Annotated in this window: 98 protein-coding genes (1 of these 98 cut by a window edge); 53 read left to right on the top strand and 45 right to left on the bottom strand. The window is 56.3% G+C overall.

Going from position 1 to position 115,343, the window contains the following annotated elements:
- The 3 genes from J1C54_RS01910 to J1C54_RS01900 form a co-directional block, all read right to left on the bottom strand.
- On the bottom strand, positions 1 to 227 hold the start of the coding sequence (locus J1C54_RS01910; RefSeq protein WP_229144139.1) for a CTP synthase. The gene continues 1,402 nt to the left of window position 1, outside the view; the window shows 227 of its 1,629 coding nt (coding positions 1-227); the start codon lies at positions 225 to 227; its stop codon lies off the left edge, out of view.
- Between the two features lie 110 nt (positions 228 to 337).
- Positions 338 to 1,642 carry a tRNA lysidine(34) synthetase TilS gene (tilS, locus tag J1C54_RS01905; RefSeq protein WP_229144138.1) on the bottom strand — a complete coding sequence of 435 codons (1,305 nt, stop codon included), beginning with the start codon at positions 1,640 to 1,642 and terminating at the stop codon, positions 338 to 340.
- Positions 1,643 to 1,686: 44 nt separating this feature from the next.
- Positions 1,687 to 2,658, bottom strand: coding sequence for an acetyl-CoA carboxylase carboxyltransferase subunit alpha (locus J1C54_RS01900; protein ID WP_229144137.1), 972 nt, complete (start codon positions 2,656 to 2,658; stop codon positions 1,687 to 1,689).
- 200 nt (positions 2,659 to 2,858) lie between these two features.
- On the opposite strand from J1C54_RS01900, the gene J1C54_RS01895 reads away from it, so the two are divergent.
- Genes J1C54_RS01895 through J1C54_RS01885 form a run of 3 tightly spaced genes read left to right on the top strand, consistent with a single transcriptional unit; the run spans position 2,859 to position 5,677 of the window.
- Complete coding sequence (locus J1C54_RS01895) at positions 2,859 to 3,230, top strand: GtrA family protein (RefSeq protein ID WP_229144136.1); 372 nt, start codon at positions 2,859 to 2,861, stop codon at positions 3,228 to 3,230.
- A complete protein-coding gene (locus J1C54_RS01890; RefSeq protein WP_229144135.1) occupies positions 3,223 to 4,230 on the top strand; it encodes a glycosyltransferase family 2 protein in 1,008 nt (335 codons plus the stop codon). Before J1C54_RS01895 ends, J1C54_RS01890 begins: the two co-directional genes overlap by 8 nt.
- Positions 4,214 to 5,677: a glycosyltransferase family 39 protein gene (locus J1C54_RS01885; RefSeq protein WP_229144134.1), complete on the top strand. Its 1,464-nt coding sequence runs from the start codon at positions 4,214 to 4,216 to the stop codon at positions 5,675 to 5,677. The genes J1C54_RS01890 and J1C54_RS01885 overlap by 17 nt, the downstream gene beginning before the upstream one ends.
- A 14-nt stretch (positions 5,678 to 5,691) precedes the next feature.
- On the opposite strand, the gene dnaE is transcribed toward J1C54_RS01885, so the two are convergent.
- The 14 genes from dnaE to pyrH form a co-directional block, all read right to left on the bottom strand.
- Complete coding sequence (gene dnaE, locus J1C54_RS01880; protein WP_229144133.1) at positions 5,692 to 9,198, bottom strand: DNA polymerase III subunit alpha; 3,507 nt, start codon at positions 9,196 to 9,198, stop codon at positions 5,692 to 5,694.
- Between the two features lie 33 nt (positions 9,199 to 9,231).
- Positions 9,232 to 9,870 (bottom strand): ribonuclease HII, encoded by a 639-nt coding sequence (rnhB, locus tag J1C54_RS01875; protein WP_229144132.1) that lies wholly within the window; start codon positions 9,868 to 9,870, stop codon positions 9,232 to 9,234.
- Positions 9,867 to 11,015, bottom strand: coding sequence for a lipid-A-disaccharide synthase (gene lpxB / locus J1C54_RS01870; RefSeq protein WP_229144131.1), 1,149 nt, complete (start codon positions 11,013 to 11,015; stop codon positions 9,867 to 9,869). Before lpxB ends, rnhB begins: the two co-directional genes overlap by 4 nt.
- A 2-nt stretch (positions 11,016 to 11,017) precedes the next feature.
- Positions 11,018 to 11,785 (bottom strand): acyl-ACP--UDP-N-acetylglucosamine O-acyltransferase, encoded by a 768-nt coding sequence (lpxA, locus tag J1C54_RS01865; protein WP_229144130.1) that lies wholly within the window; start codon positions 11,783 to 11,785, stop codon positions 11,018 to 11,020.
- A 92-nt stretch (positions 11,786 to 11,877) separates the two neighbouring features.
- Positions 11,878 to 12,312 carry a 3-hydroxyacyl-ACP dehydratase FabZ gene (gene fabZ / locus J1C54_RS01860; RefSeq protein ID WP_229144129.1) on the bottom strand — a complete coding sequence of 145 codons (435 nt, stop codon included), beginning with the start codon at positions 12,310 to 12,312 and terminating at the stop codon, positions 11,878 to 11,880.
- Between the two features lie 20 nt (positions 12,313 to 12,332).
- Complete coding sequence (gene lpxD / locus J1C54_RS01855) at positions 12,333 to 13,361, bottom strand: UDP-3-O-(3-hydroxymyristoyl)glucosamine N-acyltransferase (protein ID WP_229144128.1); 1,029 nt, start codon at positions 13,359 to 13,361, stop codon at positions 12,333 to 12,335.
- Between the two features lie 10 nt (positions 13,362 to 13,371).
- Complete coding sequence (locus J1C54_RS01850; protein ID WP_229144127.1) at positions 13,372 to 13,872, bottom strand: OmpH family outer membrane protein; 501 nt, start codon at positions 13,870 to 13,872, stop codon at positions 13,372 to 13,374.
- Between the two features lie 10 nt (positions 13,873 to 13,882).
- The gene (gene bamA / locus J1C54_RS01845; RefSeq protein ID WP_370635596.1) at positions 13,883 to 16,243 is read right to left on the bottom strand and encodes an outer membrane protein assembly factor BamA; all 2,361 of its coding nucleotides are present in this window, start codon (positions 16,241 to 16,243) and stop codon (positions 13,883 to 13,885) included.
- Positions 16,243 to 17,559 (bottom strand): RIP metalloprotease RseP, encoded by a 1,317-nt coding sequence (gene rseP / locus J1C54_RS01840; RefSeq protein ID WP_229144125.1) that lies wholly within the window; start codon positions 17,557 to 17,559, stop codon positions 16,243 to 16,245. Before rseP ends, bamA begins: the two co-directional genes overlap by 1 nt.
- Positions 17,559 to 18,740: a 1-deoxy-D-xylulose-5-phosphate reductoisomerase gene (ispC, locus tag J1C54_RS01835; protein WP_229144124.1), complete on the bottom strand. Its 1,182-nt coding sequence runs from the start codon at positions 18,738 to 18,740 to the stop codon at positions 17,559 to 17,561. Before ispC ends, rseP begins: the two co-directional genes overlap by 1 nt.
- Position 18,741: 1 nt before the next feature.
- On the bottom strand, positions 18,742 to 19,563 hold the full coding sequence (locus J1C54_RS01830; protein ID WP_229144123.1) for a phosphatidate cytidylyltransferase: 822 nt from the start codon (positions 19,561 to 19,563) through the stop codon (positions 18,742 to 18,744).
- Positions 19,563 to 20,264, bottom strand: coding sequence for a polyprenyl diphosphate synthase (gene uppS / locus J1C54_RS01825; protein ID WP_229144330.1), 702 nt, complete (start codon positions 20,262 to 20,264; stop codon positions 19,563 to 19,565). The genes J1C54_RS01830 and uppS overlap by 1 nt, the downstream gene beginning before the upstream one ends.
- 131 nt (positions 20,265 to 20,395) lie before the next feature.
- The gene (gene frr, locus J1C54_RS01820) at positions 20,396 to 20,953 is read right to left on the bottom strand and encodes a ribosome recycling factor (RefSeq protein ID WP_229144122.1); all 558 of its coding nucleotides are present in this window, start codon (positions 20,951 to 20,953) and stop codon (positions 20,396 to 20,398) included.
- A 52-nt stretch (positions 20,954 to 21,005) separates the two neighbouring features.
- Positions 21,006 to 21,740 (bottom strand): UMP kinase, encoded by a 735-nt coding sequence (gene pyrH / locus J1C54_RS01815; RefSeq protein WP_229144121.1) that lies wholly within the window; start codon positions 21,738 to 21,740, stop codon positions 21,006 to 21,008.
- A gap of 231 nt (positions 21,741 to 21,971) precedes the next feature.
- On the opposite strand from pyrH, the gene J1C54_RS01810 reads away from it, so the two are divergent.
- The gene (locus J1C54_RS01810) at positions 21,972 to 22,511 is read left to right on the top strand and encodes a DUF4334 domain-containing protein (protein WP_229144120.1); all 540 of its coding nucleotides are present in this window, start codon (positions 21,972 to 21,974) and stop codon (positions 22,509 to 22,511) included.
- Between the two features lie 7 nt (positions 22,512 to 22,518).
- On the opposite strand, the gene J1C54_RS01805 is transcribed toward J1C54_RS01810, so the two are convergent.
- The 3 genes from J1C54_RS01805 to rpsB all read right to left on the bottom strand — a co-directional run bounded on the left by J1C54_RS01805 (position 22,519) and on the right by rpsB (position 25,675).
- Positions 22,519 to 23,799, bottom strand: a complete 1,281-nt coding sequence (locus J1C54_RS01805) for an OmpP1/FadL family transporter (protein WP_229144119.1) — start codon at positions 23,797 to 23,799, stop codon at positions 22,519 to 22,521.
- A 176-nt stretch (positions 23,800 to 23,975) separates the two neighbouring features.
- Positions 23,976 to 24,857 carry a translation elongation factor Ts gene (tsf, locus tag J1C54_RS01800; protein ID WP_229144118.1) on the bottom strand — a complete coding sequence of 294 codons (882 nt, stop codon included), beginning with the start codon at positions 24,855 to 24,857 and terminating at the stop codon, positions 23,976 to 23,978.
- A gap of 71 nt (positions 24,858 to 24,928) precedes the next feature.
- Positions 24,929 to 25,675 (bottom strand): 30S ribosomal protein S2, encoded by a 747-nt coding sequence (gene rpsB, locus J1C54_RS01795; protein WP_229144117.1) that lies wholly within the window; start codon positions 25,673 to 25,675, stop codon positions 24,929 to 24,931.
- Positions 25,676 to 25,953: 278 nt separating this feature from the next.
- On the opposite strand from rpsB, the gene map reads away from it, so the two are divergent.
- The 12 genes from map to J1C54_RS01735 all read left to right on the top strand — a co-directional run bounded on the left by map (position 25,954) and on the right by J1C54_RS01735 (position 42,165).
- Entirely contained in the window at positions 25,954 to 26,730 is a 777-nt protein-coding gene (gene map, locus J1C54_RS01790; RefSeq protein ID WP_229144116.1) for a type I methionyl aminopeptidase, read from the top strand.
- A 15-nt stretch (positions 26,731 to 26,745) separates the two neighbouring features.
- Positions 26,746 to 29,421, top strand: a complete 2,676-nt coding sequence (locus J1C54_RS01785) for a [protein-PII] uridylyltransferase (protein WP_229144115.1) — start codon at positions 26,746 to 26,748, stop codon at positions 29,419 to 29,421.
- Complete coding sequence (gene dapC / locus J1C54_RS01780) at positions 29,418 to 30,596, top strand: succinyldiaminopimelate transaminase (RefSeq protein WP_229144114.1); 1,179 nt, start codon at positions 29,418 to 29,420, stop codon at positions 30,594 to 30,596. The genes J1C54_RS01785 and dapC overlap by 4 nt, the downstream gene beginning before the upstream one ends.
- Before the next feature lie 14 nt (positions 30,597 to 30,610).
- Positions 30,611 to 30,955, top strand: a complete 345-nt coding sequence (locus J1C54_RS01775) for an arsenate reductase (protein WP_229144113.1) — start codon at positions 30,611 to 30,613, stop codon at positions 30,953 to 30,955.
- Between the two features lie 23 nt (positions 30,956 to 30,978).
- Positions 30,979 to 32,013 (top strand): 2,3,4,5-tetrahydropyridine-2,6-dicarboxylate N-succinyltransferase, encoded by a 1,035-nt coding sequence (gene dapD / locus J1C54_RS01770; protein ID WP_229144112.1) that lies wholly within the window; start codon positions 30,979 to 30,981, stop codon positions 32,011 to 32,013.
- A gap of 68 nt (positions 32,014 to 32,081) precedes the next feature.
- Entirely contained in the window at positions 32,082 to 33,107 is a 1,026-nt protein-coding gene (locus J1C54_RS01765; RefSeq protein ID WP_229144111.1) for an efflux RND transporter periplasmic adaptor subunit, read from the top strand.
- Positions 33,104 to 36,313 carry an efflux RND transporter permease subunit gene (locus J1C54_RS01760; protein ID WP_229144110.1) on the top strand — a complete coding sequence of 1,070 codons (3,210 nt, stop codon included), beginning with the start codon at positions 33,104 to 33,106 and terminating at the stop codon, positions 36,311 to 36,313. Before J1C54_RS01765 ends, J1C54_RS01760 begins: the two co-directional genes overlap by 4 nt.
- A gap of 89 nt (positions 36,314 to 36,402) precedes the next feature.
- Positions 36,403 to 37,539 carry a succinyl-diaminopimelate desuccinylase gene (gene dapE, locus J1C54_RS01755; protein WP_229144109.1) on the top strand — a complete coding sequence of 379 codons (1,137 nt, stop codon included), beginning with the start codon at positions 36,403 to 36,405 and terminating at the stop codon, positions 37,537 to 37,539.
- A gap of 11 nt (positions 37,540 to 37,550) precedes the next feature.
- Complete coding sequence (locus J1C54_RS01750) at positions 37,551 to 39,044, top strand: thymidine phosphorylase family protein (RefSeq protein ID WP_229144108.1); 1,494 nt, start codon at positions 37,551 to 37,553, stop codon at positions 39,042 to 39,044.
- Between the two features lie 5 nt (positions 39,045 to 39,049).
- The gene (locus tag J1C54_RS01745; RefSeq protein ID WP_229144107.1) at positions 39,050 to 39,946 is read left to right on the top strand and encodes a ribose-phosphate diphosphokinase; all 897 of its coding nucleotides are present in this window, start codon (positions 39,050 to 39,052) and stop codon (positions 39,944 to 39,946) included.
- Between the two features lie 416 nt (positions 39,947 to 40,362).
- Entirely contained in the window at positions 40,363 to 41,946 is a 1,584-nt protein-coding gene (locus J1C54_RS01740; RefSeq protein WP_229144106.1) for an aldehyde dehydrogenase family protein, read from the top strand.
- 72 nt (positions 41,947 to 42,018) lie between these two features.
- Entirely contained in the window at positions 42,019 to 42,165 is a 147-nt protein-coding gene (locus J1C54_RS01735; protein WP_229144105.1) for a hypothetical protein, read from the top strand.
- A gap of 44 nt (positions 42,166 to 42,209) precedes the next feature.
- Here J1C54_RS01735 and J1C54_RS01730 read toward each other — a convergent pair whose 3' ends face one another.
- Genes J1C54_RS01730 through J1C54_RS01720 form a run of 3 tightly spaced genes read right to left on the bottom strand, consistent with a single transcriptional unit; the run spans position 42,210 to position 46,735 of the window.
- The gene (locus tag J1C54_RS01730; RefSeq protein ID WP_229144104.1) at positions 42,210 to 42,965 is read right to left on the bottom strand and encodes a hypothetical protein; all 756 of its coding nucleotides are present in this window, start codon (positions 42,963 to 42,965) and stop codon (positions 42,210 to 42,212) included.
- A gap of 54 nt (positions 42,966 to 43,019) precedes the next feature.
- Positions 43,020 to 43,766: a spermidine synthase gene (locus tag J1C54_RS01725; protein WP_229144103.1), complete on the bottom strand. Its 747-nt coding sequence runs from the start codon at positions 43,764 to 43,766 to the stop codon at positions 43,020 to 43,022.
- Complete coding sequence (locus J1C54_RS01720; protein ID WP_229144102.1) at positions 43,766 to 46,735, bottom strand: DUF748 domain-containing protein; 2,970 nt, start codon at positions 46,733 to 46,735, stop codon at positions 43,766 to 43,768. The genes J1C54_RS01725 and J1C54_RS01720 overlap by 1 nt, the downstream gene beginning before the upstream one ends.
- Before the next feature lie 150 nt (positions 46,736 to 46,885).
- Here J1C54_RS01720 and J1C54_RS01715 point away from each other — a divergent pair, with 150 nt between their 5' ends.
- Positions 46,886 to 47,470 (top strand): hypothetical protein, encoded by a 585-nt coding sequence (locus tag J1C54_RS01715; protein WP_229144101.1) that lies wholly within the window; start codon positions 46,886 to 46,888, stop codon positions 47,468 to 47,470.
- A gap of 4 nt (positions 47,471 to 47,474) precedes the next feature.
- Here the strand turns inward: J1C54_RS01715 and J1C54_RS01710 are convergent, their stop codons facing one another.
- A complete protein-coding gene (locus tag J1C54_RS01710; protein ID WP_229144100.1) occupies positions 47,475 to 48,284 on the bottom strand; it encodes an acyl-CoA thioesterase domain-containing protein in 810 nt (269 codons plus the stop codon).
- Positions 48,285 to 48,475: 191 nt separating this feature from the next.
- On the opposite strand from J1C54_RS01710, the gene J1C54_RS01705 reads away from it, so the two are divergent.
- Positions 48,476 to 48,919, top strand: coding sequence for a hotdog fold domain-containing protein (locus J1C54_RS01705; RefSeq protein ID WP_229144329.1), 444 nt, complete (start codon positions 48,476 to 48,478; stop codon positions 48,917 to 48,919).
- Positions 48,920 to 49,001: 82 nt separating this feature from the next.
- Here the strand turns inward: J1C54_RS01705 and J1C54_RS01700 are convergent, their stop codons facing one another.
- The gene (locus J1C54_RS01700) at positions 49,002 to 50,177 is read right to left on the bottom strand and encodes a pre-peptidase C-terminal domain-containing protein (protein WP_229144099.1); all 1,176 of its coding nucleotides are present in this window, start codon (positions 50,175 to 50,177) and stop codon (positions 49,002 to 49,004) included.
- A 160-nt stretch (positions 50,178 to 50,337) separates the two neighbouring features.
- Here J1C54_RS01700 and J1C54_RS01695 point away from each other — a divergent pair, with 160 nt between their 5' ends.
- The 5 genes from J1C54_RS01695 to J1C54_RS01675 all read left to right on the top strand — a co-directional run bounded on the left by J1C54_RS01695 (position 50,338) and on the right by J1C54_RS01675 (position 56,053).
- Positions 50,338 to 50,877: a YaeQ family protein gene (locus J1C54_RS01695; protein ID WP_229144098.1), complete on the top strand. Its 540-nt coding sequence runs from the start codon at positions 50,338 to 50,340 to the stop codon at positions 50,875 to 50,877.
- A 94-nt stretch (positions 50,878 to 50,971) separates the two neighbouring features.
- Positions 50,972 to 52,072: a DUF2817 domain-containing protein gene (locus J1C54_RS01690; protein WP_229144097.1), complete on the top strand. Its 1,101-nt coding sequence runs from the start codon at positions 50,972 to 50,974 to the stop codon at positions 52,070 to 52,072.
- Positions 52,069 to 53,172 carry a GNAT family N-acetyltransferase/peptidase C39 family protein gene (locus J1C54_RS01685; protein ID WP_229144096.1) on the top strand — a complete coding sequence of 368 codons (1,104 nt, stop codon included), beginning with the start codon at positions 52,069 to 52,071 and terminating at the stop codon, positions 53,170 to 53,172. The genes J1C54_RS01690 and J1C54_RS01685 overlap by 4 nt, the downstream gene beginning before the upstream one ends.
- A 20-nt stretch (positions 53,173 to 53,192) precedes the next feature.
- On the top strand, positions 53,193 to 55,346 hold the full coding sequence (locus J1C54_RS01680; RefSeq protein ID WP_229144095.1) for an adenosylcobalamin-dependent ribonucleoside-diphosphate reductase: 2,154 nt from the start codon (positions 53,193 to 53,195) through the stop codon (positions 55,344 to 55,346).
- A gap of 14 nt (positions 55,347 to 55,360) precedes the next feature.
- Complete coding sequence (locus J1C54_RS01675; RefSeq protein WP_229144094.1) at positions 55,361 to 56,053, top strand: NrdJb; 693 nt, start codon at positions 55,361 to 55,363, stop codon at positions 56,051 to 56,053.
- 28 nt (positions 56,054 to 56,081) lie between these two features.
- Here J1C54_RS01675 and J1C54_RS01670 read toward each other — a convergent pair whose 3' ends face one another.
- A complete protein-coding gene (locus J1C54_RS01670; protein WP_229144093.1) occupies positions 56,082 to 56,705 on the bottom strand; it encodes an alpha/beta fold hydrolase in 624 nt (207 codons plus the stop codon).
- Positions 56,705 to 57,745, bottom strand: coding sequence for a PA0069 family radical SAM protein (locus J1C54_RS01665; RefSeq protein WP_229144092.1), 1,041 nt, complete (start codon positions 57,743 to 57,745; stop codon positions 56,705 to 56,707). Before J1C54_RS01665 ends, J1C54_RS01670 begins: the two co-directional genes overlap by 1 nt.
- A 121-nt stretch (positions 57,746 to 57,866) precedes the next feature.
- Here J1C54_RS01665 and J1C54_RS01660 point away from each other — a divergent pair, with 121 nt between their 5' ends.
- Positions 57,867 to 58,526, top strand: coding sequence for a glutathione S-transferase family protein (locus J1C54_RS01660; protein ID WP_229144091.1), 660 nt, complete (start codon positions 57,867 to 57,869; stop codon positions 58,524 to 58,526).
- Positions 58,527 to 58,542: 16 nt separating this feature from the next.
- Here the strand turns inward: J1C54_RS01660 and J1C54_RS01655 are convergent, their stop codons facing one another.
- The gene (locus J1C54_RS01655) at positions 58,543 to 58,842 is read right to left on the bottom strand and encodes a DUF2288 family protein (protein ID WP_229144090.1); all 300 of its coding nucleotides are present in this window, start codon (positions 58,840 to 58,842) and stop codon (positions 58,543 to 58,545) included.
- Between the two features lie 65 nt (positions 58,843 to 58,907).
- Between J1C54_RS01655 and J1C54_RS01650 the strand changes: the two genes are divergently transcribed.
- Entirely contained in the window at positions 58,908 to 59,345 is a 438-nt protein-coding gene (locus tag J1C54_RS01650) for a nuclear transport factor 2 family protein (RefSeq protein WP_229144089.1), read from the top strand.
- Between the two features lie 181 nt (positions 59,346 to 59,526).
- A complete protein-coding gene (locus J1C54_RS01645) occupies positions 59,527 to 62,292 on the top strand; it encodes a hybrid sensor histidine kinase/response regulator (RefSeq protein WP_229144088.1) in 2,766 nt (921 codons plus the stop codon).
- On the opposite strand, the gene J1C54_RS01640 is transcribed toward J1C54_RS01645, so the two are convergent.
- Positions 62,234 to 64,405 carry an ATP-binding protein gene (locus J1C54_RS01640; protein WP_229144087.1) on the bottom strand — a complete coding sequence of 724 codons (2,172 nt, stop codon included), beginning with the start codon at positions 64,403 to 64,405 and terminating at the stop codon, positions 62,234 to 62,236. The genes J1C54_RS01645 and J1C54_RS01640 overlap by 59 nt on opposite strands.
- A 103-nt stretch (positions 64,406 to 64,508) precedes the next feature.
- Between J1C54_RS01640 and metG the strand changes: the two genes are divergently transcribed.
- From metG to J1C54_RS01590, 10 genes are all read left to right on the top strand, one after another.
- Positions 64,509 to 66,557, top strand: a complete 2,049-nt coding sequence (gene metG / locus J1C54_RS01635) for a methionine--tRNA ligase (protein WP_229144086.1) — start codon at positions 64,509 to 64,511, stop codon at positions 66,555 to 66,557.
- 36 nt (positions 66,558 to 66,593) lie between these two features.
- Positions 66,594 to 68,267: a dihydroxy-acid dehydratase gene (gene ilvD / locus J1C54_RS01630; protein WP_229144085.1), complete on the top strand. Its 1,674-nt coding sequence runs from the start codon at positions 66,594 to 66,596 to the stop codon at positions 68,265 to 68,267.
- 44 nt (positions 68,268 to 68,311) lie between these two features.
- On the top strand, positions 68,312 to 69,361 hold the full coding sequence (locus J1C54_RS01625; RefSeq protein ID WP_229144084.1) for a patatin-like phospholipase family protein: 1,050 nt from the start codon (positions 68,312 to 68,314) through the stop codon (positions 69,359 to 69,361).
- A 96-nt stretch (positions 69,362 to 69,457) separates the two neighbouring features.
- Positions 69,458 to 70,342: a 1-acyl-sn-glycerol-3-phosphate acyltransferase gene (locus J1C54_RS01620; RefSeq protein WP_229144083.1), complete on the top strand. Its 885-nt coding sequence runs from the start codon at positions 69,458 to 69,460 to the stop codon at positions 70,340 to 70,342.
- Positions 70,343 to 70,349: 7 nt separating this feature from the next.
- On the top strand, positions 70,350 to 71,066 hold the full coding sequence (locus J1C54_RS01615; protein ID WP_255612446.1) for a glutathione S-transferase: 717 nt from the start codon (positions 70,350 to 70,352) through the stop codon (positions 71,064 to 71,066).
- Positions 71,067 to 71,106: 40 nt separating this feature from the next.
- Positions 71,107 to 71,556, top strand: a complete 450-nt coding sequence (locus J1C54_RS01610; protein ID WP_229144081.1) for a thioesterase family protein — start codon at positions 71,107 to 71,109, stop codon at positions 71,554 to 71,556.
- A gap of 133 nt (positions 71,557 to 71,689) precedes the next feature.
- On the top strand, positions 71,690 to 72,919 hold the full coding sequence (locus tag J1C54_RS01605; RefSeq protein ID WP_229144080.1) for an efflux RND transporter periplasmic adaptor subunit: 1,230 nt from the start codon (positions 71,690 to 71,692) through the stop codon (positions 72,917 to 72,919).
- Positions 72,919 to 74,136, top strand: a complete 1,218-nt coding sequence (locus J1C54_RS01600; protein ID WP_229144079.1) for an ABC transporter permease — start codon at positions 72,919 to 72,921, stop codon at positions 74,134 to 74,136. Before J1C54_RS01605 ends, J1C54_RS01600 begins: the two co-directional genes overlap by 1 nt.
- The gene (locus J1C54_RS01595; protein ID WP_229144078.1) at positions 74,129 to 74,854 is read left to right on the top strand and encodes an ABC transporter ATP-binding protein; all 726 of its coding nucleotides are present in this window, start codon (positions 74,129 to 74,131) and stop codon (positions 74,852 to 74,854) included. The genes J1C54_RS01600 and J1C54_RS01595 overlap by 8 nt, the downstream gene beginning before the upstream one ends.
- A 3-nt stretch (positions 74,855 to 74,857) precedes the next feature.
- Positions 74,858 to 75,238 (top strand): TfoX/Sxy family protein, encoded by a 381-nt coding sequence (locus tag J1C54_RS01590; protein ID WP_229144077.1) that lies wholly within the window; start codon positions 74,858 to 74,860, stop codon positions 75,236 to 75,238.
- Here J1C54_RS01590 and J1C54_RS01585 read toward each other — a convergent pair.
- Positions 75,210 to 75,743 (bottom strand): TetR/AcrR family transcriptional regulator, encoded by a 534-nt coding sequence (locus tag J1C54_RS01585; RefSeq protein WP_229144076.1) that lies wholly within the window; start codon positions 75,741 to 75,743, stop codon positions 75,210 to 75,212. The two genes, J1C54_RS01590 and J1C54_RS01585, sit on opposite strands and share 29 nt — an antisense overlap.
- Positions 75,744 to 75,898: 155 nt before the next feature.
- On the opposite strand from J1C54_RS01585, the gene J1C54_RS01580 reads away from it, so the two are divergent.
- The 4 genes from J1C54_RS01580 (at position 75,899) to J1C54_RS01565 (ending at position 81,073) form a co-directional block, all read left to right on the top strand.
- Positions 75,899 to 76,471, top strand: a complete 573-nt coding sequence (locus J1C54_RS01580; protein WP_229144075.1) for a hypothetical protein — start codon at positions 75,899 to 75,901, stop codon at positions 76,469 to 76,471.
- A 7-nt stretch (positions 76,472 to 76,478) separates the two neighbouring features.
- Positions 76,479 to 77,273, top strand: a complete 795-nt coding sequence (locus tag J1C54_RS01575) for an SDR family oxidoreductase (RefSeq protein WP_229144074.1) — start codon at positions 76,479 to 76,481, stop codon at positions 77,271 to 77,273.
- Positions 77,274 to 77,363: 90 nt separating this feature from the next.
- Positions 77,364 to 79,505: a molybdopterin-dependent oxidoreductase gene (locus tag J1C54_RS01570; RefSeq protein ID WP_229144073.1), complete on the top strand. Its 2,142-nt coding sequence runs from the start codon at positions 77,364 to 77,366 to the stop codon at positions 79,503 to 79,505.
- A gap of 71 nt (positions 79,506 to 79,576) precedes the next feature.
- Positions 79,577 to 81,073: a DUF3336 domain-containing protein gene (locus J1C54_RS01565; RefSeq protein ID WP_229144072.1), complete on the top strand. Its 1,497-nt coding sequence runs from the start codon at positions 79,577 to 79,579 to the stop codon at positions 81,071 to 81,073.
- An 11-nt stretch (positions 81,074 to 81,084) separates the two neighbouring features.
- Here J1C54_RS01565 and J1C54_RS01560 read toward each other — a convergent pair whose 3' ends face one another.
- A complete protein-coding gene (locus tag J1C54_RS01560) occupies positions 81,085 to 82,140 on the bottom strand; it encodes a trans-acting enoyl reductase family protein (protein WP_229144071.1) in 1,056 nt (351 codons plus the stop codon).
- Positions 82,141 to 82,263: 123 nt separating this feature from the next.
- Between J1C54_RS01560 and selD the strand changes: the two genes are divergently transcribed.
- From selD to mscK, 3 genes are read left to right on the top strand one after another with little or no spacing between them, the layout of a single operon-like run.
- Positions 82,264 to 84,441, top strand: coding sequence for a selenide, water dikinase SelD (gene selD, locus J1C54_RS01555; protein ID WP_229144070.1), 2,178 nt, complete (start codon positions 82,264 to 82,266; stop codon positions 84,439 to 84,441).
- Positions 84,441 to 85,100 carry a tRNA/rRNA methyltransferase gene (locus tag J1C54_RS01550; RefSeq protein WP_229144069.1) on the top strand — a complete coding sequence of 220 codons (660 nt, stop codon included), beginning with the start codon at positions 84,441 to 84,443 and terminating at the stop codon, positions 85,098 to 85,100. The genes selD and J1C54_RS01550 overlap by 1 nt, the downstream gene beginning before the upstream one ends.
- Before the next feature lie 48 nt (positions 85,101 to 85,148).
- Positions 85,149 to 88,433 (top strand): mechanosensitive channel MscK, encoded by a 3,285-nt coding sequence (gene mscK / locus J1C54_RS01545; protein WP_229144068.1) that lies wholly within the window; start codon positions 85,149 to 85,151, stop codon positions 88,431 to 88,433.
- On the opposite strand, the gene J1C54_RS01540 is transcribed toward mscK, so the two are convergent.
- From J1C54_RS01540 to J1C54_RS01525, 4 genes are read right to left on the bottom strand one after another with little or no spacing between them, the layout of a single operon-like run.
- Positions 88,434 to 89,498: a sterol desaturase family protein gene (locus tag J1C54_RS01540; protein ID WP_229144067.1), complete on the bottom strand. Its 1,065-nt coding sequence runs from the start codon at positions 89,496 to 89,498 to the stop codon at positions 88,434 to 88,436. It lies immediately after the preceding gene.
- A gap of 35 nt (positions 89,499 to 89,533) precedes the next feature.
- Positions 89,534 to 90,343, bottom strand: a complete 810-nt coding sequence (locus J1C54_RS01535) for an START domain-containing protein (protein ID WP_229144066.1) — start codon at positions 90,341 to 90,343, stop codon at positions 89,534 to 89,536.
- Positions 90,344 to 90,369: 26 nt separating this feature from the next.
- Positions 90,370 to 93,366: an efflux RND transporter permease subunit gene (locus tag J1C54_RS01530; RefSeq protein ID WP_229144065.1), complete on the bottom strand. Its 2,997-nt coding sequence runs from the start codon at positions 93,364 to 93,366 to the stop codon at positions 90,370 to 90,372.
- Positions 93,363 to 94,406 carry an efflux RND transporter periplasmic adaptor subunit gene (locus J1C54_RS01525; RefSeq protein WP_229144064.1) on the bottom strand — a complete coding sequence of 348 codons (1,044 nt, stop codon included), beginning with the start codon at positions 94,404 to 94,406 and terminating at the stop codon, positions 93,363 to 93,365. Before J1C54_RS01525 ends, J1C54_RS01530 begins: the two co-directional genes overlap by 4 nt.
- A gap of 129 nt (positions 94,407 to 94,535) precedes the next feature.
- Here J1C54_RS01525 and J1C54_RS01520 point away from each other — a divergent pair, with 129 nt between their 5' ends.
- The 4 genes from J1C54_RS01520 to J1C54_RS01505 all read left to right on the top strand — a co-directional run bounded on the left by J1C54_RS01520 (position 94,536) and on the right by J1C54_RS01505 (position 98,479).
- A complete protein-coding gene (locus J1C54_RS01520; protein WP_229144063.1) occupies positions 94,536 to 95,177 on the top strand; it encodes a TetR/AcrR family transcriptional regulator in 642 nt (213 codons plus the stop codon).
- Positions 95,178 to 95,299: 122 nt separating this feature from the next.
- Positions 95,300 to 96,706, top strand: coding sequence for an aldehyde dehydrogenase (locus tag J1C54_RS01515; protein ID WP_229144062.1), 1,407 nt, complete (start codon positions 95,300 to 95,302; stop codon positions 96,704 to 96,706).
- Positions 96,707 to 96,794: 88 nt separating this feature from the next.
- Positions 96,795 to 97,721 carry an ABC transporter ATP-binding protein gene (locus J1C54_RS01510; protein ID WP_229144061.1) on the top strand — a complete coding sequence of 309 codons (927 nt, stop codon included), beginning with the start codon at positions 96,795 to 96,797 and terminating at the stop codon, positions 97,719 to 97,721.
- Entirely contained in the window at positions 97,718 to 98,479 is a 762-nt protein-coding gene (locus J1C54_RS01505; RefSeq protein WP_229144060.1) for an ABC transporter permease, read from the top strand. The genes J1C54_RS01510 and J1C54_RS01505 overlap by 4 nt, the downstream gene beginning before the upstream one ends.
- 7 nt (positions 98,480 to 98,486) lie before the next feature.
- On the opposite strand, the gene J1C54_RS01500 is transcribed toward J1C54_RS01505, so the two are convergent.
- The 4 genes from J1C54_RS01500 to J1C54_RS16685 all read right to left on the bottom strand — a co-directional run bounded on the left by J1C54_RS01500 (position 98,487) and on the right by J1C54_RS16685 (position 100,946).
- Entirely contained in the window at positions 98,487 to 99,146 is a 660-nt protein-coding gene (locus tag J1C54_RS01500) for a glycine zipper 2TM domain-containing protein (RefSeq protein ID WP_229144059.1), read from the bottom strand.
- A gap of 91 nt (positions 99,147 to 99,237) precedes the next feature.
- The gene (locus tag J1C54_RS01495; protein ID WP_229144058.1) at positions 99,238 to 99,912 is read right to left on the bottom strand and encodes a hypothetical protein; all 675 of its coding nucleotides are present in this window, start codon (positions 99,910 to 99,912) and stop codon (positions 99,238 to 99,240) included.
- A 6-nt stretch (positions 99,913 to 99,918) separates the two neighbouring features.
- On the bottom strand, positions 99,919 to 100,275 hold the full coding sequence (locus tag J1C54_RS01490) for a thioesterase family protein (RefSeq protein ID WP_229144328.1): 357 nt from the start codon (positions 100,273 to 100,275) through the stop codon (positions 99,919 to 99,921).
- Positions 100,185 to 100,946, bottom strand: a complete 762-nt coding sequence (locus J1C54_RS16685) for a 1-acyl-sn-glycerol-3-phosphate acyltransferase (protein WP_229144057.1) — start codon at positions 100,944 to 100,946, stop codon at positions 100,185 to 100,187. The genes J1C54_RS01490 and J1C54_RS16685 overlap by 91 nt, the downstream gene beginning before the upstream one ends.
- A 270-nt stretch (positions 100,947 to 101,216) precedes the next feature.
- On the opposite strand from J1C54_RS16685, the gene J1C54_RS01480 reads away from it, so the two are divergent.
- A complete protein-coding gene (locus tag J1C54_RS01480) occupies positions 101,217 to 103,136 on the top strand; it encodes a diguanylate cyclase (protein WP_229144056.1) in 1,920 nt (639 codons plus the stop codon).
- A gap of 18 nt (positions 103,137 to 103,154) precedes the next feature.
- Here the strand turns inward: J1C54_RS01480 and J1C54_RS01475 are convergent, their stop codons facing one another.
- The 4 genes from J1C54_RS01475 to J1C54_RS01460 all read right to left on the bottom strand — a co-directional run bounded on the left by J1C54_RS01475 (position 103,155) and on the right by J1C54_RS01460 (position 107,074).
- Positions 103,155 to 103,865 (bottom strand): phosphoadenylyl-sulfate reductase, encoded by a 711-nt coding sequence (locus J1C54_RS01475; protein ID WP_229144055.1) that lies wholly within the window; start codon positions 103,863 to 103,865, stop codon positions 103,155 to 103,157.
- 110 nt (positions 103,866 to 103,975) lie between these two features.
- Complete coding sequence (locus J1C54_RS01470) at positions 103,976 to 104,332, bottom strand: PilZ domain-containing protein (RefSeq protein ID WP_229144054.1); 357 nt, start codon at positions 104,330 to 104,332, stop codon at positions 103,976 to 103,978.
- Positions 104,325 to 106,109, bottom strand: a complete 1,785-nt coding sequence (locus J1C54_RS01465) for a DUF1631 family protein (RefSeq protein WP_229144053.1) — start codon at positions 106,107 to 106,109, stop codon at positions 104,325 to 104,327. The genes J1C54_RS01470 and J1C54_RS01465 overlap by 8 nt, the downstream gene beginning before the upstream one ends.
- A 191-nt stretch (positions 106,110 to 106,300) precedes the next feature.
- On the bottom strand, positions 106,301 to 107,074 hold the full coding sequence (locus tag J1C54_RS01460; RefSeq protein ID WP_229144052.1) for a ferredoxin--NADP reductase: 774 nt from the start codon (positions 107,072 to 107,074) through the stop codon (positions 106,301 to 106,303).
- Between the two features lie 116 nt (positions 107,075 to 107,190).
- On the opposite strand from J1C54_RS01460, the gene J1C54_RS01455 reads away from it, so the two are divergent.
- Positions 107,191 to 108,105 (top strand): LysR family transcriptional regulator, encoded by a 915-nt coding sequence (locus tag J1C54_RS01455; RefSeq protein WP_229144051.1) that lies wholly within the window; start codon positions 107,191 to 107,193, stop codon positions 108,103 to 108,105.
- Here J1C54_RS01455 and J1C54_RS01450 read toward each other — a convergent pair.
- Positions 108,047 to 108,772, bottom strand: a complete 726-nt coding sequence (locus J1C54_RS01450; protein ID WP_229144050.1) for a nitroreductase — start codon at positions 108,770 to 108,772, stop codon at positions 108,047 to 108,049. The two genes, J1C54_RS01455 and J1C54_RS01450, sit on opposite strands and share 59 nt — an antisense overlap.
- A gap of 215 nt (positions 108,773 to 108,987) precedes the next feature.
- Here J1C54_RS01450 and J1C54_RS01445 point away from each other — a divergent pair, with 215 nt between their 5' ends.
- From J1C54_RS01445 to J1C54_RS01430, 4 genes are all read left to right on the top strand, one after another.
- On the top strand, positions 108,988 to 110,322 hold the full coding sequence (locus tag J1C54_RS01445) for a sphingomyelin phosphodiesterase (protein ID WP_229144049.1): 1,335 nt from the start codon (positions 108,988 to 108,990) through the stop codon (positions 110,320 to 110,322).
- Positions 110,322 to 111,311 (top strand): lipase chaperone, encoded by a 990-nt coding sequence (locus tag J1C54_RS01440; RefSeq protein WP_229144048.1) that lies wholly within the window; start codon positions 110,322 to 110,324, stop codon positions 111,309 to 111,311. Before J1C54_RS01445 ends, J1C54_RS01440 begins: the two co-directional genes overlap by 1 nt.
- Positions 111,312 to 111,461: 150 nt before the next feature.
- The gene (locus tag J1C54_RS01435) at positions 111,462 to 112,328 is read left to right on the top strand and encodes a fatty acid desaturase (protein ID WP_229144047.1); all 867 of its coding nucleotides are present in this window, start codon (positions 111,462 to 111,464) and stop codon (positions 112,326 to 112,328) included.
- An 87-nt stretch (positions 112,329 to 112,415) separates the two neighbouring features.
- Positions 112,416 to 113,426 (top strand): hypothetical protein, encoded by a 1,011-nt coding sequence (locus J1C54_RS01430; RefSeq protein WP_229144046.1) that lies wholly within the window; start codon positions 112,416 to 112,418, stop codon positions 113,424 to 113,426.
- 70 nt (positions 113,427 to 113,496) lie between these two features.
- On the opposite strand, the gene J1C54_RS01425 is transcribed toward J1C54_RS01430, so the two are convergent.
- Positions 113,497 to 115,233, bottom strand: a complete 1,737-nt coding sequence (locus tag J1C54_RS01425; protein WP_229144045.1) for a DEAD/DEAH box helicase — start codon at positions 115,231 to 115,233, stop codon at positions 113,497 to 113,499.
- Between the last annotated feature and the right edge of the window lie 110 nt (positions 115,234 to 115,343).

The raw sequence follows: 115,343 nt of genomic DNA, 5'->3' as shown, positions 1-115,343 counted from the left end.
TCGTAATGACCCAGATCCAGATCGGTCTCGGCGCCGTCTTCGGTGACAAACACTTCGCCGTGTTGATAGGGACTCATGGTGCCAGGATCGACGTTGATATACGGATCCATCTTGATCAGCGTCACCTTGAGACCACGGGCCTCGAGCAAGGACGCGAGAGATGCGGAAGTAATACCCTTACCAAGGGATGAAACAACCCCGCCTGTGACAAAAATGAATCGTGTCATGCACACACCGGATGATAGAAATGGACTGCGAACCCCTGAAAAATCAAGGAAAAATCAGAAGGTTGCGCGACAACAGGACGGGAGGAAATGCTAACAGAAGCGCCCCGCTGTCACAATGCGGAATCCTCGATGAGCAGCCGAAAAGCTGTTTCCCCCGGGGACGGAGACCACCCGTCTGCCACCCCTATGGAGGCCACAGCAACCAGCTCATCACCGACAAAAAACAGGGGCAGGCGTTGCCGACGCCAGGGAGGAACCCCCGCAGAGCGCCATAATTCAGACACTTGCCGATGATGGCCGCGCAACAGGATACGCTCACCGCCACTGGCGGCACGCACCATCAGGCTCTGCCCGGCATCCCGTATCTCCAAACCCTCGCCATCTGTAACCCGGATATCTACCGGGCCAAGCCGCAGTAGCGGCTGACTCGCCGGCTGCCAAAGGGCACTGTCAGTCAAGGGTGCACGTTGACCCGGCGCCAGCAGCCAAAGCCGCTGTCGGTAGCGCACCAACTCACCATCATGCCAGACAACTTCAGGCTGACGGTCATCTGCGGCCATCACCATGTCGGAGTCGATACGGGCGATGTTGTCCGCCGAGGGGGGGCGCATGCCACGCTGGCGTAACCAGCCATACAGCAAGTTGCGCCTCCTCGCCGGGGACAGCTGACTCCACAAGGGCAATGACAGGCTATCCCGGTCACCATCACAAGCCACCAAATCTGCCGCCGCCAGCTCATCCAGCAACTGCGCCTGCTCAGCCAGCACCGACGCGGACATTGCAATATGGCGGACGCCATCCGGCCACCGCTGTGCCATTGCCGGCAACACCCGGTGACGAACAAAATTGCGGTCAAAATGGAGCTCATCGTTAGCCGGATCGTCGATCCAGCTGAGCTGCCACTGCTGCGCCACTGTTTCCAGCTGGCCCCGCGACCAGTCCAGCAAGGGGCGCAGGATATCCCGGCCCTGCCATGACTGCCTGGCGGCCATGGCCGCCAGACCACGCATGCCGGAGCTGCGCATCAGGCGCAGTAGCAGCGTTTCCGCCTGATCGTCACGATGATGAGCGAGTAGCAGCACATCGCCGTCCGCCAGGTAGGATAGCAGGGCCGCCCGCCGTGCCGTGCGAGCACGGGCCTCAAGATTACCCCCGGCAGCCAGCGCTACCCGCTGGGCAGCAAAAGCCACAGCACAGCGCTCGGCTTGCTGCTGGCAATGTTGCAGCCACTGGTCTGCGTCAGGGTGGATACCATGGTGGATATGAACGGCTAGCAGGCGCTCGCCAAGTCCGGCGCGGCACAGAGCCTGCAGCAACACCGATGAATCAAGGCCGCCGCTGAAACCCAATACCAGACGCCCTTGCACACTGGCCAGTTGATCAGCAAGAAAGACCGGAAGATCGTCAGCCTGCATGAATCTGCCCTGCCCTGATAACACGCCCAGTGCAAGGAGCCCGGTTATTCGGCGCCAGGCTTGCCTGCCACATTGCTGTAACCAGCCAGACGCTTGTAGCGCCGGGATACCAGCTCATCCGGCGCCAGACTACCAAGCTTATCAAGCTGGACCAGTAAACTCTGCCGCACCCGCTCAGCCATCTGGTCATAATCACGATGGGCACCACCAAGCGGTTCCGGTAACACCTCATCAACAATGCCCAGTTCGTGCAGACGACCGGCCGTCAGGCCCATGGCCTCCGCCGCGTCCGGCGCCTTATCCGCGCTGCGCCACAGGATAGAGGCACAGCCCTCCGGAGAAATAACTGAATAGGTGGAGTACTGCAGCATCTGCAGGTGGTCACACACGCCAATGGCCAGCGCACCACCAGAGCCGCCCTCACCCACCACCGTGGCAATAATCGGCACCCGCAGTCTCGACATAACCATCAGGTTACGGGCAATGGCCTCGCTCTGGCCTCGCTCTTCCGCATCGATACCGGGGAAGGCTCCGGGAGTATCAATAAATGTCACTATCGGCAGCCGGAAACGTTCTGCCATTTCCATCAAACGCAAAGCCTTGCGATACCCCTCAGGGCGAGGCATGCCAAAGTTACGTCGCACCTTCTCTTTTACTGACCGCCCCTTCTGATGGCCAATTACCATCACCGGACGCCCCTCGATTCGCGCAATGCCGGCAACAATGGCCGCGTCGTCGGCAAAAGTGCGATCACCGTGCAACTCATCAAAATCAGTAAACACCCGGCGCAGATAGTCCAGGGTATAAGGGCGATGCGGATGACGAGCCAGCTGGGAAATCTGCCAGGAAGTCAGATTTTTGAAAATGGACTCGGTCAGACCAATGCTTTTGTCCTGCAGACGGCGAATCTCTTCCGAGATATTGACCTCGCTGCCATTACCGACCAGCCGCAGCTCCTCGATCTTCGCCTCCAGCTCTGCGATAGGTTGCTCAAATTCGAGGAAATTCGGGTTCATTTGTCTGCCAGTTCCACTCGATAGCCTGAAAGTGGCCCAAGTGTAGCGGGGCCACGGCGGATCGTCACCCTTAGCACCCTGCTACAGCACCGGAATTGCATTGCAAACTGTAACCCCCGCCCATCTGCCGGGGTTAAGGCTTAGTTAAGACAGCAGGCGCAGGCTAGGCCAACTATCCACTCGGGGTTGCCACGCCAGCTATGTACACAGCCGCACTACGCTACTCACTTGTCGGCATCATGGCCACGTCTGTCCACTATGGCGTCCTCATCCTGCTGGTTGAGCAGATGCAGCAAACCGCCACCGTGGCCACTTGGTGGGGAAGCCTTGTTGGCGCCCTTGTTGCTTACACTGGCAACCGTATCTACACCTTTTCCAGCAAGGCATCCGCCTTGGTTACTCTGCCGCGTTTTCTGGCCGTCGCCGGCGTCGGAATGGCGATCAATACCTCTACCGTCTGGTGGCTAACGGAAACCGTCCAGATCTACTACTTGATCGCCCAGCTAATCGCCACCCTGACCGCCCTCGCATTAACCTTCGTCCTGAACCACTGGTGGACCTTCCATGAATAAAATGAATCTCTCCCTGGAAAAGCCCGCACTCTCCATTGTGGTACCCGTATTCAATGAGCAGGAAGTGCTGGCAATTTTTCACCAGCGCCTGACAGAATCTTTGGGATCGTTAAGAGATGACACTGAAATCATTTACATCAACGATGGCAGCCGTGATGCGAGCGCTAGAATTATCGAGGGCCTGCGTAACACCGACCCCAGAGTCGGCCATATAAGCCTTAGCCGTAACTTTGGCAAAGAAGCGGCCATGTCGGCAGGACTGGAAGCATCATGCGGGCAAGCCGTAATTATCATTGATGCTGACCTGCAGGACCCGCCTGAGCTTATTCCTTCCATGCTGAGCGCCTTCGAGCAGGGCGCAGACATTGTCAATATGCGGCGCCGCCATCGTCATGGCGAAACCTGGCTAAAAAAGAAAACAGCTGCCCACTTTTATCAGGTCATGGAGAAAATCGGTGAAGTTCCCATTCAACGTGACGTAGGTGACTTTCGCCTTCTAAGCAGGCGCGTAGTAGATGCGCTTAATGCCATGCCAGAGCGCAACCGTTTTATGAAGGGTCTTTTCTCATGGGTTGGCTACCATAATATCATCATCGAATATGACCGCGATCCGCGGGCGGCGGGAAGCAGCAAGTTTCATTATTGGAAGCTATGGAATTTTGCCATTGAAGGCATTACCTCGTTTTCCGTTATGCCGATAAAGCTGGCCTCCTATGCTGGCTTCGCCAGCGCGTTACTAGCTGTGCTACTAGGACTCTTCTTCCTGATAAAAACACTGTTCTTTGGCGACCCTGTTGATGGTTTCCCGACACTTATTCTCACCATTCTATTTATGGGTGGGCTACAGCTCATGGCCATCGGCATCATGGGCGAATACGTCGGCAGATTGTTTATCGAGAGCAAGCAGCGCCCTCTTTACCTTCTTGACTACTATCACCCTGCGCAAACTACCAGAGCCGTCAAAGCCGACCTCCGAGTGAATCATGCCGCAAGCAGATAAACACACAGGACAACTACAGGCCATTTGGGTTGCCATTGTCTTTCTGGCTCTTATCAGGCTTGTTTCAATTGGTCTTTACCCGTTGATGGAAACCACTGAAGCGCGCTATGGCGAAATGGGCAGGCTGATGCTGACCAGTGGCGACTGGATAACTCCATGGATTGACTACGGTGAACCCTTCTGGGGCAAGCCGCCGGCATCAGTGTGGGCCACCAGCACTGGCCTATCGTTGTTCGGCATCAACGAGTTTGGCGCCCGGTTTCCCCACTGGCTATTCGGCATTATTACTGCCGCTGGAACCTGGCACCTTGCTCGCCGACGCAGCGTGGAAGTGGCCACCATGGCCACCGCAATCCTGGGCTCATCCATGCTATTTCTGATTGCCAGCGGCGCGGTAATGACGGACATGCTGATGACCGTCGGCATAACCATGACCATGGCTGGATTCTGGCTGGCCATGGAACAATCCGGCCCTCGCCTTGGCGGATCATTCATGCTGTTTGTCGGGCTTGCTGTCGGCCTATTGGCCAAAGGCCCCGTTGCGGTGGTTCTGTGTGGGCTACCCCTGGGGCTTTGGACGCTTTGGAACGGCAAGCTGGTGCTTGTCTGGCAACGAATCCCATGGATACGCGGACTGCTTTTCACGCTACTGCTAAGCGTTCCCTGGTACTGGTTGGCGGAACAGCGCACGCCGGGTTTCCTTGAATACTTTCTGGTCGGCGAACACTGGAAGCGCTTTACCGTAAGCGGCTGGAGCGGTGACCTTTATGGCAAAGCCCATGACTTTCCACGGGGCAGTATCTGGCTGTTTGCTCTGGCAGCGTTCCTGCCATGGACATTCCTGATTCCCGCTGCCGTTTATCGCGGGCGCAACAAAAGCAAGCAGCAAATAAAATCTGATGACGCTCAAAATGCTCGTCTATGGAAGCGCTTTCTGCTCCTGTGGGCGCTTTCACCCATGCTGTTTTTTACCATGTCAGGCAATGTGCTGATCACCTATGTGCTGCCTGCAGCACCAGCCATTGCCCTTTTGGCCAGCGAGATGATGTCGCGAAGACTGCCTCACACACAATCTCTGAAAACTGTTCTTAGCGGAGTTATTTTTTCAAGCTTTGTGATGCTGTCTTCCCTGATCTATGTGGTGGTCAATGCTGACCAATTAAACTCGACGAAGATGCTGATAAGTTATTACAAATCCCAAGGAGACGTTTCCATACCTCTTTACTTCTATGGTGACCGTCGACAGTACTCCGCTAACTTTTATCTTCAACGCCCTGTGACTTACCTGCTAAACGAGGAAGAAATAGATCAGGTGGCAGCACAGAGGCCGATACAACTGGCAATTCAGCGCAGGCAATATAACCGGCTATCTGAAGAACGTCAGGCCAGCCTGAAAGTGCGAGCAGCAACTGGAGATTGGCTGTTATCCGGGGTCATTCCCAAGTAATGCCTGGCGGCAGGTCAGTATTGCAGGGTGACCGCGTGGCTGCCAAAGCGACCGCGCAGGTCGTCTAGCAAGGCTTCTTCGGGCGCCACATGCCAGTCGTCGCCTAGCAACATCTGGCCACTGCCCAAGGGATGGGCCAACTGCAGCATGATCGGGCAATTGCCGCCACGATAAGGGGTTAGTAGTTGGCGCAGCTGCTCAGGCAACCCGTCAGCCACTGGCACCTGCACCAGCAGACGACGAGCGAACTGCTCTCGAGCACGACGAATATCCATGATTTCATCCGCGGATACGGAGATCACCATCTCGCCATCCCCTTGGGGCCGACGCCGCACAGCTCCACGAATAATGAGAACCACGTCTTGCTGCAGCAGGTCACCATACTGGCGATAGGCTTCACCAAAGACAGAAACCTCAATGCGCCCGGTTTTATCATCCAGAGTAATGAACGCGAGTCGCTCACCACTTTGCTTGCTCTTGGTCTGGCGTAGCTGCACCACCTGACCTGCAATTAAGGCCAGCTCACCCTTGCCAGTGGGCTGCAAGGCGTTAATGCGACTGCTAACCATATGACGCAGCTCTGCTTCATACTGATCAATAGGATGGCCAGTCAGGAACAGCCCCAGAGTGTCCTTTTCCCCTTGCAGGCGCACATCATCACGCCACGGTCTGGTGGTCTGCCATGCCACTTCTGTCACCGACTGGGCTTCGATCCCACCACCGAACAAATCACCCATGCCGGCCTCTGCGTTACGTGCATCCTGCTCCGCCGCCTGAATCGCATCGCTGAGAGTAGCCATCAAAGTAGAGCGATCCTGAACATCCCGCTCGGGCGCCAACTGATCCAACGCCCCAGCGCGAATCAATGCCTCCAGAGAACGTCGATTAACCTTGCGCAAATCGATGCGCCGACAGAAATCGAATAAATTAGCAAACGGACCATCATCATCACGAGCACTGACAATGGCGTCGATCGGGGCTTCGCCCAATCCCTTAATGGCTCCCAGTCCATAAACAATATGGCCTTCCGGATTGGCGGTAAAACGAAAACCACAACTGTTTACATCCGGCGGCAGCACCTTGAGACCCATATGACGACACTCATCAATAAAGGTCACCACCTTGTCGGTGTTGTGCATATCCGCAGAAATCACCGCCGCCATAAACTCCGCAGGATAATGGGCTTTCAACCAAGCAGTCTGATAAGCCACCAGCGCATAGGCTGCAGAGTGGGACTTGTTGAAACCATAACCGGCAAACTTTTCCACCAGATCAAAAATCTTGATGGCCAGCCCCGCGTCGACGCCTTTCTCTTTGGCGCCTCCTTCAAAGACCGCGCGCTGTTTCTCCATCTCCTCAGGCTTTTTCTTACCCATAGCGCGGCGCAGCAAATCAGCACCGCCCAAGGTATACCCGGCCAGCTCCTGGGCAATCTGCATCACCTGTTCCTGATACAAAATAACCCCATAAGTGGGCTCAAGAATGGGTTTCAGCCATTCATGCTGATACTGCGGATCCGGATAGGCCAGCGGCTCACGACCATGCTTGCGGTTGATAAAGTTATCCACCATGCCCGACTCCAATGGACCCGGGCGATATAACGCTACCAACGCAATAATATCTTCAAATACGTCAGGCTTGAGTTTGCGAATCAGCCCCTTCATACCCTCTGATTCAAGCTGGAAGACCGCGGTGGTCTCGCCCTGCTTAAGCAGATCAAAACTCTTCTTGTCAGTCAGCGGAATAGTGGTGATATCGATTGGCTCATTGCCCGCGGGAACAATACGGGCATTAATTGCCTTTACAGCCCAATCGATAATGGTCAGGGTCTTCAGACCAAGAAAGTCAAACTTCACCAGCCCGGCAGCTTCCACATCATCCTTGTCATATTGGGTAACAAGGCTCTCGCCTAACTCATCACAATGCAACGGAGCAAAATCCGTCAACTTACCCGGTGCGATAACCACGCCGCCGGCATGCTTGCCCACATTTCGGGTGAGGCCCTCCAGCTTAAGCGCCATTTCCCAGATTTCGCGGACAGAGTCGCCATCGTTACCCGAGCTGGCCAGCAGGTCACGTAGCGGTTCCTCTTCTTCCAGCGCCTTTTCCAATGTCATGCCGGGCGTGCCGGGAATCATCTTCGACAAACGATCAGCCAGACCGTAGGGCTTGCCTTGCACGCGCGCCACATCGCGCACCACCGCCTTGGCGGCCATTGAGCCGAAGGTGATAATCTGCCCCACCGCTTCCCGGCCATACTTGTCCGCCACGTACTGAATTACGCGGTCACGCTTGTCCATACAGAAGTCGACGTCAAAGTCAGGCATGGACACCCGGTCCGGGTTAAGAAAGCGCTCGAACAGCAGGTCATATTCGATCGGATCAAGATCGGTAATTTCCAACGCATAGGCCACCAACGAACCCGCCCCCGAGCCCCGCCCTGGTCCAACGGGTACATCATTGGCTTTGGCCCAACGTATAAAGTCGGAAACAATCAGAAAGTAGCCAGGAAAGCCCATCTGATTGATAACATTCAGTTCAAACTGCAATCGCTCATCATACTCGGGGCGACGCCGGGCAATTTCCGCAGGATCATGAAAAAGCTGCTGCAGCCGCGCATTCAGGCCGGTACGAGATTCCTGCTCGATAAACTGCTCAATAGTCTGCCCCTGAGGAATGGGAAACTCAGGCAGAAAATTTTTCCCAAGGGTGATATTCAGGGTACAGCGGCGAGCAATCTCCACACTGTTGGCCAGCGCCTCTGGGAGATCACTGAACAACTCCTGCATTTCCTCAGAGGTTTTCAGATACTGCTGATCACTGTAGCGACGCGGGCGGCGAGGATCATCAATAGCCGCCCCATCATGGATGCATACTCTGGCCTCATGGGCATCGAAATCATCCTGATGGAGGAAGCGCACATCGTTAGTGGCCACCAATGGAAGACTTAATCGACTAGCCAGAGCCACGCTGGCGTGCAAACAGTTTTCGTCGCCAGGCCTTGAGGTGCGCTGCACCTCAAGATAAAAACTTTCTGGAAACCACTGACTGAGCTCAGTCGCCAGCTGCTCAGCCTGCTCGATTTTTTCAGCCAACAATAGCTGGCCAAGCTCACCATGGCGCGCCGCAGACAGCACAATCAGCCCGTCATTAAGCTCCGCCAGCCATTCTCGTTTTATCAACGCCTTGCCACGTTGCTGGTTGTGCTGCCAGGCCCGGGAAATAAGCAGCACCAGATTCTGGTAGCCCTGTTCATTACGGACCAGCACACAGACTGGCGCGGGGTCGGCAATAAAACGACTCTCCAGCCACAAATCCGCGCCAACGATGGGCTTGATTCCAGCCCCCTCTGCCGCCCTGTAGAACTTGATCAGGCCGAACAGGTTGGAGTCGTCGGTAACCGCCACCGCTGGCATACCCAGCTCCGCACACCGCTTCGCCAAGCCCTTGACCCGCACCACGCCGTCCACCAGCGAGTAGTCCGTGTGCAAACGCAGATGTACGAAAGCGGGTTGGCTCATGCAGGCTCCAGTGAATCAAAAATCAGTCAATGCTCAGACGAGCCCCAAACAGCGGGCCACAGGAGCATAGGAGCGGCGGTGTTCCGGCAACGGTCCCAGCCGCTGTAAAGCCGCCATATGCTCGGCAGTAGGATACCCTTTATGGCGATCAAACCCGTAATCCGGGTGACGCTGGTGCAGTAGCCGCATTTCTTCGTCGCGGGCCACTTTGGCAATAATAGAAGCGGCGCTAATAGCCGGAATGCGACGGTCACCTTTGACCACCGCCTGGGCCGGGCAACCGAAGTCTGGGACCTTGTTACCATCCACCAACACGGCCTGAGCCTCAATGGCCAGCCCTGCCACCGCCCTGCGCATTGCCAGCATGGTGGCATGAAAAATATTTAATTGGTCGATTTCCTCTGCTTCCGCCCGGCCCAGGCTCCACGCCAGAGCATTTTCACGAATCAAAGGGGCCAGCAATTGACGGCGTTTTTCCGATAGGACTTTACTGTCTGCCAAACCGGCAATCGGTTTGCTCGGGTCAAGAATTACCGCAGCGGTTACCACCGCGCCGACCAACGGGCCTCGACCCACCTCATCCACACCGGCGATCAGCAGGCCTGGCCGCCAGACAAATGCGCTGGGCAGAAAAGGCTCCGTCAGCGGGTATTCGGAAAATGGATGGCTCACTCCTGCTCCATCAGAGCAGAGACAGCGGCGGCGGCCCGCTCACTGGCATTACGGCTGAGCTGCTGATGAATCTGATCAAAGCGCTCCACCAGCTCTGCAGCACGCTGTGGGGCATCGAGCCATAGCTCCAGCTCAGCAATCAGGTTATCCGCTGTCATATTGCCTTGAATAACCTCCGGCACCACCGTTTGACCGGCGAGCAGGTTGGGCAGGCCAACAATATCGGTAACCGCCAGGGAGCGGGCTATCCAGTAGGTAATCCAGCCTACCCGGTAAGCAATCACCATGGGCCGTTTTACCAGCAAAGCTTCCAGTGTGGCGGTACCGGATGCCAGTAGCACCAGATCCGAGGCGGCCATAGCCTCACGGCTATGGCCATCGATGACGGTAAGGTAGGGACGTGACTGCCCGGCCAGTGTGGCGTCGATCTGCTGACGACGGGCGGGATTCGCGGCCGGGACGACAAAGTGCAGCTCCGGCCGACGGGCAGCAAGCTCATCAATCACCTTGAGGAAGGTGGGCCAGAGAGCTTTGACTTCACCGCCGCGGCTGCCGGGCAGTACGCTAATAATAGTGCGCTGCATCGGTAAGTTCAGTTGCGCTCGAAGTGCCGGTGCATCCATACGCATGGGAATCTTGTCGGCCAGAGGATGCCCAACAAACTCCACCGGCACGTCGTGATCGCGATAAAACTGCGCCTCGAACGGCAGCAGTGCCAACATCAGATCAACGCTGGCACGAATACCTTTAACTCGACCCTTGCGCCATGCCCACACGGATGGGCTGACATAGTGGGTGGTACGAATGCCTGCCTGGCGTAATCGCCTTTCGATGCCTAAATTAAAATCCGGCGCATCGATACCGATACACACATCCGGCTTTTGCTGCAGCAGAAAGTCCACCAGCTGGCGACGCAGACGAAAAAGCTCCGGCAGACGTCCCAGCACCTCGGTGATCCCCATCACCGAAAGACGCTCCATGGGGAAAAAACTTTCCAGCCCCTGCTCTGCCATCAGGCTACCGCCGACACCGATAAAGCGAACACCCGGATAACGCTGTCGTAAAGCTGCCATCAGGCCTGCACCAAGAATATCACCGGACTGTTCGCCGGCAACCAGAGCAACAAGCGGCGAAGTGCTGGCCATAATCAGCGGGTGATGCCGCGCTCCGAGGCGCGCAGAGAGTCAATAAATAACTGCAGTTCAGCCGCCGCGGGCATGGCCTCAAGCTCAGCCATGGCTTGCTCAAGGGTCATTCCCTGACGGTAAACTATTTTATAAGCCTGACGCAGGCCGCTAATAGTCTCGGCACTCCAGCCGCGCCGCTTCATGCCCTCAAAGTTCATGCTGCGCGCCGACGCCGGATTGCCCCCAACCATAACGTAGGCCGGAATATCCTTGACGATCAGGCTGCAACCCGCAGACATGGCATAGGAGCCGATTTTGCAAAACTGATGCACACCGGTCATGCCGCCGAGAATGACCCCATCGCCAATATGTACATGGCCGGCAATCCCTGTGGTATTAGCAAAAATATTGTCGTTACCGATCATGCAATCGTGGGCCACATGCACCCCGACCATCAACAAATTACGGTCGCCAATACGGGTCAGACTGTTGTCCTGAATAGTGCCACGGTGGATGGTAACGTGCTCACGAATAACGTTGTCGTCGCCGATCTCAAGCCGGGTCGGCTCGTCACGATATTTCTTGTCCTGACATTCGGCGCCAACAGAAGCAAACTGGAAAATTCGGTTATTGCGGCCGATACGAGTCGGACCTTGAACAACCACATGGGGACCGATCACAGTGCCAGCGCCGACTTCCACACCAGGACCAATAATGGACCAGGGGCCAACCTGCACGTCCTCAGCCAGCGATGCGGCGGGATCAATAATTGCTGTCGGATGAATCATCGTCCGGTTCCGAAAAGTTGTAAGACAGACACCTCACGGTGTCGTAAAGCCCTGAGTATAGCCCGAAACAGTGAAGCCGATGAGCTACCGAGTCACAGCCGCAGTTCAGCAACCATAAACTCAGCTGAGGCCACCAGCTGGCCGTCAACGCGGGCCTCGCCGGAAAACTTGAGAATATTGCGCTTCACCGCGATATAGCTGGCCTTCAAGTGCAGCTGATCGCCAGGCACTACCTGACGCTTGAAGCGCGCCTTATCGACCCCACAGAGAACATACATATAACCATCGTCCGGGCGTCGGTCTTCGGTGACGAAACCAAGCACACCGGCCGCCTGAGCCAGTGCTTCAATAATCAGCACACCCGGCATAATGGGCTGCTGCGGGAAATGGCCGTTAAAAAAGGGTTCGTTCACAGAGACATTCTTAAGCGCCTCAATAGACACACCCGGCTCGATCTCCACAACCCGATCCACCAGCAAAAACGGGTACCGATGGGGCAAATATTCTCTGATCTGATTGATATCCATGAAATTCTCTACAGGGCAGGTCACTCTGCCGGGTTACTGTCGTCCAGACGTCGCTCTAGTGCGGTTAATCGCTTGGCCATTTTATCAAGATGACGGAAGCGTACTGCATTGCGCCGCCAGGTTGCATGATCGGTTTCCGGCACCCCGGAGGCATAAACGCCCGCCTGACGCAGCGAACCACTGACCATGGTTTTTCCCAGCACCTGAACCTGATCTGCGATTTCCAGATGGCCGGCAACACCCACCTGCCCACCAAACGCACAGAACCTGCCAATACTGGTGCTACCCGCCACACCAACCTGAGCCGCAATAGCAGTGCCATCGCCCACCGTGACATTGTGGGCAATATGCACCTGATTATCGATAATCACATGATCACCAATGACCGTGTCTTCAATTGCTCCACGGTCGATGGTTGTACCGGAGCCGATTTCACAATCTGCGCCAATACGCACCGTGCCGATCTGACATATCTTGGTCCAGCCTTTACCGTTGAAAGCAAAGCCGAACCCGTCACAGCCGATCACTGTGCCGGCGTGGATAGTAGTCCGTGGACCAATATCAACACCATGGTAGATTGTAACATTTGGCCAAAGGCGAACCCCGTCGGCGAGCCGTGCACCAGCACCAATCACGCTACCGGCCATAACCACTACCCCCGCCCCCAGCTCCGCACCTGCCTCCACCACCACATTAGCCCCTACTGAGGCGGACTCATCAATGCGGGCGGAGGGATCAATCACCGCCGTCGGGTGCACGCCGGCGGGCGCCGACGGTGCAATATCGAATTGCTGACTAAGCACCGCAAAAGCGAGATGCGGGTCCTTAACAACCAGGGTCGGCACCGGACAGGAATCACTATCTGTTTCGCGACATATCACTGCCGCCGCGCGGGTTTCTTTCAGTAAAGAACGATACTTCGAGTTGGTAAGAAAGCTGATCTGCCCTTCTGTGGCTCCAGCAAGGGTGCCGAGGCCCGATATCACCACAGAAGGCTCGCCGTTCAAGCCGGCATCCAGCAATCTGGCAATTTCCCCCAACGTCATCATCAGTCGAGCCTTACTTCATAAGATTGATTTGCTTGGTCACGTCAGCCGTGATGTCCACAGTGGCCGATGAGAACAGTACCGCCTGCTTCACTAGAACCAGATCGTAGCCCTTCTCTTTCGCCAGATCGGTCACTGCTTTTTCCAGCTTGGGAGACATGGCGGCCTGAAGTTCTTCCTGGCTCTGCTGAAGACGCTGTTGCAAAACCTGCTGCAGCGAGCGGAACTCAATCATCTTGGCATCTCGGTCGTCAGTCAGCGACTGGCTCTGGTCACGACTCATGGCGACGCCTTCTTTTTGCAGACGCTCTTCAATTTTCATGATGTCGTCGCGCAGTTTGCGCAACTTGTTTTCCTGACCCTGCATATCGCTCTGAAACTTTTCCACACGGGCCTTCACCTCTGAGGTCTCGCCCAGTGCGCGCTCTGGATCGACAACCACAATCTTCGGCTCCGCCAGCGCAAGAGCAGGCAACAGTAACAGTGCAGCAAAAATCGTCTTCGTTGTTTTCATTTTTAGTCTCCTAGAAAGCCTGGCCAAGGGAGAACTGGAACACTTCCGTATCGTCTCCCGGTTTCTTGCCAATTGGCTTGGCAAAACTGAATCCCAGCGGACCGATTGCGGTCAACCAGGACAATCCGACACCAACCGACGTGCGCAGTTCATCTACGGCGAAATCAAGCCCTAGCGAACCATCAATATCCGTCTGCCAGACGTTACCCGCGTCAGCAAACAGGAAAGTTCTCAGACTGCGACTATCCGGAGCGAAGGGTGGCGGAAAAAGCAGCTCAATACTAGCTTCAGTAAGGAAATTACCGCCGATCGGGTCTGGATCGGGGTCGAAAATATTGTTCTGAACCGACAAGAACGTCGGCGAACGGGGGCCCAGAGAGCGAGCCCGGAAGCCGCGCACCGAACCAATACCACCAGAGAAGTAGTTCTCATAAAATGGCAATAGCAGATCACTGCCGTAACCATCACCAAAGGCAACATCGCCTCGAGTGCGCAGGGTCAAGTTACGACTCACCGGGAAGTAACGCTGCCCGGTCCAGGATAGCTTGTAAAAGCCATAATCACTGCCTGGCGCAGCCACTTCCAAAGCAACATTCTGTGACCAGCCACGGTCCGGGAACACACCTCGGTTCAGGGTGCTCACCTGCCAGCTACCATTCAGCTTTAGCGACTGGAAATCACTACGGCCTTCGCGATTCAGGAATTCCTGAATTGTATAAGCCACAAAAGTGCCAGTAACGATATCAAGCTGGTCCACACCGAAACCGAAGTTCAAGCGGGCATACTCCGATATGGGGTAGCCATAGTTAACAGACGCGCCGACTCGGTTGGCGCTATAACTGGTAATTGTGGTCTTACTGAAGTCCGTTGCGGTGTAATACAAACTGAACCCGCGGCTAACACCATCCAGCGTGTAATAAGGATTGAGGTAGGAGAAGTTATAACTGTCCGTTACCTCACTGCGACTAATAGCGAAAGACACCCGATTACCGGTGCCCATATAGTTATTCTGGCTGACATTGGCACCGAAAATGAAACCGCTGGAGTCAGAATAGCCCACGTTAGCGCCAATTGAGCCAGATGGCTGCTCTTCGACTTTATAGGTCACATCAACCAGATCTTCCGCACCCGGAACGCGGGGTGTTTCCGCTTCAACCACACTGAAAAAGCCAAGACGCTGCAAACGGTCGCGCGACAAGTTGATCAGGGCGCTGTTTGCCGGGGCGCGTTCAAACTGCCGCAACTCCCGACGCAGTACGCTATCCACTGTTTTGCTATTGCCGGCGAAGTTAATGCGCCGCACATACACCTTGCGGCCAGGATTCACGAAAAAGGTCACATCAACGGTGTCATCTTCTTCGTTGGTTTCGGTGAAGCCATCGACCTCAGCAAAGGTGTAGCCTTCGTTACCTAAACGACGGGTCAGCAGATCACTGGTATAGGTCAGTAGCTGCTGCGAGAACACCTGCCCTTCACGAACCACCAGCAGCGGTTTCAGTTGCTCCTCGTCCACCACCAGATCGCCGGCGAGTTTGACGTTTTTTACCTTGTAGCGCTTACCCTCTGTGATATTCAGGGCAACATAAACTTCTCGCCAATCCGGGGTAACAGCGACCTGAGTCGATTCGATGGAAACATCAACGTAGCCCCGATCCAGATAAAACGAACGCAACCGTTCAATATCACCGCCAAGTCTCTCGCGGGAGTACTTATCATCGCCCTTGAAGAACGAAGTCAGATGTGAGGATCTCAGCTGAAAATCCTTAAGCAGCTCCTCATCAGTAAAGGCCTGATTACCGACTACATTGATGTCGCGAATACGGGCTGGCTTGCCCTCGTAGATTTTTATATTCAGCGCAATCCGATTGCGCGGCAGCGGCACCGTTTCCGATTCGATGGTCGCCCCGTAGCGCCCCTGGGCCACATACTGGCGCTCCAGTTCGCCAGTAATTCCATCCAGAGTCGAACGGCGAAACACTTCCCCTACAGTCAAGCCCGCATTCTTCAGGCCTTTCATCAACTCTTCGGTATCAATCGACTTGTTGCCGGTAATATCAATTTTTGCAATGGATGGACGCTCCTGAACGATAACGACCAGAACATCACCCTCGCGACCAAGCTGGACGTCCTCGAAATCGCCACTGCCATAAAGACTGCGCGCGGCATCTGCAAGCCGGCCACCGTCAGCAAGATCGCCTTTCTGAATGGCAAGGTGGCGAAAAACTCTCTCCACCGGCAGTCGCTGCAAGCCCTCCACACGGATATCGGACACGCGGAATGCCGCCTCAGCGGCTGACACAGCCACACTAGAGATCAGGCAACATAGACCCAGCAAAGCAACAGCAAGACGCAAAAAAAATCCCCCGACCATTAATTCAGGAACCTGGAAATATCATTTACTACGGCGAACACCATTAGCCCCATCACCAGCACCAGGCCAACATTCTGCGCCGCCATCAGAAAGCGTTCCGGCAGCGGCCTGCGAACCACCATCTCGGTGACGCCAAATACGATCCACCCACCATCCAGCATGGGCACGGGCAGCAGATTGATAACGCCGAGGCTGACGCTAAAAAACGCCAGAAACAGCATAAACGTAACCAACCCAACCGCCGCCGTATCTCCCGCCGCCTGAGCAATGGTCAGTGGTCCACCAAGGGTCTTCACGGACAACTGGCCATTGAACAGCTTGGCAATGGAGCCAAGGATCATGGTGGTCTGTTGCCAAACCCGCAGCCCTGCCTCTGGCAAAGCCGACAGCGGACCATAATGAATCTGACGCAGGCCGGCAATGCCGATTCCAGCACGGCCAAAAGTCTCCCCGGACTCTGTCACCGCTTCCGGAACCAGAGTTAAGGACATCGGGCTACCATCGCGAACCAGGTCGAGGCGCAAAGGCTGCTCGGGGCTGGCTCGAATCAGGCTAACCCACTGCTGCCAGTCGTCTACCGGCTCACCATCCACCGCCAGCACCCGGTCACCACTTCGCAGTCCGGCTCGATCCGCGGCACCGCCACTGACCACGGTGCCGGCAACTGCCTGCGGCACCTGTGCCGTAATACCCAACACCTGCAGTGGGTTTTCTTCCGGCTGGCCAGCCCAATCGTGTAACGGCAACCAGACGTTGCGCAGGTCGCCGCGCTGATCACGCACCGTCACGGCGATATCGCGGGATTCGCCGGCAAAACGAATCAAGCCGTTGATCACCGCCTGCCAGCTGGACGTATCCTGCCCTTCAATGGCAACCAGCTCGTCACCGCTTTTCAACCCTGCCTGTGCTACCGCAGTGGCCGGAGAGATATCGCCAAGTACTGGAATACGGCTGGTCTCACCATTAAGCAACACCAGCCAATAAAGAAAGAACGCCAGCACCAGATTAGCCAGCGGGCCGGCAGCATAGGTAATCACACGTTGCCAGGCAGGCTTGCCAGAAAACTCCAGTTCTTTATCTGCCTCTTCAATTTCACAGTCACGGCGGTCCAGCGGTTTAACGTAACCACCCAGTGGAATCGCCGAAACAACAAAGTCTGTGCCGGCACGATTGCGCCAGCCAAACAACCTCGGGCCAAAGCCAATGGAGAAAGTCAGCACTCGGACGTTGAATAGCCGCATGGCCAGATAGTGACCAAACTCATGGATGGCGACGATCACCACAATGGTGACGATAAAAGCGAGCACGGTCTGCATCAGTGATTTACCCCGCCATGCTGACGGATCCATGCGCGGGCATGGTCACGGCTGCGCTGATCCACGGCAAAAATCTCCTCCAACCCGCTGCAGCTGACGGCGGACAAATGCTGCAGGGCGTCCTCGACGCAAACCGGAATAGCCATAAATGGTAACTGTTGATCAATGAATGCCTGCACTGCGACTTCGTTAGCGGCGTTTAGCACCGCACTAGCCGCACCGCCAGCTCGCAACGCCTCGCGAGCCAAACGAAGGCAGGGAAAGCGCTGCAGATCCGGCGCCGCAAAGGTGAGCTGCGACAGGCTCAGAAAATCCAACCGGGGAGCACCAGACGCGACCCGCTGGGGCCAAGCCAGGCCACAGGCAATCGGAGTACGCATATCCGGCGTCCCCATCTGGGCCAGCACCGAACCGTCATCGTATTCGACCATCGAATGCACCACGCTCTGCGGATGAACCACCACGTCGATAAGTGACTCATCCATGGCAAACAACCAACTTGCCTCGATTAGCTCCAGCCCCTTGTTCATCAAGGTGGCGGAGTCAACCGAGATCTTCGGGCCCATGTCCCAGTTCGGATGATTCAGCGCCTCAGCCACGGTCACCGTGGCCAGCTGCTCCTCACTGTGATTGCGGAACGGCCCGCCGGAGGCCGTCAACAACAGACGACGAACACCGCGCAGAGAGCGCCCCGCCTCAGGCAGACACTGAAAGATCGCATTATGTTCCGAATCGAGCGGAATCAACTCGGCACCATGCTGGCGCACCGCATCCATAAACAGTTGCCCGGTCACCACCAGAGCTTCCTTATTAGCCAGCAAAACGCGCTTGCCGGCGCGCACAGCGGCGAGCGTCGGACGCACGCCAGCTGCGCCAACGATGGCAGCCACCACTACATCGGTGTCCGCAGATTCAGCAATTTCTTCCAGGGCACGGTCGCCTTCCAGCACCTCCGTATCACAGCCCGCAGCATGCAGGTGGCTGCGCAGGTTGGCCGCCGCCGCCGCCTCACGCATTACCGCATATCGGGGACGGTGACGCAGGCACAGCTCTGCCAGCGACTGCCAGCGGGTAAACGCTGCCAGCGCAAACACCTGATATTGATCCGGGTGCCGATCCAGTACATCCAGAGTTTGCACGCCGATACTACCGGTAGCGCCAAGTACGGTGACTCGCTGCATCTCAGAGACCACCGGGCAAGCCGGTATGACTAAGGGCCATCAGCGCCACCGGCACTGCTGCGGTAACACTATCAATACGGTCAAGCATGCCACCATGTCCTGGCAGCATGGTGCCACTGTCCTTCACCCCAGCCTCGCGCTTGACCATGCTCTCGAAAAGATCACCCAACGCCGAGGCCAGCACGGTCAGCAAGGCCACCAGCATCAGCAGAGTGCGGTCGCCCCGCACAGGCGCCTGCCAGGCCACCAGTGCCACCACGGCAAGAGCCAGCGCAATACCACCAAGCAGTCCTTCAATGGTCTTGCCCGGGCTCACTCGGGCTGCCAGCTTGTGCTTTCCAAAAGCCCGCCCCGCAAAATAGGCGCCAGTATCCGCAGCCCAGACCCACAGTAGAATGAACAACAACGCCCAGGCACCATCCAGGCCAAGCGCGCCTTGCGACTGCACCTGTACCAGCGCAGCCCAGGAAGGCACCAACAAAACAAAACCGAGTAGCATCAATTGCCAGGGCCGACGCCAGAAACGGGCACTACCTGGATAGCCCAACACCAGCGCCAAGGCCCCTACCCAGAGCAGCGGCACCCAGGTCAGCAACCAAACCGGGCGGAACCACTCCGCTGCCGCCATTAGTGCTGCCAGCACCAACAGCCACAACACCCGAAGCGGCATAGAGGGGCGACCGGCCATGGCCGACCACTCCCAACCAGCGGCAAGGAAAAAAGCCCCAGCTGCCAGTGCAAACGCCTGTCGCTCAAGCAAAAACAAAGCGCCCAGTACAATCGGCAATAGCACTAGCGCGGTAATTATGCGCAACTTAAGCATCAGGCCTCTCCTTTCAGGCTGGCCACTTCCTCACCGGAACGACCAAAGCGACGCTGGCGACCCGCGTAGTCCGCCAGTGCCTGATCCAACATCGCCCCATTAAAATCCGGCCACAACACCGGGGTGAACCAGAGCTCGCTGTAAGCCGCTTGCCACAACAAAAAATTACTCAGCCGCTGCTCGCCGCCAGTGCGGATCAGCAGATCCGGCAAGGGCAGATCTGCCAGACAAACACCAGACGCCAATCGTTCCGGGGTGATCTGATCGGCTTGCAGGCGGCCAGCAGCAGCCTCGGCCACTAACTTCTTTGCCGCTTCGGTAATATCCCACTGGCCACCGTAGTTCACCGCCACCACGACAGTCATGCCTTGATTGCCGGCGGTCAGGATCTCGGCATCTGCCATGCCCTTCTGCAGATCCGCACTAAAGGCGCTCCGCTCACCGATAAATCTCAGCCGCACCTGGTTGTCATGCAGCTCAGCAACACGACCCGCCAGTGCCTTGAGAAACAGGTTCATCAAATGACTAACTTCTTCCTCAGGCCGGCGCCAGTTCTCTGAACTGAAGGCGTACAAGGTAACCACCTGAATACCCCGCTCGGCAGCGGCGCGGATAACAGATTGCACTGCGTGCTCGCCGGCCCTATGGCCTTCCGCGCCGGGCAGCCCGCGGGCACGGGCCCAACGGTTGTTACCATCCATGATGATCGCGATGTGTCGCGGCAGCTCGCCAACGTGCGAATCAATGTCCGGTGCAGCTGATTGCAAGAGTACGCCCCAAAACAGGAACGGACCGCGCTGCGGTCCGTCGGCTGATATTGCTGCGACGGTCCTCAGACCGTCATCAGCTCCTCTTCCTTTTCTTTGAGCAACTTGTCGACTTCGCCGACAAAACGGTCGGTGAGCTGCTGAATCTGCTCCTCACCGCGACGCTCGTCGTCCTCGGACACTTCCTTTTCTTTCAGCAAGTCTTTGATATGAGTGTTGGCATCACGGCGGATATTCCGGATGGCAACCCGGGCATTTTCCGCCTCACTGCGCACCACCTTAACCAGATTTTTTCGAGTCTCTTCTGTTAGCGCCGGCAAAATAAGGCGAATCACGGTGCCTGCAGTAGAAGGATTGAGGCCAAGGTCCGACGCCATAATGGCCTTCTCAATGGCCGGAATCAGGCTCTTGTCGAAGGCAGTAATAACCAGCGTACGCCCCTCTTCCACGGACACGTTGGCAGCCTGACGCAGCGGTGTATCGGCACCGTAGTATGACACCGACAAACCATCCAACAGGCTCGGACTGGCACGGCCGGTGCGCACTTTATTAAAGGCGGTATCCAGAGATTCCAGACTCTTTTTCATCCGCACTTCTGCATCTTTCTTGATGTCATCGATCATTGATCGTTCCTCGCGCTCACTATCATTGTTGCAGTCGCCACCACAATCGCCATCAGGCGGATTCCACCAGAGTGCCCTCACTACCACCCAGCATCAGGTTCAGCAGTGCACCCTTCTTGTTCATGTTAAAAACCCGCAGCGGCATGTTGTGATCACGCACCAGGCAAATAGCAGTAAGATCCATCACGCCCAACTTGCGGGCCAGAACCTCGTCGTAACTGAGGCGATCATACTTAATCGCTTTTGGATTCTTTTCCGGGTCCGAGTCGAATACTCCGTCCACCTTGGTGGCCTTCAGCACCACATCGGCATTGATCTCGATACCACGCAGGCAAGCCGCTGAATCAGTGGTGAAAAACGGATTGCCTGTGCCGGCACAAAACACCACTACCTCACCGTTCTTCAGGTAGCGAATGGCATTGCGGTGATCGTAATGCTCGACCACGCCACTCATCGGAATGGCCGACATCAGGCGGGTACGTATATTAGAGCGCTCCAGCGCATCGCGCAGTGCCAGACCATTCATCACTGTAGCCAGCATGCCCATATGATCACCAGCCACCCGATCCAGACCGGACGCCTGCAGTGCAGCACCGCGGAACAGATTACCTCCGCCGATCACCAGACCAACCTGCACTCCGATACCGACCAGCTGACCAATTTCTATGGCCATGGCGTCCAGCACCTTGGGGTCGATGCCGAATCCTTCTTCACCGGCCAGCGCCTCACCACTCAGTTTCAGCAGAATCCGGTTGTAACGGGGGGAACGGTCGCTGGTTCCGGCCATGATTCGGTCTCCGAAGGCTGAGGGTGCAATTGGGTGCGGATTCTAACAGGATGTGTGGCGACTGTGCCGCTCGGACTACAAAAAAGTGACGCTTGACCCGCAATCGCCATGCCCACCGGCCTTTGGCCGGCCAAGGACTGACCAAACCGCTCCCCGACCCGTCATTTAATCGCGTCGGCGCAGCCCCTAGTATCTGTGCCCCAACCATTTTAGCCCCGGAGCCCAGACCCCATGACGGCTTTTGCAAAGACACTGAATCAAGGCCCGCTGAACTGCACACAGGCACTGGCCCTTTACGACAGCCTCGACACCATCGATACCGACTTTATGCTTGGCCAATGGCGAGGCGCCGGGTTTGCCACCGGCCACCCTCTGGATGGAGTGCTGGAGGCCTGTCACTGGTACGGCAAGAGCTTCACCGATGCCAACAATGTGGATCCGCTGATGTTTCGAGGCGTGGGCGGCAAGCTCTACCGGCTTAACCCGTCGTTGATGCCTATGGGCCTGCTGGATCGCCTGCCAACGCCCACCAGCGCCACACTGGGCAATGCCTTTCGCCTGATCATGCCGTTACTGCAGACGCGCCGCTCGCGAGCGCGCCTGCGCATGATCGAGTATCGCGGCAAGACCACCGCAGCAATGCTCTACGACGACCTGCCAATCAACGACGTGTTCCGCAAGCTCGATGACAACAGCGTGCTCGGCATCATGGACCTGAAAGGCATGGCACAGCCATTCTTCTTCCAGCTGATGCGCGAGCAGCCGCGCTGAGTGAAGGTTACAGCGCCAGATTCCAGGACAGACCGAAAATATCTTCCTGCAAATAGACATCCGCCTCCCCACCACCAAAACCCGGTGGTAACCCCGGCGGAATCGAGCCCGCTCCCCGCACCCACTCACCAAAGGCGTGGGTGTAGGCGAAGGTCAAGGCATTGCTGGCATTGAGCTGCCAGGTAGCCCCCAGCGAGGCATGCTGCTGGACCACGCCGGGAGCGAGAATATTGAAGAAGGTCTGCTTTTGCGGAATGGGCTGCTCAGTGTGACTAAAGCCGGCCCGCAGAGTCAGTGACTCGCTGGCCTGATAAACCGCGGCCAACTTGATGACATCAATATCGCGCCAACCGAAACCCGGACCATCCTTACTACCGAGCGGAATGCCATCGGCAAAGAGCAGAAATGCGCTATTACCCGCAGCGGGTGTGTCGCTGTACAAAATTCTCTGCCAGTCCATTGCCAGGGTCAGCGCATCAGTGGCTTCGAAAGCAGCCCCCAAGACGTAGTTTTCGGCAATATCGAACTCACCGCCATTGGGAAACAGGCCACTATAATCATCAAATTCAGACATGCGCGTCTTCGACTGCCAACTCAGGCCCACATCGACACGCTCGCTGATACTACCCTGCCAGCCAACCCGTACGCCCCAGCCGGTAGAATCGTCACGGCCGTTATTTGTCACATTGGCGGGGTCCACTGATACCCCCGGCGCGGCAAACGGGCCCAACCCCTTGGCACTAAAACGCTGATAGGCGAGATTCACTGCGATGCCAAAGGAAGAGTTCGGCGTCAGCCGCCAGGCCGCGGCCGGGGAAATGAACAGCTGCTCCATATTTACGCCGGCAGAACCCGTGGCACCAAAGCGGGCGAAGGGATTGTCCGCATAATCAGTGTTGATACCGCCGTTGCCATAAACCGCCAGACCGACCGCCATATCATCAGACAACTGACGGCTATAACCGAACTCAGGAATATAGAAAACCTGTGAATCATTGCCTGAGAAAGACTCATCCGCTCCAAACAGGTTACCGGTGATTTTGGCGTTGCGACGCGGCAGGAAAACGTCCACGCCGAGATCCAATCGATCACCGACAAACAAAAGGCCCGCCGGATTGGTAGCCGTAACCAGAGCATCCTGAGGCAATGCTGCGGCAACACCAGCCGCGCCCTTGGACTGGTTACCATAGCCGTGGGAGAAATAACCATTCGTGGCGGATGCATTGGCGGCCACCACAGAGGCCGCCAACACGGCGGCAATACGGATAACAGAATCAGAACGCAGCATACTCACTCCCGGGTGACTTGCGTAACTGGAAAGGCAGGTTGTGGCGAGCAGTGTAGACATGGGGCGAGCGTTCTAAAAATATCGAATATTTATATCATTATGCTATTAGTCATTCAGAGCCCCAAAAAAAAGCCCCGTCGATGACGGGGCTTTTCAGCTGAACTGTAAAGAGGGGTTCAGCCCTTGTTGACCTGCGCCATTACTTCGGCAGCAAAGTCAGTCTCTTCTTTCTCAATGCCTTCGCCAACAACCAGGCGAATGAAGCCAGTCACTTCTGCGCCAGCATCTTTCACCAGCTTACCAACGGAGGTATCCGGGTTCTTCACAAACGGCTGATCCAGCAGGCTCACTTCTTTCAGGAATTTGCTGATTCGACCGCCCAGCATTTTCTCAACGATTTCTTCGGGCTTACCAGCCATGTCCGGCTGGGCACGGATGATTTCCTTCTCTTTATCGAGAACATCAGCAGGCACTTGATCACCGCTAACTACCATGGGGTTAGAAGCAGCAACATGCATGGCCACATCTTTTCCAAGGGTGTCATCACCGCCTTTCAGGGCAACCAAAACACCGATCTTGCCACCGTGCACATAAGCGCCGATAGCGCCTTCGGCAGTCAGCAGCTCAGCGCGACGAACCTGAATGTTCTCACCGATTTTCTGTACCAGCGCCTGACGAGTTACTTCCACAGTCGGGCCTTCAGCAGTCGGTAGCTCAGCGATTTTGGCAGCGTCAGTTTCACCGGCAGCCAGCACCGCGTTAGCAACTTTGCTAACGAAACCAAGGAAGTTTTCGTCACGGGCAACGAAATCGGTTTCCGAGTTGATCTCGACCATAATGGCAGTTTTGCCATCAGCGCTAACCGCCACACCTACCGCGCCTTCAGCAGCAGTACGACCGGCTTTCTTGGCAGCTTTGGCCTGACCGGATTTGCGCAGATCATCAATCGCTTTTTCAATATCAGCACCGGCTTCAACGAGTGCATTCTTGCACTCCATCATGCCAAGACCAGTACGTTCACGGAGTTCTTTTACCATTGCAGCGGTTACGGCAGCCATGATTGTCCTCGCTGGAGAATTAGGGGTATTAAAACAGGAGCGGGGCCTATGGCCCCGCCCCATGGCGGAGCTTACTCGGCTGACTCGTCAGCAACTTCAACGAATCCGTCCTTCTCAGCCGGCGCATTGGTGGCTGCATACTCACGACCTTCGAGGATCGCGTCAGCCACTGCAGTAACGTACAACTCGATCGCACGAATAGCGTCGTCGTTACCCGGGATCACATAATCAACACCGTCCGGGTTGGAGTTGGAGTCAACAACCGCGATAACCGGAATGCCAAGCTTGCGAGCTTCCTGAATGGCGATGTCTTCATGATCAACGTCAATCACGAACAACGCATCTGGCAGGCCGCCCATATCCTTGATACCACCGATGGAGCGCTCTAGCTTCTCCATCTCACGGGCACGCATCAGCGCCTCTTTTTTGGTCAGTTTTTCAAAGGTACCGTCCTGGGACTGAGCTTCCAGATCACGGTAACGCTTGATCGACTGGCGAATAGTCTTCCAGTTGGTCAGCATGCCACCAAGCCAGCGATGATCAACGTAGGGCATGCCACAGCGGGTCGCTTGCTCTTTAACGGTCTTCTGGGCAGCACGCTTGGTACCAACAAACAGCACCTTGTTATTGCTGGCCGCCAGCTTGTTCACGAACTGCAGGGCGTCGTTGAACAGCGGCAGGGTTTTTTCCAGATTGATGATGTGAATCTTGTTACGGGCGCCAAAGATGAACGGCTTCATTTTCGGGTTCCAGAAACGGGTCTGGTGACCGAAATGCACACCGGCCTTCAGCATGTCACGCATGTTAACACTGGCCATTGAAGTATCTCCTTCGGGTTGGGCCTCCATATTCCCTCAGCCTCCAACCCGTGAGGGCACCCAGGAGGTCTGTGTCGGAATATGTGTGGATTTCCCTTGTCTGCTCCGTAGCAGGTACACTACGCAGCCTGTCCGGTCAGCAGCAAGGCGCGCGCTTTATACCATAACGACCCCGTAGCAACAATCGGGAAATCTGTCGCAATGGCCCGCCCAAGCCCCGCCCTGCCCTCCTCGACTGCCGGTAACCTGATGATTTTGCTGGAGCCTTGCCCCGTCCCATGACTGTCACCCTGAAAACCCCGGAACAGATTGCCCAAATGCGTGTGGCTGGCCGGCTGGCCGGCGAGGTGCTGGATATGATTGGCCCCCACGTCGTCCCAGGTGTCAGCACCGAAGAGCTGGACCGCATTTGCCACGACTATATCGTCAACGAGCAGAGGGCCATTCCAGCGCCACTGGGCTATAAAGGCTTCCCCAAGTCGATTTGCACCTCGGTCAACCATGTGGTCTGCCATGGCATCCCCAGCGAGAAGAAAATTCTCAAAAAGGGCGATATCGTCAATATCGACGTGACTGTGATCAAGGATGGCTGGCACGGCGACACCTCAAAGATGTTTATTGTCGGTGAAGCCAGCCCCCTGGCCCGGCGCCTGATAGACGTCACCCGCCAGTGCATGGTGCAGGCAATCCGCATGGTTAAGCCGGGCGTTCGTCTGGGCGATCTCGGCCATGCCATTCAGCAACTTGCGGAGGCCGAGCGATTTTCGGTGGTGCGTGAGTATTGCGGCCATGGCATCGGGGAGGTATTCCATGAAGAGCCGCAGGTGCTGCACTATGGCAAGCCCGGCACTGGCCTGGAATTGAGGGCTGGCATGGTGTTTACCATCGAGCCAATGATCAATGCCGGCAAAGCCGCCACCAAACTGCTGCCAGATGGCTGGACAGCAGTGACCAAGGACCACAAGCTTTCTGCCCAGTGGGAACACACCATCGTCGTAACCGAGACCGGCTTTGAGGTGTTAACCCTGCGCAAGGAAGAAACTGATCTGTCCTGACCTGAGGGCACCGCCGTGACACTCGCTCCACTGCACACTGAAGACCAGTTAGCTGAACTGCTGCGCGCCACCAGTCACCCGGGCAAAGCTGCCCGGGAAACCCTGTTAAACGGACAGCAGCGCCTTGACGACGCCTTTGCCGACACACCAATTCGCGAGCTGGTAGCAGCTCGAGCGGCGCTGGTGGATGGTGTATTGACTGCCGCCTGGCGGTTCTTCTCCCTTGACGGTGACCGCAACAGCGCACTGGTGGCGGTTGGAGGCTATGGTCGCGGCGAACTGCATCCCCACTCCGATGTTGACCTGATGATCCTGTCGGCAGCCAAACCCTGCAGTGAAACCTGTGACAACCTGGAAAAATTTATCGCCTTTCTCTGGGATATCGGTCTGGAGATCGGGCACAGCGTGCGCACCTTGGACGAGTGCGTGGCACTGGCTCGCGATGACATCACCATCGCCACGAACATCATGGAAGCCAGAACCCTGTTTGGTGATGACAGTCTGCGGGCCACCCTTGCCGAGCGGACTGGGCCACAGCAGATGTGGCCCTCGGACCAGTTCTTCGAGGCCAAACGTCAGGAGCAGGAAGCACGCCACGCCAAGTTTAACCACACCGAATACAGCCTTGAGCCGGATCTGAAAAATGCTCCCGGAGGCCTACGCGATCTGCAAACTATTGCCTGGGTAGCCAAGCGCCACTTCGGCGCCGAAAGCCTGGATGACCTGGTTGAAGTTGGTTTTCTGACTATCGAAGAACATTCAATCCTGAACAAATGTCAGGACTACTTATGGCGGCTGCGCTGGCTGTTACATCAAATTAACGGCCGTAACGAAAACCGCCTGCTGTTTGACTATCAACGTCAGGTTGCAGGCAGGCTGGGCCATAAAGATAACACCGCCAATCTGGCTGTTGAGCAATCCATGAAAAACTATTATCGAGTAGCGTTAGCCATCTCGGTAATGAACGAATTGCTACTGCAATTATTCGATGAAGTGATTCTGCGGGTCGGCAAAAGCGACCCGATACAACAGTTGAACCGCCGCTTTCAAGTTCGTAACGGCTATCTTGAAGTCACCGACGAGAATATCTTCCAGCGTTATCCATCGGCGCTGATTGAGGCTTTTGTTCTGCTTGGCCAGAACCCGGAAATCAAGGGCGTCAGTGCTCCCACAGCTCGACTGATGATTCAGAATCGCAAGCTGATTGATGACACCTTCCGTCAAGACTCTCGCAACACCAGCCTGTTTATGGAGCTATTGCGCTCCCCACATGCGCTGTTTACGCAGTTAAGGCGCATGAAACGCTACGGCATACTAGGGCAGTACCTGCCGGAGTTCGGTCGCATCATCGGCATGATGCAATACGACCTTTTCCATATTTATACCGTCGATTTCCACACACTGACGGTGATCAAACATATGCGCCGCATGCGTTATGACAGCGCGCGCGAACAGCTGCCACTGGCTCACGAAGTATTCTATCGATTACCCAAACCGGAGCTGCTATACATCGCCGGTCTGTATCACGATATTGCCAAGGGTCGTGGCGGGGATCACTCCACATTGGGAGCTGATGACGCAATAGCTTTTTGCCAACGCCATGGTCTGACCAACTGGGATGCCAAGCTGGTCGCCTGGATGGTACAGAACCATCTGCTAATGTCAGTCACCGCTCAGCGCAAGGATATTTCTGACCCGGATGTGGTTCACGAATTTGCCGGCAAGGTTGGTGACCTGGTGCATCTGGATTATCTGTATACCCTGACCGTCGCCGACATCAATGCCACCAACCCTAACCTTTGGAACTCCTGGCGCGCCTCACTACTACGCCAGCTTTACCGGGAAACCCGCCGCACCCTGCGCCGTGGCCTCAACAATCCGGTGGACAAGCAGGACTGGATTGATGAAACCCGTGACACTGCGCTGAAGTTGCTTGAGCAAAGACAGATTGATCGCAGCGCCATAGAGCAGTTGTGGTCTGGCATCGGCGATGAGTACTTCCTGCGGGAGAACGCTGCCGATATCGCGTGGCATACTGAGGCCATACTTAACCGGCCCGACCCAAAGGCACCTCTGGTACTGACCCGCGAATCCAGTGGCGTTCAGTTCGAAGGCGGTACCCAGCTATTTATCTACACTCCGGACACGGAGAACCTGTTCGCCACGACGGTAAGCGCCATTGATCAGCTTGGCTTGACCATTGTTGACGCTCGCATTATCACCTCGGCGGACGGCTTTACTCTGGATACCTACGTAGTGCTCGATGAGCAAGGAACGCCCATTGGTGATGACTGGCCTCGCCTTGAGGCGATTCGCACAAACCTGACTGAGGCGCTGAGCGATCCCGCCTGCTTCCCGGATATACTCCAACGGCGCATGCCTCGCCGCCATCGTCACTTTAACGTGCCGACTCAGGTGGTAATCAGCAACGACATCATCAATGATCGCACCACGGTGGATATTCAGACGCTGGATCGCCCCGGTCTGCTGGCGCGCATCGGACGTATTTTTGCGGAATTCAATCTGCTGGTGCAGAACGCTCGAATCGCCACCCTTGGTGAGCGTGCCGAAGACGTATTCTTTGTCACCGGCCGCGATGGTCTGCCGGTTTCTGATCCGGAGCTTTGCCAGCGCCTGCAGAAGTACATCAAAGAAGAACTTGACGACCTTAAGGAAACTGGCGCCGCATGAACCCGGACTTGAATCTGCTGCATCCCTATCCTTTCGAAAAGCTGGCCAAGCTGTTCAGTGGCCATGTGCCAGCAGACAAGCCGCATATTGCCTTGTCGATCGGCGAGCCACAGCATCCGGCGCCCACTTTTGTTCAGCAAATCATTAGCAACAATACGGATCTGCTGGCCAAGTACCCTTCCACCGCCGGCATTGCCGAGCTGCGCCAATCAATTGCCGGCTGGCTGCAACGTCGCTATGCCGTGCAGATTGATTGCGATAGTCAGGTGTTGCCCGTCAACGGCACCCGTGAAGCCCTGTTCGCTTTCGCCCAGACAGTGCTGGATCGTAGCAAGCAGCCACTGGTAGTAATGCCTAATCCGTTTTATCAGATCTATGAAGGGGCTGCCCTGCTCGCTGGAGGCGAACCGGTTTACCTTCCCTGCACTGAGCACAGTGACCTGCAGCCGGACTTTAGCGCCGTGCCTGAGTCTGTCTGGCAGCGATGTCAGCTTTTATATGTCTGTTCGCCAGGCAACCCCACCGGTGCAGTAATGTCGACGGAGCAAATGCGTCAGCTGATTGATCTGGCTGATCGCCATGACTTTGTCATTGCCTCGGACGAATGCTATGCGGACATCTACAGCGACACGCCACCACCGGGACTACTGCAGGCTTGCGCGGCCATAGGCCGGCATGACTTCCGCCGTTGCGTAGTATTTCATTCACTATCGAAGCGCTCCAACCTGCCGGGCATGCGCTCAGGTTTTGTTGCCGGTGATGCGCAGGTACTGGGGCAGTTTTTGCGCTATCGCACCTACCATGGCTGCGCCATGCCCATGCATCACCAGATTGCCAGCATTGCGGCCTGGGACGATGACCGCCATGCGGCGGACAACCGCGTGCTATATCAACAAAAGTTCGATGCTGTCCTGGAAATTCTTGGCGGCGTACTGGACGTCTCCATGCCGGATGCCGGCTTTTACCTATGGCCAAAAACTGGCATCAGCGATGAAACCTTCGCCCTTGAATTAAAGCGCCAGCAGAACGTCACGGTGCTTCCCGGCCGTTACCTGTCCAGGGAAATTGACGGGCTAAACCCCGGTGCAGGCCGAGTACGCATGGCCCTGGTGGCCAGTTTGGAAGAGTGTATCGAAGGGGCAGAACGGATCCGCGAATTTGTCGGAACCCTGTAAATACAGGAAATGCTATGACCATTACCATCTATGGCATCAAAGCCTGCGACACCATGAAAAAGTCCTTTGTCTGGCTCGACCAGCATAAGGTTGAATGGCAGTTCCACGATTACAAAAAAGCCGGCACCAACAAAAAAGATCTGCAGCGCTGGATCAAGGCATTCGGTTGGGAAACCGTGATCAACCGCCGCGGCACCAGCTGGAGAAAATTGCCAGAGGACACCCGCGCCAGCATGGATGCCTCTGGCGCCATCAGCGCCGCTTTGCAGAACCCGTCACTGATCAAGCGACCAATCATTGAAGGCAATGGTATCCTTGAGATCGGCTTTGACCCGGCCCACTGGGCAGAACTGTTCTAGAATCACGCAATCAGGAGCAACACATGAGCAAGTATTTCGCCCTCGCCATCGGCTGCGGCACCCAGAATCGTGACGACCAATGGCTTGAGGTGTTTTACCCCAACCCGGTGCTCAATCCAGATGACGCGCTGATCGAGAGCATTGCCGACGAGGTCGACTATCAAGGCGGCAATCTGGCGGTGGAACTGAACCATCGACAGATAGGCAAGATTGCCCGCGACTGGCGTGAAGCCGGATTCGAGCATGAGGCGTCCTACGCCATCGCCATGCAGGAATCGAAACGCCCGGTGGCCCTGGTGATTCTGCAAACTGATGACTCACCGAAAACCACTCAGGAAGCCTACCTCAAGCTGCACCTGCTATCCCATCGCATGGTAAAGCCCCACGGCCTTAACCTGACCGGCATCTTTGGTCTACTTCCCAACGTGGCCTGGACCAATGAAGGCGCCGTGGATCTGGAGGAGCTGCCAGAGCGGCAGCTGATGGCGCGCCTTGATGGTCAGGTATTAAGCGTCTACTCCGTAGATAAATTCCCCAGAATGACCGATTACGTGGTGCCTGCCGGAGTACGGATTGCAGATACGGCGCGGGTAAGGCTGGGTGCTTATATCGGCGAGGGCACCACCATCATGCACGAGGGCTTTTGTAACTTTAATGCAGGCACCGAAGGCCCGGGCATGATCGAAGGACGAATCTCCGCCGGCGTATTCGTAGGCAAGGGTTCAGACATCGGCGGCGGCGCCTCCACCATGGGCACCCTGTCCGGCGGTGGCAATATCGTTATTTCCCTCGGCGAAGGCTGCCTGCTCGGCGCCAACTCTGGCACTGGCATTCCGCTGGGCGATCGCTGCACCATTGAATCTGGTCTTTACATCACTGCCGGCACCAAGGTTGAAGTTCTCGACGATCAGGGCAACAGCGTGCAAGCGGTCAAGGCCCGTGATCTGGCTGGCAAGAATGACCTGCTATTCCGGCGCAACTCGCAGTCCGGCCGGGTTGAATGCCTGACCAATAAAAGCGCTGTGCAACTCAACGAAGAACTACACAAGCATAATTGACTTCTGTCATGGCGATTCCTGTCAGAGTGACCTAGCATCGGCTCAGGCACTCTTTCAGGGATCGGATCATGACAATAACACCCCGCGCACTTGCCCCCTTCGCCCTGCTTGTCGCATTCCTTTCTGCACCGCTACTGGCACTTGAAGCTGTGACCCTGGAAAGTCGCAACGCTGCTGATGTGATAGTCGTCGACGGCACCATTGAGGCGATCAACAAGGCCACCCTGACAGCCCAGACTCAGGGTCGCGTTACCGCGATTCACTTTGATGTTGATGACTATGTGGAACAGGGTCAGCTGATTCTTGAGCTGGAGAATGGTGAACAAAAATCCCAGGTCAGCCGTGCCTCAGGGGCTCTGGAGGAAGCACGCGCGGCGGAGCAGGAGGCGTCAAGAAATTTCTCCCGTGTCGAGGAGCTGGTGCAAAGCGGCACTCTATCCCGTGCGGATTTCGACCGCTCCAAGGCAGCCCTGGATGCCACACGGGCCCGCATCAAGCAGGCGGAGGCAGGTCTTGACCAAGCTCGCCAGCAGCTTTCCTACACTCAAGTGGTGGCTCCCTACCCCGGCATTCTGACCGACCGTTTTGTTGAAACGGGTGAGCTGGCCACCCCGGGCAAACCACTGGTTGCCGGCCTTTCACTGGATCGCATCAGGGTTACCGCCACAGTACCTCAGCGTTATGTGGATGCGGTGCGTCGCCAGCAGTCACTGACCGTGTTACTGGATGATGGCAGCCGTCTCAGTAGCGACAAAGTCACCGTGTTTCCCTATGCAGAAAGTGGCAGTCACAGCTTCCGCATCCGCGCCGAACTGGACTCCACCGCCAGCGGCATTTATCCAGGCATGTTTGCCCGCGTTGAAGTGGTCACCGGCAGCCGGGAAATTATTGTTGTTCCACAAAGTGCGTTGCTCCGCAATCAGGAGCTGGTGGCGGTGTATGTGCTCGATGAGCAGGATCGTCCGCGCCTGATACAAGTGCGCACCGGTCGACAACTGGAAGACGGGGTTGAGATTCTGTCCGGCCTTCGTCCCGGCACGCGCATCGCCATGAACGTGGCGGAGGTGTTGCGCCAGGGAGCGGCACAACAATGAGCGACACAAGGATGGGTATCTCCGGGCGAGTCGCAGCAATATTCCAGTCGTCTGAGCTAACACCTTTGTTAGCGCTGGCTGGGCTGCTACTGGGCCTGTTTGCGGTGATCATTACACCGAAAGAAGAAGAACCTCAGATCGACGTAACCTTTGCCAACGTGTTCATTCCGTTTCCCGGCGCCAGTGTCGCAGAAGTGGAAAGTCTGGTGGCAACACCGGCTGAGCAAGTAATGAGCGAGCTGGCCGGGGTCGAGCATGTGTATTCAATGTCGCGGCCGGGCATGGCCGTTCTGACAGTTCAGTTCGAAGTAGGCGTGCCGCGCCGCGATGCCATCGTCGATCTTTATAATCAGGTGTTTTCCAATCTCGACTGGCTGCCAGCCAATCTCGGCGCCCTGCAACCGCTGGTTCGCCCCATGGGCATTGATGATGTGCCCATTGTCAGCGTAACGCTGTGGCCGATGGATGCCACTGCCAGCAGCTACGATCTGGTCAAGGTGGCTCACACTCTTGAAGTAGAACTCAAACGTGTCCCCGGCACCCGCGACATTTACACACTGGGCAAAGTCGATGACGTGGTGCTGGTGCGCCTTGACCCGGCGCGCCTGAATGCCTACGGCATCAACTATCCGGCCCTGCAACAAAGCATCCGCTCCGCTAATCTGGCCATGCCTTCGGCCAATATCGTGCGCGACAATCAGGTTATTGAAGTTCAGCCCGGCGGTTTCTTCAGCAGCGCTGAAGATATCTCCTCGCTGGTGGTTGGCGTTAACGCCGGCAATCCGGTTTATCTTGCCGATGTGGCAGACATTCAGCGTGGCGCAGACCTGCCCACGCAAGCAGCAAGAATGGGCTTTGGCCCGGCTCATGCGCTGGCGGGGGCGCCAGCACGTAGCGCGGTAACACTGGCCATTGCCAAGCAGCCCGGTGAAAACGCCGTGGATATTGCCACCCGGGTGCAGCAGCGTGTGAGCGACCTTGAAAACACCGTGATCCCGGCAAACATCAAGGCCAGTATTACCAGAGACTACGGCCAGACTGCGGCAGCCAAGGCCAGCAAGCTGATCCAGAAGCTTATGTTCGCCACCTTTGCGGTAATTATATTGGTGCTGGTCGCACTGGGTTGGCGCGAAGCCTTGATCGTCGGCGCAGCCATTATTGTGACTCTGGCGCTAACTCTGTTTGCATCCTGGGCATGGGGCTTCACCCTGAACCGGGTTTCCCTGTTTGCGCTGATTTTCTCCATCGGCATTTTGGTAGATGACGCTATCGTGGTGGTGGAAAACATTCACCGCCATCGTGCTCTCGGCGGTGGCTCGCTACGCGAGATCATTCCCAAGGCAGTGGACGAAGTCGGCGGCCCGACCATTTTGGCCACCTTCACGGTTATCGCCGCACTGATGCCAATGGCCTTTGTCAGTGGTCTGATGGGGCCATACATGAGCCCGATCCCGATCAATGCCAGCACCGGCATGCTGATCTCCCTGATTATCGCCTTTGTGGTAACTCCATGGCTGGCTCTGCACTTTCTCGGCAAGGGTAATGGCGCTGATCATGGCGGTCACACTGAAGAGGGCAGCGACCGACTCGGCAGCATTATGCGCCGCATCATGACGCCGTTTCTGGACAGTAAAGCCGGCAAGAAAAAGCGTACTCTGCTGTATCTCGGTGTCAGCGCACTGATTGTGGTGGCGCTGGCATTGCCAGCATTCCAGTTAGTCATTCTGAAAATGCTGCCCTTCGACAACAAATCGGAAGTGCAGGTACTGGTCGATATGCCGGAGGGCACACCACTGGAGGACACGCTGGTGGTGCTTGATGCCCTTGCGGTGCACCTTGAAAGCGTACCGGAGGTGCTCAACTACCAGAGCTATGCAGGCACTTCTGCACCAATCAACTTTAACGGACTGGTGCGCCAGTATTATCTACGCAGCGATCCATGGCAGGGCGATATTCAGGTTAATCTCACCGGCGCCAAACAGCGCGATCGGGAAAGCCACCCGATTGCCCGGTCACTGCGCCAGCCACTGCAGGAAATTGGCAAGCGCTATGGCGCCACCGTGACCATCGTCGAAGTACCACCTGGACCGCCGGTGATGGCACCTTTGGTTGCGGAAATTTATGGCGCCGATGAGGCCAGCCGGCTGGCAACCCTGAAACGGGTACGGGCCGCATTCGAATCCGTTGCCGATGTGGTGGATGTTGATGACAGCCGCGTCAGCAGTGCTGCGCGCTGGCAACTGCAGGTAGATCGTGATCGGGCTGCGCGCCTCGGTGTTGATCACAGTCAGGTTGTGCAAACGCTGTCCGCACTGGTATCCGGTGACGACGTCAGTTACTTGCACGAGGCAGGAGCCAAATATGCTATTCCGATCCGCCTGCGCCTGAACGAAGCAGACCGCTCTGATATTGATCGTCTGCTCGCCGTACGACTGACCGCTCGCTCCGGCGAATCAGTCGCTCTGGCCGATGTGGTGTCCGTACTGGAGGGGGAAATCGAGCAGCCGCGGCTGCACAAGGATCTGCTGCCCATGTCCATGGTTACCGGCGACATGGCAGGCTCCATCGACAGCCCGCTGTACGCCATGTTTGCCATCCGTAGTGAACTTGCCAGGCAGGCAGAGCCGATTGATCAGCACTACATTTCCCAGCCCTGGCTAACCAATAAGGCAGCTATCAAGTGGGATGGCGAGTGGCAAATTACCTATGAAACCTTCCGCGACATGGGCATCGCCTATGCGGTCGGCATGCTTCTGATTTACCTGCTGGTGGTGGCGCAATTCAAAAGCTACATCACCCCGCTGATTATCATGGCGCCGATTCCACTCACTGTGATCGGAGTGATGCCCGGCCATGCCCTGCTCAATGCCCAGTTCACCGCCACCAGTATGATCGGCATGATCGCGCTGGCCGGAATCATCGTGCGCAACTCAATCCTGCTGGTGGACTTCATCAATCAGAAGCGAGATGAAGGCATGGCCTTTGCCGATGCGGTGATTACCTCCAGCGCGGTGCGCGCCCAGCCGATTCTGCTGACGGCTCTGGCTGCCATGATCGGCGCCCTGTTCATCCTCGATGACCCAATCTTCAGCGGCCTTGCTGTGGCACTGATCTTCGGCATATTGGTGTCCTCAGTGCTGACTCTGGTGGTCATCCCGTTACTGTACTTCACGGTGACCAGCTGGCTGGAAGGTCAGCGCGGCTGAACCAGTCCCGACGACAACTGACATCAGTTGCCGTCGGGAGCTTCTGCTACAATGCCGACCACGCTGAGCCACCCAGATGAGACACCGGCATGAGTACTTCCCGCACTCTGGACTACACCTGCGAACTGATCCGTCGCGCCTCCGTCACCCCTGAAGATGCTGGCTGCCAGCAGTGGCTGGCGGAAAAGCTGGAGGCACTTGGTTTTCACTGTGAGCACCTGCGTTTCGGCGAAGTGGACAACCTTTGGGCACGCCGCGGTACTGATGGGCCGCTACTGGTGTTTGCCGGGCACACTGACGTAGTTCCCACCGGTGATGTGGGCAAATGGAGCTCCGACCCTTTCCAGCCTGAAACTCGCAATGGCATGCTCTATGGCCGAGGCACCGCAGATATGAAGGCATCCATCGCGGCCTGGCTGGTCGCAGTGGAGGACTTTATTGCCGCACAGCCAGACCACTCTGGCTCGATTGGCTGGCTCATCACTGCAGACGAGGAAGGCCCGGCGATTAACGGCACCGTGAAAGTGGTTGAACACCTGCAAGCCCGGCAGGAAAAAATTGATTACTGCCTGGTTGGTGAACCTTCCTCCACTACTCGCATGGGTGACGTGATCAAGAACGGTCGACGTGGCTCACTTGGCGCGCGACTGCTGGTGAAAGGTGTGCAGGGCCATGTCGCCTACCCGCACCTTGCCGATAACCCGATTCACCGAGTGGCACCCGCACTTGCCGAGCTGGCCTCGCAGGTCTGGGATCAGGGCAATGAATTTTTCCCTGCCACCAGCTTCCAGATTTCCAATATCAATGCAGGCACCGGCGCCACCAACGTTATCCCCGGTGAGTGCGAGGTGCTGTTTAACTTCCGGTTTTCTACCGAGCTAACCGCAGACGATCTGAAAGTTCGCACTGAGGCGATCCTGAATAAGCATGGTCTCGACTATCAGCTCGATTGGAATCTGTCCGGCCAGCCATTCCTGACCGCCCGTGGTGCTCTGGTGGATGCCGCTGTCACTGCAATCAAGGACATCACCGGTATCGACACCGAGTTGTCCACCGCAGGCGGCACATCTGATGGCCGTTTTATTGCCCCCACAGGGGCCCAGGTGGTTGAGCTTGGACCGATCAACTCTACTATCCACAAGATTGACGAGCACACACCGGTGGCCGAGCTTGAACCACTCAGTGCGGTGTACCGACGCATATTGGAATTGTTGCTGCCCCACTAACAGGATCGACTATGAAGCTTCGCCCAATCCGCATGGGCATCGACACCTATCATGAGCTGGTGTTGTACATGCGCCGCGACTGTCCGATCTGCCTGTCGGAAGGCTTTACCGCGAACACCCGCCTGCTGGTATCCAGCAACGGCTTTCAGGTAATTGCCACTCTCAACGTAGTTGATCCGAGCATGCTTGAGGAAGACCTTGTAGGCCTTTCCGACTCCCTCTGGGAAGCTCTGCATCCGAACGACAACATCACCGTCAGTCACGCACCGGTGGTCACGTCAATGAGTGACGTGCGGGCAAAGATGTATGACAAACCACTAAGCGACTCATCCCTGCACAGGGTCATTAACGACATTGCTCAGGGCTGGTATTCAGACATTCAAGTGAGTGCTTTTTTGACCGCCTGTGCCGGTAATCGCCTGAACGGCGAGGAAGTGGTCAGCCTGACACGCGCAATGATTGATATCGGCGAGCGACTAAGCTGGCCCGGCATTGATGCCGTCTATGACAAGCACTGCATCGGCGGACTGCCCGGCAACCGCACTACACCCATTGTGGTGGCGATCTGCAGTGCCGCGGGCCTGATTCTGCCAAAGACCTCTTCCCGGGCGATCACCTCGCCGGCCGGCACCGCAGACGTAATGGATGTATTTACCCGGGTGGATCTGGATATTAATGACATCCGCCGCACAGTGGAGCTGGCCAATGCCTGCCTGGCCTGGGGCGGCGCCGTGCGTCTCAGTCCGGTGGACGATCTGTTGATTCGGGTAGAACGCGCTCTGGATCTGGACAGCAAAGGTCAGCTGGTGGCCTCCGTGCTATCCAAGAAGGTGGCGGCCGGATCTACCCATATCCTGATTGATATTCCGGTGGGTAAAACCGCCAAGGTACGCAATACCGAAGACGGCGAATCGCTGGCGGCCCTGTTCCGCTATGTTGGCGATGCACTGAATGTCAGGGTCGACTGCGTCTTCACTGACGGCAGCCAACCCATCGGCCGGGGCATGGGTCCGGCGCTTGAAGCTCGCGATGTAATGAATGTACTGCGCAATACTGAGGACGCACCCAAAGACCTGCGGGAAAAATCTCTGGATCTGTGCGCCCACCTGCTGGCCATGGCAAACCACGGCGATGCGGTTGCCGCAAGACAGCGGGCCACGGAGTTGCTTGATGACGGCACAGCCTGGTTGCAGTTCGAAAAAATCTGTCTGGCCCAGGGCCGGCTGAGCGATATTCCTCGGGCTCCACATACCAAGGTGCTACTTGCCCATCAGCACGGCACGGTCAGTGAAATCGATAATCGGCGCATTGCCCGACTGGCAAAACTGGCGGGAGCGCCGCGGGCGGTAAGCGCCGGACTGGAACTGTATGTCCATGTGGGCGACAGCATTAGCCGGGAACAACCTTTGATGGCAATTCATGCAGAAAGCGAGGGCGAGCTGGACTACGCCCTGCTCTATTATCTGGATAACCGCGACATGATTTCTGTCGGCGAGGAGGACTGAAAGCCATGGCACGCATTCTGTTCACGTTGAATGGTCACGACAATATTGCCCATGCCATCTGCCAGCTTTGTGATGCCAGCATGGGTGAGTATGCCCGTCGTCAGTTTCCTGATGGTGAGACGTATCTGCGCATTGATAGCACGGTCAAAGATTGCGATGTGATTTTGCTTTGCGGTCTGGAGCAGCCGGATGACAAGTTTTTACCGCTGGTATTTTTTGCCCGGCAACTGAAAGAAATGGGCGCCCGCTCAGTGGGTCTGGTGACCCCCTATCTGGCCTACATGCGGCAGGATCGGCGCTTTATGGATGGTGAAGCACTGACATCGCGGCACTTTGCCAAGATGCTGTCTGAGCACTTTGATTGGTTGGTGACGGTGGACCCGCATCTGCACCGCTACCACTCCCTTGATGAAATATACACGGTGCCGTCACGGGCGCTGCAGGCTGCGCCCTTGTTGGCGCAATTTGTCCGTGGCGAGGGCGATGTCTGGTTGCTTGGTCCGGATGAGGAAAGCGCCCAGTGGGTCTCGGTGATGGCAGAAACAGCCGGGGTACCCTGGGCGGTGGCTCGCAAGGAACGCTTTGGTGATCGCGATGTGCGGGTGACGTTACCGGATACCTCAGCGTTTACCGGCCGCCGGGCGATGCTGGTGGATGATGTGATTTCCAGCGGCCATACCATGCAGCGGGCGCTGCTGGCGCTGAAGGCTGAGGGTTTCGACGGTAGCGATTGTCTGTGCATCCACGGCCTGTTCGCAGATGGCTGTGATGCCATGCTGAAAGAGGCTGGCGCAGCACGGCTGATTTCCTGCAACAGCATTCTGCACCCTTCAAATCAGGTGGATCTGGGGCCGATGATTGCCGAGGCAGTTGGTTCGTTGTTGGACCGTTATTCAGGTTAGGCAGTGAGCCTCTCCGGTTATCCCCATCTTCAGCCCCTCTCGGGACACGCCGTAAACCCATCCCTGGGGGCTTGCGTTCGGCATCCATGCCTCACACAGTCCCGAGAGGGGCTGAAGATGGGGATAACCTCGCATCTCGCTATTTCCTAAACTCTCAAAAGACCATGTATGGCACGAAAAAAGCAGGATGTGAATCGCGGACGCCTGTCAGCGCTTGCCGGGACTGTGTGCGACAGGGATGTCGCAGACAAGCCCCCAGGGACGGGTTCACGGCGTGTCCCGGCAAGCGCTGACAGGTGGCCGCGATGTGCGGTTCACTACCAAACTCACTTACTACTACTGTCCCAACACTGGCAGCCAGCACACATCTGTGTTCCCATTTGCCCCTGCCCCGAATCACCCGAGAGGAAGCGCCCATGAATGCCCCGGCCCGTACCGTCGCCGATACTAACCCGGCCACCGGCCAGCCCTTTTTCGAGCTTGCCGAAACCGACCTGAACCAGCTGCCGGAGATGTTCAGCAAAGCCCGTGCGGCGCAGAAAATCTGGGCGATGAAATCCTTCCCTGAGCGGGCCGAACACATCTTCAAGATGCGCCGCTACATAGTCGACAACGCCGAAGCCCTGTCGAAAACCGTCAGCCAGAGCAACGGCAAAACCCTGACCGATGCCCTCGCCACCGAAGTGCTGCCCTGCGCACTGGCCTGCAACTGGTACGGCAAAAATGCCGCCAAAGTACTGAAGCCAAAGATCCGTAGCGGCGGCCACCTGCTGTTCTTCAACAAGCGTACCCGCATGTTACGCCTGCCGCTGGGCGTGGTCGGTATCATCAGCCCATGGAATTACCCGCTGTCGATTCCATTCGGCGAAATCGTTATGGCCCTGATGTCCGGCAACGCGGTGATGCTAAAAGTCGCTGCGGCTACTCCAGCAGTGGGCCACGCCATCGAACAGATTGTCGCCGCCGGGGACCTGCCCGAAGGGCTGTTCAACCATGTGGTTGGCTCCGGCGCTGCGGTGGCCACTGCATTCTTCGAAAACAAGGTCGACAAGCTGTTCTTCACCGGCTCGGTAAACGCCGGCAAGGTACTGATGGCACAGGCCGCCGAAACGCTGACTCCGCTATCGCTGGAGCTGGGCGGCAATGACCCCATGATCGTGCTTGAAGATGCCGACCTTGAGCGAGCTGCCAATGGCGCCGCCTGGGGCGGTTATCAGAATGCTGGCCAATCCTGCGGCGGTGTCGAACGAATCTATGTGGTGGAAAAGGTCTACGATGAATTTGTCCGCATTCTGGCCAGCAAGACTCGCGCCCTGCGCCATGGCGTAGGCTGTGAAAACTTTGACGTGGATATTGGTTCGATCACCACCGCAGGACAGCTACGCACCGTACAGCAACACCTTGAAGATGCCGTGCAGAAAGGCGCCACCATTGCCGCCCAGTCGCAGCCGGTCGGCCCCCAGGACGGCCTGTTCCATCCGGCCACCATGCTGGTTGATGTCAGTGACGAAATGCTGACCATGAAGGATGAAACCTTCGGTCCGATCGTTGCCATCAGCAAGGTCAAGGATCAGGAAGAAGCGATCCGCCGCGCCAATGATTCAAACCTGGCCCTAACCTCATCGGTATGGACCCGAGACAACAAGCGCGGGCAGGCAGTTGCTGCACGACTGGAAAGCGGTGTGACCACGATTAACGACCACCTCTATACCCACGGCCTGTCCGAAACCCCCTGGGGCGGCTGGAAAGAGTCCGGCATTGGCCGCACCCACGGCCCGGAAGGTCTGGAAGAGATGACCCACGCCAAGGTAGTGAACTGGGACATGCTGTCCACCAAGCGTAACCTGTGGTGGTACCCATTCAACGAGGAAACCTGGCGCGGCCTGCTAAACGCACTGCGCTTCGCTTTCCCGAAAAGTGCAGGCCAGTGGTTCTCCGCCTCCCTGGCGCTGACGCCATTCTTGCTGAAGAAAATGTTTACCGGCTGGAAGACCGACTGACGTTTTTGTTGATACGGGTCAACGGTATCGCCGTTGTCCCGTGTCACTCTTGCCCCTCAAAAGGAGACAGCCATGTACACAGACCCAATCGTACTAGCCGGCATTGCTGCCGTAGTGGGTACCGCACTGGTCGCGGTAGGTTTTTTTGTATTCATCATGGTGGACAATGCCGACCACCCGAGTGACGAAGACGACGAAGCCGGTGAGAACAAGTCCTGACCGGCTTCGCCTCCTGACTGGTTTGGCAGTACCAAGCTAGTTTCCTAGCGCTGCTGCATCATCTTCATCGCCTCTTCCATCTGCTTTTTCATGTCTTCCATGTTCATACCCGGCGGCAGCCCCATGTCACCCGCTCCAGCGCCCATGTCCGGTATTTTCTCCATCACCGTGCCCGGCGGCAGGTCGAAATAACCGCTGCCCTTGGCAGACTTATCCACGGATACCAGCTTCATATCCTTGCCCTGGCGCAACAGGCCGGTATAACCACCGGCAATACCACTAAGATCCGGTACTGCACCGGCGCCCGCAAAACCCATGTTGCTGGCAGTTTGGGCTCCAAATCTGGCCATCCCTTGCGTAACGGAGGTCAAGTCCTTGTGGTTACTCAGCACCACCTCCGTACGCTCGCCCTGCTCGTCAATCACCTCATAAACCTTACCCTGATAGCCGGCAACGGTTTCGCTGCGACCTGTGTCGCGGAAACTGCCCTGAGATTGGCCGTCATCCTCATAGGAGTCATCGCCCATGGGCATACCGCCAAAGCCGCCACTCATCTTGCCTATCTCATCCATGTCCATGGCCACCCAGCCATTGCCTTCCTTACGCACGCTGTAGGTCTTGTTACCCTTCAGCAACATGAACATATCTTTGGCCACGTCCATGCGCACCTGATTCTGATCACGAACACTGACAGTCATCTGATTTTTGCGATCCAGCTGGTATACCGCAGTCACATCAGCCAACGCCGGCAGCGTAGTCAGCACACCGACAAGCGCAATAATCGAGGAACGAATTTTCATAAAACCTCTCCCTGAAAGTTGATCAAAATAGCACGACCACACGACCTTGGCATCTCAGCCAAGACGGCGAATCTGATAAGCCAGTTCGGCACGGTTCAGACCTGCAGCGGTATCGGGGTGCTCGTAGAGATGACGCCGCAGCAAGGCACTATCCACTGCCCTGCGCGACGAAATGATGACCGCATTATGGCAGTCCTCCGTGGATAGCCGGAAGCGCTCCGCCCAACCACGGCGAGCGGCCTCCTCACTGGCCCAGCTGTCACGATACTCGCTCCAGTCGCCAAAGTTCATCACCAGATAACCATCCTCACTGACCAGCCCGGCCAGCGCCCGACACCAGGCCTGGTCTGCGGTCAGCGCCCGGGTAACAGTGGTGTCATGGGGGGCAAACAGGTCTTCGATCACCAGATCAAAAGGCTCACCCTGATACTGCTCCACGAAGGTGGTGGCATTCATACAATGGCATTCCACGCCCGCCTCCTCGATGCCGAAAAACTGCTTCGCCACCTGAACATGAAGCGGATCCAGATCCACGGCCACAATCTTTTCCGGGGCACAAAAGCGTAGCAAAGGGGCCACCACACTACCGCCTCCCAAACCGAGGATCAGCACTCGGCGAATGCGCTCCGGCTCACGAAAGAAAACTGGCAACCAGAGCAGGTCCCAGACGCTCCCGGTAAACAGGCGATCAGGGTGATATTCAGAATGCTGTACACCATTGGCGTACAGCCTCAGAGTTTTGCCATGACTGCGTAGCTCATACTGCACATCATCCCGCTCGGCACGCCACACTATGGCCATCAACGAGCCCCGAGATCGAGCAGCACACCACTCACGGATGCTTCACTATTAACGGTTGCAGCGACGATAAACAGGCGCTCACCATCCAGACCGAACTGGTCTACCAGTAGCACTTTGCTCTGCTGGGCCCTAGCCGCTGCCAACTCTTCCAGACGGCTGTCACTCACAGCATCAGCCTCTCTTTGTGCCAGCGCGGAGAAGGCACGGGCGGCCACCTCCCGATCACGTTGCTCACGATCCTCAATAACCGTATCGCCAAGCAATAGCTCGGCCCGCTCATCAGTCTGCTCACGGTAAAGACTTTGCACTGCGCGACGGAAGTCACGATCATCCAGGGCTGCATCGAGGCCGGCCCACTGCTCCTCCATCAGTTGCTGACCCAGTGCCTGAGTCGCCAGCGGCAGGCGATCGCCTTGTCGTGCGGAGCCGGACAGGTTCATCAATAGCGATGGTCGCTCACCCAGCATCTTCGCCAACGTTGCCATTTGTTCAACACCGGACTCTGTTGGCTGACTATCCCCGTCAGCAAAATCAATATAAGTGAGCTCCTGACCTCCAGCCAGAGAGGCAAGCGCCGAAAATGGCGATGTGGCTGCCTTGATCATCACGTTGGTAACGGCACGCAAAATAATGCCGCTAACACTGACTGAGGGATCGTTCAGGTCTCCGCTGGCATTCACCGGCAGATCTATCAGGCCACTACGATCACGCAAAACTGCCAGACCCAACTTGATCGGCGCATTCAGCGCTTCGTCACTGGGCACGCTATCACCAAGAAAGAAGTTGGCCGCCCGGATACGACTTTGACTATTCAATACGGAGCCCTCAATGACCAACTCACTACTCACAGCGAGCTGTCCACTTTCCACCGCATAGCCCAGATACTGACCGGTAAACGGCGTCAGGCTGTTCATCTCATATCCACTCATGGTGATAACAAGATCCATCTGCGGCAGTTGCGCCAACGGCGCAATCTTGCCTCTCACGTTCAACGGGCTAATCTGATCAAGGCGAGCGTTCAGGTTGATGTCTGCCTGACGACCTGGATCGGAACTCAACCCGCGAATATCTCCCTCCAGACGGTATAGCCCAACGCGAAACACAGGGGACAACGAGCGATCCATATGAACCAGCTCGCCATTGCGTAACCTCAACTCACCGATAGCAAAACTCCAGGGGCTGCTTTCCGTTGCCGGCTGCGCAGATGAAGCCGTAGCGGCAGCGGCCGGTACGGCGATGCGCACGGAAACATCCTGACCACTCTCGTCAATCAGGGATTGGGCGCGTAAATCCGCCAGCGTCACGGTATCAATATTAAGCTGTGAATTGAGCAGCGACAGCGCTATGCCATCCAGTTCCAGCGAGCTGAACGAAACCAATGGACTGCCATTCAGTTCCGCCAGATTCAGGTTACTAATGGTCACCTGGCCGTTAACACGGGTATCAGCCTGATCGGTAGCGCCCTCTGTACTGCCATGCTCAATGATCAGCCTGGCAGCCAGCTCACCGGCAGAAAGCTTGGCCGCAGCGCTATCCTGCAGCCAGCCCTGCACAGCGCCCAGCGGCAAAGCTGTGACCTCGGCTTGGAGCGTCACCTGCAATGGCTCGAATCTACCCTCGCCAGTGAGATTAATTCGTCCGCTTTCGGCGAGGACCATATCGCCATTTAACGAAAAGACTTCATCACGATTAAGGGCAACCTGCTCAAGTGTCAGGTTGATTGGCGACAGCGCCAAGGTGGCCGGCTCCGCAAGTGTCTCATCGATCACCGTGATGCTGGCATCAGTCAGCTCAAGCCGCCCAAGCAATACATGCCATGGGGCAGGTTCTTGGGCCGGAATACTCGCCACCTGATCTGTTTGCGGCATGACCTGACCATTGCTGGAAGGTGCCTGTTCATCTTCCTGCGGATCGTTGGGTAACGGCATAAAAAGTTTTTCAAGATGCAGACCTTTGTCGCGCAGGCGTACTTCCAGGTCCAGCCCCTGCAACAGCAACCGCTCAATACCAACCTGTTGATCAACAGTGTCAATTTCTATGCCGCTCAGTTCCAACAGCGGCAAACGCAGCACGGGGTCTTCCAGCTGAGGATCACGGATCTCCACATTGCTCAGACTGATGACACCCTGTTGTAATTTCAGTCGACCATCGGGATCAGCCTCGAAGCGATAGTCCGAGGCAATATCCAGCATCGCTGACGGCACGGTGAAGGCAAACTGGTGCTGAAAGAAATCCGCGAACGGTGACAGGTCAACTCCGCTTAGCGCCAACCGGCCACTGGCAAGCAAAGGATCAAAGGCCACCGAGCCAGCCCAGTCGAACTGACCACCAGCAGGTCCTGTTAGTGAAAACTGGAATTTATTGTTGCCCTGACCGTCTGCCCGAGTAGAGAAATCCAGAACCTGAAAGCTGACTGGCGCCAACACCAGTTCGTCTGGCTGCGGCCGAGCTTCATCGCGAAAACGGAAGTCGCCCTGCACAACCAAAAGCTCACGAAACGAAAAACGGGGCAAGGCAGTTGGCGCTGTTTGCTCTTGCACTACCTGTGACTCATCCTCAGCGGACAAACGGGCAACGATATCATCGAAGTTAAAACTCTGCGGGCCGCTCTGTACCACCCTGCCGCGGGGCTCATATAGGGAAATGCGATCGAAATGAATACTCCAGCGGAACAATGAAGAAAGCTGGAAATTGGCATACAACTCGTCGAAGGCGAACAAATCCGTGCCATCCAGATCTCGCAAGGCAAAGCCCTGCAGGCTCAACGATAGGGCCAGCGGATTAAACACCGCCTTCTGCAGCACCACTTCCCGGCCGGTTAGTTCAGACACCTCAGTAACCACAGTACTTCGCAGCCATGGGGACAGCACGAAGTAGCCCAACAGCGCATATAGCATCCATACCAGCACCAGAATCGATACAATGCGCTGGCGGCGGCTGGCGGCCTGCCAGTGAGTGCTGAGAGACATGCAATACTCCGGGTCAGCCTGTGCGGGGAGGCCATTATGGTACCCGCCGCAGTGAAGGGGAAGCGAGCCGAGAGCTAATCCGGACAGTCATCGCGCAACAAGCCAGATCAGCGCTATACTGAACCAATCACAACGATAAAGGAGATCACCATGCGTCATTACCTCATTGCACTCGGCTTGCTGGGCAGTAGCCAGTTAGCGTTGGCAGAACAGGATCCGTTTGTCTCCATGAGCCTCTTTTTTACACCGGTGAGTGAAGTCGACAGTGACGTTGGCGGCACCTTTGATGGCAGCGGTTTTGGCGGTCGCGTGGAAGTGGGCGGCGCTCTGCATGCCTATGCGGAATACATGCTCGGCAATCTGGACGATAACGCAGCAGATCTGGATTTCAGTGATACCCGCCTGGGTGTTGCCTACCGTAGCCATATGGATGCCGGCTACATTCTTGCAGCAATCGAACATGCCGACCTTGATTTCGATATTGGTGGAGAAGAGAAAGGCGTGGGCGTACATCTGGGCGCCGGTTTCGACGCCACTGACAGCGTCGGGATTTATGGCCGTGTTGGCATGCTTTCGCTAGACAATCTGGACGGCCCGGAGGTGCGCTTTGGCGCCACCGCAAAACTCAACCAAGGCACCAAGGTATATGCCGAGTACCGAAGCGCCATGCTCAGTGAAACCGGCAATGATGTTGACGTGACTGATCTGCGCGTTGGGGTAAACTTCAGCTTCTGATCAATCAGCCGCTGAACTCGCCATTGGTCTGAATGCTTTGCAGCACATGGCCAATGGCGCCTTCGCCGTCATATAGACGAGTATGCACTACGCCGCAGCCGTGCTCTGACAACAACGCTTCCGAGCTAAAGCATATCCACTCAGAAACCGGGTAGCGCAGCAGCGAGAGAGTAATATCCGCATTAATACAGCCAATACCGGCACCCAGATTAAGCTGGCCGGTGCCATTTCCCAGATCCGACAACATGCACACCTGACTGAGCGGATTAAGCGGCACACCGGAAACAATATGCACCGGCACCCGCAACCATGCGGTGGTCGCACCCTGCTCGTTCCACGGGGTCAACTCACGCACCTGCACGCGAGAATGGAAGCCGGTTGGAATCTCTAGCCCTTTACTGTCCAGCATCTGCTGGATATTGAATTCTGACAGGCCTTCCGGCCCTGCCGGTGGCGGCGCTGGCCGCGGCGCATAATCCGGCAACTGCACCGGCAAAATCCGTTGCAGTACCGCCTCTGCCTGAGCGACCAGCCGGCCATCTGCATGGATATCCACCCGCAGCAATCGTAACCGGTTACCCTCTCGCAGCCACTGATTGGACACCGTCAACGCCTGCATGGGCACCGGCCGCAGCAGGTTCATGGTAATCCGGTTAACGGTAAAATCCGCTTGCTGCGCTGCCTGCTCCGATATCACCTGACCAAACAGGGCAGATACCGCACCACCGTGCAGCAGGGATGGGTGCCATGGACTGCCGGCCACGGCAGTTGGGCTGAAAACATTGTCAAGGCGCTGGTACAGGTATTCGGTCATGGCGGGCTCCGGCTGAATCGGCGCGTATTCTACCAACATGGGGATGCACACCCCATGACCGATTGGCCCTGGGGCCAGTCAAGCCCAGACATCTGTACTTTTCCAATGGCCAACTAAAGGCCAGAATAGCGACCTTGTTTAAATCCATGATCCGGAGACACACTGTGACCGAGAGCAACTACCTGCTAAACATGTACGCCAAGGCCGGCAAACTGCCACTCGGCAAGAAGATATTTTCTGCAGTCTTCTCCCGCAAGGCGCCCTACTTCGGCACCATCAATCCCCTGATCACCGAGCTGCGGCCTAACTTCTGCGAACTACGCTTTGCCAAACGCCGTGCGGTGGAAAACCACATTGGTACGGTGCATGTCATTGCCATTTGTAATGGACTGGAAATGGCCATGGGCGCGGTGGCTGAGGCCTCAATTCCGAAGCACCTGCGCTGGATTCCGAAAGGCATGGACGTGCGCTATACCGCCAAAGCGACTACTGACATCCGGATTACCGCCGAAGCCAATCCGGAAGACTGGAAGCCAGGCGACCTGCCGGTGACAGTGAAAGCCTTTCGTGATGACGGCACGGTAGTGGTTGAAGGCACGATCATGCTGTACGTGTCAGAAAAGCCGACAAAATAATCGCGCAAAGTAAGCGACTCCTGTGGCGAGAGCCACAGGAGTCGCAAAGTGACGGCAAAGCGTCCTGTCTATCAGCTGCCAATCAATACTCGAAGTAACGAGCCTTCAACGTCACCTCGGAATAGCCGAACAATTTGCCCCGTACCATGATCTGATAGGTGCCTGGTCCGTACAGCTGGCAGGTTTCATTATTGCCCGGGCCGGTATCGCGACAGTCATACTTCCATACCGATACACCGTCGTCCCGGCGAACATACAGGTCAGCATTGCCACTGCCGCCGCGGGTAGTGATTTCCACCTGCCCCACCGCCAGCTCCGGCACAGTGATGGTGTAGCGCTTTTCCGAATAGCTGCTGCCACCAAATGATTCCTGCAGAATCGTGCTCCAGGCGCCACTGGCATCCTTCAGCAGGCGCGCCTGCTCAGCGTTGAGCAACGCATTCAGGCGCGCACCGCCGGGGTAAAAATCAGCGCTGTAGCCACCATCCAGCATGTCCTTTGCCCAGGCCACGGCGAAGTCGCGCAGGGCGACGATATTTCTTTCAGCGGGAAAACCACAGGCAATCTGTGCCAGCAAGTCGCTGTTATTGCCTTCCGAATCCACATGGGTGGAGCGATCCGTCAGCTTGATACCGACATACTGTCTGGGCAAATTACGCAGCGCGCCCTGAGTATCATTGAAGGTATTGCACAGCGAGCCATTGGCAGTAATAGCCCGCACCGGAATGGCCGTCGGCGCCAGCACATCCATGGCTCGACCGAAGGGACCAAATGCATTAACCGGATCCAGCAATACCAGGCCATGCAAATTGGCGGCATTACCGGTTTGCACCATGCGCTCGGCAATCAAACTGACATGCAGACCACCGGCGGAATGGCCGGACAGTACCAGCGAAGTGGGAAACGGCCGACCATCTGGTGGTGACGGCGGATTGGAGGCCAGCACGTCGGCAACTCGCACTGCCAGATCACCGGCGCCACCGCTCATTGGTGCATTGATGCTTAGTACCAGCATGCCTTGATTCATCAAGGCCACACCCAGGTCGCGGTAGTTACCGCCACCACGGGTAAAGCCGTGCTGCAGATACACCGCACCAATAGCCGGGCCATTAGGCAGATACCAGTCGCCGTTATAAATTTCGCCGTTGAACGAGACACTGTCATTGATCACCGTACCGGACGGCGTCTGCAGGACAACAACCTGTGCGCTGGCCCATGGTGCCAGCAGGAATAGAGCAATCAGATAGAGAGTTTTCATCGCGTGTGCTTCCCTGTGTTGTTATGGTTGCCGACAGCAATTCACGGCTCTGTGCGGGACTCGACGAGATTACAGTGACCAATTGGTCACGCTTGACGCCAGGAAACAGTCCTACCTGACACCACGGTACCAATTACCTGAAATATAAGGCTTTTTCATTATGGCAATCGGCGCCACCCTGTATGTTTTTCGTATCGATCTGGCAGATCAGGATCGCAACCTGTACAGCAGTCATTCGCTCAAGGTAGCCCGGCACCCATCCGAAACCGGCGAGCGCATGGTGGCTAGAGTGCTGGCCTGGTGCCTGCACGCCGACGAGCGGCTCAGTTTCGGTAAGGGCCTGTCCAATCCGGAGGAAGCGGACCTGTGGCTGCATGATGACGGTGGCGACGTGGTGCACTGGATTGAAGTGGGCGAACCAGAGCCAGAGCGTCTGAAAAAAGCCGCACGCCAGGGCCGCAAGGTGTCAGTGCTTGGCTATCTGCGCAGCCAGTCCACATGGTGGCAAAAACAGGGCACCGCCATTGCTCAGCTCAAGGGTGTCACCGTGCAGCAGGTGCCGTGGGAGATTGTCCAGCAACTGGCCGCAAACCTTCCGCGTCAGGTGAGCTGGCAGGTGATGATCAGCGAAGGCATGCTTTATATCACTCAGGCGGATGGCGACACCATCGAATGTCCCGTTGAGACCCTGCTCGAGTAACCAGGATCAATGCGTCAAATCAAAAAAACTATCACTACAGCAATCGACCCACTCGCCCGGGCAGGTTAGGCTGAGACTCTGTTGTGGAGTTAGTATGTTTTCTTCACTGGTCACCCCCCATAACGCGCTTTTTCCGCGCGATTACCACGCCTGCCGCGAACAGTTCGTGGCCAGTGCCAACCGTGCCCCGAAAATTCTTTCCCGGCGTGCAGAGGCATGTCCAGCCAGTGGTCCTCAAGGCGATACACTGTTTACTGACGTGGTGTGGCTTGGCTCAGACGGAGCCAGCAAGGTGCTGGTGTTGATCAGCGGCACTCATGGCTGCGAAGGTTTTGCTGGCAGTGCTATACAAACAGCTTTTCTTAATCAGGCGGCAGACACCGGCTGGCACCCTCCCACAGATACCGCGGTATTACTGGTTCACGCCCTGAATCCATGGGGCATGGCCTGGAGTCGGCGCTGTGACCAAGACGGCATTGACCTGAACCGCAACTTTATTGATTTCGACCAACCGGTGCCGGCCAATCCGGGGTACCTGACCCTGCGCGATACCCTGATGCTGGAGGACAGCCTCGACCGTGAAAGCCAGCTGCAACACTACGGCAGGCTGCATGGCCAGACAGCACTGGAAATAGCGGTCAGCGGTGGCCAGTACAGCGATCCCAGCGGCCCCTTCTTTGGCGGCTTCAGAAAATCCCACGGGCGCCTGCTCATGGAAAAACTGATCAACGAATTTACCCTGGGTGAAAAGCAGTTGGCGGTAATTGATCTGCATACCGGCCTTGGTCCCTATGGCTATGGCGAAATCATCTGTGACCATGACCCGCATAGCGATGGCACCCGGGTAGCGCATAACTGGTACGGCGATGCCGTGACCCTGCCACTGGCCGGCACCTCGTCCTCGGTGCCCAAGCTCGGCCTCATGGACTACGGCTGGCACGCAATCATGGATGCCTCCTCCTGCTTCGTCACACTGGAGTACGGAACCTATGGCACCGGGCCACTATTTGACACCATACTCTCTGATCATCGGCTGCACGCTGCCGGTGAAATCGATTGGTCATCTCCCCGCTGTCAGGCTGTGAAGCAACAAATGCGCCGGCATTTCTGCCCACCGGACCGGCAATGGCAGGAAATGGTTTTGTGGCGTGCCCGGCAGGTAATCCGCCTGGCGCTGGAGGGGTTACAGCATTGAGCAGACAGGTTGATATCCGCCCGGTGCAAGCCACAGACATCGACGCGCTGGAAACACTGGAAAAACGCACTTTCGACAGCGACCGACTCAGTCGGCGCAGCTTCCGACGCTGGATCAGCAATGAGCACCGGGCCTTCAAGGTGGCCACAGTGGACGGCGTGCTGGCCGGCTACATCCTGATTATCCTGCACCGCGGCACCCGTCTTGCCCGGCTCTACTCAATCGCCGTGGATAGTGAGCTGCGCGGCTTTGGGCTGGGACGCAAACTGATAGAAGCGGGCGAGAAAGCTGCCCGTGCCGCTGGCCGCATCGATATGCGACTGGAAGTACGCAAGGACAATCAGGTCGCCATTGCCCTATATGAACAGCTTGGCTACCACCGCTTCGGTGAATACGAGGACTATTACGAGGACCATCAGGACGCATTTCGCTATCAGAAGCGCATCCTCCAGTTTGACGCCTCACACTGGCAGCGACCGGTGCCCTGGTATCGGCAGAACACCGAATTCACCTGCGGTCCAGCATCGCTGCTGATGGCCATGCAGGCTCTGGACAAAAATATTCAGCCTGACATCAGCGAAGAGATGCACCTGTGGCGCGAAGCTACTACTATTTTCATGACCTCAGGCCATGGTGGCTGCCATCCCCTTGGCCTTGCCATTGCTGCCCGTAAACGCGGCTTCAAAGCGGAGGTATGGATCAGCGGCGATCAAATCCTGTTCATTGATAGCGTACGCTCGGAAAAGAAGAAAGAGATCATCGAACTGGTCCACAATGACTTTGTCACTCAGGCGAAAAAACTGAAGATCCCGGTGCATCATAGCGAGATCTCACAACAGCAACTCAGCAAAGCCCTGAAAAAAGGGGGTATTCCGCTGATTCTGATTTCGACCTGGCAGCTGGATGGCAAGCGGGTGCCCCACTGGGTGGTGCTATCTGCCTTTGATGATGAGTTTTTCTACCTGCACGATCCGGATCCGGAAGAAGGCCTGCAAACCGATCTGGATTGCCAGTACCTGCCCATCGGGCGTAATGATTTTGACCGCATGGCTCGCTTTGGCCGTGATCGACTGCGTACCGCAGTGATCATCAGCCGATAAAGAATCAAGGAGAGGCTTACATGAACCAACCCGCAAAGATCACCCCGCTAACCACGGCCGTTTCGCGCATCACCATTCAACCGGCATCCATGGATATCTGGGACAAAAAATATCGGCTGCGCTCGCGCAGTGGCGATGCCATTGATGAAACCATGGACAACACCTGGCAGCGTGTAGCCCGTGCCCTTGCCGATGTGGAAAAAGAAGAACTGCGCGAAGAATGGTACGAGAAGTTTCTCTGGGCACTGCGCCACGGCGCCATCCCCGCTGGCCGCATTATTTCCAACGCCGGCGCCTGGGCACACAAACCGGCCACCTCGACCATCAACTGCACGGTGTCGGCCACGGTGCATGATTCCATGGACGATATTCTTGGCAAGGTCCATGAGGCCGGCCTGACCCTGAAAGCGGGCTGCGGTATCGGCTACGAATTTTCCACCCTGCGACCGAAAGGTGCCTATGTGTCCGGTGCCGGCGCCAACACCTCCGGGCCGCTGTCGTTTATGGATATCTACGACCGCATGTGCTTTACCGTGTCCTCCGCCGGTGGCCGCCGCGGCGCGCAGATGGCTACCTTTGATGTGGGCCATCCGGATGTACTGGATTTTATTCGCGCCAAGCGCGAAGACGGCCGCCTGCGCCAGTTCAACCTGTCACTGCTGATTACCGATGAGTTTATGCAGGCAGTGGCTAACGATGATGAATGGCCAGTGGCCTTTCCCATGACTCTGGATGAAATCGAATCCGACAAGCCGGATCTTCACAATCCCAACGAAGTCATCTGGCGTGACTGGCCGATCAAGCAGGGTTATCTGGCCCGCGCAGATGGCAAGATTGCATGCCGAGTTTACAAACAGCTGAAAGCCCAGAGAATTTGGGACAGCATCATGTCGTCGACCTACGATTTCGCCGAGCCCGGCTTTATCCTGATTGATCGCGTCAACGAGATGAACAACAACTGGTTCTGCGAGGAAATCCGCGCCACCAATCCCTGTGGCGAGCAGCCACTGCCTCCCTATGGCGCCTGCCTGCTTGGCTCTGTCAACTTGACCATGTTTGTCCGTGACCCTTTTACCGACAAAGCCCGCTTCGACTGGGATGGCTACCGCCGTGTGGTGACAATCTTTACCCGCATGCTGGACAACGTTGTCGAAATCAACGGCCTGCCGCTGGAACAGCAGCGCAACGAAATCACCCGTAAACGCCGCCATGGCATGGGCTTTCTTGGCCTCGGTTCCACCATCACCATGCTGCAGATGACCTATGGTGAAGCGGACTCTTTGGCCTTTACCGAACAGGTCGCCAAAGAGATGGCCCTTGAAGGCTGGCGCGCCGGGCTGGCACTGGCGGAAGAGAAAGGTGCCGCGCCGATCATGGACGAAGACTTCACCGTAACTGCTGCCATGCTGGCGCGGCGCCCGGAAATGGTTGCCGATGGCATCAAGGAAGGTGACACCATCAAGGGCAGAATCCTGTGGGCCAAATACAGCCACTACATGCAGCGCGTTGCTGGTGCCGAACCGGAATTGGTGGAGGCCCTGGCGCAGCATGGCTCACGTTTCACCCACCACAGCTCTATTGCTCCCACCGGAACGATTTCCCTGAGTCTGGCCAACAATGCCAGCAATGGTATTGAGCCAAGCTTTGCCCATCACTACTTCCGCAACGTTATTCGTGAGGGTAAGAAGAGTAAGGAAAAAGTCGACGTATTCAGCTTCGAACTGCTCGCCTACCGTGAGTTTATCGACCCTGAGGCGGTGCCCTTTAGTGAAGACGAGAGTCATCAACTACCCGCGTACTTTGTTGCCGCCGATGACATTTCACCAAAACAGCACGTCGACATTCAGGCTGCCGCGCAGAAGTGGATTGATTCATCCATCTCCAAGACGGCCAATGTGCCCACCGATTATCCCTATGAAGATTTCAAGGACATCTACCGTTATGCCCACGAACAAGGCCTGAAAGGCTGCACCACCTTCCGCTTCAACCCCGAGGCGTTTCAGGGCGTTCTGGTCAAGGAAAAGGACTTGGCCAACACCACCTATCGCTTCACCCTGGAAGATGGCTCCGTGGTCGAGGCCAAGGGCGGTGATGAGATTGAGTATGACGGTGAGATGCACACCGCCGCTAACCTGTACGACGCCCTGAAAGAAGGCTACTACGGCAAGTTTTGAGTCTGGAGCGCACTATGACTATCCGCCTTAACAGCAAAATTACCAGCTATGAAGTAGTCCAGGCTGATGATGACAAAAAGGTCGCACCGGCGATCAGTGCCATTCAGGAAATGCACGAAAGTGTGCAGCGTCCTGAACACCTGGAAGGCACCACTTATAAGATCAAGACCCCGGGCTCTGATCACGCCATGTATGTGACCATTAATGATGTAATCCTGAACCAGGGTAGCGAACATGAAGTGCGCCGCCCTTTCGAGATTTTTATCAACTCGAAGAACATGGATCACTTTCAGTGGATTGTGGCCCTGACCCGGATTATTTCCGCAGTATTTCGTAAAGGCGGCGACTGCACCTTTCTGGTGGAAGAAATGCACAGCGTGTTTGACCCACGCGGTGGCTACTTCAAACCGGGCGGTCGCTGGATGCCCTCACTGGTCGGCGAGATCGGCGATGTGCTGGAGCAGCACCTGAAGAAAATCGGTTTGATTCGCACCGAGGAAGATGACTACCAGAAGGCGTGGCTAGAACAGAAACGCAAGGAGTACGAAACACATCGCCCACAAGGCCAGACCGATGCCAACTGTGACGACAGCACCTCCGGCTATCCGCCCGGTTCAAAGCTGTGTGGCAAATGCCATGTCAAAGCCATGATCCAGATGGACGGCTGCCTGACCTGCCTGAACTGCGGCGAAAGCAAATGCGGCTAAAAAATTATAGGAGCGGCTTACGCCGCTCCTATAACGACTTTGCTGCGATCCACTTGGCAGCAGCATCTGCCGCCTGTTCAATATTATCTTGCTGACATAGCCCACTGGCCCGTCTCGGCGCCAAATCATGATTGCCATCCTTGAGCCAGTGCAACTGCACGCTATCTGGCAGCGCATAGCTGGCCACATCGGCATGGGTGCCAAACGGATCCCGTTCTCCCTGACAAATCAACGTTTCTGCCTGCATATGGGCAAAGTGATCAAGGCGGGTTTTATCTGCTTTGCCCGGTGGATGAAACGGATAGCCAAAACAGATCACCCCGGCGCAAAGCTGCTCAGTGGCCAGCATGGTGGCCATCCGCCCGCCCATGGATTTACCACCGATAAAAATTTTCTCATCACCAGCCTGTAACAAAGCTTCCGCAAAATGCGCCAGTAACAGGGGCGCCCGATCCGGTGGCCGCTTGCTACCGCCTGTGCGACGCTGCGCCATATAGGGAAATTCAAAGCGCAACACCGTCACCCCGCCCGCCGTCAGCGCGGCTGTCATGGCATTCATAAAATCACTATCCATGGGCGCACCGGCACCATGAGCCAACAGTAATGTGCCTAACGGTTTGCCCTCTGCCTTATCGACAACAAAATCGATCATTACCACAACACCAGTTGATCCGGTTTATCCGGCACCCGGAACAGATCCGTGCGCAGTGCCGGCACTTCATAACACTCCAGACCTGCGCGACGACAGGCTATTTCAAATCGCTGGGCAAACAGAGCAGCCCATTGCCCACGGCCTGTCTGCCGGGTATGCCAGCCACTCTGGTAATCGCGGCCGCCATGCAGATCACGCACCACCGACATCACCCGCCCGGCACGATCCGGATAATGCTCATCCAGCCAACCTTGCCACAACTCCTTCAGCTCCCAAGGCAGGCGCAACATGACATAGCCGGCGCGCTGTGCACCTGCCTCAGCAGCCTGAGCGATTACCTCTTCCAGCTCATCGTCGTTGATAAACGGAATCACCGGAGCAAACAACACGGTTACCGGTACGCCCGCCGCAGACAATTCACGAATCGCCGCCAGTCGAGTACTCCCCGAGCTGGCACGCGGCTCCAGTTTCCCTTTCAGGGAATTATCCAGTGTGGTTACCGATACCGCCACCGAGGTCAGTTGCTGCCCCGCCAGAGCCGCTAGCAAATCCAGATCCCGACGCACCAGACCACTCTTGGTGATAATGCAAACCGGGTGACGATGGGCCAGAAAAACCTCCAGCAACCCGCGGGTCAGCTGGCGAGTTTTCTCAATCGGCTGATAGGGATCAGTGGCACTGCCAATCACCACCGGCTCGCAGCGATAGCTGTCCTTGGCCAGGGTCTGGCGTAACAGCTCCACCGCGTTGTCCTTACAAATAATCTTGGTTTCAAAATCCAGCCCCGGCGACAGATCAAGATAGCTGTGCGTGGGCCGGGCAAAGCAGTAACTGCAACCATGCTCACAGCCGCGATAGGGATTGATGCTGTGGGCAAAAGGCACGTCCGGTGAATCGTTGGAGGTGATCAGCGTTTTCGCTGTTTCACTGCGGTACTCCGTGCGCAGCGAAGTGACTACCGGCTCGCCTTCATCACGCACCACCTCAATATTCTGGAATCTGCCCGCCGGGTTTTCACTGACTCCGCGCCCCTTGACCATCGCCGCCTCGAATACTGATCATATGGACAGCATCATCGCTCAGCACGGGTATGGCTGGCAAGTGCAACCCGGAGCCGACTGAGGCATGCTGGCGCTTTCCCCGCCAACATCAGGAGCCCCCATGATTACCCTGTATACCGCCGCCACGCCCAATGGCCACAAGGCTTCGGTCACTCTGGAAGAGCTCGGCCTGCCGTACAACGTTCGCTCCCTGAATCTGATGCAAGGGGAACAAAAGCAGCCGGATTTTCTTGCCATCAACCCAAACGGTCGCATACCCGCCATCGTCGATTCGGAAGAAGACGACTTCGCCGTTTTTGAATCCGGCGCCATCATGATTTATCTGGCAGAAAAAACCGGCCGGCTACTGCCCACTGATGTGCGTGGTCGTTCCAGCGTTATCCAATGGCTGATGTTCCAGATGGGCGGCCTTGGTCCAATGATGGGACAGGCCAACGTGTTCTTCCGCTATATGCCGGAAAAAATCCAGCCCGCCATCGACCGCTACCAGAATGAATCAAAGCGCTTGATGTCCGTGCTGGATGAACGACTGAAGGATAATGAATATCTGGCCGGCGACTACTCCATCGCCGATATCGCCAATTTCTGCTGGGCGCGGACTTTCAACTGGTCCGGCGTGGATATCAGCGATCTGTCAAACCTGCAGCGCTGGATGGACACTATCAAGCAGCGGGAAGCAGTACAGCGGGGTCTGCTGGTGCCGGAAGAACTAAGCCCGGCCAAAATCATTGAAGCCGCGAAAAACATGGTTCAGCGCTGATCATCTACAGCGCTACTTAATCGCAGGCCTGCACCAGAATCCACGGCAGCACCACCACCGCCCAAACTTCAGCGTCCGCCTCATACCAGACGGATGCCTGTTGGGCCTGCACCGGACCAATCTGCCCAGCATCCAGCCAACCCTTGATCGCTACCGTGTCATCCGCCGCCAACGCCGTAGCCACTGCCACCAGGTCGATGCCGATTGCCACATGCAAGGTGTCGCCCTTGGCAAACCAGGGCTGTAGTGCGCGCCAGGCTATACGGCCTGTCTCCCCGTTCAAGTGCTCAAATAGGGATTTTTTGTCCTCAGTCATGGTCCCTCCTGATATGGAGGAGCATTATGCTCGTTCTGACGTCACGGTTGAAAGGAGGATCCAGAATGCGTAGCCCTATGCAAGTCATGGTCGACAATCTGAACCGGCTGGATAACGATCAGGATCTCGAAACCATGGTTTTCGAGCTGTACGCCGCCGATGCCACCTTTGAAGATCCGATCCAGAAAGTGCGCGGGCGCAAAGCTATCGTTGGCATGTATCAGGATATGGTAAAGATTTTCCCGGAGCTGACGGCGGTAATGAAGCGTGAAGTGCGCAGCGAACATATTCATGTCGCAGAATGGGACATGACCTTCAAAGCAAAATACTGGCCCAAGGCGATTACCATCTCCGGCACCACCTGGCTGGAAGTGGATAACAAGGGAATGATTCTGGGACACAAGGACTACTGGGATCTGTGGCAGTTTGTCCGCAGGGCTGTGAGCTTGCCGGAAGCGCTGGTCGAGCGCCTGCCCGAGCCACTACGACACCTTTTGGTGTAAAAGCTCAAACTGCCCCCCCCAGGCGCAATGACCGTCCGTCGGCAAGTCCATCTGGGCGTGCCGGCAGCACTACTCAAATCACACCAAAGATGTAGACTCGATCACAAGGCTAGTCATTTCGGATTAGGAAATCCGTGGATCAACTCTAGCCAGCAATACTTCGGAGCACTCGGGGGCCAGCATGGATACAGGCTCTGGCGTTTGCGGACGCCGTTATTCAGGGATCATGGCAGCGCTCTATGCGCTGCTGCTGTGCAGTAGCGTAAACGCCGCCGAGATCATTGCGCTCAGCGACCAGGACCAGCAAGTCCGCCCGACCAGCGGCCAGCAGGAAGTGCTGTGTTTACCGGCGGATCAAACCCCTGCAGCCAGCGAGCTGCTCAGCGAAACCAGCCAATGGCCATGGCAGCCAGCGACCCAGCGCACTGTTAATCGAGGCTTCACCAACCAGACCTGCTGGCTGCGCCTGCAAATTGATGGCCGCCAGCTGGATCAGTCTGACTGGTCGTTGGTAATCAACTACCCGCTACTGAACAATGTAAACCTGTTTATTCGCAAAGATGACGCACTGTTACAGACCTTCACCGCCGGACTCAGTCAGCCTTTCGATCAACGCCCCGTGCTGCGTAGAAAACCCACCTTTCCACTGGATCTGGACCGCAATGGCATCACCACCATACTGATGTCCATACAGTCGGATCACTCCATTCAAGTCCCGCTGCGGCTGTGGCGCAATGATGCCCTGCAAAGCTGGCAAGCTAATAGCGATCAACTTCAGGCTCTATTCTACGGCGCCATGCTGGTAATGATGGCTTACCATTTTTTTCTGTTTCTATCGGTGCGCGAGCCGGTCTATCTCTATTACGTTGGCTGGACCGCCAGCCTGACCCTGCTTCAGGCCGCACTGCAAGGTCACGCCCAACAATACCTGTGGCCAACCATCGGCTGGCTCGGTGGTCATGTCCTCACCTTGCTGTTGCCATTAATCGTGCTGATCGGTTCGCGCTTCACCATTTCTTTTCTGGAGCTGCCTGATCGCCGCGCTTCACTGGCCAATCTGTTGCGTATGCATGGCCATATCGCCGTGGCACTGGTTCTGCTGGTTCCGTTTGTACCCACTGTCTGGCTACTACCACTGGACATGCTGCTGATCCTGTCATTCGATCTGTCGGTGTTGTTTGTCGCCAGTCAGCGTCTGTTCGACCGCGATCCGGATGCTCGCTATTTTGCTACCGCATGGATATGTCTTCTCAGTGGTGGTTTGCTGATAACCCTGAACAAATTTGGCATCATTAGCCGCACACCCTTGACCGAAAACCTGCTGCAAATCGGCACCGTTCTGGATGTCATGTTGCTATCGATGGCACTGGCAGCACGCATCAACCGTCTCAAGGCCGACCAATTGGAAGCGCAGCGGTTACGTACTGAGATGGAAGTGTTGCGCGCCGGTAGTCGCAGCCAGGCGAAAAACGAATTTCTGGTAACCATGAGTCACCATATTCGCACCCCCATGCAAGGCATCCTCGGCATCGCCGATTTGCTCCGCCACAGCGATGTCAGCACTGAACGACAGCGCCAGTATGCCGGCACCATCTACAACTCCACCCACTCCCTGATCGGTGTGCTAAACGACTTGCTGGACCACTCACGCATTGAAACCGGGCGGCTATCGCTCACACCGGGCGAAGTGCGCCCGGAAGAATTGGTGTCTGATGTTATTGGTCTTTTCATCAGCGCCGCAGCAGAGAAAAAGCTGCCTATCTATAGCTATATCGACAGCCGCGTACCCGCCCTGATCATTACCGATGCGGTGCGGGTCAAACAGATTCTCACCAACCTGATCAGCAATGCAATCCGTTCAACCGATACGGGCCAGATCAGCGTCTCGATCAGTCTGCGCCAACCCGCCGATGCGGTTGGCAATCTGGTACTGGACTGCGATGTCACCGATACGGGCATTGGCCTGGATGCCGCACAATGCGTGACCATCATGAGTGATGCACCAGAGCGCAACGGTTTGGGCCTATCTGTATCGCGTAAACTATGCCAACTGCTGGGCGGAGAGTTACGGGTAACCAGTTCACCTGGCCATGGCGCCAGTTTTCATTTCACTCTGCCCTGTCGTCTCGCCAGTCAGAGTGTCGACAATGGTTCGTTACCAGGGAAAAGACTACTGGCAGTCACGGAAAGTCGCGCCCTGCGCCTGTCTGTGTGTCAGCTGGCAGAACGCTGGGGAATGGTTGCGGAAGAATCCAGCACCAGTGATATTTCCAGCTGGCTTGACACTGACAACACCAGCGTGGACGTGCTGATTGTTGATCAGCGCAGTTATCTGGCTCTGACTTGCCTGCGCCAAACACCATTTGCCCACTGCCCGTGGATTGTTCTGGCCGAGCGTCATCACAACCTGATTGCCTCGACACCAGCAAACCGGCCAATTGTCGAGTTACCACTGGAGTCCCGGCGCCTGCGCAGCACACTCAACAACTTGCTGGGTGACAGCGAAAATTATTCAACCTCTAGTAACGAATCCGGCCACTCCACAGCCCAAAGCCTGCCAACAAAAGTGTTAGTGGTTGATGACGATGCAGTCAGTCAGATGGTGATCGGCAGCATTCTTGAATCTCTGTCAGTGCCGTCCACTATTGTCAGCGATGGATTCAGTGCAGCAGCCACCGTGGCCCCGGCCAAACCCCATTGGCAGGTGATCTTTATGGACTGTGAGATGCCGGGTATGAACGGCTATGAGGCCACCAGAGCGATTCGCCAACAGGAACAAGAGCAGGGTCGCAAGCCCTGCTGGATCATTGCCCTGAGCGCCCATGCGGGTGCCGACGCTATCAAACAGGCAGAACAGTCAGGCATGAACGACTATTTGTGCAAACCGGTTACTCGCGATCAGATGCGTCAGGCACTGGCACGCGCCCGCTGGTCCGACCAAGACTAATCAAGCGAGAACAGGCGGCCAGCAATCGACTGGCACGCACTGGCTTACCAAGGAAATCATCGCAACCAGCTGTCAGGCAACGACGCCGATCATCGGACATAACATTCGCCGTCAGCGCCAGTATCGGCTTGCTAAAACCAGTGCGACGCAGCTCTCTGGCGGCAGCATAACCGTCCATCACTGGCATCTGCATATCCAGAATCACCAGATCAAAACCCGGATCCTCGGCAACCTTTTCCAACGCCTGCAGCCCATCAATGGCCTCCACTACTTCCATGCCCGCACGACTCAGAATGCGATGTACCAGTAAGCGATTGACGTCATTATCTTCCACCAGCAATACCCGGCCACCAACATGGATAGCCGGCGCCTGCTGACTACGAACATCTACTTCCAGCGCCTGCTGCGGCATCACCCGCGGGGCATCGTCCTCGGCAATGACCTGAATATAAACCTTGAATACGCTGCCATGACCAGGGGTGCTGCTGGCACTGATATCGCCCCCCATGGAGCGTGCCAACTGACGGGCAATAGCCAGACCAAGACCAGAGCCTCCATGGCGCCGGGTATGCGAATCATCAACCTGGGAAAAGGGCTCGAACACTCGGTCAAGGTCCGCCGCATTCATGCCGATACCGCTGTCCTCCACTTCGATCAGCAGGCAGCTTTGCAAGCCGTCTTCCCAGCTCAGCCGAACCACCACCCGACCCTCATCCGTGAACTTGATGGCATTGCCAATCAGGTTGCCGAGAATCTGGCGCAGACGAAACGGATCCGTACTGATATGTGCCGGCACCGGAGAAGTATATTCCAGCTCCAGATCTACACCTTTTTCCTCCGCTTTAAGGCGATGGCTATAAATCACCTCTTTCATCAACGCTGGTAACTGACAACGCTGACGCTCGACTTTCAACTGTCCGGCCTCAATACGCGATAGGTCCAGCACATCACTGATCAGCGCCATCAGTGCGTCGCCATTTTGCTGCACCACGGAAAGATAACGGTGCCGCTCCTCTTCATTCAGGGAGGGATTCTCCAGCAACTCTGTATAACCAAGAATGGCGGTCATCGGGGTACGAATCTCATGGCTCATATTGGCCAGAAACAGGCTCTTGGCCCGATTCGCCGAATCAGCACGCTCGCTAGCCTCTGCCAAAGAACGCTGGCTCTGCCGGATGCTGTCCACCATGCGGTTAAAGTCCTCCGCCAGGGCACTGAGTTCATCGTTGCCGGGCACCCGCAGACGCAGGTCCAGATTGCCCCCCTGGGCAATGCGCTGCACTGTCTGATGCAGCTTTGCCAGCCGCTTGAAAATGGTTCGGCGCACATAAATATGCACCAGCGTGACCGCCAGCAAAGCCACCGCCAACAAACTCAGTCCCGCCAGGGTGAGCATGCGGGCACCGTGACCATAGCCATCACGGCCAACCGTCACGCGACCCAACATCAATGGCTTATCCTGATAATCACGGATGACAAACTCGCCCAGCACGGTGCCGTCATCAAGACGAATCACCCGGTTGCCTCGCTCAAGGTCTCCGCTAAATGGCTTTAACTCCACCGGCAAGCCGGTGATGCCAGCCAACTCACTGGCTGTCGTCTGATCCAGTGCCAAGGCAAACAGCACCGCACCACAATCCCCAACCTGCTCAAGAGCAAACAGGTGAGGTATACCAGACAGTGTAGTGACGCCCCAGAACGGGTAACAGAAACGATCTTGGTAATCAGCGAAAAGGCCTCCCACAGCCCCCTGATCAACATCTTCGCCAGAAGACAACCAGTGCTGTCCACCCTGCTGATCCACCACCACCACATGATCCAGACCGCTATCGCCGAGAGCGTTGATCCCGGGAGGCGCGGGCCGAGCAGTCAAGTCACCATCGGCCAGCGCCTTGACTGAAGGCCGCTCTGCCCAATCGCGGCTGCGGGCATGCAGTGTCGTCAGGGTCTGCATAAAGGCGGTTTCCACCCGGGCCAGCTCATTGCTGGCGGCACCATCCTCAATATCGAAGTAGGCAGGAGTGACAATAAAGTAGAACGCTGCGATGCCGGTCAGCACTGCGGCTAACGCAGCAGAGTAGAGCGACAGTAACAAGCGATATTTCAGGGACATGCCTTAATAATCCTTTTAATTCAGCCCCGGCCGGTTACGCGGGTGAAATAGAGGCGGTCGGCCAGTATCATAGGCGCCTTGTCATTCCGGGGTACACCACATCATGACCCAATCTCAACGCAGGATTCTTGTTACCAGCGCCCTGCCCTATGCCAACGGCCCTATCCATCTTGGCCACTTGCTTGAGTATATCCAGACCGATATCTGGGTGCGCTTCCAGAAGCTGTTCGGTGAGAACTGCATCTATGTCTGCGCCGATGATGCCCACGGTACGGCGATCATGCTAAAGGCAGAGGAGAACGGCGTCACGCCCGAACAACAGATTGCCAACGTAAAACGGGAGCACGAAGCGGACTTTAGCGACTTTCTGATCCGTTTCGACAACTATCACAGCACCCACAGCGAAGAAAACCGCCACTTTGCGGAGCTGATCTTCAAACGCAACAAGGCTGCGGGGAATATCCTTGAAAAGGAAATTACCCAGCTGTTTGACCCGGAAAAAGGCATGTTCCTCGCCGACCGCTTCGTCAAAGGCACCTGCCCCAAGTGCGGTGCGGCGGACCAGTATGGCGACAACTGCGAGGTCTGCGGCGCCACTTATTCTGCCGCCGAGCTGGTCGATCCCTACTCCACCATCAGCGGCGCCAAGCCGGTGATGAAGGGCGTCACCCAGCTGTTCTTTAACCTGCCCAAGTTCACCGACATGCTGCGCGACTGGCTGCGCTCTGGCTCGTTGCAGGAAAGCGTTGCCAACAAACTGAACGAGTGGCTGGGAGCCGGCCTGCAGCCCTGGGACATCTCCCGCGAGGCGCCCTACTTCGGCTTCGAGATTCCCGGCTACCCAGGCAAGTATTTCTATGTCTGGCTGGATGCGCCCATTGGCTACATGGCCAGCTTCCAGCATTACTGCAATCAGCATGGTCTGGATTTCGACAGTTACTGGGCTCCGGACAGCGATGCCGAGCTGTATCACTTTATCGGCAAGGACATCATCAACTTCCACGGCCTGTTCTGGCCGGCCATGCTGCAAGGCGCTGGCTTCCGCAAGCCCACCGCCCTGAACGTGCACGGCTTTGTCACCGTGAACGGCGCCAAGATGTCGAAATCCCGCGGCACCTTTATCAAGGCACGTACCTATCTGGATCATCTAAACCCGGAGTATTTGCGTTACTACTTTGCTGCCAAGCTGACCTCCAAAGTGGACGACTTTGATCTGAGCCTGGATGACTTCGTCCAGCGGGTGAATTCGGACCTGATCGGCAAGGTGGTGCAGATCGCCAGCCGCACCGCGAATTTCGTCAACAAGTTTGGTGGCAAGCTCAGCGCCGAACTGGATGATGCGCAACTGGTTGCCGATGTGCAGGCTGCAGCCGCATCCGTTGCCGCCAGTTATGAAGCGCGGGAGTTCGGTCGCGCCATGCGTGACATCATGGCACTGGCGGACCGCGGCAACCTGTACGTGCAGGAAAAAGCGCCCTGGACACTGGCCAAGCAGGCAGGCAGCGAGCAGCAAGTGCTAGCGGTATGCACCACTGCACTAAACGTATTCCGTTTGCTGGTGCTGTACCTGAAGCCGGTACTTCCGCAACTGGCGGAAAAAGCGGAAGCCTTCCTGAATATTCCTGCGCTGAGCTGGGCGGATGCCCAACAGCAACTGCTGGGCCACCAGATCAATGCCTTTACTCCGCTGATGCAACGCATCGAACCGGCCAGTATTGAAGCGCTGCTGGCTGCATCGCGCGAAGGCACTGCCCCCGCCGCCGAATCCTCTGCCGAGAAAAAGCCAGAGAAAAAGGCGACCAAAAAGGAAGACGCCGTGAACGAACACATCAGCATCGACGACTTCCTCAAGGTGAAGCTGCGCGTCGCTAAAGTAGTGAAAGCGGCCCACGTGGAAGGCGCCGACAAATTGCTGCAGCTCACTTTGGATGTGGGCGCAGAAGGTACCCGCAATGTGTTCGCCGGCATCAAGGCCAAATACAGCCCGGAGCAGATCGAAGGCAAGCTGGTGGTACTGGTGGCCAATCTGGCCCCGCGCAAGATGAAGTTTGGTCTGTCCGAAGGCATGGTGCTGGCCGCCGGTCCCGGTGGTGAGGACGTGTTCCTGCTGTCCCCGGACTCCGGCGCCGAACCAGGCATGGAAGTACGGTAATTCCGCTTCGCTGAATACAGAACAAGGAGCCATGCCATGAGCAAGAACCGACGTTATTCCTCTGAGGTAGTGGACGGTGTGCAAAAGGCACCGGCCCGGGCCATGTTGCGCGCCACCGGATTTACCGATGCGGATTTTCACAAGCCGCAGATCGGCATCGCTTCCACCTGGAGCATGGTCACGCCCTGCAATATGCACATCAACAAGCTGGCGGACTACACCTGTCAGGGCGTGGATGGCGCCGGTGGCAAAGGGGTGATTTTCAATACCATCACCATCTCCGATGGCATCGCCAACGGCACCGAAGGCATGAAGTATTCGCTGGTATCGCGGGAAGTCATTGCCGATTCCATTGAAGCGGTAACCAGCTGCGAAGGCTTTGATGGTCTGGTCGCCATTGGCGGCTGCGACAAGAACATGCCGGGCTGCCTGATGGCCATTGCCCAGCTCAACCGGCCAGCAATTTTTGTCTACGGCGGCACCATCCAGCCGGGCAGCAACCACACCGATATCATTTCCGTATTCGAAGCCGTGGGCCAGCATGCCCGCGGCGACATCGATCTGATTCAGGTGAAACAGATTGAAGAGACGGCCATTCCCGGGGCCGGTTCCTGTGGCGGCATGTATACCGCCAACACCATGGCATCGGCGATTGAAGCACTGGGCATGAGCCTGCCCGGCAGCTCCTCCCAGGAAGCTGTTTCCGGCAGCAAGCAGGAAGACTGCCTGCGCGCCGGCGAAGCCGTACTCAAGCTGGTAGAAGGCAATATTTGCCCGCGCGACATCATGACCCGCGAAGCCTTTGAAAACGCCATCACCGTGGTGATCGCACTAGGCGGTTCCACCAACGCGGTGCTGCACCTGCTGGCCATGGCGCACACTGCGGATGTGGAACTGTCCATTGACGACTTCAGCCGTATCGGCAAGCGCGTACCGGTGCTAGCTGACCTGCGCCCCAGCGGTCGTTACATGATGAGTGAGCTGGTGGCCATCGGCGGCATCCAGCCGTTGATGAAGCGGCTGCTGGATGCCGGCCTGCTGCACGGAGACTGCCTGACGGTGACCGGCAAAACCCTGGCCGAGAATCTTGCGGATGTGGCCGACTATCCTGCTGACCAGCAGATCATCAAGCCGCTCGCCAATCCGATAAAGGAAGACAGCCACCTGGTCATCCTCAAAGGCAATCTGGCGCCGGATGGTGCGGTAGCCAAAATTACCGGCAAGGAAGGCCTGTCGTTCACCGGCAAGGCGAAAGTTTTCCATTCCGAGGAAGATGCCCTGCAAGCCATTCTTGCCGGTGAAGTCGACAAGGGCAGCGTCATCGTGATCCGTTACGAAGGCCCGAAGGGCGGCCCGGGCATGCGCGAAATGCTCAGCCCCACCTCGGCGGTCATGGGGCGCGGCCTCGGCCAGGATGTGGCGCTAATCACCGATGGCCGGTTCTCAGGCGGCAGCCATGGCTTTGTCGTTGGCCATATCACCCCGGAAGCCATGAACGGTGGCCCGCTGGCAATCGTCGAGGACGGTGACGGCATCACCATCGACGCTCGCGAAGCTTGCATCACCCTGCATGTGGATGAGCAGACCATCGCCGAACGACTGAGCCGCTGGCAGGCGCCGCCACCGCGCTATCGTCGTGGCCTGCTGGCCAAATATGCGCGCGTGGTGGCCTCCGCCTCGGAAGGTGCGGTCACCGACAAGATCGACTGACCGGGGCTTGAAGCCCGGTAGGCTTATAAGGAGTTTCTCCGCCAGTGAAAGCCCTGCAACTCATCGCCGGCCCCCGCGCCCGCCAGCACCTGCTCGACCACGGCCTGCACCAGCAGGACTTCTCAGTGATCGTCGGCGCCAGTGGCGGACCAAAGTGGATGGCCCTGTTCGGCCTGGATCAATATCTGCTCGGTGAATTCTTCAAGGGCCGCACCACCCCGCTCGATATGATCGGCAGCTCTGCCGGTGCCTGGCGCTTCGCCTGCTACGCCCAGAACGATCCGCAAGCGGCGTCAAAACGTTTTGCTCATGCCTACCAGCACGTTTGCTTTGAAAAAGGCATGAACGTGGAACAGGTCACCACCCTGTGCCGCACCATTCTCGATGCCGCCATCCCCACGGAACAGAACGTGCAGGAAATCCTCAACAACCCGGTGATGCGCCTGAACCTGATTGCCTGCCGCGCCAAAGGACTGAACGCCAGCAAACGCCGTCCGGTGCAGGCCGCCGCCCTGGTAATGGCGGCCACCGCCAATGCTGTGCACCGCAACACCCTCGGCGCCTTCTTCGAGCGCGTGCTGTTTCACTCCGCGCAGGGCAAGCCACCGTTCTACGCCATGGATGATTTGCCCACCCACCGCGTACCACTTAGCGAGCACAACCTGCGCGACGCGGTGATGGCCTCCGGTTCAATCCCGCTGGCGCTAAGCGCCGTCGAAGATATCCATGGCGCCGGCCCCGGCATGTACTACGACGGCGGCGTCACCGACTACCACTTCGACATCCCCTTCAGCGACGACTCACTGGTGCTCTACCCGCACTTCTACCCGCACATCACCCCCGGCTGGTTCGACAAGATGCTGAGCTGGCGCCGCGGCAACCCGCGCCACTATGACAACGTGCTGATCCTCTGCCCCAGCGCCGAATGGGTCGCCAGCCTACCGTACGGCAAGATCCCGGACCGCAAGGATTTCGGCCGCATGGAGGATGCGGAAAGAATTCGCTATTGGGGGGAAGTGATGAAGCGGTCGGAGGAATTGGCACAAGAGATGGATGGCGTAGCGCGGCACGGGGATATTGGCGGCTACATTTAGTCTGACAGCCTATATTCGAACGCCCGACCCTGTTTCATACTCTCCTTGCGGATCTTTCCGTTGTCAAAATGGCACAACATCTTCAAGGATGCAGCAATGCGTTTACGCCGTAGCACTGCCGACTGGGCCAGGGACATCAAGATCGACCAGCCCGGTGTGATTGCCCCCTGGGTGTCTGGTGTCGCCAGCCGCATGCTCTACCCGCTGGTTCGGCTATTGTTTCGGGCCCGGTTGCGCGGCATCGAGCACTTGCCTGATGACAAACCTTTTCTGCTGGTCGCCAACCATTCTGCCGGCGCCGGGATCGCGGAGATCATGAGCTTTATTGCGCTCTATTTGCGTCATGCAGGATCACAGCGTCGTCTTGCCGGGTTCGCCCTGCCGCAGGGGTTCAGTGTGTTTCCGCTATCCCGCCTGCTGCGATCCATTGGCGCTATTCCCTCAACTTACGAGGCTGCCCAGCAAACACTTGGTCAGGGTGTACCCATACTGATTTTTCCCGGCGGCGATCACGAAACGCTGCGCCCGGTGTGGCAGGCTAACCGTGTGGATTTTGGTGGCCGTACCGGGTTTCTGAAAATTGCCCGCGATGCCGGTGTGCCAATTGTGCCGCTGGGCATTCACGGCTCCCATTACACCTGCCCGGTGTTTTTGCGCGCCCAATGGCTGGCATGGGCGTTGGTTGTGCCACGCTTGATAGGGCTCAAGCGCTGGGGTATTTCGCTGACCAGCCTGCTCGGCGCTACCGCCATCTTTGCCTGTGTTCCGCTAGCCATTGAGTGGCGTGCCTTGATCGTCTGGCTGTGGCTGGGATCACCGCTAGTGTTCCTGCCGATTGTGCCCTGGCGTATCACCATGACCATCGGCACCGCCATCGAACCGGCACAGCTCTTTGATGATAACGGTGACTTGCCCGCTGCGCTGAAACAGGTGGAACAGGCGGTTGAGCTGCTGGTGGTGGACGGCAGCAATACGGCGTAATAGCCTGATGTTCAAGCCAATAGCCAGTTTAATCAGGAAACACACTATCACTAACTCACTACCTCGCTTGTATTCCTTTCGCCGTTGCCCGTACGCCATGCGCGCGCGGCTCGGCATCCTGTTTGCCGAGCAGCAGGTGGAGCTACGGGAGATAGTGCTCAGGAATAAGCCGGCGCAAATGCTGGCCATCAGTCCCAAAGGTACGGTTCCCGTTCTGGAGCTGACTGAGAGCGATGGCTCCAGCAGACAGGTTATTGAGGAAAGCAGGGAAATACTGCAATGGGCGCTGCGACAGAACGACCCGCAAGGTTTGTTAAATGTGGATATGGCCAGCGCCAATGCCCTGATCGAGCGCAACGATAACGAATTCAAACACTGGCTGGATCGCTACAAATATGCTGATCGCCATCCTGAAAATAGCCAGCTGGAATACCGGCAACAAGGCGAGATATTTTTGCAGGCTCTGGAGAAGATGCTAGCCAGCAATAGATACCTGCTAGGTGACGGCATCAGCATCGCCGATATCGGCGTCATGCCTTTTGTGCGCCAATTCGCCCATGTGGACCGGGAAGTGTTTTTCAGCCTGCCCTACCCTGATCTGCAACGGTGGCTGACGGATTGGCTCGACCATCCGGCCTTCCATCAGATTATGGAAAAATTCCAGCCTTGGCGGGAAGGCGATAAAGTGGTGGTATTTCCAAACTCTGCCGAACACAACCATTAGCGGTTAAGCCACCGAAAAAATTTGGGGGGAGCCAGATTAGATGAATGATGATTTTTGTTATCTACTTCGAGTTAGATACGCTGAATGCGACGCACAGAAGGTGGTCTTTAATGGACGCTATGTGGATTATATTGATGTCGCTGTGACTGAGTTTCTTCGGGTGATCTGGGGAAACTACAACGATATTTTATCCATGGGCATTGATAATCAGGTTGTCCATATCTCAATGGACTGGAAAGCCCCGGCTCACTTCGATGAAGTGATTGCCGTTACCGTGAAACCGGGAAAGATCGGAAACTCATCCTACGCATTGAAGTTTGATTTTTATAATCATGCGACTTCAAAGACTTTGCTATCGGCTGAAGTGATTTATGTCATGGTCAGCGCCGTTCAACATGAAAAAATGGTCATCCCCCAAGACATGCGAGAAAAGCTTGAGCAAGGCGCCCCCGGCATCAAAATTGATCATGCAGGCTCAATACCTGCCTGAGCAAACCTTGTACATTTACAGGGCGAAATGAGCATATGATCAGTTCACCCATACATGTCATAGGTAAATGGCCAAGCCAGCCTGCTTTTGCCACTATGTCCATTACCCTGTTGCTCGAACCTGGAGAGTCACCGTGCGCGCGGCCCATTACTCGCCTCTGATCATTGTTACCGCTGTAGCTCTGGCGCTGGCCTACGGCACGCTACGCTGGTGGCAGGGCCCGCAGGTGCAGGGCTATGTGATCAGCGCCATGCCGCTAGTGCAGACTGTAGTAGCAACCGGCCGGGTGGTGACAGATTCGCGGGCGCAAATTAGCAGTGAAGTGACTGCGGTAGTGCTGGAACGTCGCGTGCGTGAGGGCGACACCGTTAATCCCGGCGACATCCTTGTGGTGCTGCGAGCAGATGATATCGCCGCTCAGGTACGTCAGGCCGAGGCCGCATTGACGGAGCTGGAAAAAAGCACCCGTCCGCAGGCTCGGGTAGCACTTGAGCGAGCCCAGTCACAACTTGAGCAGGCGCAACGGGAAACGGCGCGGCGACGGGATCTGGCCGAGCGTTCCCTGATTTCCAGCGAAGCGCTGGAGCAAGCCGAACAGGCCGAAGTTGTCGCTCGCAGCGCTTTGGAGGCGGCCCGTTTGACCTCCGCCGCACTGGCACCGGGCAATGTGGAGGAAGTGCTGTTACGCGAGCGACTTGCCGCCCTGCAGGCACAGCTTGCCAAGACCATAGTGCGCTCTGAAGTGGCCGGCACCGTGCTGACCCGCAATGTGGAACCCGGCGATCTGGTGCAGCCGGGGCGGGTGCTATTCACCATTGCCCGTGATGGCGGCACGGAAATCCTTGTGCCATTCGATGAGCGCAATCTGTCACGGCTGGCGTTACAGCAAAGCGCCATGGCAGTCGCCGATGCCTACCCCAACCGACCCTTCCCTGCGCGCATCAACTTTATTGCCCCCAGTATCGATGCCCAAAGGGGTACCGTGGAAGTGCGCCTGGCCGTGGACCCGGTGCCTGATTTTCTGCGTCAGGACATGACCGTTTCTGTGAATGTGGAAACCGGGCGCCGCGAGCAGGCTCTGGCGGTGCCCAACGACGCCCTTGGCAATGTCCAGAATGATCAGGCACAGGTGCTGCTGCTGCGCGATGGCAAGGTGCAAAGGCAGAACGTGACATTGGGCATGCGCGGCCTGGCCATGACTGAAGTGCTGTCTGGCTTGAGCGCGGGCGACGCCGTACTGGCGGACGCCGCTGCCCCACTGGCTGACGGCACGCGGGTGCGCTTCACCGGGAGCCAGACACCGCAGCCCGGTAATACTGGTGACTCCGCCACCCTGAACGAACTACCGGTAAACCTGAACTGATGCTGTCGCCGCGCAGACTATGGATTGAATGGACCCTGGCCATAGGTTTTCTACGCGAGGGCCGTGCTCAGTCACTGATGATAATCGTGGGCGTAGCGGTTGGCGTGGCAGTGATCGTATTTGTCACCGCTCTGATACAGGGGCTGCAGGCCAATATCATCCAACGCACTCTGGGCACGCAGGCCCATATCCGCTTGTTGTCGCCGGATGAAATGAATGTGCTGCTGCCAGCAACACCCGGCACCCTGCAACTGCTTCAGGAAGACAAACGAGCGCAACGGCTACGCTCAATCAATAACTGGCAACAGGTGCGCGCGACACTGGATCAGCTACCACTACTGACGGCGGTATCGCCGGTGGTATCCGGGCCGGCCTTTGCCCGGCGCGGCGAGGCCTTTGAGTCGGTAGCACTGGTAGGCATCGATGAGGAACGCTATCAGCGCATCATTCCGCTTGAACAATACATGGTCAGCGGACAACTGCGTGTGGGTGCTGGCGATGCCATAGTGGGCAAGCTGCTGGCCGATGATCTGGGGGTGCGCGTGGGCAGCAAACTGCGCCTTGAAAGCGGCCAGCAGAATAGTGCTGTGGTCAACATCGCCGGCATATTCGAACTGGGCGTACGTGAGCTTGATTCGCGCTATGTCTACCTTGACTTGAAACAGGCGCAGTCGCTACTTGATTTGCCCGGCGGCATCACAGTCATTGACCTGACCGTGGCGGATATCTTTGCCGCCGACACCATCGCTGCTCAGGTGGAGCGTCTTACCTCACTAAATGCGGAAAGCTGGATCGAGAGTAATGCCCAGCTGATGAATGCCCTCAGCGCACAAAGCCTGTCCACCAATATGATCATCGTGTTTGTCGCCATATCGGTGGCCTTCGGCATTGCCAGCGTGTTGTCCGTCAGTGTGGTGCAGCGCACCCGGGAAATCGGCATCCTCCGTGCTACCGGCGCCACCCGTCAGCAAATCCTGCGGGTATTCCTGATTCAGGGTGGCGTGTTCAGCCTGCTCGGATCGGTGGCAGGTATCGCCGCAAGTTACGGACTGGTGTGGGTATTCAATACCTTTGGGCCGGGCTTGTTCTATATCCCCGTTCCCGGTGGGCTGGTGCTGGTGACCATGCTGCTGGCCACCTTAACGGGGGTGCTGGCAGCAGCATTGCCGTCGCGGCGGGCTGCCGCCCTTGATCCAGTGGTGGCCATTCGTGTCTGATACAGCAACCGAAGTCATGCGCCTGGAGGCGCTGCGAAAATCCTATAACGTGGGCCGCCCCAATGAGGCGGAGGTGTTGCATGGCATTGATCTGAGTATCGGTCGCAATGACTTCGCGGCGCTTATCGGCCCCTCCGGATCAGGCAAGAGCACACTGCTGAATTTGATCGGCCTGCTCGATAGGCCCACCGATGGCGAACTGTATCTACTTGGTCAGGCCACCCGCGCCATGGACGACGCCGGGCGCACCGCACTACGCGGCAATTCCATTGGCTTTGTGTTCCAGTTTCATCATCTGATTCAAGCCTTCAGCGCCATCGAAAACATACTGATGCCTTTGATGCTGGCACAGGGAAAACCCGACAAATCAGCCATGCAACGGGCACGGGATCTGCTCGCCTCCGTGGGCCTGGAAAAATATGCGGACACCAAACCCAATCAGCTCTCCGGCGGCCAGCAACAGCGCGTCGCCATCGCCCGCGCGCTGATCACCGAGCCGGCACTTTTACTGGCCGACGAGCCGACAGGCAATCTCGATACTCGTACAGCAAGCGAAGTGTTTGAACTGTTCCGCCGCTTCCATCGCGAGCGCGGCTGCGCGGTGCTACTGGTAACCCATGACCCGCGTTTATCATCCACCTGCGACCGCACCATCGATCTGGTGGATGGTCGCATTGTCAGTGATGTCATGCAGGACAAGACGGAAAACGGGGAATAGTCTATGAGCCAGTTCACCCAATACCTGCAGGAAGTGTTCGAACTATTCGGCCCGATCAGTGCCCGCAAAATGTTCGGCGGCTCCGGCATCTATCATCAGGGCCTGATGTTTGGGCTAGTGTCAGATGACATCCTGTACCTGAAGGCAGATGCGGAGAATGTGAGCTATTTTCAGGAACAGGGATTGGGGCCGTTCGAGTACAACAAACAGGGCAAGGTGATGAAAATCTCCTACTACCAGGCGCCCGACGAGATCATGGATGACCGGGAACAGGCAGCAATCTGGGCACAGCGCTCGTTCGCAGCAGCATTGCGTGGAAAGAAGCCCGCCGGCAAGCCACGCCAGCACCGATTACTCAGGCCCTCACCAACTCCCGGCAAATAATCTGCTTGTCCACTTCACTCATCGGATGCGCTAGCAAGCCCTCTATCGTGAATACGCTGATTTTTGTCCGAGTTTCAATCCGGTCTGCCGGCACACCAGCGTGCTGTAGTGATACCCGCAAAATCCCTTCGCTGATGGTGTGAAAGCGCTCGTGCCAGAGGTTGATCGCTTCCGACGCCTCAAGACGAGAATGCACCGTGCTGACCAGGCGGCTGACCCGCTCCAGCCGCTGTACCACCCAATACAACCGCTCTGCCGCGTCGGTGACCGGCAGTTGCAGGTACTCGGCCATACCCTCGCTGAACTCGGCATCTAGCACCGCCACCAGCACCTCATCCTTGTCCTTGAAGTACCAGTAGATGGTGTTGGGGGCGACCCCGGCGGCGGCAGCCAACCTGCTGATTGAGGTGTCCTCGTAGCCGGCTTCGATAAACAGCGTACGGGCCGCAGCAATGATCTCGTCTCGTTTTTCCGCCCGGTCCTGATCGCGTTTGGTCTGTGCCATGGTTAGCCACCCCTGATATGGCCTGCGGTAAGGGCTCCGCAAGCCGGCCCATTCTAGTCGCTTATCGCACCTCTTGAATAGCATTCAACAATTCATTAGGATCTCCTTGAATGCCATTCAAGAGATGGCCATCAAATTCACGCAGGAGACCAGCGATGAAGCAAGGCATGTCCGCGGCAGCTCTGCGCCAGCACTCAACGGCCGAGTTACTGCAGCTGTTTTCGACGCTAGAGGCCCCGGCCATCAGTGAGATGAACGGAGAATATGCGGCCAGTCTGCTGGCCCAGCCGAGCTGGATGGCGACAAAGCTTGGCCAGATGGTGCTGAACAATCCAATGGGCAGCTGGCTATGCAAGGCATTCCGCCCTCTGGATGCCAACAGCGGTCGCGGTTACAACAGCTTTCGTCAGCGCGGGGGAATCACCCAGCGTTACCCGATGCAGACTTTGATTGCTGCGTCGCGCTTCGATGGACGTCCTTCCTACCAGCTGGTGTATCGCCACTTTCATTCGCTGTGTGGCGACATCAATATGGTCGACGAAGTCCGTCGCATGGCGCCGGGTCTTTATCTTGGCATCGGCACCTGGGGCTTTACCCGCGCGCAGCGGCAGATCCCCTACCCGTTTCTGCTGGAGGGGCCACAGGCAGCGTATCGCGGCGACATTGGCCGCGCCCGGCACAACTTTTTTATCGGCAAGCGCGAGATTCCTGCGCTGTTCAACTTGTGAGGACACCATGACTAACCAGAATCGTACCGCCCTGATCACCGGCGCTTCTGCCGGCATTGGCGCCGCCTTTGCCCGCCACCTGGCTGCTGAGGGCTATAACCTGTTATTGGTGGCGCGTCGCGCAGAGCGCCTGCAGGATCTAGCCGACGAACTGAAACGCGACCATGGCATTCGCTGTGATGTCTTTGCCGCAGACTTGAACGACCCGTCTGCGCCGGCCGCTATCATGGCGTTTGCCGATGCAAATGAGATTGCCGTTGATGTGCTGATCAATAACGCTGGCCTGTCCGGCAAAACCGCCTTTGCTGACACCCCCTGGCCAACACTGGCCGCAGAAATCCAGTTGATGGTGACGGCGCTGACTGAACTCTGCCACCGGGTACTTCCTGGCATGCGAGCGCGCGGCTGGGGAAGAATTATCAACCTGTCGTCGGTGGCCGCCCTGTCACCTCCGGCCGCCAGCCTGCTGTACACCGGCATCAAGAGCTATGTGCTGAATATCTCCCAGTCCCTCGACATGGAGCTAAAGCCCCAGGGCATTCACGTCACCGCACTGTGCCCGGGGTTCACATACAGCGAATTCCACGATGTCATGGGCACCCGCGATACCACCGATAAATTGCCGGGCTTTTTCTGGCAGGGCGCTGATGCCGTGGCCCGTGAGGGCTGGCAGGCAGTGATGAAGGGCAAGCCGGTATGTGTCACCGGCATGGTCAACAAATTGATGGCCGCCACCGTGCGACCACTGCCGGTGGCGTTGCAATACCGGCTGGGCGATCGACTCAATCCATTCAAAGAGTAACTGTGAAAGGACAAAAGCGTCATTGAGCCCCACCCTCCCCCGGCCTAGGATCAGAGTCCAGCCGATCCATAACAACAAGCCGGGGGCTATATGGCCACACTCAAACCCACCTTTTGCCGTGTCTGCGAGCCATCCTGTGGCCTGGTGGCCGAGGTTGAGAACGATACCCTGATTCGTCTGATGCCAGATCGTGATCACCCGGTGACCAAGGGCTTTGCCTGTCACAAAGGCATCAACTATCAGGGCATTCATCAAGATCCGGACCGCTTGAACGTGCCCATGGTACGGATCAATGCCAAACAGCAAGCCGGTGAGTTTGTTGAGCAAAGCTGGGACGAATCGATTGCTGCCATTGCCGCAAAGATCCAGCAGATCGGCACGCAGCACGGCGGCGATGCGGTGGCGGGCTATATCGGCAATCCCACCGCCTTCAATGCGCTGGCCGGCGCAGCCATGACTTCTTTTTTTACCCAGTTGCAAACCCGCCGGGTGTTCAACTCCGGCACTCAGGATTGCTCGAACAAGTTTGCCGGCGCCGAAGCGGTATTCGGCACCAGTACCCTGCATCCGGTACCAGATCTGACCCGCACCCGCTATGCATTGATCTTCGGCGAGAACCCGAAGGTGTCACATATGAGCTTTGTCTCCATCGCCAACCCCATGGCACAGCTGCGGCAGGCAAAAAAGAATGGCGCCACCATTCGTTTTATCAATCCGCGTCGGATCGAATCTGCCACCCCGGCCACCGGTGATGTACTGCAGATAAAACCGGATACAGATCTGTATCTGATGGCAGCACTACTACATGAGATCGATAAATCTGGTTTATTCAACGCGGAAGTCATCGCCGAGCACGGCAAGCATATCGACCAATTACGCGCCTTTATTCAGCCCTACGATGCCGACACAGTGGCCTCGATTGTCGGCATTGATGCCACTGAAATCCGCCAGACCGCCATAGATTTTGCCAGCGCTGAATCCGCCTGCGCGCATATGTCCACCGGGGTAAATATGGGCCGCCAGGGCACTCTGTGTTACTGGCTGCTGCAGATGCTTAGTTTTGTTACCGGCAATCTGGATAAGCCGGGCGGCAACCTGTATTCGCTGGGCTTCTATCCGGCGGCGAAAGCTGGCGCGTTGCGATCATTGGATAAGGATCAGGTTTTCTTTAACAGCGAGTTTGGCGAGCTGCGTCTGATTCGCGGCTCCCTGCCCGGCAACTTACTACCGGACATGATTCTGGATGCAAAAAATCCGATTCGCGCACTAGTCGTTCTTGCCGGCAACCCGCTGCTATCCATGGGTGGCGAGGCACGTATTCGTCAGGCCCTGGAAAATCTGGAGCTGCTGGTGGTGATTGATCTGGTGCGCAATGCCACCGGTGAGCTGGCTGACTATCTGTTGCCCTGTGCTGACATGCTGGAACGTCGTGACCTGAATATCTGTGGCCTTGGCATGCAGGCCGAGCCATTTGTTCAGTACACCGATGCGGTGGTACCAGCGGCCCATGAGCGCAAGGAGGAATGGTGGATTCTTGGCAAGCTGGAACAGGCCATGGGGCTGCACTCGGTATTCAGCGAGCAGGAAAACCCGGACCCTTTCGGACGCATTAATCGCATGCTGGGCTATGCCGATCTGACCCTGGAGCAGGTGCAGCAAGCGCCACAGCAGACAGTGGTATTACCGCCCATTCCCAGCGGACGCTTTTACAGCGACTGGTTGCAAACAGCGGATAAGAAAGTGGATTGCTGCCCGGCATTATTTGCCGAGGCCATTGAGCAGGCCCATGGTATTTTCCACGAGCTGCAACAGGAACCAGCAGATCAGCTGAAATTGATTACTCTGCGCACCAACTACATGCATAACAGCTGGTATCACAACCTGCCGGAATTGAAACGGGAGCATCAGAAGGACAACGGCCTGCATATGCATCCGGATGATATTCAGACCCGCGGCCTGAGTAATGGTGAGGCCATTGAAGTGAACAACCGCTGGGGCTCACTGCTGACCCGTGTGCGCGCCGATGACAGTCTGCGCCCCGGCGTGGTGGCCATGACCCATGGCTGGGGCAATCAGCGCAGCCATGGTCTGAAAATCGCAAAGCAGTTCCCGGGCAGCAACGTTAACGTGCTGCTACCCACGGGCCCCGGCAGCTTTGAAAAGCTGAGCAACCAGGCTTTTATGACCGGCATTCCGGTGCATGTGTCAGCGGCAAAATACAAAGCTCACTAATCTGTGAACTGTTATCGCCCCGGCCTGCGTGTTATTAAATGACCTGCCCGTTTTTTTCCGGAATACTGGTCATGGCCCTGTCTCCGCTTAAACCCCATACCCGCACCCTGCACCGGCGCCTGCACGAGGCCGCCAACTATACCGAATGGCTCAATGCTGCGCTGGAATCGGACCAACGGCTGCGACTGGATGAGTGGCGTGAGCGTGATCGCAGCAGCCTGTATGGCAGTGCAGAGTTACGCACTCGCTACGACCTGCTGCGGGGTTTGCTTGATGCTGGCCGCACTCAGGACCTGCTGTACGCATTGAATGAAGGCATTCACGGCAATATGTGCGGCATGGGCAAGGCAGTTTTGTATAACCGTGCCCTGTCCGGCACCAAGGTGTTAATTGATGAATATGTGAATGTGGTGGTGGAGTCACTGAAGTTTATTGCCGCTGCCAGTGATTCAGAAATACCGCGCGCTGAAAAGGTGGATTTTTTCCGTCGTGCCAGCCATTGCTATGGTCGCTCCGCACTGATGCTAAGTGGCGGAGCAGGATTGATCTATTTCCATCATGGTGTAGTGCAGACGCTGGTAGACAACGACATGCTGCCCCATGTGCTGTCAGGCGCCAGCGCCGGCTCATGGCTTTGTGCGCAAATCGGCGCGCTCACCGATGCAGAGATGAAGGCAGGTTATTTCGATCGCTTCCGCTACGATTTGCCAACCCACCTTAACCCGTTCCGGGTACTGGCAGGACTGGAGCCGGAAGCCACACCACTATCAGTAAAAGAACGGGCCATCGACAGCTTCTGCAGTGACATGACTTTTCAGGAAGCCTACGAGCACACCGGCCGCTATATCAATATTTCCATTGCCCCGGCGGAACGTCATCAAGCAGCACGACTGATGAATGCGATTACCTCACCTAATGTGTATATCCGTTCGGCGGTGGATGCCTCCAGCAGTGTGCCCGGTATCGTTCCTCCGGTAACGCTGTATGCCAAAGGAATCGATGGCAAGCCAAAGCCCTATCTGCCATCACGCAAATGGGTGGATGGTTCCTTTGCTGATGATCTTCCCGCCAAGCGATTGGCCCGCCTGTTTGGCGTCAATCACTATCTGGTCAGTCTGATCAATCCATTGGCAGTGCCTTTTGTTACCGACACCAAGAGTCTGCGTGGCAAACGCCTGCGCGATATCGCCAGCGGCCTGACTATGAACCTGGTTAAAGATGGACTGTTGACCGGCGAACGTATTGGCTCCCGCTATGGCGCGTCTTTTGCCAGTCCGCTGATCATGATGGCGCACTCGTTGCTGGATCAGGAATACACCGGCGATATCAACATTATTCTGCCCAAGGACAGCTTCCGTTGGATCAATGTGCTGTTCGACTATCGTGATGACGACGAGATCCGTGCGCTAATTCATGCAGGCAAGCGCGCCACCTGGCCCAAGCTGGCTCAGGTGCGTAATGCCACCCTGATCGCCCGGACTCTGGATGGCATTCTTGAGCAGCTGGATGCTGCCCAAGTGGGCATGCTGCCGGGAAAAGGACGACGCCATATGACCCAGGCAAGCTAACGCCTACCGGATCAATCGACCTGGAACTTATCCGACTCTGGCAGCTTCTCGACCAGCTCAGCACCGAGCAGCATGGCGGGCGTGTAGCTGCCACCGCTTTGCTCGTTATTCATCAGCCAGACGGCAATTACCAACGCACCATCCACCGTCAGCTTGTAGCCATTAGCGGTCTTGATACGCACGGTTTTCACATCCCCGGCAGCATTCCGCGCCTCACCCCAAACATAGGTAGGCAATTTTTCGCGCGCTTTTTCATCCGGGCCTTTGACGTACTTGCCGGCCAAACTTTTCAGCAAAGCCTGAACCCAACTGGCGCCCATCAGCGGTCGCACCAAATTCATCATCTGCGCACCAATGACCATGGACTTGGGCATCGGGAACCAGGTGGTGATATTCGGAATACCGGTGGTGTAGTAGGCAGTGGACACATCGCCCCATGGAATGGCCATGGCGTAGCGCTTGCCCCGACCGAAGTCGATTTCCCGGTGCTTTTTGCCCATGGCTGTATGCACCAGTTTGCCGTCGATACGCTCCAGGTTGCCAAGACCAAGGCCTTCAATGGCCGTCTTGCTAGTGCCTGGCGACAGACCAGAGCTGGTGTCAAAGCCAAGAGACAAATGAGTCGCATCGGGCAGCAGCTGTTTTAATTTCAGCGCCACACAATCGGTGGGAATCACATCAAAGCCGACACCAGAGCACAACACCACACCTTTTTCCTTGGCACGGCTTGCCTGCTCTGCGGCATGAGTGTGTTCAAACACCGGCGCTTCACCGCTGATATCCAGATAATGCGCTCCGGTCTCCAGACAGCCTTCAATCATTGGCGCGCTAGTGGCAGAGAACGGCCCGGCGCAGTGCAGCACCAGCTTGACGCCATGCAGAGCTACCTGCATTGCGTCCTTATCATTCAGGCTAAAGGCCCGGGTTTCCAGATCAAGCTCGGAAGCCAGTGGTTGCAGCTTATCGCGGCTGCGACCAGCAAGAATCGGCTGCATCCCAAGACGCACCGCTTCCCGAGCAATCAGTTCACCGGTATAGCCGTTGGCGCCATAAATCATCCATTGCATGGATCTACTCCGTGGTGGCAGAACGCCCGCACTGTAACGCTGCGGCGGCCGAAGAGGTACCCCTGAGAGCAAACAATTTACCCTGGGCACTGTTATCATGAGGCTTTCCTTCAGGGAGCCACCGTGCAGCCAATTGCCGCCAAACAGGATCTGGTACTGGTCGGAGGGGGGCATAGCCATGCTCTAGCCCTGCGTATGCTGGCAATGGACCCCCTGCCAAATACCCGCCTGACCCTCATATCGCCGGACTCTCTGTCACCCTACTCGGGCATGCTGCCAGGGCTAATTGCCGGCCATTATCAAGTTGAAGACTGCCATGTGGACTTGCCCCGGCTCTGCCAGTGGGCAGGGGTACGTTTTATCCGAGCCCGCGTGGTGGCACTGGACACCTCCATAAACCAGCTAACTCTGGATGACGACTCAACGCTGGACTATGACTGGCTGAGCCTGGATATCGGCAGCACACCAGCATTGGATGAAGTGCCGGGCGCGCGCCAGTATGCGATTCCAGTGAAGCCCGTGGCAGGTCTGCGTCAGCGCTGGCAGGACACTCTGGATCATTGGCCGGCACAGGATCGTCCGGTGCGTATCTCAATAGTCGGTGGTGGTGCCGGTGGCACGGAGATGGCTCTGGCCATTGGCATGGCGCTAACCCGTCGCGGACTGAGCAAACAGATCACCTTGTTGTGTGGCTCCCGGTTGCTGCATGGTTATCCGGAAAAACTGCGTAAAGCGATGCAACACCGGCTAACCACTGCTGGCATCGAAGTGCGCGAAAACACCCGCGTCACTCAGGTAGATGACGGCATACTCCATGCGACGGGCGAGCAACCCTTCGATCTGTTGTTCTGGTGCACCGGGGCAATCGGTGCACAGTGGCTAGCTGACTCTGGCCTCGCCCTTACCGGGAAGAATTTTGTCCGCATCAATCAGAGCTTGCAGGCGATAAATCAAGCCAACATATTTGCCACCGGCGATTGCGCCATGATTGACAATCAGCCCCTGCCCCGTGCCGGTGTTTATGCAGTACGTCAGGCTCCCTCGCTGGTCAAGAATCTACGCCGTGCCGTCGATGGCCAGCCTTTGACGCAATGGAAGCCTCAGAAGCACTTTCTCTCACTGCTGGCCGCAGGCAATCGTGATGCCGCAGGCAGTCGCGGTATGTTCACCGTACAGGGCCCCTGGGTTTGGCGCTGGAAAGATCGTATCGACCGGAGCTTTATGCAGCAATTTGAACAGCTGCCTGATATGCCGATGCCGGCACCGCCACCTCAGGACGAAATACCACGCTGCGCCGGTTGTGGCGCCAAAGTAGGCAGCGATGCCTTGCAACAGGCATTAAGCAGCCTGCAGCCAATCAACCGCGACAACATTATTGCCGGCATTGAAGCGCGCGAAGATGCCAGCGTGATCCGTTGGCCCGCCGGACAGTTACTAGTCCAGAGTCAGGATTTCTTTCCAGCCTTTATTGATGAGCCAGCACTGTTCGCTCGCATCTCCGTGCTGCATAGCCTGAGCGACATTTATGCCATGAATGCCACGCCACATTCGGCACTGGCCACTGTGACCCTGCCAGTTAATCATCAGGTACTGCAAGGCCGCGACCTGAAGCGGCTGATGTATGCCGCGGTAGAGCAGTTAAACCTCGCCGGCTGCGCGCTGCTTGGCGGGCACACTCTGGAGGGGACACAACTGGCTGCCGGCTTTGCAATCAACGGCAGTGCGCGGGAAGAAAGCCTTTTTCACAAAGGCGGAGCCAAGCCCGGCGATAGACTGATTCTCACCAAGCCTGTTGGAACTGGCATTATTCTGGCTGCCATGATGCAGCTGCGAAGTCGCGCTGCGGCCCTTGATGATACCTTGACGAGCATGTTGATCAGTAACGCCAGTGCAGCCCAGATCTTTGCTAACTACGGTGTGCGCAGCTGCACTGATGTCACCGGATTCGGCCTGCTAGGCCACCTGCAGGAAATTTGCCGAGCCTCATCCTGCAGCGCAGTACTGGAGTGTGAGACGGTACCGCTGCTGGGTGGCGCTCTCAGCCTCGCCGAACAGGGCATCAGCAGCACACTCAAGCACGCCAACGATAGTGCCCTGACCGAATGCAACATCCAGCCACGCTTACTGCACCACCCAGTGCTAACCCTGCTGACAGACCCACAGACCAGTGGTGGCCTGCTTGCTGCCGTGCCAGCCGACCAGGCAGACGCCTGCCTGCTGCAGTTGCGCGCCGAGGGGCTGCCAGCAACGCTTATCGGCACCGTTGTGGAAGCTGGCCCTGCGCGGCTGGAACTGCACTAATGGAACTGGTGTTTGTGCTGGTGGAACCAGCCCGGCCTGAAAATGTAGGCGCTGCCGCCCGCGCCCTCAAGACCATGGGGTTTTCCAGCCTTCGTCTGGTCAACTCCTGTGATCTGAGACGCGAGGCTCGCTGGGTGGCTCATGAAAGCGCCGAGTTGCTGGATCAGGCACAACACTACACATCCCTCGCCGATGCTCTGGCCGACGTTGATTTCAGCATTGCCAGCACTGCGCGCCGCCGCCTCGACCACGATGACTACCTGACGCCCGGCGAATGCCGTCAGGCTATTGCTGGCAAAGGCGCTAGCGTTGCCCGCGCAGCAATTGTCTTCGGCCGTGAATCAAGCGGCCTGACCGGCGCTGAACTGGCGCTGTGCGATAGCGCCACCTCTATACCAATCGCCGTTCCACAACCCTCTCTTAATCTGGCTCAAGCAGTGATGCTCTATGCTTGGGAGCTATCCTCCCTGCGTGACTCCACTTCGGTGACAAGCAGCCACAGCCACGCCCTGCCCTATATCCGAGAGACCATGAACCATACCCTTACCCGGCTTGGGGTGAGCTCCGAGGAGAACTTGCGCCGCTGGGCCAATGAGGCCCTGGCACGCTTCGATGAGCGTGATCTGGGCTTGCTGATGACCTTGCTGAAGCGACTGTAAGTCTCCGCTACACTGCAGGATGATACGTCAACTCCCTGGAATCTGCTGATGCCGTTGCTCAAGCACCTCATTGCCCTGCTGCTATTGCTACCCTCATTGACACTGGCGAACACGCCCGACGTCAAGACACTCGAAAAGCAGCTGAGCGAATTGAGCAATCGGGAAACTCTCACCCAAAGTCAGACTCGTGATAAGCAGGCGCTGGAATCAGCGCTTCGTTTTGCTAATGAAAAAGCACGCATCGAACAGCGTCTGGAAACATTGGAAAAACGAATCGGTCAGGCACGTAGCGAACGCAACCAAGTCGAACAGACATTAAATAGTAGACAACCTGCCGACGCCTCCGCTCTGCAGCAGCGCTTTGTCACACTGGAAATTCGCGAACTGATCCGCCAACTCACCGATACACTAACTGATCTGGAAAATAAGCAGGAAGCTCTGGCCAGTGTATCCAGCGAATTAGTCAACTTTCAGACCCTGCCAGAACGGGCACAGACCATTCTGGCCCGGGACCTTAACCGTAGCGAAGTATTACGTCAGCAAATCGCCAATAGTAGCAGTCGCGACAGCACTCAGTCTGAAGCAGAACATGCCGCTCTGCAGTTAGAGCTGGATGCGACCAGCAAGCGAATGGAGTTAAGTCGTCGCGAACTATGGAGCACCGACTCGTTACGACTGCTGGCCGAGGCACGCCAACAACTACTAACAGAGCAAATTACTGACGCAGAACTGCAGCTAAACTTGCTTCAGGAACAGATTAATTACAAACGCCGCACCCGCACCGAACAGCTTATTCAAGATGCACTAAGCCAACTGCCCGAGCACTTCAGCGCCTCGCCAATACTCAATCAGGCCATGCAGGAGAACAACGAGCTGGCTGATGAACTAATGGCCATGACCGAGTCCACTAACGCTCTTATCCGCGACAACGTGCGCATTGAAAACACTCTGGATCGTACCCGTCAGGCATTACGCAGCCTGAATGAGCAGATAGAGATGCTGCAAGGCAGCATGCTGCTATCAAGAATAGTCTATGCTCAACAGGCATCCATGCAACGGGTGATCTTTGTTCAGGGGCTTGAACAGCGTATTGCCGACTTGCGTTTGCGCCAGTTCAGCATTCATGAGCAGCGGCAAGCGCTACGTGATACTGAAGGCTATATTGCTAACCTGCTGACTGATAAAGATGAGCAACCGAGCGAAGAAACCCTTGCAGGTCTAAACAGCATCAGCGCAATCCGTGCAGACCTGCTACGCCAGCTGGACGATGAAATCAGTCGGCAGTTAAACCTATCTATCAGTATTCACCTCAATCAACAGCAACTTGAAGCAACTCATCGAAGCCTGCGCAACACCGTCAGCGAACAGAGTTTCTGGATGCCAAGCAATCATGCCCTGGACATGGACTGGGTTCGCTCACTACCCGCAGCAATTCTAAAGCAAGGCAGTAGTTTGCCGGTCGCATCCATCGCACGTGATCTAACTGACACCCTTGGCAGAAACTTTTGGTTGCTCACCCCATTCGCTTTCATAGCACTGCTTCTGATAACCAGACGAACGAAAATCAAGACATCCCTGATTCAGATTAATAGTAAGATTGGCCGGGTACGCAGCGACTCGCAAAAGCACACACCCGTAGCGCTATTTTACGGTCTGTTGCTGGACCTACCTGTACCTCTGGCACTTGCCGGGCTGGCGCTGGTCTTCAACCAGCATGAGGGGAGCTATCAACAGATAGCTAGCTTGACAGCGCTACGCATCGCAGTTGTATGGCTGGTATTCTCCTGGTGCTTCAGAGTACTGGCAAAAGATGGCATCGGTGAGCGCCACTTTCACTGGCCCGCTGAGAACGTAGCGCTATTGCGTCGCAGGATTCTTGCCATCGGCATGGTGATCCTGCTGTTATTGCCGGCCACAACAGTTGGCGAGCATTGGCCAGAAAGGCTGGCGGAGGACCGCATAGGCCTGTTGATCTTTATTGCCGCCATGCTTTGCCTGACTTTTTTGCTACACCGCTTGGCCATGGCATGGCCATTTGCCCAGCGTGGCCAGCTGCTGCAGCAAGCTATCGCTTATACATTCGCCACCTTACCGCTGGCATTACTGGCTCTGGCCATGGCTGGCTATTACTACACGTCAGTGAAAGTGGCCGGCCGCTTACTCGACAGCTTCTATCTGATGCTGTTGTGGCTGTTACTGCAGGCTAGTGCGGTACGCGGATTATCCGTTGCTGCCCGTCGATTGGCCTTTAATCGCGCCCTGGCAAAACGTAACGCTCGGCTGGAAGCCAGAGGACATGAAGAAGCAACTGACAGCAGCGAGGCCATTGAGCAGTCAGAGCTGGCAGTAGAGGACATCAACCTGCAATCGCTACGTCTGATTCGCATTGGCCTGCTGGCCTTGTTCGGCACTGCCCTATATCTGGTCTGGTCTGATCTGCTCGGCACTTTTGGCTACATGGATAGTGTAGTGCTATGGGAAAGCATCAGTGGTAGTGGCGACTCTCTGCAGGTGTCTCGCACAAGCTTGGGAGACCTTACTAGCGCACTGGCAATCATACTTGTGGCAGTGCTTTTGATTCGCAACCTGTCTGGGCTACTGGAAGTACTGCTATTTGCCAGACTATCGCTAGCAACCGGAAGCAGTTACACCATCACCACTCTGCTCAAATATATTATTTTCAGTGTAGCGGTAGTCAGCACTTTGGGAGCCCTTGGCTTTGAGTGGAATAAGCTTCAGTGGCTGATCGCCGCCCTCGGTGTTGGACTAGGGTTTGGCCTGCAAGAAATTTTCGCCAACTTTGTTTCCGGTCTTATCATACTATTTGAGCGCCCCATTCGAATCGGCGACACAATAACCGTTGGCGAGCTGTCCGGCACTGTCAGCAAGATCCGCATTCGCGCTACCACCATTGTTGACTTTGATCGTAAGGAAATAATCGTTCCTAACAAAACCTTTGTTACCGACCAGCTAGTCAACTGGACACTGACCGATCCAGTTACTCGTATTACCATCAAGGTTGGCTTTGCCTATGGCTCTGACCTGGAAAAAGCACGGCGCATACTACTGCAAGCCGCCAAGGAAAATCCCCGGGTTATGCCAGATCCGGCACCTCAGATACTGTTTATCGCCTTTGGCGCCAGCACTCTGGATCACGAGATGCGCGTTCATGTGCGTGAACTGGAGGACCGCCTAAAAGGCTTGGATGAGTTAAACCGACGCGTGGATGCATTGTGCAAGGAACATGGACTGGAAATCGCCTTTAACCAGCTTGATGTTCACCTCATCAATAATCAGGGCGACAGCACCTGCATAAGCTCGGAAAAAAAATAATTATTTTACGGAGGAGGCAGAAAATACTACCGCCATGCGCCACAGCGTCACAGTCACCAGAGCCGCCAACAGCAGCTGGGCACCCCAGCCGATGTGGCCAAAACCCAGCAGCATGGTGCTATTAGCTACAATTGCCAGCATAAACCAGACAAAGCCGGTACGCTTCTGTGCCGCATCTAGCACGGGCGCATACAGACGAAACTTTTCTAGCGAGAACGGCGGGCGAAAATCACGCCGTTTTGCCCCTTCTGGTCGCCAGCCAGTACGGCGAAACCAGATAGTGAAACGATCCTGCCAACGATATGAAAGTGACGCATCCCGCCATAATGTTACCAGCCAGTCCACATGGGCTGTCAGTGGGTTACGAGAGTGGAATGCCTTACGCACACCAAAAACTACCGGCTCGCCTTCTTTTACATAGGTGCCAAATATACGATCCCAGATCATCAGCGTCCCGCCATGATTCCTATCGATATACGGATCATTGATGCCGTGATGTACTCGGTGCGCAGAGGGAGTATTAAAGATCCCTTCGATCAAAGGTATCTTGTCAATCAGTCTTGTATGTATCCAGAATTGATACAGCTTACTGACCGTAAGAAGAATGATGAATACGGACGCCGGGCAGCCCGCTAACGCCAGCACCAGGTACAACGGCCAATGACTTATGTCCTGCCAAGCGCCCTGCCGCAGGGCAGTAGTCAGATTGTAATGTTCACTTTGATGATGGGGCACATGACCACCCCAGAAAAAGTTGATTTCATGAGACCAACGATGTGCCCAGTAGTATACGAAATCCAGCAGGATAAAAAATACTAACCAGGTTAGCCAGCTATCCACTGGCCAATGCCAAACAGCAAAGCGCTGCTCGACAACAATAAAAAGACCTAGCAGAAAAGTTTTGGCAAATAGCTCAATAGTTACCGTAAAGACTCCGCAACCAATTGATGTCAAGCTGTCAGAAAATTCGAAAAATTCTTTTCCCTTACGTCTTGCCCACCATGCTTCAGCAAGTATCAGTGCAAAGAAAAACGGGGTGGCGTAAGCCAACAGAACGTTTTGCATTACAACTCCCAAGCTTATTCGATTGATCTGCTTGATCAGGGGCGCAGTGGCGGGTTTACCTGATCAAGTGGAATGCCTTCCGGAAACGGTAAAGCAGGAGGATAGCCATAAATATAACTACGGGCTGGCGCCAGTTCGACAGGACGCCCCGGGCCACGGACTTCCACATAATCAAGATACTGATGCCGATATTCATCTCGACGCATCATTCGCGCCAACTTTTGCAGAGTAAACAAGGGGATATCTCTGGCCAGCAGGTTAATTGCCCAGGCTGGAACATAGCCACCGGGATCCGAGACCACCTGAAACATCACCTCTACTTCATCATTTCCTAGACGAGACAGTTTCAGCACGGCCTCCATTTCTGGCACGCGAATATAATCCTCATCCTCCGGCAGCATAGTCGGCTGATTGGTTACATGAATGATGAATGACTCTTCTTCTTCGGTAAGGACCTGCACCATGCGGGCCTCGACTACTGCGTCTCGATTCTTCAACGGCCAAGGCAGATGAGTGGTAATTCGCATGTAACGATGTACCGGGCTGTCTCGACCAACCTCAACCACTTGATCCGAGAAATGTAGCCAGCGAGGAAAGGCTTCGTAGTCATCAAATATGGCCGCGATAGAGTACTCGTCGGTCTCGGTGATTCTGGTCACCCCACGAAAAGTTTTAAGGCGTGACTCTTCATGGTTTAACCAATAGACCTGCACTCCATGTTTATCCGTGACCAGCTTCCATTCCGGCTCCGGGCGATCACCAGTTTCAGGCTGATCTGCCCAAACCAGACACGAGGTCAGCAGCATGCTTGCCAGCAAACATGTAGCGCGGATCTTTCGGTACATCGCCAGTCTCCCGAAATTATTCTTTTTTAACTACGTTTCAGCCATAGCAGGCACAGCGCTGGCACCAGCAGTAAAGTCAGCACCGTTGAAGCCAGTAGCCCTGAGATAATCGCCCAGGCCATGGGTGGCCACAAGGTGGAACTTGTAAAGGCCAGCGGCAACAATCCTGCCACCGTGGTTCCAGTGGTCAACAGAATGGGGCGGGTCCTGCGAGCAACGGCATAGTAAACAGCATCGCGATTATTGTTTCCCGCTGCCAGCTGCTGGTCGATCACGTCAATCAGGACAATAGCGTTATTCACCACAATACCCACCAATGCCACCACCCCCAACAACGACATAAAGCCGAACGGGGAACCAGACAGCACCAATCCGGGGATGATGCCCACAGCCGCCATCGGCACGGTCAGTAGAACAATGGCAACGCGGCGGTAAGAGTTGAACTGCCACACCAGAAAGAACAGCAGCAACACACCAATCGGGGCCGATGTAGCCAGTGCCTCATTGGCATCACCACTACCCTGACTGTCTCCGCCGTATTCAATTCGGGTATCTGCCGGCAAGGGTTCATCTGCCAGCACCTTCTCCAGCCCGGCCAGAATCTGGCTAAAGCTATAGCCATCCTTCAAGTTGGCGGAAATGGTATAGATGCGCTCGCCGTTGCGACGATTGACCGATGCGGGCTCCCAGTCTGCATACACCCGGGCAACCTGCATCAGCGGCACCGGCTCGCCCTGCTGCGGATAGATGTTGATCGACAGTAAGCGCGACAAGGGCAAGCTGGTGCCCTCAACAGAGCGCAGTACGATAGGCATCGGATCCCGCTCCTGTCGGTACTGCTCGGCGGTCATGCCATAGCTTTGGCCAAACAGGGTACGAGCCACATCCGCACGAGTTAAACCGGAACGCTGTGCCACGGCATCATCCACTTCCACTCGCACTGCCGGCGTTCCCTGATCAATGGTGTGTCGCACATCCACGGCACCCGGAACCTGTCGCAAAATACGGAATATATGCTCCGCAGCCACCAGCCGCTGGCTGTCATCCGGGTGATAAACCCGCACCTCCACCGGTGCATCTCGGGGCGGCCCCTGGCCAAGCACACTGGCCGCAAGTACCACCTCAGGCAGGTTCTGCGCCACATGCAAGCGAGCAAAGGCCATCACTTCACGGGTCGCCGGAAGATCCTCAGCCAGCAACACCAGACGGGCGCGATTAGGAGCCTGCGGGTTGACCAACAAGTTGTAGAAAAAGGTTGGCCCACTAAAACCGATAAAGCGATGCACATGCTCAACATCTTCACGTTCGCGCACTGCTCGCTCCAATGATTCGGCCACCAGAGCGGTTTCCACCTGATCGGTACCTTCTGGCAGCAACAGATCAAGGATCACCAATGGCCGGTCGGCGTTGGGAAAGAACTGCACCGACATAAACGGAATCATCAAAAAGCTGACCAACACCATCAAGCCGCCAAGCTTGAGAATACGACGCGGATTACCGGTGGCAATGGCCGCCAATCGATCTCCCAACTTACCCAAGGCGGCACCGCGCTCACTGCTGCCCGGTTTGATAAAACGGGCCGCAAGCAAGGGTGCCAGAGTTACCGAAAGAAAGAAGCTGACGGTTAGCGCCAGCATGATCATCACCGGAATGCCGCGGGTGAAATCACCGGTGCCGCCCTTGGATAATAGCAATGGGGTAAACGCCGCCAGCGTAGTTGCAGTGGACGCTCCCAACGGGCCGATCAGCTCGCGCACCGCGCCGGCTACCGCAGCGCCTGGCTTGGCGCCTTCGGCCAGCCGGACCTGCATGTTCTCCACCATGACAATGCCATTATCAATCAGGATACCCAGGGAAATAACCAAACCAATCACCGCCACCTGATGGAGGATGCCGCCGCCAAGGTTGTAGATTCCCAGTGTGATCAATGCAACCACGGGCAGCATGGTGGCCACCAACAAACCGGTGCGCAAACCCATGCCATAAAACACCACGGCGACAATGATCAGCATACTGATCAACAAACTGCCTTCCAGATCATGTAGCCGTGCCGCAACCTGATCCGGCTGGAAAAACATTTCTTCTATTTGCAGCGGAGCAAACTGCGGCGCCAACACATCCAGACGGTCACGTAATGAGGCGCCGAAATCTATGGCATCAACCTGTCCTCGGCTGGCATAGATACTTAGCAGCACTACACGCTCGCCGTCATACCAGGCCTCGGACTGGGCCGGTTCCAGCGGTCCGCGCCAGATATCCGCAATCGCCGCCAGCGGAACAAAGCTGCCATCCGGCAACGGAACCTGAGTGCGACGCAGATCATCCAGGCTGACAAACTCACTATTACTCAGCACTGCCAGACGCTTGCCACCCGCGACCACAAAGCCCCCGGGAATCACCTGATTGCGACCGCTGACAAGTTGCGCCACCTGTTGAGGCGTCAAACCGATACGGCTCAACGCCGCATCATCAATGGCCAGGGTAATCTGTTCATCTGCCTGAGCCTCAATATCGATGCGCGATAGCGATGGCAGTCCCATTAGCGCATCTTTAAGGCGCTCCGCCGCTTTGGATAACTCCAGTGCGGACGGTGCGCCACGCAAGGCCAAAACCACCACCGGGGTATCAATCAGACGATCGTCCAGAGCCATCTGGCCAACGCCGTCGGGGAACTTCAGTCTGGCCCGCTGCATTGCCTGACGTACTCGATCCCACGCAGGTGTGGTGGCATAGATCTCTTGATGCTGGAGCACATTGACAATAGCAACACCATTACGGGCGGTGCTTTTGACAAAGTCGACCTCCTCCACTTGCAGCAGCTCTTCTTCCAGCGGCCGCAACACCAAACGTTCCACTGCCTCAGCGGTGGCGCCAGGATACTGCACGGAAATCAGACCGGCGCGATAGGGAAAACTTGGATCTTCCTGACGGGCCATGTTGAAGTAGGCCGCCACACCAACCAACGTCAGCATGCCCACCACCAGTCCCAGCAAACGTTGCCGGGCAAGCAGGAAAGTGATCACTGCAGGATCTCCACCATGTCACCGTCCACCAACCTTGACAGGCCGGCGTAAACCACCAGATCACCGGCCGCGATATCATCACCACGCACCAACACCTGTTCGCCCGCCAACTGCAATACATTGATGGACAAACGTTGCGCACGACCATCACGTACCCGGAATACGGCCGTGCCATCCGCACTACGCACCACCGCCAACACCGGCAAAGTGAGCGCTTCACTTAATGGACGTAGCACCCCCACTTCCACCGCCACGCCCGGCACCAGACCTTCGTCATCCAGACTGACTACCAACGGATACAGCTCACCGCGCCGCGAGCCACGACCAATTTCCGTAACCACCCCCTCAAGAGGCGCACTATCGCGATCCATCACTCTCCATACCGGCAAGGTCATATCCGGCTCGATGCCGCCGCGCAGGGCCTCTGGAATACGCACTTCCACCTCAAAGCCTTTAGGAGAAGAAATACGTAATGCCGGCTGACCGGCGGCGACAAACTCACCCGGCTCCGCCAGCACCGCCTCCACCACGCCATTAAACGGCGCGCGCAGCTCTCCCTCACGAACAAGCTGCTCAGCCTCCGCCAAGGCGGCTCGGGCAGTATCGACTGCCGCCCGCAGGGAATCACGGCGCGCCAGCAACTGTTCGATATTCTGTTCCGATAGCACACCGCGCGCTCTCAGCGGCAAGCCGCGCTGATATTCCTGTTCTGCCTGACGGGCCTGAGCTTCGGCTTCCCGCAAACGCGCTCTGGCGGAATCGCGCGCCGGTATTAACTGTGGATTCTGTAGTCTGGCAAGCAACTCCCCAGCCTGCACAGGAGCGCCGATCTCCACCAACCTCTCCTGCAAGGTACCGCTGACTTGAAAGGTCAGCTCGGCCCGCTGACGAGAACGCACCACCCCGGCAAAACGCAACGGCTCCTGCGCTTCCCCTGCCATCACCGGAGCAACACGCACGGTTACCGGCGCAACAAGCTGCTCATCGTCAGCACAACCCACCAACAGTGCAGCTGCAAGGACGCCACCCAGAAAACGCATACATTTCTCCCAGCAAATAGCAGGACAGCAACAAACATTGGCAGCCAGTCTGTCAGTAGCTGACAATTTGTCAATAATAACCTAATACCATTACCATGCAGTCACGCTATCGGCCATCAGGACAACACCGTGAGCCTTCGAGCACGCCAGCAAGAAGAAAAGCAGGAACGCCGCAGTAGCATTCTGGATGCTGCCGAGCAGGTGTTTTTTGAGCGGGGCTATGAGCGCGTCACCATGGACCATATCGCCCGTCAGGCCGGCCTTAGCCGAGGCCTGCTGTATGTCTATTTCCGCGACAAGCAGGGCATTCTGGCCAGTATCATGCTGCGTGCCGCTGAAAGTCTGCGCCAACGCTTCCGCGACACTGACCGCACCGAGCTCAGTGGAGCTGACCGAATCGAGGCCATGGGGCGAAACTATCTGGCGTTCTCCATCGAGCAGCCAAACTACTTCGATGTCCTCACCCGCGCCGCCAGCGACTGGCCGCAAGCCGATACCCAGACAGACCTTGGGCCGCTAATGGTGTGCACTGGCGAAGTTATGGAGATCATGTCTCGCGCCATTTCCGACGGCATTAAGGACCACAGCATTGACCCGGCGCGGGTTGCCGACCCACTGCAGACCGCCCTGTACCTGCGTGGCTCCCTGCACGGGGTAATCATGCTGACCCGCAATATCGGCAAACACCCGGCCTACCCGGATCAGGGAGACGCGGCGGCGCTGGTCGAATACACCATCCGCACCCTGTCCGCCTCGATCCGGCCAAAGTAAACACTTCAATCCTGTTCTGTCTCTGATCTTTACGGTCATACCACTGAGCGAAATCGTGATAGCCCCTGAGCGACAGGCGTGAAACCATCGACGTCAATTTCCCCCCGATTCAGGAGCACACCATGGGCGCAGCCGAGCTGGCACAACAATCCACTTCCGCCAACTGGGCGACTGACATCGTTGCCCGCCAGCGGGCCTATTTTGAATCCGGCGCAACACGAGATTATGCGTTTCGTCTGGCCCAGTTGAAAAAGCTCAAGCAGTCGATCGTCGATCACAAGGACGATATCGAAAAAGCATTGAAGGAAGATATCGGCCGGCCGCCATTTGAGGCCTATATCGAGATCACCACTGCTTTTGAGGATCTGAAACACACCATCAAGCACCTGAAGAGCTGGATGGCACCAAAGAAAGTCGGCACCAGCTTGTGGGCCCAACCAGGACGCAGTCGCATTGAATCAACACCTCTGGGCGTCAACTTCATCATGGGGCCGTACAACTACCCGTTCCTGCTGTGCGTACAGCCGCTGATCGGCGCCATGGCTGCAGGCAACACCGTGGTAATGAAGCCATCCTCCCTGACCCCGGCCACTTCCCGTCTACTGAGCAAAATGATGGGCGAATGCTTCAAGCCGGAATACATCTCCGTGTTTGAAGGCAGCACCGAAGTCACCAACGCACTACTTGAAGAACACTTTGACCATATTTTCTTTACTGGCAGCCCACGGGTCGGCCGCATCGTTATGGCCTCAGCTGCCAAGCACTTGACCCCGGTAACTCTGGAGCTGGGCGGAAAAAGCCCGACCATCGTTCACCGGGATGCCAACCTTAAGCTGGCAGCCAAACGCATTCTGTCTGGCAAGATGCTTAATGCCGGCCAAACCTGCATCGCCCCGGACCATGTTTTTGTTCACAAGGACATCCGCGCCGCATTCGAAAAGGAGATGGTTGCCACGCTTAAGGCTTTTTATGGCAACGACACCATTAACAACCCGGACTTTGGTCGCATGATCAACGAACGTCACTTTGATCGAGTGGCGGCTCTCATTGGCACCGCCAAAGTACTTATTGGCGGCCAGACTGACCGGGCAACAAAGTTTATCGCGCCGACCATTCTCAGCGATGTATCCATCAATGACCCGGTGATGCAGGAAGAAATATTCGGACCGGTACTGCCACTGCTCGAATACTCCAGTCTGGACGACCTCTACAGGCAGACTCGCAACCTGCCAAACCATCCGCTGGCCCTGTACCTGTTTACCGCCAGTGAGGAAGTTGAGCGCGATGTACTGGCCAACATCCAGTTCGGCGGCGGTTGTATCAACAACACCGTGATGCATGTGGCCAATGCTCATCTGCCATTTGGCGGTGTGGGTGAAAGCGGCATGGGCTCCTATCATGGCAAGAGCTCCTTCGATGTCTTCTCTCACCAGCGTAGCATCCTCAAGGCAAGTGGCTGGCTCGATATACCGATGCGATATGCACCCTATAAGGACAAGATCAATATGATGCGCAAGATGATCAAGTAACCATATAAAGGGCCCGCCATCCCGGGCCCTGTTGTATTCACCATTAGCAATCTGACACCATCCGCATCTTGCAGCAGTGGAGACCGGTGTGGACGCCGTCATTCAAATTCAGAACCTGACCAAAACTTATAGCTCCGGCTTCCGGGCTCTGAACGGTATCAATCTGGATATCCGCCGGGGTGAAATCTTTGCCCTGCTCGGTCCCAATGGTGCCGGCAAAACCACACTGATCAGTACCATTTGCGGCATCGTTAGCCCCAGTGAAGGCCAGGTACTGGCCGATGGTCATGATGTGGTAACCGACTACCGTGCGGCGCGCAGCTGCATCGGCCTTGTACCTCAGGAACTCACCAGTGATGCCTTTGAGTCGGTTGGGGCAACACTGAAGTTCAGCCGCGGCCTGTTTGGCAAGGCTCCCGATCCAGCCCATCTGGAACGCACACTTAAAGCGCTGTCGTTGTGGGACAAACGCAACGACAGGATTATGACTCTGTCCGGTGGCATGAAACGCCGGGTAATGATTGCCAAAGCGTTGGCCCACGAACCTTCGATCCTGTTCCTGGATGAGCCGACCGCCGGCGTGGACGTGGAGCTGCGCCGGGATATGTGGCAAATGGTCCGGCAACTACGAGATCAGGGCGTCACTATCATTCTGACCACCCACTACATTGAAGAGGCCGAAGAAATGGCCGATCGCATCGGCGTGATACGCAGTGGCGAGATTATTCTGGTGGAAGACAAGAACACCCTGATGCGCAAACTGGGACGCAAACAGCTGACTCTGCAGCTACAAAACCCTATCAGCGCCATTCCGGCCAGCCTGGCGCAATACTCATTAATACTTTCCGAGGATGGCCAGCAGCTAACCTATAGCTTTGATACTCAGGCGGAACAGAGCGGCATTGGCGAACTGCTGCGCCGCCTCAATGCTGAGGGTGTGGACTTCCGTGACTTGCACACCGAGGAAAGCTCGCTGGAAGAAATCTTTGTCAGTCTGGTGAGGAAGCAGGCATGAACTGGTACGCGATCCGCGCAATTTACCATTTCGAAATGGCCCGTACTTTTCGCACCCTGCTGCAAAGTATTGCTTCTCCGGTGATCTCCACGTCACTGTACTTTGTAGTGTTTGGCTCGGCCATTGGCTCACGCATGATTGCCATTGATGGAATCAGCTATGGCGCTTTTATTGTTCCAGGCCTGATCATGCTAATGCTGCTCACAGAAAGCATCAGCAACGCCTCATTTGGCATCTATATGCCGAAGTATTCTGGCACCATCTACGAGGTACTATCGGCGCCAGTATCGTGGCTGGAGATCGTGATTGGCTATGTTGGGGCCGCGGCCAGCAAATCAATCATGCTTGGCCTGCTAATTCTGATTACTGCGCGCGCATTTGTACCGTTCAGCATTGAGCACCCGGTATGGATGCTTGCCTTTCTGATTCTCACCTCCATAAGCTTCAGTCTGTTCGGGTTTATTATTGGCATTTGGGCAGACGGCTGGGAGAAACTGCAGATCGTACCGACTCTTATCGTCACTCCACTGGCATTTCTGGGGGGCAGCTTCTACTCAATCAGCATGCTGCCTCCGGCATGGCAGACAGTCACCCTGTTCAACCCAGTGGTCTATTTGATCAGTGGCTTTCGCTGGAGTTTTTACGGCGTCGCCGATGTCAGTGTGGGCGTCAGCCTGACGATGATCAGCGTCTTTATGCTGATCTGCGTCATGCTGATTCGCTGGATGTTCCTTAGTGGCTACAAACTGAAAAACTAACGGCCCGTCAGAAAGCCACAACCCTTCCATTTTCTATGGGCAGATAGTCGCCAGGCTTGTTACTGGTTTTAATGCTCTGCAACTGCCCATTGAGTTCATAGGTCACCAGATAACCAGTGGTGCGGCTAACTGTTTCGCTTACCGTACTGCACTGTTGCTCCGTGGTGGTATAGGTGCGTGCAGTGCGTTCTGCAGTTTGCTTGCCAAGTTGGGCTCCGGCCAACGCGCCGATCACCGTAGCGACCTTCTTGCCACTACCGCCCCCCACCTGGTTGCCAAGCAGCCCTCCGGCAGCAGCCCCCAGCAGAGTGCCGGCAATGCGGCTCTCATCACGAACTGGCGCTTGCTTCTGCACAGTGACCATCTGACAAACCTCGCGGGGCTCCTGCCAGCTGGTGGTCAACGGCTCCACATGCATCACTCTGGCCTGCTGCGGCGGCCGCTGCTGTACTGGAGCATATACTGGAGTGGGCACCGGGTTTGGCGCTCGAGTTTGCACTAGTGCCACCGGTTGCCGGGTAGCTACAGCTGGCTCGGCTGTTACTTCCATGGGCACTTGAGCCACCTGCGCCGCCTGACTGGCGCCGGCATGGTAAAGACCGTAGCCCGCGCCGGTAACAGCAAAGGCACCGGCTGCGGAGAGTACTGCAACTGCGACTGTTTTCATGTTGGCATCCTCGTAACGAAACAGGTTCGTTACTGATGCTGGCCCCGCTTTGTGCAGCAAAAGCGGGGCCAATTGTGCAACGACTGTGAAACTACACAGCCCGCACTATGGGTGCGTAATGCCCCATAAACCCCTTCAGCTGGCTAGCATTAAGGCCCTTCAAGACCTTGTGGTTAACCGCCCGGATAGCCTTACGACTACCATCAATGCCGATATCCACTGCCTTTTGGGTTACAAAGCCCATCTTTACATGGTCATTATTGGCAACGAAAAAGTTCTGGATGATTTCATCCGACAAACGATCCATCACCGCCGACATACGATCGACCACCTGCTCACCCTGACCCGCGGCACACTGCTCTGCCACCGCCATAAACTCAATGGCAAACACATCATCGATAGCAAAACGTAGATGGGCCTGATTATCGTTATCTTCACCAGCCGGCCAGTACAGCTGGGAAAAACGAGCAACAATGGGAGCAAACTCCTTGTTACTGACTTTCTTATAAATCTGTCGGCTCAGCATGTGGGAAGCCTTACCGGCGGTGGCAACAGCAAAATCAATGACCTTGGTCTGGGTGGAAGACAGGGTGATCATCTGTGAGGGCTCAATCATAAAAAGGCTCAACATCCGGTCTGTCATATGATCCACCATGCGGATGTAAAGCTCTGCGCTGTTGTTACGATCGTGCTTGACCGCATTAACAAAATCTTCAATACCCATAACCAAAGCCGGGCTAGCAGGAACGGCAACCATATATGCCATGACTTTCTACCTCGCGGTGTTATCTTGCTGGATAAGATGTGCCTCCAACTGCTGTCTATAGCTATCTGACAGCGGCATGGATTTTTGCGTCTGATGGTCAAAACAAACCTGAACTGCCTTACCACGGGCGGCCAGGATATCTTTCTGAAAAGCCTCATGGACAACAACGAAAGAGCTGTTACCTATTTTTTCTATGGCCGTGCGGATTAAAACGTCGGCACCATAGTGCAGCTGTGCAATAAAGTCGATTTCCGTGCGTGCCAGAATCAGATTCAGGGCTGCGGGGTTCCTGGTAGGTGCAAATATTTCGAACAACGGCTCACGGGCGGTTTCAAACCAGCCAGATACGGTAGTGTTGTTGATATGGCCAAAGGCATCAGTTTCATAAAACCGGGGCCGTACACGCAGTTCAAACACCATTCTTTCTCCTTGCCTCTCATTGCCGCCAGAGGTGCAGATAGCCGGTGCGGGTGTCTCGGTTCAACTCCACGGTAGTGTTCAACGATGGTCAGCATATCTCTAGCCATATCATCCCCCGGCATCACCATTCCCGGAAAAGCGATTTCCTTTTTCCGGTAGTCCGCCGTGGCAACGATCACCGGCACGCCGGCCCCTTTGGCAATACGCCAGAACCCGCTCTTCCACTGGCTGGCCCCATCGCGAGTGCCCTCCGGAGCGACAATGATCACCATCTGCTCGTTATTGAGAAATTTATCAATACTCTGCTGGACCAGATCCTTCGGGCTGTTGCGGTCGATGGGCATGGCACCCATAGCACGCAGCAGCCACCCCATGGGGCCGACAAAGGCACTGTCTTTGATCATGACCCGAGCGTCCAAATTCAGCGATACCATGGCGGCAAGGGTAAAAATACCATCCCAGTTGGAGGTATGGGGGCCGCCAATAATTACCGCTTTCGGCACATCCGGTGGCAAATTGGCCACCCGCCAACCAAACATAGCCAAAACCATGCGGCCAAGCAGGCGACTTACAGCATTGCCACGGCGGGGTAACTGGGAACTGGCTAGAGACATGGAAACTCCACTTCAGGAAGGGGCCAGACTAGCCGGACAACGCACCGGCGCCATTGGCCCAACGGACAAAATGACCCGCCACGCAATGGTCTCGTTGGCAGATAAACGGTCTATAGGGACGGATCAATGACACAGTAAGTGTGTGACACGGATCACATGAGCTAATACTATTTAACCATCAGGACTAATGCTTTTGCATTATATTTTAATTGCAATGCACAACCACTAGCAGGGCCCGAAGCAAAAGTATCAGACCAGAAGGACATCGCCATGCAAGGACTGCCTGTCTGCAACAGCACCCAGCGCCAGCGAATCGCCGATCCGCCAGCCCCCGAGCGCTATTGGCGCTGGATCTTTCTGACCCTGCTGGTTGCTGCCTTGGGGCTACTGCCGATTGTATCCAGTGCCGAGCCATTAGTGCTTGATGACAGAGCTGGTGAGACTCCACTAAGCGGTAAACTGCTCCATCTGCGCGCACCGTCCGATACGCTCGGCGCCGAAGCCATACTGAGCCCTGAAAGCGACTGGCAGCCCGCAACAGGTAGCGCGGTGAACTATGGCATTGATGCAAGCAGCTGGTGGTTTCGCATTGATATCCGTAACGATAGCCATAATAACCAGGAGTACTTGCTGGAAGTCGCCTACGCGTCACTGGACCACATCGGCATTTACCTGGCCGACGGCGAAAAGATAGTTGCCCAGCACTTACTCGGAGACAAGCGGCCATTCCACGATCGGCCAATTCATCATCACTTCTTTGTGGTACCAGTTGACTTTCCAGTGGGCGAAACCCGCACCCTGCTGATTAACGTTCACACCGATGGCGTTGTCCAACTTCCTGTTTCGCTATGGAGGAAAGGTGATTTCGCGAGCCATGATCAGGTCCGGCAACTGGTGGCAGGCATCTATTTTGGTGCCATGCTGGTCATGTTGGTCTACAACCTGTTTATGTTTATCGGAATCGGAGATCGCAGCTACCTATACTATGTTGGCTTTGTTCTCTCCATCCCCATGTTCGTTTCTTCACTTACCGGCTACTCGTTCCAGTACTTATGGCCAGAGGCAGTTATCTGGAATGGCAAAAGCATCGGATTTTTTCTCACTAGCGCCCTCCTTTTCGCTTTATTTTTTACCTATGATTTTCTGGAGCTAAAGCGCGAATCCTTAACGGCCTGGATTAAAACCGGCTTTCGCGCCGTGGTGATTGTTGGCGTCTTGATGATGGCCACGGTATTTTTTGCTCCCTATAACCTCATGCTAATCAGCGTCATTAGCGGCGCAACGCTTGCTTGTGCGGCGGCCCTTATTATCGGAATTTACGGCGCTGTGCGAGGCGAACGGCCCGCCGTGTTCTATGTGCTGGCCTGGAGCTCCCTATTTCTTGGTGGTCTTATTCTGGCGGCAAGCAAGCTGGCATTTCTGCCGCAGAATACCTTTACCGACAACGCCGTCCAGATCGGCTCTATCATGCTGGTGGTGCTACTGTCCTTCGCATTGGCAGAACGGATCAATCAAGAACGGCGACGTCGCTATGATGCACAGATGGAGGCATTGAAGAACGAAAGGCAGGCCCGGCAGGCAAAAGAACAAGCGCTGAATGCCCAGCAGCAAGCCAACTTGCAGCTGGAAAGCAAGGTAGCCCGAAGAACGGAAGAGCTGGCCAAGGCGAATGCCGTTCTACAAGAACTGAGCGACTCTGATGGACTGACTGGACTACGCAACCGGCGCTATTTGGACAATTATTTAGACCGTGAGGTCACCCGCTGTTTTCGATATCAACATCCTGTATCACTAATCCTGCTGGACATAGATCACTTCAAGCAGTTCAACGATCGCTTTGGTCACCATATTGGTGATGACTGTTTGCGCATGGTGGCGGAGCAGCTGCGCCACTGCGTGGCGCGGGACTCGGATATCGTGGCTCGTTACGGTGGTGAGGAATTTTGTATTGTCCTGCCGGAAACAGAAATAGAAGGCGCACGGGCAGTGGCGGAAAGGATCAGACGGCGCATTGCCGAAACACCTTTCCAAGTGGCCGAGGAGAACATCACCGTGACCATAAGTGCCGGCGTGACCTGTGCGGTGCCCACCTCACCAAATCACGGTGCTGCCCTATTGCAGCGCGCCGACGAGGGCCTGTATCAGGCCAAGCACGACGGCCGCAATCGCATCACCTGTCTGTCCAGTTAAATAAGCCTGACGGCTCTGTTAAAGGTGCAGTCCGCACTCGGTTTTCGGTTTGCCCTGCCAGCGGCCACTGCGACCATCTCCCTTCACGGTACAGTGGCTGCAACCAATTGACGAATAACCTTCCTCCACCAGCGGATGAAACGGCAGGTTATGCTCGGCAATGTAGGCGTCCCGCTGCTCACGGGTGACGTCGATCATCGGGTTGAACTTGATGATGCCACGACGCTCTTCAAAGACCTCAAGGCCAGCGCGATGATCTGTCTGCCAGCCCATCAGGCTTGACACCCAGATATGGAAATCCAGTTTCACCGCCTCTAAAGGCTCCACCTTATTAACCGAGCAGCACAGGTCTGGATCCGTTTCCCACAATCGTTCGCTAATGGCGTACTGGTGGTGATGGTGGTCCGGGCGCACATCGACCACGCTCAGCCCGAACAGATTGGCAAGATAGTCCCGATAATTCAGGGTTTCCTGAAAGTGAAATCCGGTATCGATAAAGTGAATGATCTGATCTGGCCGGATGCTGTTGATAATGTGTAGAAAGTAGGCAGAGGTAGCGGCAAACGACGAGGTAACCAGAATACCGTTGGCGGGAAAGTCCTGATACAGACGTTGGATCCGTTCTGCAAAGCCCAGCGGTCGGTAGGCCCGATTCAGCTCGGCAATGGCCTCAGCGGTGAGTCCGGCACTATTGCCGGGCACTCGAGCGATCAGTTGCGGGCTGTTCATGATGACTCCGGTCATGCTCTATCAGGGGAGCCATGATACGAATCCCTACAAAGACTGAAAAAGACCAAGAAATTGTATCTATATGCCCGAAGGGAATATATTGCGGTGACTCACAGGCGCCTGGCGAGCAAGGATTTCCATTGCAAAATATCGGTCTGGTCTGCTTCATACAAGCTGAAGCCGACCATACAGCTACCTTCGTCACAGCTAACCCAGCGCACTTCACCCACCACCGTAAGAGGTCTATGTTGCTCAGGCAGCTGCGCGGAAATGCGCAAAATAGCACCAACTGGCAAAGGCCGATCCATCAGAATACGGGCGCCGTTGGCGGAAAAATCCACCAGTCTGCATAGCAGAAGAGCCTCACCACTGCCCGGCTCGCCTTCGTCCTGCTCGGGTAATTCGACAAAAACCGGAATTCGGGCTTCAAGCCGCATCTCGCCGCGGTAGTTCTGCTCGTCATCCATTGCCCCATCCTCGATCCTGACGGATACCATCTACAACGCGGTTTAACGCGTCATCAAAGCGCGAATCCTTACGCACCACCTCAATCGCGCCAGCTGCGATACCGCCGATCAATGCATCACGGGTTATCTCGTACTTTTCCGTGCCAATGCGGTCAACAAAAATGTACTTGCCACTAGACGGTAATACTACCGCCAATTTACGTCGGGTCTGCACGCCATCGTCATCATGGAATGACAGCCAGACGCCCATGGTCAGACCGCTAACCAGCAACCTGGCGCGCTGACGGCGTAGCTCTTCAGACGCTCCATGCTCAGCGGCAACTGAGTCCCGTCTGGCCTTTTCCAGAGCCGCCTCACTTTGCTTGAGAGCCTCTTCCTCTGCATCGCGACGCTGCTGCTCTGCGGCCAGCTGGCGCGCCTCCTTAAGGGCCTTGCGCCTCGCCTGATCCCGTTGTTCATCAATACGCAGCTGCTCTTCAACCCTTGCCTGATGCTCAGCCTCCCGAGTTTGTTGCCGCTCGCGGTACTGCGAGGCCAGCGCATTGAGGCGTTCCGCGCACCAATCAAGCAAAGGCACTGGGGCAACCACGGAAGATATCTGTGCCGAAGAAAACTGCCAGGCAAACTCTTCGAAAGAGGCACTCACCTGCTTCATGCCAAGCTGGTTGACGAATAGCAGCTGCTGGTAATCGTCCAGCTTAAGCAGCAGCTGCAAGCGCCGGTCAGTGGCAGGCTCCACGAACCAGTCACCGATATTCACTGCGGCCATCTCGGCAAGCAGGTCCTGACTAACACTGGCTCCCGCATCATCCAATGCGTTGCCTCCGGCTACTGCGGGCACCTCCTGATAGTCCATGGGGCGATTATGCAACTGGCACAGAAAGGCCACTTCCAGCTTTTCGGTTAACTGCTCACGCACCTGCTCATCGGCGATAATCTGCTCGATCAGCGGCATAAGCTCCTCGCGAATCTGGCTGATCACTCGGGTCAACTTTTCCTGATGCGCCTGCTCGCTCGCTTCACGCTGCAAACTCCATACCAGCAAGCCAAAGCTCCGCACCAGCTTATGCCAAAGGGGCGAGTCCTCACCATGGTGCAGCAGGGTCCATTGGAATGCGCCGCTCCAGTGCAAGCCGATATCCTCAGCAATAAAGTCTGGCAGGGGACGTCCGGCTAACTGACGATTGAGCAGACGGGCTGCCGTCTGGCGTGCATAGGACAGCCGCAGGGCGCCGGCTTCACTTTGCCCTACCCGGCTGGCAATTCTCTGCTGGCGCATGACCATATCTTCAAGCCATCGGGTCGGCTCTGTGCCGCCCTCGCTGTGCTGACGCAACCAGTTGGCCAGCACAGCGGCAGTTTCCGCTGCCTGAGGCAAGCCCGGGTACCAACCGGCAGCGACTTGCTCAACCTGCCTGATCAGATCATGCAGAGGATGGGATCGCCGCAGCAGCCAGCCATCCACAGGCAGTGCCGCAGCGATCAGGGCACCGCTGGCCGCCAACAGCTGCTGGGCCAGATCAGGGTGAAATAGGGGTTGGGCAAAATAATCCGTCAGTACTTGCCGCGCCAGACGGACGACACCCAGCTGACGAGTCGACAGGGACACTCCCGGATGGCGCTGCTGTACGGCGATTACCGGGTCCGTGCCATGTGGGTCCACTGTGACCAGCTCGGCGCCGAGCTGATCGTCAGACAGCAGCTTCTGACCTTCCCGAGGCAAGCCGTACAGGCCGGTAAATAGCTTACCCAGCCGATCTTCCGGTGATCCTGTCACGGCAGGCTCCATATTCAATACAGACCGCAGACGTCAGCATGAAAAGTAGCAGTGCCGCTGGCAAGCAGGGGCAACAAGAAATCGCTCATAGTGTCGTTCGCGCAGATAAGACTACGAAATAGTACTTAATTACCGCTGCGAATAAATAATTGTATTTTGCCATTTATCGGAAAGGCGAAGCGGTTCACGGGTTACTTCTCCACAAAAGCCCGCTCAATCACATAGTGACCGATCTGCCCCTGACGGGTTTCCCGAAAACCCATGCCATCAAGCAGAGCGGTCAGATCCTTGAGCATGGCCGGGCTGCCACAAAGCATAAAGCGATCATCTTCTATGCTGGGTTTGGGCAGCCCCAGATCGGTGAATAGCTTGCCCGAGTCGATCAAATCGGTCAGCCGGCCCTGATTACGAAACGCTTCTCTGGTAACCGTCGGGTAGTACAGCAACTGCTTGCGCACCTGCTCGCCGAAAAACTCGTTATTGGGCAACTCATCGGCAATCACCTTCTGGTAGGCCAGCTCGGAGACCTGCCGCACGCCATGGGTAAGGATCACCTGGTCAAACTGCTCATACACTTCCGGGTCGCGGATAATGCTGAGAAACGGGGCCAGACCAGTGCCAGTGCTGAGCAGCCATAACCGCTTTCCCGGCAACAGATTGTCTGCCACCAGCGTGCCGGTGGGCTTTTTGCCCACTAGCACCTTGTCCCCAACCTTGAGCGACTGCAGTTTCGAAGTCAGCGGGCCATCCGCCACCTTGATCGAAAAAAACTCCATTTCTTCTTCATAGTTAGCACTGGCAATGGAGTAAGCACGCAGCAATGGCCGCCCCTCCAACTGCAGGCCGATCATAGTGAAATGGCCGTTACGGAAGCGAAAGCCGGGGTCGCGGGTGGTGCGAAAGCTGAACAGGGTGTCATTCCAGTGATGCACATGGGTGACGCGCTCTTCATTCAGGTTACTCATCTGCCTGGACTCCTTGGTGATGTTGCGCTGACCGTTAGTGAATGCAGATTAGCTCTATACCAATCATCTTAAAAATGGGATATTTCGAATTAATCAATCGACCAGATAGAACGATTATGAAATATACCCTGCGCCAGCTTGAAGTGTTCCTCGCTATCGCCCGTCAACAACACCTGACCCGGGCAGCAGAATCTCTGGCCATGTCCCAGTCCGCCGCCAGCAGTGCGTTACGCGAGCTGGAGCAGCAGTTCAGTATTCGCCTGTTCGACCGGGTGGGCAAACGCCTGCAGCTGAACGAGTCCGGTCAACTGATCCGACCCCGCGCGGAGGCGCTACTGGCGGAAGCCATGGCCCTGCAACAGAGTCTGGATGTGCATAGTGAGGCCGGCCGCCTCAAGGTTGGCGCCACCCTGACCATTGGTAACTATCTGGCCGTGGGCATCATGGCCCGGTATATGAATGAACCGGGTACCGGGCGGGTTTCTCTGGATGTGGGCAATACCGAGGAGATCGCCGCAAAGGTGGCAAACTTCGAGGCCGATATCGGCCTTATAGAAGGAGAACTACATCACCCGGATATTCTGCTAACACCCTGGCAGGATGATGAGCTGGTAGTGTTCTGCGCCCCGGATCACTCTCTTGCCGGACGTCCAGCTCTGGATGACCGGGATCTGCTCGAGGCCACCTGGATTGTTCGTGAGCCGGGATCTGGCACCCGACAGACCTTTAACCGTGCTTTGCATGGCTTACTGCCGCAGCTCAATATCTTGCTGGAACTGCAGCATACCGAGGCGATCAAGCGCGCGGTGGAGGCCGGGCTGGGCATCGGCTGCCTGTCAAAAGTCACCCTGACCGAGGCCTTTCGGCGCGGCAGTCTGGTGCCGTTGCCGGTACCAGGAAGGGATTTCCAGCGTCAGTTTTACTTTGCCCTGCACCGGCATAAGTATGTCAGTGCAGGGATTGAGCGCTGGGTCAGTTTGTGCCGTGAGACGGCAGCAGGATCTCGGCCACCGTCCGACGCTCAGGCTTAAAGCGATTCACAGGCTGATCCAGTGGATATCCCAGAGACAGGCCACACAGCAACTTGTATGACTTGTCGATGGCAAATCGAGCCTCCACCGGTGAGCGCCACAGCGCCAGAGCGCCCTGAGCACAGCTTCCAAGCCCCTCATCCGTTGCAGCCAGCATCAGCGACTGGATAAAAATACCGGCATCCAGAGCGCTGTAAGCCCCCAGCCCGTCGTGGACAAACACAAACATCACCACCGGTGCATCGAAAAAACTGAAATTGCGCGCCATCTGCGCATCACGGGCGGCATGATCATCACGGGCAATGCCAAGGACGCTATACAGGCCAATGCCGGTGGCAACCCGACGCGGCTGAAGGTCCTTCGGATACTTGAGGATGGGCTTGAAATCACCATCGGGCATCACTCCGCCACGCAGCGCGCCAACAATCTTTTTTGGTAAAGAGGCCTTCTGCAAAGCGCTCGCCCGGGCAAAACGCCCGGACAACTCCTGACGCAGCTGTTCAAGCTCCGGCCCCATGGCCAGCGCCACCTTGTAGGGCTGGGTGTTGGACCAGCTCGGCGACTCCAGCGCCTTGCCCAGCAGGCGCTCAACCTGCTCACGACTGACCGGGGTCGGCGCAAAGGCGCGAATACTGCGCCGGCTCTTCAGTACATCAACAAACTCCATAACCCCCTTCCCGGCAGTGCGCCTCACATATTCAGCGTTACACAGACTACCCGGGTACAGGTGAGCATACAGTCACTGATCCGCTCACGCCGGAGGCACTCCGGTCATCGGCTGTCCGAATTTGCCCAATTTATGGCACGATTGTTCCTATTGATATATTCAGCCCATGGGCAGAATGCCGCTCACCAAAATAAGAACATCCGGAGAGCATGAAAATGAGTGGATTTCGCCTACTGATCGTCAGCGTACTGGTGCTGTTTGCCGGCAACGCCGCCGCAGATACCTATGTATATATCACCAACAGCACCCCTGACCCGGTGACCATCTCAGTGGACCATTACGGCAGCCGCACTCTGTCCAACGGCAGCCAATGGGCTCAGGAAGCAACTGCGATTGGTCCCTACGAAACCAAGCGGGTTCTGCGTTACAACCGCTACTGGGGGGTCAAGTCTGGCCACACCTACAACTTCGACACCCGTATCACCCGTAACGGCCAGTCGGTAGTTGCCAAGCAGACCATGAAGGGCACCTGGAGCGGCAGCAATATCAAGCATGCGGCCAGCGGCCCCGGCTTCAGCACCTCCTGGTACACAGACCGCAACATCCGCAGCAATAGCCACAGCTATGCTAGCCGTCCGTCTTCCACCGCATTCAAAGCGGAATATACCGGTGGCTATGACGACTTTTACTATGTGGTAACCAACGACACCCTGCCTGAGCCAGTATCAGGTGCCAATGCACTGAAAGTGCTGAGCTATAACATCTATGCGCTGCCGTTGGTGGCCACCAAGATCAGCGAGCGTCTGGCGGAGCTGCCCAAGCACCTGAAGGGCTATGACGTGATTTTGTTCCAGGAAGCGTTCTCATCGGACCGCAATGGCATGCTCCAGCAACTGGCAGCGGAATATCCCTACCAGACCCATGTGCCGAAGATTCCCTACAGCGGCATCAACGTATTCGACAGCGGCGTGCTGGTTGTGAGTCGCTACCCGATTGTTGCTACCGCCGATTTCATCTACCCGGACTGCTCAGGTACCGACTGCTTTGCCGACAAAGGCATTATCTATGCTGAAGTGATCAAAGGCGGCAAGGCTTACCACGTTACCTCGACTCACACCGCATCTTTTGATACTGCCGAGGCCCGCGCCCTGCGTCAGGAGCAGTTCCAGCAGATCCGCGCACTGGTCGATGCCCAAAACCCGGCCTCGTTTGATGCGGTGATGATGGGTGGCGATTTCAACGTTAACAAGCTGCTGTGGCCGCAAGACTACGCCCAGATGCTGACCAACCTGAATGCTACAGACCCAGTTAGCACCGGCTACACTGCCTCTACCTTTGACCCGCGCATCAACATCTTGTCTGGTGCAGCAGGCTCCGGTGGCGAGACGGTCGAATATCTGGACTATGTGGTGTATTCCAACACTCACCGCCAACCGACCCAGTCGCGCAACGATGTACGCGTACCACGCACTGCTGCCGCACCGCTGTTCCATACTCGGGATCTGTCTGATCACTTCCCGGTGATGGGTGAGTTTGTCTTCGCGCCGTGATGTCTAACCGACGCGCCCTGCTGGTGGTGGCCGCTATCGCGGTCACCACCTTTTTTCTCTTCTGGCTGTGGCCGGCGACAATGCCCGGCCAGTCAGACTTCTCCGCCACTGCCCCGACCGGGGACCAGCAAAACAGCCATAACGCCGAGCTGGACGACTCAGCCAGCCAGATTGATGAGGCCGGCATGAGTATTCAGCAACGCCGTCAACAACGCCTGCTTGCCATGCAAGAGTTGCTTCAGGCCGGTTTGGCAGAGCCGGGCAATCTGATGGCAACGATTCAGCAACTGCGCCAGCAATGTCTGCCAGATGAGGATTGCGCGGCCCTGATTGATCAGGCTCTGGCGGAATTTCCCGATGCAGACTTTGCACGACTGGTAGCCAACGCTATTAGCCGACTGCCACTTTACGAAGCGGCCATGCAGGAAACGTTAATGTCCATGGCAACCCCGGCCAGGGAACGTTATGCCACCATTCAGGCACTGCGCGAGCAAACTCTGGGAGTTGAAGAAACCAAGGCACTGTTTGGTCAGGAAGCAGCATGGGCTGAGTACCAGTTTCGCTTTGGCGAGCTGATGAGCGACCCTGCTCTGGCATCCATGCCAGCAGACCAACGCCTGGCCGCATTGCAGGCATTGCGGCAGAGTACTCTGGCGGAGTATCCGGAGGCGCTAAGCACGGTAGAGGGCGATAGCGGTCGCTACGAGCGAGAACTGGCGCTACTTAGTGCCGGAGTCACCGATGCAGCAGCTTTGGCGGACATCACCCGAGAGTTACGCCTGAGCTACTTTGGCCCTGAACAAACCGCCGCCATGGAGGCGCGCGACCAGGTTGTGAACGAGCAGCAGCAGTCTGTCAGCGATTACCAGCAAGCTGTCAAGCAACTGGATGAGGAGCTGATGCCCCTGAAAGCTCAGTTACCGGTCAGTGAATGGAGCCAGCTCTACGAGCAGCGACTCACCGAACTGCGCCTGCAATACTTCCCCTAACCGCTGATCAGAGGAAACACTTGCCTGCGTGGCAAAGTACTAATACCGTACTTACTTGTGACGCAGGTCTCACTATTTTGGCGGATTTCAAGCTGACTGGAGAGCTGCAATTATTCAGGACGAATAACTACAAGACAGGGAAATGTCGCCATGCCCATTTACCGTCACAGCGCGGATATTCTACCCAGCCTGATCGTGCTTGGCGTTTTTGCCATACAGCTGTGGGCCGTATTCAGTCTGGAGAGCACCACCGCGCTGCTGATTGTTGCCGCCGGCCTTTTGATGTTTTCTGCCTGCCCGGGCTCCATCAGCCATAACCACCATCACACCATGACCTTCCGGCACCGCTGGATGAATCGGGTTTACGAGGTGATTCTGTTTCTGGAAACCGGTGTTCCACCCTTTGCCTGGACGCTGCACCACAACCTGGGTCACCACCAGCACTATCTGGATCCCAAACTGGACCCGGCGGCATGGCAGCAAAAGGACGGCAAAACCATGAACCGGATCCGCTACGATCTCTACAACGCTGCGCGCGTCTATCCTGAGGTTATTCGCATAGGCCGCAGTCGCCCCAAGCTACTGCGCAACTTCATCATCTGGACTGCGGTGTCGCTAGCCGTGCTGGCGGTGTTGATCTGGTTAGCCCCCAAACAAGCATTGATTGTCTTTGTCCTGCCCATGCCGATCATGCTTATCGGACTGCTGGACAATACCTACCAGCAGCATCAGGGACTCGACATGAGCGGCGATCACTGCGCCTCTCGCAACACCACTAGTCGTCTTTACAACATGATCTCTTGGAATCTTGGTTACCATACTGCACACCATATGCACCCCGGGGTGCACTGGAGCAAGCTGCCAGAACTGCACAAAAAAATAAGCCACCAGATTCCAGCTCATTTGATCTGCAACTCGGTCCTGTTAAGCAGCTGTGACCGGCAGCCAGAGCCTCGCTATCAGGGCCGTGGCGGCCGTGCTATGAGACCAGGCATGGTCAGCCAGCCGGAGTCCTGATACAGCATCAGTGAATTGGCCTGATTATGTACTGGCATCGGCGGCCCACCCTTCCTACACTCCCCTTCACCCAACAGGAGGGGAACAATGATGACAAAACTTTCCGAGAAAGCTCAGGCGCTACTCGACGCCCATGTCGCTTTTACCGTTGAGCAGCTCACCGGCAAACAACTGGAACAGCAGATTGAAGAGCTTATCGACAACCTGCTTAAAGACACCAGCAAGCTGAAACTCGGCGATGTTGTCACCCCGACAATGATCAAACAGACCGCTCACCGTTACGCTATTCACCATGAAATCCCGCCAGCAATTCCAGAGCTGGTCGGCGAAGTGGCCCGTGAGCTGTATCAGCTGGAAAGCCACGACGAGAACAAGATTTTTGACTTGCTCAGCGACGAACAATTTCGCGATCTTATGAAGAAAGTGCTGGAGATGAAGGACCTGCGTGAACGGCTGATTCATGAAGCTGTGAGCAATCCGATCTACGGCGAAATGATCTCTGATGTGCTTTATCACGGCATCAGTGACTATATCACCAAGAACCCCCTGACCAAGAAAATCCCCGGAGCCCAGTCGATGATGAAGCTGGGCAAGAGCGTCATGGATATGGCCTCCCCGAATGCGGAACAGGGTATCAAGAGATATATCGGTCAGAACATCAATGCCTCGATGAAGCAAAGTGAGAAGTTTCTGGTTCGCAACCTGTCCGATGAAAAGATCAGCCGCGTGGCAGAAGATATCTGGGATGAGGTCAAGCTCAACAAGATTTCCGTATTCCGCAATTACGTCAAAGAAAGCGACATCGAAGACTTTTTTGTTATTGGCTTCGAATACTGGCGGGAGCTGCGCAAGGCAGATTACTACCGCGACATGATTGACGCGGGGATTGACTTCTTCTTTAAAAAATATGGCAAAAGCACACTCCCTGAGCTATTGGATGAAATGGGAGTGGATCGCAATATGATGGTGGCAGAGGCCATGCACTATGCCCCCCATGTCCTCGCCGTGCTAAACAAGAAAGGCATTCTGGAAAAGGCCGTTCGCCGCCAGCTGGCGCCATTCTATGAGTCCGAAGCCCTGCAAAATCTGATCGGCTAAAAAAACGGGGCCTGACGGCCCCGTTTTTTTATTTCTCCCATCCTTAAAATGGCAGGAGCCTGCAACCAGATCAGTCCGCTTTAGCGCGACGCGGCTTGCTCGACACTGGTGGCTTTTCCGACCAAGGTGAAATCGACAGCTTCTGGCCAGACACCCAAACATTGCGCAGATGTTGCAACGAGGTTGCCGGCATAGTCTGCGGCAGGTCCACCGTAGAAAACTCCGGGAAGATATCGATCCGACCAATATTCTGACTATTCATATTGGCTTCGTTAGCAATTGCACCAACAATGTTAGCTGGCTTGACACCATGCTTGCGGCCTACCGCAATACGATAGCGTGCCATGCCCGGTTCCGGAGCAGTCGGTGCCTTGCCTGGACGTCGCTCTGCGCGCTCCTTGTATTCCACCCGCACTCTCGGGCCAGCAGAATCACGGGGGCGATCATCGCGCTCTCGGGGCTTGCGGGCAACAATCGGGCGATCCTTAATATGAAACTCGCGATCCCCCTGTGCCACAACGGCCATCGCTGCAGCCAGCTCCAGAGGAGCGATATCCAGCTCTTCCTGCCAACGGGCCAGCAGCCCACGGAACGGCTCCAGCTGGCCTTTTTCCAACACTCGCTCAAGCTGTTCGCGCAAGCGGCGTTCGCGGGCAACATTGATATCCGCAGCCGTCGGCAGTGGCATTTCTTCTACCTTCTGACGAGTGACACGCTCGATGGTCTGCAGCAGGCGCTTGTCTTTGGGCGTGACAAAGAGAATGGCATCACCTTCACGTCCAGCACGGCCAGTGCGGCCGATACGGTGCACGTAGGTCTCCGCATCGTAGGAGATATCGTAATTGATAACATGAGAAATACGCGGCACATCAAGACCACGCGCAACCACATCGGTGGCCACCAGAATATCTATGCGCTTGCTCTTCAACTGCTCCACAGTCTGCTCACGCAGATTCTGCGGCATATCGCCATTCAGGGCGACTGCACGATAGTTCTGCCGCTGCAGTGCATCTGCAGTTTCCACAGTGCTTTCCTTGGTGCGGCAGAAAACAATCACACCGTCATAGTCTTCACACTCAAGTACACGTACCAGCGCATCGAGCTTGTCACGGTGGGAAACAAACAGATAACGCTGACGAATCGCTGCCACCGTTTCAGTTTTAGACTTGATGGTGATTTCTTCCGGATTCTTCAGGTATTTCTGCGCCAGTTTGCGTATCGGAACCGGCATGGTGGCGGAGAACAGTGCCACCTGACATTCTTTCGGCATCGCTGCGAGAACCGCTTCAACGTCGTCAATAAATCCCATGCGCAGCATTTCATCTGCTTCATCCAGCACCAAACACTCGAGCCGGTCCAGTTTGAGAGTGCCGCGGTTCAAATGATCAATCACCCGACCTGGTGTGCCGATAACGAACTGCACGCCATTGCGCAGGGCGCTGGTCTGGGGACGGTAATCCATGCCACCACACAGGCTAACAACCTGCATACCAGCATAACCTGCAGCGTAACGGACAAATGATTCAGTTACCTGCAAGGCAAGTTCACGAGTCGGCGCCAACACCAACACCTGCGCATGCCGAGCAGTACTGTCGCCATAACGGGAAATCAGTGGCAACGCAAAAGCGGCCGTCTTACCCGTGCCAGTCTGTGCCTGACCAATAACGTCACGACCAGCCAGCATCAGAGGGATCATTTGCGCCTGAATAGGCGATGGAGTGTTGTAGTTCAGGGAGTCCAGTGCGGAAAGCACAGGCGAAGCGAGGCCGAGGGCTGCAAAGCCCGGCGTGGTTTGTTCAGCAGTCATCAAGCACCTTTTATTGTGGCGCTTGCAGACATCTGCGTTGGCCACGTCAGTTTAGGGCGCGGACTATATCAGAATAACCCCGGCACTGATAGGGAAAAGCTGCCTAAGCC

It is taken from the genome of Alcanivorax sp. 1008 (assembly GCF_020667895.1).
In the GTDB taxonomy this organism is placed as follows: domain Bacteria; phylum Pseudomonadota; class Gammaproteobacteria; order Pseudomonadales; family Alcanivoracaceae; genus PGZG01.
The sequence above is the reverse complement of the archived record's forward strand: the minus strand, read 5'-3'. Positions and strand labels throughout refer to the sequence as shown.

Excerpts from the sequence above, each read along its gene's own strand:
- J1C54_RS01660 (WP_229144091.1), top strand. The coding sequence starts at position 57,867 with ATGATTACCCTGTATACCGCCGCCACGCCCAATGGCCACAAGGCTTCG.
- J1C54_RS01895 (WP_229144136.1), top strand. The coding sequence starts at position 2,859 with ATGTACACAGCCGCACTACGCTACTCACTTGTCGGCATCATGGCCACG.
- J1C54_RS01775 (WP_229144113.1), top strand. The coding sequence starts at position 30,611 with ATGACCATTACCATCTATGGCATCAAAGCCTGCGACACCATGAAAAAG.
- J1C54_RS01610 (WP_229144081.1), top strand. The coding sequence starts at position 71,107 with ATGAATGATGATTTTTGTTATCTACTTCGAGTTAGATACGCTGAATGC.
- J1C54_RS01675 (WP_229144094.1), top strand. The coding sequence starts at position 55,361 with ATGACTATCCGCCTTAACAGCAAAATTACCAGCTATGAAGTAGTCCAG.
- J1C54_RS01580 (WP_229144075.1), top strand. The coding sequence starts at position 75,899 with ATGAAGCAAGGCATGTCCGCGGCAGCTCTGCGCCAGCACTCAACGGCC.
- rpsB (WP_229144117.1), bottom strand. The coding sequence starts at position 25,675 with ATGGCCAGTGTTAACATGCGTGACATGCTGAAGGCCGGTGTGCATTTC.
- mscK (WP_229144068.1), top strand. The coding sequence starts at position 85,149 with ATGCCGTTGCTCAAGCACCTCATTGCCCTGCTGCTATTGCTACCCTCA.
- J1C54_RS01680 (WP_229144095.1), top strand. The coding sequence starts at position 53,193 with ATGAACCAACCCGCAAAGATCACCCCGCTAACCACGGCCGTTTCGCGC.
- J1C54_RS01670 (WP_229144093.1), bottom strand. The coding sequence starts at position 56,705 with ATGATCGATTTTGTTGTCGATAAGGCAGAGGGCAAACCGTTAGGCACA.
- J1C54_RS01695 (WP_229144098.1), top strand. The coding sequence starts at position 50,338 with ATGGCAATCGGCGCCACCCTGTATGTTTTTCGTATCGATCTGGCAGAT.
- J1C54_RS01700 (WP_229144099.1), bottom strand. The coding sequence starts at position 50,177 with ATGAAAACTCTCTATCTGATTGCTCTATTCCTGCTGGCACCATGGGCC.
- J1C54_RS01810 (WP_229144120.1), top strand. The coding sequence starts at position 21,972 with ATGACGGCTTTTGCAAAGACACTGAATCAAGGCCCGCTGAACTGCACA.
- dapE (WP_229144109.1), top strand. The coding sequence starts at position 36,403 with ATGAGTACTTCCCGCACTCTGGACTACACCTGCGAACTGATCCGTCGC.
- J1C54_RS01885 (WP_229144134.1), top strand. The coding sequence starts at position 4,214 with ATGCCGCAAGCAGATAAACACACAGGACAACTACAGGCCATTTGGGTT.
- bamA (WP_370635596.1), bottom strand. The coding sequence starts at position 16,243 with ATGGTCGGGGGATTTTTTTTGCGTCTTGCTGTTGCTTTGCTGGGTCTA.
- uppS (WP_229144330.1), bottom strand. The coding sequence starts at position 20,264 with ATGGATGGTAACAACCGTTGGGCCCGTGCCCGCGGGCTGCCCGGCGCG.
- J1C54_RS01765 (WP_229144111.1), top strand. The coding sequence starts at position 32,082 with ATGACAATAACACCCCGCGCACTTGCCCCCTTCGCCCTGCTTGTCGCA.
- J1C54_RS01505 (WP_229144060.1), top strand. The coding sequence starts at position 97,718 with ATGAACTGGTACGCGATCCGCGCAATTTACCATTTCGAAATGGCCCGT.
- J1C54_RS01495 (WP_229144058.1), bottom strand. The coding sequence starts at position 99,912 with ATGGCATATATGGTTGCCGTTCCTGCTAGCCCGGCTTTGGTTATGGGT.
- J1C54_RS01615 (WP_255612446.1), top strand. The coding sequence starts at position 70,350 with ATGTTCAAGCCAATAGCCAGTTTAATCAGGAAACACACTATCACTAAC.
- dapC (WP_229144114.1), top strand. The coding sequence starts at position 29,418 with ATGAACCCGGACTTGAATCTGCTGCATCCCTATCCTTTCGAAAAGCTG.
- J1C54_RS01710 (WP_229144100.1), bottom strand. The coding sequence starts at position 48,284 with ATGACCGAATACCTGTACCAGCGCCTTGACAATGTTTTCAGCCCAACT.
- lpxD (WP_229144128.1), bottom strand. The coding sequence starts at position 13,361 with ATGATGACGTTGGGGGAAATTGCCAGATTGCTGGATGCCGGCTTGAAC.
- lpxA (WP_229144130.1), bottom strand. The coding sequence starts at position 11,785 with ATGATTCATCCGACAGCAATTATTGATCCCGCCGCATCGCTGGCTGAG.
- J1C54_RS01890 (WP_229144135.1), top strand. The coding sequence starts at position 3,223 with ATGAATAAAATGAATCTCTCCCTGGAAAAGCCCGCACTCTCCATTGTG.
- J1C54_RS01585 (WP_229144076.1), bottom strand. The coding sequence starts at position 75,743 with ATGGCACAGACCAAACGCGATCAGGACCGGGCGGAAAAACGAGACGAG.
- J1C54_RS01515 (WP_229144062.1), top strand. The coding sequence starts at position 95,300 with ATGGGCGCAGCCGAGCTGGCACAACAATCCACTTCCGCCAACTGGGCG.
- pyrH (WP_229144121.1), bottom strand. The coding sequence starts at position 21,740 with ATGGCCGGAACCAGCGACCGTTCCCCCCGTTACAACCGGATTCTGCTG.
- J1C54_RS01705 (WP_229144329.1), top strand. The coding sequence starts at position 48,476 with ATGTACGCCAAGGCCGGCAAACTGCCACTCGGCAAGAAGATATTTTCT.
- J1C54_RS01535 (WP_229144066.1), bottom strand. The coding sequence starts at position 90,343 with ATGTACCGAAAGATCCGCGCTACATGTTTGCTGGCAAGCATGCTGCTG.
- J1C54_RS01560 (WP_229144071.1), bottom strand. The coding sequence starts at position 82,140 with ATGCAATGGATGATTTATGGCGCCAACGGCTATACCGGTGAACTGATT.
- J1C54_RS01640 (WP_229144087.1), bottom strand. The coding sequence starts at position 64,405 with ATGTCCCTGAAATATCGCTTGTTACTGTCGCTCTACTCTGCTGCGTTA.
- J1C54_RS01655 (WP_229144090.1), bottom strand. The coding sequence starts at position 58,842 with ATGACTGAGGACAAAAAATCCCTATTTGAGCACTTGAACGGGGAGACA.
- J1C54_RS01830 (WP_229144123.1), bottom strand. The coding sequence starts at position 19,563 with ATGCTTAAGTTGCGCATAATTACCGCGCTAGTGCTATTGCCGATTGTA.
- map (WP_229144116.1), top strand. The coding sequence starts at position 25,954 with ATGACTGTCACCCTGAAAACCCCGGAACAGATTGCCCAAATGCGTGTG.
- J1C54_RS01455 (WP_229144051.1), top strand. The coding sequence starts at position 107,191 with ATGAAATATACCCTGCGCCAGCTTGAAGTGTTCCTCGCTATCGCCCGT.
- J1C54_RS01730 (WP_229144104.1), bottom strand. The coding sequence starts at position 42,965 with ATGAAAATTCGTTCCTCGATTATTGCGCTTGTCGGTGTGCTGACTACG.
- J1C54_RS01500 (WP_229144059.1), bottom strand. The coding sequence starts at position 99,146 with ATGAAAACAGTCGCAGTTGCAGTACTCTCCGCAGCCGGTGCCTTTGCT.
- dnaE (WP_229144133.1), bottom strand. The coding sequence starts at position 9,198 with ATGAGCCAACCCGCTTTCGTACATCTGCGTTTGCACACGGACTACTCG.
- J1C54_RS16685 (WP_229144057.1), bottom strand. The coding sequence starts at position 100,946 with ATGTCTCTAGCCAGTTCCCAGTTACCCCGCCGTGGCAATGCTGTAAGT.
- J1C54_RS01690 (WP_229144097.1), top strand. The coding sequence starts at position 50,972 with ATGTTTTCTTCACTGGTCACCCCCCATAACGCGCTTTTTCCGCGCGAT.
- J1C54_RS01440 (WP_229144048.1), top strand. The coding sequence starts at position 110,322 with ATGTCTAACCGACGCGCCCTGCTGGTGGTGGCCGCTATCGCGGTCACC.
- J1C54_RS01575 (WP_229144074.1), top strand. The coding sequence starts at position 76,479 with ATGACTAACCAGAATCGTACCGCCCTGATCACCGGCGCTTCTGCCGGC.
- ispC (WP_229144124.1), bottom strand. The coding sequence starts at position 18,740 with ATGCAGCGAGTCACCGTACTTGGCGCTACCGGTAGTATCGGCGTGCAA.
- J1C54_RS01750 (WP_229144108.1), top strand. The coding sequence starts at position 37,551 with ATGAAGCTTCGCCCAATCCGCATGGGCATCGACACCTATCATGAGCTG.
- tsf (WP_229144118.1), bottom strand. The coding sequence starts at position 24,857 with ATGGCTGCCGTAACCGCTGCAATGGTAAAAGAACTCCGTGAACGTACT.
- J1C54_RS01480 (WP_229144056.1), top strand. The coding sequence starts at position 101,217 with ATGCAAGGACTGCCTGTCTGCAACAGCACCCAGCGCCAGCGAATCGCC.
- J1C54_RS01715 (WP_229144101.1), top strand. The coding sequence starts at position 46,886 with ATGCGTCATTACCTCATTGCACTCGGCTTGCTGGGCAGTAGCCAGTTA.
- metG (WP_229144086.1), top strand. The coding sequence starts at position 64,509 with ATGACCCAATCTCAACGCAGGATTCTTGTTACCAGCGCCCTGCCCTAT.
- J1C54_RS01425 (WP_229144045.1), bottom strand. The coding sequence starts at position 115,233 with ATGACTGCTGAACAAACCACGCCGGGCTTTGCAGCCCTCGGCCTCGCT.
- J1C54_RS01850 (WP_229144127.1), bottom strand. The coding sequence starts at position 13,872 with ATGAAAACAACGAAGACGATTTTTGCTGCACTGTTACTGTTGCCTGCT.
- J1C54_RS01600 (WP_229144079.1), top strand. The coding sequence starts at position 72,919 with ATGCTGTCGCCGCGCAGACTATGGATTGAATGGACCCTGGCCATAGGT.
- J1C54_RS01450 (WP_229144050.1), bottom strand. The coding sequence starts at position 108,772 with ATGGAGTTTGTTGATGTACTGAAGAGCCGGCGCAGTATTCGCGCCTTT.
- J1C54_RS01470 (WP_229144054.1), bottom strand. The coding sequence starts at position 104,332 with ATGGATGACGAGCAGAACTACCGCGGCGAGATGCGGCTTGAAGCCCGA.
- J1C54_RS01740 (WP_229144106.1), top strand. The coding sequence starts at position 40,363 with ATGAATGCCCCGGCCCGTACCGTCGCCGATACTAACCCGGCCACCGGC.
- J1C54_RS01735 (WP_229144105.1), top strand. The coding sequence starts at position 42,019 with ATGTACACAGACCCAATCGTACTAGCCGGCATTGCTGCCGTAGTGGGT.
- J1C54_RS01745 (WP_229144107.1), top strand. The coding sequence starts at position 39,050 with ATGGCACGCATTCTGTTCACGTTGAATGGTCACGACAATATTGCCCAT.
- lpxB (WP_229144131.1), bottom strand. The coding sequence starts at position 11,015 with ATGGCCAGCACTTCGCCGCTTGTTGCTCTGGTTGCCGGCGAACAGTCC.
- J1C54_RS01805 (WP_229144119.1), bottom strand. The coding sequence starts at position 23,799 with ATGCTGCGTTCTGATTCTGTTATCCGTATTGCCGCCGTGTTGGCGGCC.
- J1C54_RS01645 (WP_229144088.1), top strand. The coding sequence starts at position 59,527 with ATGGATACAGGCTCTGGCGTTTGCGGACGCCGTTATTCAGGGATCATG.
- J1C54_RS01760 (WP_229144110.1), top strand. The coding sequence starts at position 33,104 with ATGAGCGACACAAGGATGGGTATCTCCGGGCGAGTCGCAGCAATATTC.
- fabZ (WP_229144129.1), bottom strand. The coding sequence starts at position 12,312 with ATGGATATCAATCAGATCAGAGAATATTTGCCCCATCGGTACCCGTTT.
- J1C54_RS01565 (WP_229144072.1), top strand. The coding sequence starts at position 79,577 with ATGGCCCTGTCTCCGCTTAAACCCCATACCCGCACCCTGCACCGGCGC.
- J1C54_RS01540 (WP_229144067.1), bottom strand. The coding sequence starts at position 89,498 with ATGCAAAACGTTCTGTTGGCTTACGCCACCCCGTTTTTCTTTGCACTG.
- J1C54_RS01650 (WP_229144089.1), top strand. The coding sequence starts at position 58,908 with ATGCGTAGCCCTATGCAAGTCATGGTCGACAATCTGAACCGGCTGGAT.
- J1C54_RS01570 (WP_229144073.1), top strand. The coding sequence starts at position 77,364 with ATGGCCACACTCAAACCCACCTTTTGCCGTGTCTGCGAGCCATCCTGT.
- rseP (WP_229144125.1), bottom strand. The coding sequence starts at position 17,559 with ATGCAGACCGTGCTCGCTTTTATCGTCACCATTGTGGTGATCGTCGCC.
- J1C54_RS01725 (WP_229144103.1), bottom strand. The coding sequence starts at position 43,766 with ATGGCCATAGTGTGGCGTGCCGAGCGGGATGATGTGCAGTATGAGCTA.
- J1C54_RS01590 (WP_229144077.1), top strand. The coding sequence starts at position 74,858 with ATGAGCCAGTTCACCCAATACCTGCAGGAAGTGTTCGAACTATTCGGC.
- J1C54_RS01430 (WP_229144046.1), top strand. The coding sequence starts at position 112,416 with ATGATGACAAAACTTTCCGAGAAAGCTCAGGCGCTACTCGACGCCCAT.
- J1C54_RS01435 (WP_229144047.1), top strand. The coding sequence starts at position 111,462 with ATGCCCATTTACCGTCACAGCGCGGATATTCTACCCAGCCTGATCGTG.
- J1C54_RS01720 (WP_229144102.1), bottom strand. The coding sequence starts at position 46,735 with ATGTCTCTCAGCACTCACTGGCAGGCCGCCAGCCGCCGCCAGCGCATT.
- dapD (WP_229144112.1), top strand. The coding sequence starts at position 30,979 with ATGAGCAAGTATTTCGCCCTCGCCATCGGCTGCGGCACCCAGAATCGT.
- J1C54_RS01620 (WP_229144083.1), top strand. The coding sequence starts at position 69,458 with ATGCGTTTACGCCGTAGCACTGCCGACTGGGCCAGGGACATCAAGATC.
- J1C54_RS01475 (WP_229144055.1), bottom strand. The coding sequence starts at position 103,865 with ATGAACAGCCCGCAACTGATCGCTCGAGTGCCCGGCAATAGTGCCGGA.
- J1C54_RS01900 (WP_229144137.1), bottom strand. The coding sequence starts at position 2,658 with ATGAACCCGAATTTCCTCGAATTTGAGCAACCTATCGCAGAGCTGGAG.
- tilS (WP_229144138.1), bottom strand. The coding sequence starts at position 1,642 with ATGCAGGCTGACGATCTTCCGGTCTTTCTTGCTGATCAACTGGCCAGT.
- J1C54_RS01445 (WP_229144049.1), top strand. The coding sequence starts at position 108,988 with ATGAGTGGATTTCGCCTACTGATCGTCAGCGTACTGGTGCTGTTTGCC.
- frr (WP_229144122.1), bottom strand. The coding sequence starts at position 20,953 with ATGATCGATGACATCAAGAAAGATGCAGAAGTGCGGATGAAAAAGAGT.
- J1C54_RS01460 (WP_229144052.1), bottom strand. The coding sequence starts at position 107,074 with ATGAGTAACCTGAATGAAGAGCGCGTCACCCATGTGCATCACTGGAAT.
- J1C54_RS01525 (WP_229144064.1), bottom strand. The coding sequence starts at position 94,406 with ATGCGTTTTCTGGGTGGCGTCCTTGCAGCTGCACTGTTGGTGGGTTGT.
- ilvD (WP_229144085.1), top strand. The coding sequence starts at position 66,594 with ATGAGCAAGAACCGACGTTATTCCTCTGAGGTAGTGGACGGTGTGCAA.
- J1C54_RS01665 (WP_229144092.1), bottom strand. The coding sequence starts at position 57,745 with ATGGTCAAGGGGCGCGGAGTCAGTGAAAACCCGGCGGGCAGATTCCAG.
- J1C54_RS01550 (WP_229144069.1), top strand. The coding sequence starts at position 84,441 with ATGGAACTGGTGTTTGTGCTGGTGGAACCAGCCCGGCCTGAAAATGTA.